Raw genomic sequence first — 111,990 nt, 5'->3', positions numbered from 1 at the left:
CCAGCATCAGCGACCTTTCGGCCTCCAGGCGAGCGGGGCCGTTGACCGACAGCGTCGCCTTCGGCCCGATCGACCAGATGCCCTTGGCGCCTTGTTCCGCGGCGCTCCAGCCCGTGGTGAGGTTGGCGGGCTTCACGCCCTGGTCCATGCGGATGGCGGCGACGAGCTGACGAGCGGAGGATGAGAGCTCGCCGGGCTTGACGCGTGTCAATCCGTCGATGCCGTCCAGGTCGCGACCGCAGATGGCCCCGCGCTTGAAGCGATAGCAGTCCGTGCGGGCTGCGATCGGCTGAAGCGCTCCGCCCTCGTACTGATCATTGCTGGTCACGACGATGATCCGTCGATCACCCGGCGCGGCGTCCTGGGTGTAGCCGGCCGGCGTGATGTCGCACGCGGCGTCGCGGCTGCGCGCGGTGGCGTAGGTGTTGGTCGTGCCGCCGCCGCGCAGGATCATCAGGTTCATCTGGCTGATCACGTGCTGGTCCTGGCCGTTGGGGCTGCAGAAGTAGGTCGGCGCGAAGATCCAGGGGCGCCCCTTGACCGCCGCGGCGTTGTCGAGGCTCGCCGGATAGAGCTTGCCGGCGGGGGTGTCGAAGGTCTGGCGCACGGCAAGGCGCATCTGGACCGTGTCATAGGCCTGGAGCAGCAGGGCGCTGAGCAGCACCACCGCGGAGACGCGGCGCGGCAGTCGGGCCGCCCAGGCGACGCCCAGTGCGATGAGCAGGTAGCCGACAACCCAGAAGAAGCGGCCGTGCGCGCGGAAGCCGCCGATGATCTCGGCCATTTTTCCGCTCGGCTTGGGGGCGGCATAGACCTGCAGCGTGCCGAAGTAGCCGTTCCAGCCGATCGCCCAGACCGTCAGGGCGGTCATGGCGAGCGCCAACGGCCCCCAGCGGACCAGGGCCTGCCGGGTCGGCAGGTCGGCGCGGATGAAGGCGATGATCAGCGGCGCGACCAGCAGCAGCGCGCCCGCGCCGAGGTATTGGAAGCCTTCGAAGATCTGACCGCCGTTGGCGTCCAGCGATTTGGCGAACCACGACCCGGTCCAGTCCTGGCCCCACAGGTTCGAGGCCTGCGGCCAGAACGGCGCGACCATGTTCATGGAGTAGAAGCCGAGAGAGTCCGCCCCGCCGGTGGGGCCGGCGCCTTCGCGGTAACCCAGGATGAGGGCCGAGATCACGATGCCCGCGGACACCGTGGCGCCGCTGATCAGCACGCGGGGCAGGCTGCGCGGGCCGTTCTGCAGCAGCACGGACAGCAGACCCGCGCCCAGGCAGGCGGCCACGGGCACAAGATGATAGGCGTGAATGCCGGCGGCCAGCACGCCCAGAACCGTGAAGCCGACGGTGTGTCGACGCTCAAGTCCATTGCGGGCCATGCTCACCGACAAGGCCAGCGAGAACAACAGAATCCAATGCCCGCACAGGGCGATGTGCCCGAACTGGCGGATGATCCAGGCGGGGAACATCAGCGCGATCAGGCAGGCGACCAGCACCGGCCACGGCCTGGTGACGCCCAGCGCCCGCATCAGCGCGCCCATGGCGATCGCCTGGAGCGGATAGGAGATCAGCAGGAAAAGGCCGAGCGGATTGAACCACGCTCCCAGTCCCGAAGCCTTCAACAGCACCGACAGCCAGGGGATGCTGTCGGTGAAGACGATGGGCGTCGGTTCCGGCGTCAGGCTGGACACCATGGTGATCGGGAAGCCCCACGGCGCACGGATGAAGGCTTCATAGCCGCCCGTCATGGCGACCATGTCGCTCTTGGGCATGGACCAGAAGGTTGCGCTGGCCAGCGGCAGGTCGAAGCCGAACATGTAGCCGAACAGGAACACGCCGATGACGGCGGCCAGGGCGACCGCGCCCCGGAAACCCGCGTCCTCGCCGGCGAGGTTGATGTCGAGCTTGAGCGCCGCCCGGCTTTTCTTGGTCATGGATGACTTCCCCTGGAGGAGGCCCCCTTAGCAGCGTTTGACGGGATGGTCAGTAACTACTGGATGCGGGGCGCCGCTTTCAGTTGTCATGCGTTACGCGCTAAGGAGTCCGCATGAAGTCCCTGCCCAACATCCTCACCGGCCTTCGCCTGGTCCTCTGCCTGTTCATGTTCGCGGCCCTGACCGCGGCGGCGGGAGGCGTGCCTGGCCTTTCCGATCAGCTGACGCCGGAGATGCAGTTCGCCCTGCTGCGGTGGTCGCTGTACGCCTTCGTCATCGCGGGGGTGACGGACTTCTTCGACGGCTGGCTGGCGCGCAAGCTGAACGCCGAAAGCGTCTGGGGCGCGATCCTGGACCCCATCGCCGACAAGGTGCTGGTCTGCGGCGCGGCCCTGGGCCTGCTGGGCCTGGGCGGTCAGCCGATGATCGTGCTGCCCATCGGCCTGATCCTGTTCCGGGAATTCACGGTCAGCGCCCTGCGCGAAATCTCAGCCGGCAAGGGCGTGAAGCTGCCGGTGACCCTGCTGGCCAAGTGGAAGACCACCCTGCAGATCTCGGCGCTCGCCGCCGAAATGCTGGTCATGGCCTGGCCCGGCTTCAACCTCTCGTCCGAGCCGGAAATCCTCAATCCCGTGACCCTGACCGCGCACAGCCTGCTGTGGCTGGCGACGATCGTCACCATCATCACCGGCGTCCAGTACTGGAACGCCGCGCACAAGGCGCTGATCGCGAAGTAGGTGCGTGCTTCGACTGGTCGCTGACGCTCCCGCTCAGGATGACGAAGGTTTTGCATTGAATTCGTCATCCTGAGCTGTCCGCGCTAGCGGACAAGTCGAAGGACGCAGGGTTACTCCGCCGCCAGCAGGATCTGGACCGTCTCGGGCTCGTCCACGATCTCCGGATCGGTCGGGCCGAACAGCAGCCATTCGCTGTCCAGATCGACTTCGCGATCCGTCTTCATCAGCCGGGCAAGGGCCGCTGCACCCACTGCTCGAAGGACCATCGCCGTCTCCTTCTCAAGTCGATATTGAGAATGACTTGCAAGTCCGGAGTCGGCAAGCGGCTTCTTCTGTGCAGCTTTGCGCTGGATCAAGACATCGGATTGGCCGGCGGCGGCGGATCGCCGGGCAGGGGGATGAACTCGTCGTGGTCCAGATCGGGCAGCTTCATGCGCCCGGCGCGCCAGTCGGCCTTGGCCTGCTCGATGCGGTCCTTGGACGAGGAGACGAAGTTCCACTCGATGAAGCGCGGGCCGATCGGCTCCCCGCCCAGCAGCATGACGGTGGAAGGCTCCAGCGCCAGGAAGGTGATTGTCTCGCCCGGTGCGAACACGGCCATTTGGCCGGCGTGGATGGTCTGGCCGGCGATCTCCACCTGGCCCTTGGCCACGTAGGCCGCGCGCTCGGAATATTCCGCGGGCAGGCCGGCCTTGGTCCCGGCGGCCATCTCCCAGTGGACGTAGAAGGTGGGGGAATAGACCGGCACCTTCGCTTTGGCGCCGAACGCCTCGCCCGCCACCAGCCGCGCCGTCAGGCCGCCGGACTCGTAGAACGGCAGCTCGTCTGGGCCGTTGTGGTGCGAGAAGGCTGGGTCGATCTCCTCCTTGTCGGTCGGCAGCGCCAGCCAGGTCTGGATGCCGTCCATCTTGCCGCCGTCGCGCCGCAGGGTCTCGAAGCGCTCCGAATGGGTGATGCCCGAGCCGGCGGTCATCCAGTTCACTTCGCCCGGGCGAATGTCGATCTCAGACCCGACGCTGTCGCGGTGGGTCATCTCCCCCTCGAACAGGTAGGACAGGGTCGACAGGCCGATGTGCGGGTGCGGCCGCACGTCCACCTCGCGGCCGAAGCCGGGCTCGAAGCTGGCCGGGCCCATGTGGTCGAAGAAGATGAACGGGCCGACCATGCGGCGCGGCGCATAGGGCAGGACGCGTCCGACCTCGAAGCCCCCGAGATCCTTCCGGCGCTGGTCGATGACGAGTTCGATCATGGTGCGGCCCTTCCAAGCTAGGCCGCCATGATATTGGGTTTTTGCGACGTGTCTTGGACGGGGTGCGTCCTTCGAGACGCGAACCGTGGTTCGCTCCTCAGGATGACGAATTCAGCAGCAACCCACGCGCTAGGCGCTTCAACCCCATCCGTCTTCCTCGCCCTTGTGGCGAGGACCCAGAAACGGCTGAAGCTCAGGTTTCGTGAGGTGGAGCCGCTGCGGACTTGCGGCCAATACGGAGTCTCTGGGCCCTAGGCACAAGGCCTAGGGTGGCGGAGCTATGTGCCGCCGAAGGCGGTGAAAGCTCAGAGCTCCGAGAGCTTCATCTCCGGCGAATAGTCCACGCCGTCCACGTCCTTGGTGATCGCCTGGCCGCAGATGACCCGCCCCTGCACAGAGTCGAAGGTCAGGGTCGGACCGCCATGCAGGGTCCAGCCCTCGCTCAGCGCCTTGGTGACCCGGTGGCAGAACGCCGAGTCATCGGGGCCGGTGATGTAGCGGTAGGCCTTCATCGCCTCAGCTGTGCGGGCTGACGTAGGGGCTGACCAGGCCCAGCGGCACGGCGGTGCTGTTCTTCACCGGGCGGATGACGATGCGGCTCTCGATGTTCGAGACCAGGCCCAGGGACAGGATCTTCTCGCGCATGAACTCGTCGAAGGCGTGCATGTCGCGGGTGACGATGCGCAGCTCGTAGTCGGCGGCGCCGGTGACGGTGGCGCATTGCACCACTTCCGGCCACTTCTGGACGGCGGCGTCGAAGGAATCGAGGTTGTCCTTGCTCGGCAGGGACAGCTTGATCGTGCAGTAGACCTCGAAGTTCAGGCCCAGGCGCTCACGGTCCAGGATCGTGACCCGGCGCTGGACGATGCCGGCGTCTTCCAGGCGCTTGATGCGGCGCCAGCAAGGGCTGGACGACAGGCCCACCCGTTCGGCGATCTCTGCAACCGACAGCGCGGCGTCGTGTTGGATCAGGTCTAGAATTTTGGCGTCAACGGCATCGAGCGCTTCGGACAAAATTTACTCCCCCAATTCGGCCCGTTCGGGCGTTCTTCTTGCCTGTAAAGCCCACGTGGCGGGCATGGCTTTGGCAAGCATTTCCCCCACGGTTGTATGATCGTGCAGATACAAAAAGAAAACTGGGAAGGAAAGATATTTCAATGCGGCACGCTGAAGTGACGCTCGACGACAAATATCTGCTCCAGGATGGCCGTGCGTTCGTAACTGGCGTGCAGGCGCTCATCCGTGTGATGCTCGATCAGCGTCGCCTCGACGAGAAAGCCGGCCTGAACACCGCCGGCTTCGTGTCCGGCTATCGGGGCTCGCCGCTGGGCGGCCTCGACCAGCAGGCCGGCCGCGCGAAGAAATTCCTCGACGCCGCCAAGGTCACCTTCAAGGAAGGCGTCAACGAAGACCTGGCCGCCACCGCCGTGTGGGGCAGCCAGCAGGCCAACCTGTTCCCCAGCGCCCTGTACGACGGCGTCTTCGGCATGTGGTACGGCAAGGCGCCCGGCGTCGACCGCACCGGCGACGTGTTCAAGCACGCCAACTTCGCAGGGGTCTTCCCCAAGGGCGGCGTCCTGGCCGTGGCCGGCGACGACCATAACTGCAAGTCCTCGACCCTGCCGTCGCAGTCGGACTTCGCCTTCATGGATTTCGAGATTCCGGTGCTGTCGCCGGCCGACGTTCAGGAGGTGCTCGACTACGGCCTGCTCGGCATCGCCATGTCGCGCTTCTCCGGCCTTTGGGTCGGCATGATCGCCTTGGCCGACACCATGGACAGCGGCGTGACCATCGACGTGTCACTGGACCGCCACCGCATCGTCACGCCCGAAAACTTCTCCATGCCGCCCGGCGGCCTGGGCATCCGCACCAAGGATCAGCCCATGGAGAAGGAGCGGCGCATGCGGCTCCACAAGATTCCGGCGGCCCTGGCCTTCGCCCGCGCCAACAGGATCGACCGGGTCGTGGTCAACGCCGCCCGCCCGCGCTTCGGCATCGTCTGCACCGGCCAGGCCTACAAGGACGTGCTCGAAGCCTTCTCGGCCATGAACATCACCCTGGAGGAGGCCGCCGCCCTAGGCGTGGCCGTCTACAAGGTGGGCATGCCCTGGCCGCTGGAGCAGACGGGCCTCCGCGCCTTCGCCGGCGGGCTCGAGACCATGATGATCATCGAGCACAAGCGCGCGATGATCGAGCCGCAGGCCCGCGCCGCGCTGTACGACATGCCCGACCACGCCCGGCCGAAGATCATCGGCAAGACCGACGAACGCGGCCTGCCCCTGCTGTCGGAGCTGGGCTCGCTGTCGGTGGCGGAAATCGCCCTGGCCATCGCCGACCGCCTGCCGGACGGCCCGCACATGGAGCGCGCCCGCGCCTATCTGGACCGCGTGTCGGCCGCTGGCGTGGCCGCCGTGTCCCTGGCCTCGGACCAGCAGCGCAAGCCGTTCTTCTGCTCGGGCTGCCCGCACAACAGCTCCACCAAGCTGCCCGAGGGCTCCCGCGCCCTGGCCGGGATCGGCTGCCACTACATGGCGGCCTTCAACGACCCCAACACCGACCTCAACACTCACATGGGCGGCGAGGGGCTGACCTGGGTCGGCGCGGCGCCGTTCACCAGCGAGCCGCACATCTTCCAGAACCTGGGCGACGGCACCTACAACCACTCCGGCTCGCTCGCCATCCGCGGCGCGGTCGCGAGCGGGGTGAACATCACCTATAAGCTGCTGTTCAACGACGCCGTGGCCATGACCGGCGGCCAGCGGGCCGAAAGCGGCTTCACCCCCGCCCAGATCACCCGCCAGCTGGCGTCTGAAGGCGTGACCAAGACCGTCATCGTCGTCGACGACCTGTCCCGCTACGAGGGCGTCACCGACCTGGCCCCCGGCGTGGTCGTCCGTCCGCGTTCGGAGCTGATGGCCGTGCAGCGCGAGCTGCGCGAGACCTCGGGCACCACGGTCCTGCTCTATGACCAGACCTGCGCCACCGAAAAGCGCCGCCGCCGCAAGCGCGGCTCCATGGCCAAGGCCGAGCAGAAGGTGTTCATCAACCCGCTGGTCTGCGAAGGCTGCGGCGACTGCTCCAAGAAGTCGAACTGCGTCTCGGTCGAGCCCCTGGCCACCGAGTTGGGCCGCAAGCGCAAGATCAACCAGTCCAGTTGCAACGCCGACTATTCGTGCCTGGAGGGCTTCTGCCCCTCCTTCGTCACCCTGACGGGGGCCGAGAGCGCCAAGGCCAAGGGCATGCCGGCCCTGACTGCCGACTCCACGCCGCTGCCGGAGTTCCTGCCGCTGGTCGGGACGCGCAAGATCCTGTTCACGGGCATCGGCGGCACCGGCGTGACCACGGTCGCCTCGATCCTGGCCATGGCCGCCCACGTGGACGGTCGCGCCGCCAGCGTGGTCGACATGACCGGCCTGGCGCAGAAGGGCGGCTCGGTCTTCTCGCACGTGAAGATCGGCGAGACGGAAGAGACGGTGGTGGGCGGCCGCGTGCCGGCGGCCAGCGCCGATGTCCTGATCGCCTGCGACGTGCTGGTGGCCGCTAGCCCGGAGGCCCTGTCCCTCTACGCCAAGGACCGCACCCACGCGCTTGGCAACAGCGACTTCGCCCCCACGGCGGACTTCGTCACCAGCCGTGACGTGGTGTTCGACGCCAACGCCATGAGCCGCAAGATCAAGGCGGCGTCCAAGGACTTCGACGCCTGCCCGGCCCAGCACCTGGCCGAGGCGGAGTTCGGCGACGCCATCTACGCCAACATGATCATGCTGGGCTTCGCCTGGCAGAAGGGCCTGATCCCGATCTCCAGCCGCGCCGTCTATCGCGCCATCAAGCTGAACGGGGTGGACGCCGAGGCGAACCTCCAGGCCTTCGAGGTCGGCCGCAAGGCCGCCCACGATCCCGGCTTCCGCAAGCGCCGCGAGCCGGAGGCCCTGCTGCCGGAATCCATGCCGCTGCCGGACCTCATCGCCAAGCGCGCCGAGGACCTGAAGGGCTATCAGGACGCCGCCTACGCCGCTCGCTATCTGAAGGCGGTGGAGAAGATCGCCGCCGCCGAGGCGCCGTTCGGCTCGGAGGCCGTCACCCGCGCCGTAGCCATCAACCTCTACAAGCTGATGGCCTACAAGGACGAGTACGAGGTCGCGCGCCTCTATACCGACGGCCGCTTCGCCGCGACCCTGGGCCAGACCTTCAAGGGCGGGAAGAAGAAGCTGTGGCTGGCCCCGCCGCTGCTGGCCCGCAAGGGCGACGACGGCAAGCCGAAGAAGATGGTGTTCGGCGGCTGGATGCTGTCTTCCGCCTTCCCGATGATGGCGAAAATGAAGGGCCTGCGCGGCACCGCCCTGGACGTGTTCGGCTACACCGCCGAGCGCCGTATGGAGCGCAAGCTGCGTGACGACTACCTGGCCGGCGTCGACCGCCTGGCCGCCGGCCTGAACAACAGCAACATCACCCTGGCCAGCCGCATCGCCAACTTCCCGCAATCCATCCGCGGCTTCGGCCACATCAAGGATGCGTCGGTGGAGAAGGCGCTCGAGGAAGTCGGCCCGCTGTGGTCGCGCTGGGAGGTCGAGGGGAGGGGGTAGTTCCCTTCAGATCCTCCCCCCCTCTGGGGGAGGGGGACCACGAAGTGGTGGAGGGGGCCTGCTGACTCAGCAAGGCCCCCTCCGTCCTTTCAGGACACCTCCCCCGGAGGGGGGAGGATTTCAGTCACCCTACTTCGGCGAAACCCGCAGCACCTGCCCGCGATCATCCGTCAGCAGGTACAGCGCGCCGTCCGGCCCCTGGACGACGTCGCGGATGCGGCTGTCCTCGTCGGTCAGCAGGCGCTCCTCGCCCACCACCTTCTCGCCGTCCATGACCAGGCGCACCAAGGCGCTGGAGGCCAGGCCGCCGATGAACACGTTGCCCTTCCAGGCCGGGAACAGTTCGCCCGTGTAGAAGGTCATGCCGCCCGGCGCGATGACCGGATCCCAGTAATAGATCGGCTGTTCCATGCCGGCTTTCTGGGTCTCGCTCTTGCCGATGGCGGGGCCGCCGTACTCGATGCCGTAGGTGATGGTCGGCCAGCCGTAGTCCTTGCCCTTGCGGGGGATGTTCAGCTCGTCGCCGCCGCGCGGGCCGTGCTCGACGGTCCACAGTTCGCCGGTCTTGGGGTTGATCGCCGCGCCCTGGATGTTGCGCAGGCCGATGGCCCAGATCTCCGGCTTGGCGCCCGTCGTCTTCACGAACGGGTTGTCGGCCGGGATCGAGCCGTCGGCGTTGATCCGAACCACCTTGCCCAAAGTGCCGTCCAGGCGCTGGGCCTGCATGCGGCCTTCCATGATCGAGCGCTCGCCCAGGGCGATGAACAGCTTGCCGTCCGGCGAGAAGGCCAGGCGGCTGCCGAAGTGCAGGTCGGACTGTACGGTCGGGGTCTGGCGGAAGATCACCTGGACGTTCTCGACCTTGCTCCCGTCTTCGCTCAGGCGGCCCCGGGCGGCGGCGGTGCCGTTGCCGCCGTCACGCGGCTCGGCATAGGTCCAGTAGATCAGGCGGTTGCTGGAGAAGTTCGGGTCGATGGCCACGTGCAGCAGGCCGCCCTGGCGCACGGCGTGAACCGGCGGCAGGCCGGTGATCGGCGCGCTCTTGCGGCCGTCGCGGCTGACGATGATCAGCCGGCCCGGCTTCTCGGTCACCAGCATTCGGCCGTCGGGCATGAAGGCCAGGCCCCAGGGGTTGGTCAGGCCGTCGGCGATCACCTCGACCTTCAGGGTCACGTCGGACTTCACCTCCGGCGCGCGGGTCTGGCCCTCGAACGCCGGCTTGTAGGTGGTGTTGGCCGGGCCGGTCTGGACCGGCGGTCCCTTGGGCGCGGCGGCGTTCGCCGTCTTGGTGTCCCCGGCGCCGCCGCAGGCGGTCATCAGGGTCGTGGCGGCCAGAAGAGCGATCAGGCGCATTGGGGCGGTTCCTCCTAGTCGTCGAGCAAGGTTTTCAAGGCGTCCCCGGGCTGCAGCCCCTCCAGATGGATCAGGGACCACAGGCCAAAGAACAGCAGAGGCCAGCGTTTGGATGCGTGGGCTTCATCGGCGAACACCGCGCGCACGGCCTCGACGTCGCAGACCCGGGCGATGGCGGGCAGGGCGGCCAGCCGCGGGCCGAGCCCGGCGGCGCGCGGCGCGATCCAGGCGGCCACGGGCACGGTGAAGCCCTTCTTCTTGCCCCACGGGTCAGCGGCCGGGCAGGCGCGCTCCAGCCACTTGCGCAAGATCCATTTGCCGTAGCGGCCGCGCACCTTCATGCGGTCGGGCAGGGCGTCGGCGAAGGCGGCGACCTCCGGGTCCAGGAACGGCGTGCGCCCCTCCAGCCCCACGGCCATCAAACAGCGGTCCAGCTTCAGCAGCAGATCGTGGGGCAGCCACGTGGCGATGTCGGCAGCTTGGGACCGCTTAAGGAGGCTTCCCTCGATTCCCGCCGTGGCCGCCCGCCAGCGCATCAGAGCGCCCGCGCCGCCGTCGGCCAGCATGGGAACGTCCACCTGCGGCTCGGCGGCCCGTCCGCCCAGCCAGCGCGGACGCAGCGCGCGGCGATAGCGGCCGTAGCCGGCGAACAGCTCGTCCCCGCCTTCGCCGCTCAGCACCACGGTCAGGGTCCCCTTGGCGGCTTCCGTCAGCTTCAGGGTCGGCAGGACGGCGTAGTCGCTGGTGGGATCGTCCAGCGCCCAGGCCGCCTGCGGCGCCAGGCGCCAGAAGTCGTCCTCGGTGAAGGTGGTCTCGCGCCAATCCAGGTTCAGCGCCCGCGCCACCTTCTCCGCCTGCGCCCGCTCGTCCCGCGCCTCGGCCACGTCGAACCCGCAGGTGAAGGCGGTCACCGGCCGCGCGTTGAGCCGGCTCATCAGGGTGGCGATGGCCGTGGAGTCGATCCCGCCCGACAGGAACAGGCCGTAGGGCACGTCGGAGCGCTGGTGGACGGAGACGCTGTTCTCGAGCACGGCGTCGAGGGTTTGGATCAGCAAATCCTCCCCCTTTGGGGGAGGTGACCCAGGGGGACGGAGGGGGCTTGCTGAGTCAGCAGAACCCCCTCCACCGCTTCGCGGTCCCCCTCCCCCAAGGGGGGAGGATAGAGCCCGCCCATCCTTAACCTCCACCACCGCCCCCGGCGCCAGCCGCTTCACCCCCGCGAAAATCGTCTCCTCGCCCAGGGTGTAGTTCAGCGCCAGCAGCTCCTGCGCCCGCTCCGGGACCATCGGCCCGCGCGCCAGGGCCCGGGGCTCGGAGGCGAAGCGGACCCCGTCAGAGCCGGCGGTGTAGTACAGCGGCTTGATCCCGAACCGGTCGCGCACCAGCCAGGTGCGTCCGTCGCCGCCGATCAGACAGAAGGCGTACATGCCCCGCAGCCGCGCAAACGCCTTCGGCCCCTCCAGGGCGTAAAGGTGCAGCAACGGCTCGAAGTCGGACCCGGTCGACAGCTTGTCTTTCAGCCCGAACTGCTCGGTCAATTCTACGTAGTTGTAGATCTCGCCATTGCCGATCACCGTGCCGCCCGCCGCGTGCAGGGGCTGCCAGCCGCCTTCCAGGTCGATGATGGACAGGCGGGCGTGGCCGATGGACCAGCCGCGACCGTCCTCGGTGCGCACGCCGTCGGGGCCGCGATGGGCCAGGGTGGCGATTAGGGGCGCGGCTGAAGCTTCATTCCCCAGCACGCCGGCGATTCCGCACATCAGCGGGCTCCCAGCTCGGCGAACAGGGTCCGCCACTGGTCGACCACGGCGGCCTCGCTGAACTCATTCTTCACCCGATGCTTGCCGGCCGCCACCATGCCGGCGCGCAGGACTGGATCGCCCAGCACCCGCTTCGCCGCCTCGGCCAGGGCGTCGGGTTCGTCCATGGGGACGATCAGGCCGTCCTCCTCATGTCGGATCAGGTCGGCCGGTCCCCGCGCGTCCGCCGCCACGATGGGCAGGCCTTGAGCCCAGCTCTGGATCACCACATTCCCCAGCGGCTCATAGCGCGACGGGAACAGGCAAAGGTCCGCCGTGCGGTACAGGGCCGCCGCGTCGTTGCGCCAACCCAGGAAGCGCACTCGGTCTGAGACACCCAGCCCGTCGGCCAGGGCCTTGAGCTGCGCCTCCAGCGGCCCGTTGCCCGCGATCCACAGATAGGCTCCCGGAATCTGCGCCAGGGCCTTCAGGCTGACGTCGTGGGCCTTGGAGGTGTGCAGCCGCCCCATGCCCAGCAGCAGGGGCGCGCCCTCCGGCGTGTCGAACAGCGCCCGGTCCAGGGGCCTCGCCGATTCGGCGGCCGCGTAGTTCGGGATGCAGCGGATCCTGTCGGCGGGCCAGCCCTGGCCGATGGCCCAGCGCACGATGTCCGGGGTGTTGCCCACCAGGGCGTCGAAGCCCTTGTAGTATTTCAGCTTGTAATAGCCGCCCATGCGGCCGACCCGCGCCCACGGCCCCTTGGGCGTGTGGCGGGCCGCGCGGTTCATCCACGCCACCACAACCTGCGCGTCCTGCTGCCGGGCGAAGGCGGCGGCGCGGGGCTTGGTGAGCAGGTCCAGCGGCCCGCCGAAATCCAGGGTCTTCACCCAGACGCCCATCTCCTCCAGCGCCGCCTGGCGGTGGGTATGAGGGCGAATCAGGGCCGCCTCGCTAAGGCCCGCGCGGCGCAGAGCCCCGACAAGACTCACGAAGTACGTCTCCGCGCCGCCGTCGGCGGCCGAACCCAGAAGATGCAGGGCGCTCATCGGCGCGGACCCTAGCCTTTGGGGCTCTGTTTCCCAAGCCGCTTGAAGTTCGAAAAAACCGAACCTATAACGCCGCCTCCTCGCACTGGGCGCAGGCCGCTACGGCTGGGTAGCTCAGATGGTTAGAGCGGTGGATTCATAACCCACAGGTCGGCGGTTCGATCCCGCCCCCAGCTACCAGTGCGAGGCCTTCAACTTGCTGAATTGTCTGGATTTCTCGTGGCGCTGGGCCACGGGGATCGAGCTCTTGCAAAGCTTTGGGTCCGTGGCCCCTGGGATAAGCGCCCCCCAGTCGGGCCGGACGGGGCCCTGGAGCTCCCGTCCGACCTCTCGGCCCGCTGCTCGTTCGCCGCAGTCCGAGGCCGCTCAATAAGCATGGCTGTTGCCAGGGGAGTATGCGGCGCGGCGTCGCGGAGAACGGCGGTCCGTCACAAAAGCCGCCCGTGTCACATAAGCGTCACCGTTTCGTCATTCCGGGAACGAAACAGACGCGGTATCATTACACAGTCCAGAAAGTCTGGGAGGCGAAAGACATGCGCGCACTGTTCGAGCCTGTGATCCTGGTGGTGGCCGTGGCCAACGCCTTCCTCGGCGCCCTCGGCTGGCTGGGCGCCGCTCAAACCATCGGCGAAGTCTGGGCCGAGCGCGAAGGCGCTTAAGCGCCTCCGACTTTTTAAGTCTGACCGAAGAAACCGCCCCGGCCTTTCGGCCGGGGTTTTCGGCGTTCAGCGCTGCGGTGCCACGCTGATCTCGCCGCCCTGCTGGGCGAAGGGCGCGGCGGCGAACAGGCGGCGCTCCGCTCCGCGCGGATCAGATTCCAGGTGCGACACGGCGTCGAACACCATGGTCTCGCGCTTCTCCATCCCATAGGGCCGCCATTCGGGATGGCCCTTGGCGTTGGGGTTGCCCGTGCGGGCGAAGGCGATGAAGGCGTCGCTCATGTGGGCGGAGGCGGCGCGCGTCTCCGCCGTGTCGGCGTAGCGGGAGCCCTCGCCGGCGAAGGTGCCGAACACCAGCGGGATGTCATAGCCGTGGCTGGCGCCCCACTTGCCGCCGTCTGCCTGGGCGCCGAAGTCGAGCTGATAGCCCCAGGTCGGGGCCTTGGCGCCCTTGGCGCGCTCCTCCAGCTCGATCACCGCCCCGCGCCAGGACCGGCCCGCCGTGGTGGCGGCGAAGAACACGTCCGACGGCGAATAGGCGGGATAGAGGCGGCGATATTCCGCCAGCACCGCCTCCGGCGCGATGTCCAGGCGCAGGTTGCGGGCCAGCAGCGGCGGCACCTGCTCCCAGGTCAGGTCGAAGGTCTTGGGATCGCCGCCGCCGATCAGGCCGCGCGTCTCGCCCTTGGTGTTGCCGATGATCATCGGGATGTCCGATGAAAGCGGCGCCGCGTCCGGATAGAACGGGTGGCGGGGCAGGGTGCGGTCCACCACCGGACCCATATAGAGGCCGCCGGCCCCGATCACCGGATCGGTGGCGGTCAGGGCGGCCACGATCTGCGCCGTCGGGATGGTCCGCAGCTGGTCCAACTGGTCCGGCTTCAGTTTCAGGGCGTCCAGCAGGGCGTGGCTGCGGGTGGTGGCGTTCAGCGGGCCCTGGGCGGTCACCTGCTGGCCGCTCATGGTCGCCGCCTTGTGGAACAGGCCGCGCGCCGCCGGGGTGGCCATCAGGGTGGCGATCTTGGCTCCGCCGCCGGACTGGCCGAAGACCATGACGTTGCCCGGGTCGCCGCCTAACTCGGCGATGTTGTCGCGCACCCACTGCAGAGCCAGGATCAGATCAAGCTGCCCGGCGCTGCCGCTGTCGGCGAAGGCCGCGCCGCCGATCCGCTCCAGATAGAGATAGCCGAAGGCGTTCAGGCGGTGGTTCAGGCTGACCACCACCACGTCGCCGCGCTTGGCCAGCAAAGCCCCGTCATTGGTCGGATGCGCGCCCGAGCCGTTGGAATAGGCGCCGCCGTGTATCCACACCATCACCGGCCGCTTGGCCCCGTCGCGCAGGCCGGGGGTCCAGACGTTCAGGAACAGGCAGTCCTCGCTCTGGCTCGGCTGGTCTGAGCGTTGCGGCGCGGCGTGGCCGTAGGCGGTCGCATCGGCGATTTCCTTCCATGGCGTCGGCGCGGTGGGGGCCATGAAGCGGCGCGGGCCGGTGTCGGCGCCGTAACGGACGCCCTTGAACACCGCCACGCCCTGGTCCGTCGCGCCGCGCACTTGGCCGGCGGTGGTGCGGGCTACAGGCGATCCGCCCTTGGCGGCGGCGAAGGCGGGCAGGGGCGCCAGCGCTGCGGCGGCCAAGCCGGCGGACAGCAGAGTGCGGCGATCAAGGTGGTCCATGGTTCTCTCCCCTCGGCCGGATCGTCGTGTCCCGCCTGTCGAATTTTATACGATGATACCGGTTACCTCGCCGATGTGAAGGCTGCGCCTCGGCCCGCGCCGATCTAGGCTGCGCCCTCTCGATGGTGGAGGCGATATGGCGGGCACGGAACGGCGCGACGCGGTGATCATCGGCGGCGGCCATAACGGGCTGGTCTGCGCCTTTTATCTCGCCAAGGCCGGGCTGAAGGTCACGGTGTGCGAGGCGCGCGGCGTGGTCGGCGGCGCGGCGGTGACGGAGGAATTCCACCCCGGCTTCCGCAATTCCGTCGCCAGCTACACGGTCAGCCTGCTCAACCCGGCGGTGATCGCCGAGATGGATTTGCACGGTCACGGCCTGCGCATCGTCGAACGGCCGATCGCCAACTTCCTGCCCCTGGACGGTGACTATCTGAAGTCCGGCGGGGGGCTGGCGCGGACCCAGGCGGAGTTCGCCCGGTTCTCTCAGAAAGACGCCGAGCGGCTGCCCGCCTACTTCGACATGCTGGACGAGATCGGCGACGTCCTGCGCAAGCTGGCGGTCCAGACGCCGCCAAACCTGGGCGACGGCCTGCCAGGCCTGCTGCGCGCCCTGCGCCAGGGCTCGACCTTGCTGGGCCTGTCCCGCGAGCGGCAGGGGCAGCTGATCGACTTCTTCACTGAAAGCGCCCGCGACGTGCTGGACCGCTGGTTCGAGAGCGACCCGGTCAAGGCGGTGTTCGGCTTTGACGCGGTGGTCGGCGCCTTCGCCAGTCCGGACACGCCCGGCTCGGCCTATGTGCTGCTGCACCACACCTTCGGCGAAGTGAACGGCAAGAAGGGCGCCTGGGGCCACGCCATCGGCGGCATGGGCGCCATCACCCAGGCCATGGCGCGGGCGTGCGAGAAGCTCGGCGTGGAGATCCTCACCGGCGCCCCCGTGGCCCGCGTGCTGACCGAAGGCGGCCGCGCGGCGGAGGTGGCGCTGGCGGACGGCCGGAGCATTGCGGCGCGCATCGTCGCCTCGAACCTCAACCCCTCCCTGCTGTTCGGCAAGCTGGTGGATCAGGCTGATCTGAAGCCGGACTTCCGTGATCGTGTCGCCGCCTATCGCAACGGCTCAGGCACGTTCCGCATGAACATGGCGCTGAGCGAGTTGCCCAGCTTCTCCGTCCTGCCGGGCAGTCAGATGGCGGAGCATCATCAGAGCGGGATCATCATCGCCCCCAGCCTCGACTACATGGACCGCGCCTATGTGGACGCCAAGGCGACGGGAATGTCGAAGCAGCCCATCGTCGAGATGCTGATCCCCTCGACCCTCGACGACAGCCTGGCGCCGCAGGGCGCGCACGTGGCCAGCCTGTTCTGCCAGCAGTTCGCGCCGGTCCTGTCGGATGGCCATAGCTGGGACGAGGCGCGCGACCAGGCCGCCGAACTGATCCTGGATACGGTCGAGGCGCACGCCCCCGGCTTCAAGGCCTCAGTGGTTGGGCGCACGACCCTGTCGCCCCTGGACCTGGAGCGCAAGTTCGGCCTGACCGGCGGCGACATCTTCCACGGCTGCATGAGCCTCGACCAGCTCTGGGCGGCCCGCCCGTTTGTCGGCAGCGCCAGCCACCGCGCGCCCATCAAGGGGCTCTACATGTGCGGCTCGGGCACGCACCCCGGCGGCGGGGTGTCCGGCAATCCCGGCCGCAACGCCGCGCGGGAGATCCTGCGGGATCGCAGCGTTGGGGCGGCGCTGGAGTTGATGGTCAGGGGGCTCTAAGCCACTGCCCTGTCATTCGCCACGCCCTCGGCGGCGGCCAACGCGGTGTTCATGGCCTCCAGCAGGCGTTCGGGAGCGATAGGCTTTTCGACCAGGTTCTGCATGCCGGCCGACAGGTAGGACTGGATGTCCGCTGGGGCCGCCTTGGCGGTCAGGGCGATGATCGGGGTCACGCCCGCCTTGCCCGGCAGCTCGCGGATGGTGCGGGTGGCCTCGACGCCGTCCATGCGCGGCATCTTGATGTCCATCAGGATGATGTCGAACCGGCCGGAACGGGCGGCCTCGACCGCCTCCACCCCGTCCTCCACCTGCTCGGAGGTGCAGTCGAAGGTCTCGCACAGGGCCTCGACCACCATGCGGTTGGTGGCGTTGTCGTCGACGATCAGCACGTGGGCCACGCGGTGCGCGCCGGCGATGGGCTCGGCCTCCGCCGGTTCGGCGATCAGGGCCACGGGCAGGGTCAGTTCGAAGGTGATGGTCACGCCCGGGCCGACATTGGCTTCGGCGGACGCCTTGCCGCCCATGGCCTGGGCCAGGCGGCGGGCCAGGGCCATGCCCAGGCCGACGGAAAGGTTCATATCGGCGTTGTCGACCCCGGCGCGGAACACGCCGGCGGCCTGGTCGGGGGACCAGTCGCCGTTGTCGCGGACGCGGCCCTCGATGACCATGCCCTCGGCGGTTTCGCGGGCCTTGAGGCTGGCCTCAACCGCGCCGCGACCGGCGTCGCCCAGGGCGCGGCCGATCAGGGCGTCGAAGATCTGGCCGATGCGGCGGGGGTCGGCCATGACGGCGGCGTCGGGCTCGCCGTCGTAGCTGACCAGCAGGGTGGCGCCCACGGCGGCGGCTTCCACCGCCCAGCGGGTCTCCAGGTCGTCCATCAGCAGGCGCAGGGCCTGGGGACGCGGCTCGATGGACAGGGCGCCCACGCGCGCGGCGTTCAGGTCATTGGCGCGCGCCAGCAGCTCGCGCACGTCGCTCAGGGTCTCGTCGATGGCCCGCAGGCAGGCTTGGCCGTCCGGACCCAGGGGCTCCTGCCCCAGGCGGTCCACGAAGCTGGCCAGTCCCTCCAGGCGGCGGGACACGTCGGCGCCCAGCCGCTCGACGAGGTCGAGCGAGACCGCGGGGGCCGCTGAGGAGGCGGTCTTCTTGGTCATGCGAAAAGGGGTCCAGCCGACGATTGCACGTCGAGCGACTATTGGGACCGACGCTTGCGGCCTCGTTAAGCAACAGAGTCACCAACCCGTTAGGCATAAAGAAAAACGGCGGGGATCGCTCCCCGCCGTCCGAAGGTCGAAATGGCTTCCGCCGGGCCTTAGAAGCGCTTGGTCACGGCCACGCCGTAGGTGCGCGGCTCGCTCAGGAAGATGTTGCGGAACAGGCCGGACGAGTCGTCGGTCAGGTAGGCGTCGGTGATCGCCTCCTCGTCGGTCAGGTTCTTCACATAGGCCTCCACGTCCAGCCCCATGTCGTTGTTCGACAGGCGCAGGGAGAGGTTCACGTTCTCCCAGGCCGGCAGGTGGTCGGCCACGGTGTTGTAGATCCGCGCATAGGAGTCGTCCTGGCGGTAGTAGTCGCCGCGGATGACCGCCTCCCACGCATTGCCGAACTCCCAGGTGTACTGGGCGCCGATGGAGAAGGTGGTCTTCGCCGCGTTCGGCAGCTCCTTGCCGTCCAGGCTGACCGCCACGCCGTCCGTGGTGTCGAGGAAGACGCCCAGGGGCGCCAGCGGGTTGGTCGCCGCCGTGGAGCCGGTGCGATAGCCGCCGCCGCAGGCGTTGATCAGATAGGCCGGGTTCACCGGCGGCACGCCGGCGGCCGGGAAGCCGTTGTTGATCAGGCTCATCACCGCCGCGACCTGGGCGGTCGGGGCGACGCAGTTGGCGCCGATCAGGGCCCCGTTGATCAGGGTCAGGGCCGGGTTGCCCTGCGTCCGGTTCAGCGTGTCCACCGACGAGCCGCCGGTGATCTCGGTGTCGAGATAACCGAAGGTGCCGTTGAAGCGCAGGTTGCGGATCGGCTCCCAGATCGCCTCCAGCTCGACGCCCTTGATCTTGGCGTCGATGTTCTCGTTGACCGAGGTGCGGGCCGCGATCTTGGAGATCTGGTACCCCTCATAGTCATAGTAGAACCCGGTGGCGTTCAGCAGCAGGCTACCGCCCAGCAGGGTGTTCTTCAGGCCGATTTCGTAGGCGTTCACGAACTCCGGGTCGAAGGTCTGCTGGATGCCCGCGATGCCGGCGGCCGAGGCCGGGTTGAAGCCCCCCGCCTTGTAGCCCTTGGAATAGAAGGCATAGACCAGGGTGTCGTCGGTGAACGCCAGGTCCGGCTTCCAGTCGAAGCCCAGGCGGCCCGTGGTCTCCTTGAAGGTCACGCGCTGGATGGTCGGACGACCGCCGCGCCCCGGCGACAGCAGCACGTTGGGCAGGCTGTCCACGCGCTTCTCATCGTTGGTGTAGCGCAGGCCGCCGGTGATCTTCAGGTTATCGAGAACCTGCCAGTACACCTCGCCGAACGCCGCCGTGGCGTTCAGGAAGTACGGACCTGCCGAGCGGTAGTAGTTGTGGCCGTCCCCGGCCGGCGGCGAGTTGGGATCGATATAGACCCCCGGCGCCGGGAAGCCGGCCGCCGCCGCCGCGGTCAGGCCGTTGGACATCACATAGTAGTTGGTGTCCTGGTCCAGCTTCAGGTGGATCGCGCCGATGTTGAAGTTCACCGGCCCGTCGAAGTTCGACTGCAGGCGCAGCTCCTGGCTGAACTGCTCGGTGTCCGACGACGAGATGTCGAAAGTGGCCAACTGGTTCAGGCGGCCCAGCTGCGGGTCGGTGAAGAACCCGCCCGGCGTCAGCGGCGACGGGTTGAAGTTCGTCACCGGCGTGATGCGGTTGTAGTCCTGGAAGGTGAAGTAGCTGTCCTTGTTGAACGAGGTCAGCGACGTCAGGGTCAGGTTGTCGGTGATGTCCAGTTCCAGGTTGAACATCCACACGTCGGCCTTGGCGCGGTACTGCGGATCCTGGAAGGACTCGATCTTGCGCAGGTCCGGGTTCTGCATCTTCCCGGCATACGGATCGCCGGACAGGATGCCGGTGACGATCGACGGAATGCCCGCCAGGGTCGCCCCGCCGTTCACCGTGCCCAGGGACGTCGGATCGTTCACGTGCGCCGACTTGCAGCCCTGGCTCAGCAGGATGCGGGCGAACGGGTTGCTCACCGGCACCGGGCCGACCGACGTCGGGCCCAGGTCTTTGACGCAGAGCTGCTTGCCCACGCGGGCGCGCTTGTCGTCCTCGTCGAAGTGCTCGTACGACAGCCAGGCGCGGATGCCCTCGGTCGGGGTGAACGACAGGGTGGCGCGCGCCGCCCACAGGTCCCGGTCGTCCACGTCGTTGCCGGTGGTCAGGTTCTCGCCGAACCCGTCCCGTTTGATCATCGAGCCGGCCACCCGCAGGGCCACCTTGTCCTCGACGATGGGCAGGTTGATCATCCCGCGCAGGCGCCGGGTGTTGTAGTTGCCCAGCTCGCCCCGGATGTTGGCCTCGAAGATGTCCGTCGGCTTGGCGGTGATCACATTGACCACGCCGCCCGTGGCGTTGCGGCCGTACAGCGTGCCCTGCGGGCCGCGCAGCACCTCCACCCGCTCCACGTCATAGAACTCGGCCTCGAACAGGCGGTTAGCGGTCAGGGGCGCGTTGTTCTGGTGGACGCCCACGCCCTGGTCGGACGCGCCCGACACCACCTTCGACCCGACCCCCCGGATCTGGAAGTTGGCGCTGGTGAAGTTTGTCTTGGAGAAGGTGACGTTCGGGATCGCGGTCTGAAGGTTCGGCCCCCCGTCGATCTTCTGCGCCTCGAGGCTCTGTTGGCTGAAGGCCGAAACGGCGATCGGCACGTCCTGCAACGCCTCCTCGCGCTTCTGGGCCGTGACGACCAGCTCTTCGATGACATTGCCGGCTTGGGCGAAGGCGGGTCCTGCGACGGCCGTGACGGCGGCGGCGGACACACCCATGGCGAGCAGTCTCCGCAGGCGCGAAGATTGAGACATTTGTTTTCCCTCCCAACGCCGCGGTCTTTTGGTCCTGCGTGCGTCGTCGTTCCTCAGCGCCGAGAGTTTTTGTCAGTCGTGTCGGAATCCCGGCATTCCCCACACGCCATAAGGGAATTGCATACGCGACACATAGTGCTGTCAACTGGCGCAGCTGTAAGAGAACGCCGATAACTTACGCCTTTTCACTGTGACGTAGCGTCAAGGAAGGGTAGTTTTGGCTATGTTGTCAAAAATGGGCTGGGCCGGCGCGCGGACTGCTCGTGACTTGGTTTGAGCTTAGTTGCGGCCACTATGCGCCAAAAGCGGCCCTAAGCCGCGCAGGCGTGATGCACGTCCGGAACCAGAACCCGCACCGAAGGCGTCATGGCGAGCAGCTCGACGATGCGGGCGGCCACGCTGCGCAGGCTGCGTGGGGTGAAGTCGTGATAGCCGCCGGCCACGAGGAAATGCGCGCGCACGAAGCGCAGGAAGCCGCGGCGACGTTCGGCGTCCGGTGCGACGGTCAGGGCCCGTCGCACGGCGGCTTCAAGATCGTCCCGGCTCCGCAGGACTTCGACGATGCCGGGCGCGGTGTAGAAGTTGTGGCCCAGGGCCACGACGGGCTTGTCGAGGATCAAGGCCTCGAAGCCCACCGTCGAATTGATGGTGACCACGGCCGAAGCCTTGCTCAGCAGCGTGTTCATCGGCGCGGCGCTAACAAAGCAGACGCGGGGATAGCGCTTCGGCAGGTGGCGGTAGGCCCGCTGCACCAGCGGCAGTTCATAGGGGTGGAACTTCGCGACCAGGCGCAGGCCCGGATCGATGCGGCCCAGGGCGCTGTCCAGATCACGGACCAGCGCCTCGAAGTCGTCGCCATATACCGGCGAGTGCAGCACCATCTGGGAGTCGCTGCGCACCTGGAAGGGCAGCACGACATAGCGCTCGGACAGCTTGTGCGCCGGGGTGGTCGGCACGGTCAGCCGGTTGATGAACGGCAAGGCGCGCCGTTCGCCCCAGAAGCTGACGCGGCTCACCAGGCGGGCGTACAGGTTTCGCCGCAGGTCGGGCGGCGGCAGCGGATCGACGTCGCGCATGCGCTCGCCGGATCTGAAGCGGGCGATGTCGGCGTCCAGCGCCGCGTCCAGCCCGGCGTCATAGGGCAGGTGCGCGGCGCCCGCGTGGGCCAGACGGCTTATGGAGGACGCGCCGTTGACGCCTTCCAGGTCGAGCTGGGTGGTGCCGGGAAGATAGCCATGCTCGGCGTGGATCACGGGAATCCGGCGCTGCCGCGCCAGGTAGACGGCCAGGGCGCTGCGCAGGTTGGAGCCGTTCCAGACGAAGATCGCGCTGACCTTCTCCTCGTCCATGAACGCCGCCAGTTCGGCGAGCACGCCGCGCGCCTTGCGCAGCGCCTTCTCGGGCCGAAGGGCCAGCTCCTTTTCGCCGATCGCGCGGCGCAGTTCGACGTCACTGATGTCGGGGCAGGCGGCCTTCACGGCGCTCTTCGCGACCCCGGGGCGCGGATGCATCGCCACGCCGGCGTCGCGCATGTAGCTGCGCACGACGCGCCGCCGCGACCAGTAGAGGCTCTCGACATCGGGAGCCAGCCAGTTGCGCAGCTCCAGCAGGAACGGCGCCTTTCGCAGGCCGGGATCGATGAACGCCAAGCGCAGGCGGATCGCCAACTGTTCCATGCCGGCGGTTTTCGCATCGCCTCAACGCGGTATCGTGAAGCGGCGATGGCGGAATGGTGAACATGGGGCGGGACTGATGGCGGCCTTCTCTCAAGTCTCCCAATTCACCGCCCTCACAGTTTCTCAATTCTCTTCGCCCGCACCCCGGGCATAACCACCGCCTGATCCCCCCGCGACGCCCCGCGCCGTTCCGCTTCGCGCCCCTTTGATGTAGAGCACGCCGCATGTCCATCGCTCCCGCTGCTCCCCCCGTCCAAGGCGCCCTGGTCCTGTTCTCCGGCGGCCAGGATTCCAGCGTCTGCCTGGCCTGGGCGTTGCAGCACTATGACCGGGTCGAGACCGTGGGTTTCGACTACGGCCAGCGCCATTCGGTGGAGATGCAGGCCCGCCAGGAGGTGCGCGACCGCGTCGCCCAGGCGTTCCCCGCCTGGGCCGCCAAGCTGGGCGACGACCATGTGCTGGACATCCGCGGCTTCGGCGCGGTGGCGCAAAGCGCCCTGACCGCCGAGCGCGAGATCGAGATCAACGAGCGCGGCCTGCCTTCGACCTTCGTGCCGGGGCGCAATCTGGTGTTCCTGACCTACGCCGCCGCCCTGGCCGACCGGCGCGGCCTGCGCGCCCTGGTGGGCGGCATGTGCGAGACGGATTTCAGCGGCTATCCCGACTGCCGCCGCGACACGCTGGACGCTTTGCAGGCGGCGCTGAACCTGGGCATGGACCGCGACTTCTCGGTCGAGACGCCGCTGATGCGCCTGACCAAGGCGGAGACCTGGGGCCTGGCCAAGACCCTGGGCGGCGAGGCGCTGGTGCGCATCATCGTGGAGGACAGCCACACCTGCTATCGCGGGGAGCGCGGCGTGCTGCACGACTGGGGCCACGGCTGCGCGGCGTGCCCGGCCTGCGACCTGCGGGCCATGGGCTGGAACGCCTGGGTGGCGGAAGGGCGGCCGGCGCTCGGATGACCTACAGCGTCAAGGAGATCTTCCTGACCCTGCAAGGGGAGGGCGGCCAGGCCGGCAAGGCCGCCGTGTTCTGCCGCTTTTCCGGCTGCAACCTGTGGACCGGGCGGGAGCAGGACCGGGCGAAAGCCGTCTGCACCTTCTGCGACACCGATTTCGTGGGCACGGACGGGGAGGGGGGCGGCAAGTTCGCCACGCCCGACGCCCTGGCCGACGCGGTTGCGGCCGCCTGGACCGGCGGGGCGGACGACCGGCTGGTGGTGATCACCGGCGGCGAGCCCATGCTGCAGCTCGATGCGCCCCTGATCGACGCCCTTCATTCGCGCGGCTTCATGATCGCGGTGGAGACCAACGGCACCCTGCCGGCGCCCGAGGGGATCGACTGGATCTGCGTCAGCCCCAAGGCCGACGCGCCCGTCGTGCAGACCCGGGGCCAGGAGCTGAAGCTGGTCTATCCGCAAGCCCTGGCCGATCCGGCGCGCTTCGAGCACATGGATTTCGAGCGTTTCTACCTCCAGCCCATGGACGGGCCGGACCAGCTTGAGAACACGCAAAAGGCCGTCGCCTATTGCCTTTCCCACCCCAAGTGGCGTTTAAGCGTCCAGACGCACAAATATCTGGGCCTGCCCTGAGGAGCGCGTTCGGCCGTTATGCCGGATGCGTGCAGCCCTCCCAGGCCCCGCACACAAGTTTCGAGCCCATGACCCAGCCTGTCTTCGAGATCACGAAGGCCGCGACCTTCGACGCCGCCCACTACATCGAGCAAGGGCCCGCGGATCACCGCTACCGCCGCCTGCACGGCCATTCGTTCAAGGTGGAGGCCAGCGTGAAGGGCGCCGCCCAGGACGCCGGCTGGGTCGAGGACCTCGACGTTCTGGACAAGGCCCTGAAGGCAGTGGCCGAGGAGCTGGACCACGGCCTGCTCAACGATCATCCCGGCCTGGAGGTGCCCACCCTGGAGAACCTCTGCATGCACTTCGCCGGCAAGCTGAAGCCCCGCTTTCCGGGCCTGTCCCGCGTGGCGGTGTCCCGCCCGACCATCGGCGAGCGGTGCGAGATGTCGCTGTAGCTAGCGGTCCTCGTCGTCCCGGCCGTCCCCGGGCACGATCATCTTCCCCGTGCCGACCACGGCCTTGCCGGTCATCTTGGCGGCGCCGCCGACCACGGCTCCCGTGGCGCCGACCACCGCGCCCCCGGCGGCCACGGCCAGACAGCCTTGCAGCACAAACGCGCTGGCGATCACGGCCGACAGGGCGGCCAGGCGGGAAAGGGACATAGGCAGGCTCCGACTTGAGCTCTCACCCTACACCTCGGTTATCAATGGAAGATTGCGGCCTTTTCTCCGGGGCCACATCACACCCGCTCATCCCCGCGAAGGCGGGGAGCCAAGCTGAACGTCCGAATGGGTCCCCGCCTTCGCGGGGATGAGCGGGGAGCTAGTACAGCTCTTCATCCGAAAGCTGGTCCGTCTCGCGGCGCTTCGGCCCGGTGTAGTTCGGGTCGTCCCGACGCCGGCGGTCGGGGCCGAAATAGTCGTTCGAGCGGATGAACGGCCGCGCGTGCTCGATGACCAGGCCGATGCGGTGGATCACGCTGCGGGCGGTGACGGGCTTGGCCAGGAACTCGTTGACCCCGGCGTCGCGGGCTTCCTTCACCGCGCGCGGCGTGGAGTGGCCGGTGACCATGATGATCGGCACCAGCTGGTTGGGGCTGTCGGGGCTGTTGCGCAGCAGGTTGACGAAGTCGATGCCGTTGATCGGCGCCATGGTCAGGTCGGTGATCACGATGTCGATGGCGTTGCGGCGCATGACCTCGAAGGCTTCGCCGCCATCGAGCGCCTCATAGACCTGACGCACGCCGATGGCCCGGAGAATCTCCGTCAGCAACAGCAGCATGTTCTGGTTGTCATCAACCAGCAGAACTTTCAGGAAATCGAACCGCACGACCGGATTGCTGCCCCTGTGTCCCCCCGCCCAAGGCAGTATATGCCTTTAGCGCGCAGGCTCCATAATGGCCTAAATCCTTGGCGGTCAACGCGAAAAACAGTGTTAGGCTTAACAGCGGCGGCTATTCAGCTACTCATCGCCTGCTTTTGGAGCGAATTGGCCGGCACGAATTCCAGGGTTTGATGTGGGTCATGTCGGCCAGGCGACCAAGGCGCCGGTCAGCCCCGCCGGAAGAGCCAGGCCCACACCACCACCGCGACCGGCGCCGCCAGGGCGATCCACGAGGTCAAGTCGCCCAGGCCGTCCGCCACCAGCGCGGCCACCAGCCCCACGATGCTGACTAGGGCGATGACCAGCGGCGCGGCGTAGGCGTTGATGAGCGAAGGGCGCTTGCTCACGCGGACAGCCCGCCGCTCTTCAACTCCGCCAGCCGCGCCTCCACCGGGGTGCGCCGGCGGCCGAGCCACAGATAGAGCCCGCTGCCCAAGACGATGATCGTGAACACGTCGAGGATCGCCCACAGGATCTTCAGCGGCAAGCCGCCATAGTCGCCGAAATGCAGCGGCTGCGACAGAAGCAGCCCCTGGGCGTACCAGGGCATGGGCCGGATGGCGGTCAGTTCGCCGGTCCGGGCGTCCACCAGGCCGGGGGTCAGCAGCTTCTTCCGCAGCGGCGTGTCGCCTTGCAGGAAGACCGCATAGTGGTGCTTGGACGAGAACGACCCGCCGGGGAACGCGATGAACTGCACCCGCATTCCCGGGGCGGCGGCCTTCACCGTCTCCACCGCCTGATGGACCGAGGCCATCTTGCCCGGCTGCGGCGGCGACTGGTTCTTGTAGGGGGCAGTCATCTCGGCCAGCTGGCCGATCTGCCAAAGCTGGATGATCGGGGTCGACAGGGTGTTGATCACCCCGGTCAGGCCCACGACGCTGACCCAGGCCAGGGTCACGATCCCCAGCAGGTTGTGATAGTCCAGCCACTTCAGGCGCGTGGACCGGCTGGTCCGCACGGTCCCAAAGGCCAGCTTCTTCATGAACGGGCCATAGACCGCTACGCCCGACACCACCGAGATGAAGAAGACGAAGCCCATGGCGCCGAGGAACAGCATCCCCGGCAGGCCGGCGAACATGTCCACGTGAAGACGCAGGAACAACGCCATCACGCCTTCCTCGTTAATGAAGCCCAGGTGCTCGCCCGTGCGGCGGTCCAGGGTCTGGAGCTTCATCTCGGCTTCCGGGGAGTCCGGCCGGGGCGCGGTGGTGACGTTGGTCGCCGGGCGGTCCTCGTCGAAGCTCATGAACACCGGCACCTCGCCCGGCCGCTTCTCCAGCGCCAGGGTCAACAGCTCGTCCAGGGTCTTCATCCGCGAGGCATCAGGGATCGGCTCGGCCCTCACCCCCTCGCCCAGGGCGACGTCGATCTCGTGATGGAAGATCAGCGGCAGGCCGGTGAGGCACAGCATCAGCAGGAACACCGTGCAGACCAGGCTGCTCCACTTGTGGACCAGATACCAGGCGCGGATCGTCGGGGCTTTCATTGAGCGGGGCGTCGGCGATCTGGAAATGCGAATGGGTCGCAAGTCCTAGCGGGGCGGGGGCTGCGTGGCAAACCATTCCCGCTCATCGCCGCGAAGGCAGGGACCCAAGCTGATTTTCAGAATGGACCCCGGCCTCGCCGGGGTGAGCGGAGTGCAGGTAGAAGCAGCCCTTAAACCCGTCCGGCGCCGCCCGGAACAAACACCCCGCCGCCTGTCTGGGCCCGGTGGCGCAGGAAGGCGTCGGCCAGGACGCACGCGGTCATGGCCTCGACCACCGGCACGCCGCGGATGCCCACACACGGATCGTGGCGGCCCTTGGTGCGCAGGTCGACCTCCTCGCCCTCTTCGTTCACCGCCTGGCGCGGGGTGAGAATGGAAGAGGTGGGCTTGAAGGCCACGCGGGCCACCACCGGCTGGCCGGTGGAGATGCCGCCCAGCACGCCGCCGGCGTTGTTGGCCAGAAATTCGACCTGGCCGTCCTTCATCCGCATCTCGTCGGCGTTCTCCTCGCCGGTGAAGGCGGCGGAGGCGAAGCCCGCCCCGATCTCCACGCCCTTGGCGGCGTTGATCGACATCAGGGCGGCGGCCAGTTCGCTGTCCAGCTTGCCATAGATCGGCGCGCCCCAGCCGGCGGGCACGCCCACAGCCTCGACCTCGACGACCGCGCCGGTGGACGAGCCGGCCTTGCGGATCGTCTCGAGATGCTCCTCCCACACCGGCACGATGGCGGCGTCGGGGGACCAGAACGGGTTGTTGTCCACCTCGGCCCAGTCGAAGCGCGAACGGTCGATGGCGTGCGGGCCGATCTGCACCAGGCAGGCGCGGATGGTCACGCCTTTCAGGATCTTGCGGGCCACGGCTCCGGCCGCCACCCGGGCGGCGGTCTCACGGGCGGACGAACGTCCCCCGCCGCGGTAATCGCGCACGCCGTACTTGGCGAAATAGGCGTAGTCGGCGTGGCCCGGCCGGAAGGCCTGGGCGATCTCGGAATAGTCCTTGGACCGCTGGTCGGTGTTCTCGATCAGCAGGCTGATCGGCGTGCCGGTGGTCACCTGGCCGTTGGTTCGATCGTCCTCGAACACCCCCGACAGGATTTTCACCTCGTCCAGCTCGCGCCGCTGGGTGACGAACTTGCCCTGGCCGGGCTTGCGCTTGTCGAGCCAGACCTGGATGTCCGACGCCGTCAGGCCGACGCCCGGAGGACACCCGTCCACCACGCACCCCAACGCCGGTCCATGGCTTTCGCCCCAGGTGGTGACGCGGAACAGGTGGCCGAAGGTGTTGTGCGACATGGCGTGGCTTGTAGCGCATCTGTCGCCAAATTCGACATCCACATTTTCTCTCTCGACTGCAACGGAGGAGGCTGTGCGTCCTTCGAAACGCGGCCGTGCGGCCGCTCCTCAGGATGACGGATTCAAAGCCAACCCGACTTCGTCATGCTGAGGAGCGCGATAGCGCGTCTCGAAGCACGCAGGGTCTAAGCCGCCCAGGCCGCCGTGAAGCGCTTCAACAGCGTGCGCGCCGCGCTCTCGCCGCGTTCGGCGGCGCGCTCAACGCGCAGGAACAGGTCGCCCTGCGGATGGTCGCCGCGAGGGGGCAGGCCCTGGCCCTGGACGCGGATCAGGCCGCGCTCGGCCGCCTTGGGGGTGATCCAGACGCTGCGGCGGCCCACGGGGGTGTCGATGACCGCGCGGCCCCCGTCGGCCAGAAGCTGGGGGTCGATGGCGGCGGTGAGCCACAGGTCGTCGCCGCGCACCAGGGCCTCGGCGTCGCCGCTGATGCTGACCGCCAGGACCACGCCATCGACGCGGATGCGGTCGTCCTCGCGCAGGCCGGGGGGCAGGGTGACGCGCAGGCGGCGGCCCTCGTGCTCGATCTCCACCTGTCCGCCCTCGACGGCGATCAGCGGGGTGATGGTCACACCGGTGGCGGGCGGCGCGGCGGTCTCCTGCAGGGCGGGCGGGAAGCTGATGGGCGACGACAGGTCGGTCTGCAGCACACGGTGCGCGGCCAGCATGTCGCGGAACAGGGCGGGGCTGCCGCCCGGACGGTCGGGGTGGGCCCGCTTGGCCGCTTCCCGGAACGCCTTGCGAAGCGTGTGGGCGTCAGCGCCGCGCTCCACGCCGAGAAGGGCGCGGGCGGTGGCGACGGTCATGACAGCGCGAGTAGTCACCGAGGGAGCCTCGGCTGTTTTGGTCAATTTCCTGTTAAGGCTGATCCGGAAGCCAAGGCGCGCTATAGGGCGGACATGACCGACGAGCCCCTGATCCCGCACAGCCCCACCGAGGACGAATACGTCCGTCAGGTGACCAGCGCGGAGCCTCTGCCCCTGCTGCCGGAGGCCGACCCCTTCGCCCTGTTCGCCGAGTGGCTGAAGGCGGCGGACAAGTCCGAGCCCAACGACCCGAACGCCATGGCCCTGGCCACCGTGGACGAGGACGGCCTGCCGGACCTGCGCATGGTGCTGCTGAAGGACGTCGATCCCTCGGGCTTCGCCTTCTACACCAACCTGGACAGCGCCAAGGGGCGCGAGCTGGCGGCCAATCCCAAGGCCGCCCTGCTGTTCCACTGGAAGTCCCTGCGCCGCCAGGTGCGCGTGCGCGGCGCCGCGGAGCGCGTGACCGACGCCGAGGCCGACGCCTATTTCGCCACCCGCGCCCGCCCCAGCCAGCTGGGCGCCTGGGCCTCGGACCAGTCGCGGACCCTGCCGGACCGTTTCGCCCTGGAGAAGAAGGTGGCCGAGGTCGGCCTGCGCTTCGGCCTGGGCAAGGTCGCCCGCCCGCCGCATTGGTCGGGTTTCCGCATCAAGCCCGTGGCTATCGAGTTCTGGCGCGACCGCCCGTTCCGCCTGCATGAGCGGCTGGTGTTCGAGCGGACCTCGCCCGACGCCGCCTGGACCACACGACGCCTGTTCCCATGACCACGCCCTCCGAACTGGCTCACGAGGCCGACATCGCCCAGTGGTTCGGCGAAAAGGCCGAGCGGGTCATCGAGACCTCTTGCGCCCGCGTCTTCCTGCTGGGCGACAGCGCCTGGAAGGTGAAGCGTCCGGTCGATTTCGGCTTCCTCAATTACTCCACGCTGGAGCTGCGCCGCTGGGCGCTGGAGCGGGAGCTGACCTTCAACCGCGCCGCCGCCTCCGACATCTATCGTCAGGTGACGCCCATCGTCCGCCTGGCTGACGGCTCCCTGGGCCTGGGCGGGGAGGGGGAGGTGGTCGAGCACGCCCTGGAGATGCGCCGCTTCGACGAACATGCCGTCCTCGCCGCCCAGCCCTGGGCCGTGGACGACGCGGTGGAGGAAAGCCTCGGCCGCACCATCGCCGCCTTCCACCAGAATTCAGCCCTTCGCCCGAACGGCGGCGGTGTGGCGGCTCTGGGCTACACCATCCGCTCCAACGCCAACCTGCTGACCGGCCTTGGCCCGCGCCTAGGCGAAGGCGCTGTGGCCCGCCTGGTGGCGGAGACAGACCGCGCCTTCGCCGCCCAGGGCGACCTGCTGAACGCCCGCGCCGGCCAGGGCTTCGCCCGCCACTGTCACGGCGACCTGCATCTGGGGAACATCCTGCTGGAGGACGGGCGGCCGATCCTGTTCGACTGCATCGAGTTCAACGACGTGCTGTCGGACATCGACGTCCAGTACGATCTGGCCTTCCTGCTGATGGACCTGGATTTCCGCCGTCGGCGCGACGCGGCCAACCGGGTGATGAACGCCTATTTGGATGAAGCCGCCCGCACCTTCGGCGATGGTCTGTTCAGCGGTCTGTCGGCCTTGCCGCTGATGCTGTCGGTGCGCGCCGCGGTGCGCTGCCACGTTCAGGCGTACAGCGGCGACGACGAGGCGGCCCGCGCCTATCTCGCCACGGCCCTGGCGCATCTGGAGCCGAAGCGCACGGGCCTGGTGGCTGTGGGCGGCCTGTCGGGTTCGGGCAAGTCCACCTTCGCCCGCGCCGCTGCACCCGGCCTGGGCGTCGCGCCGGGGGCGGTGGTCCTGCGGTCGGACGAGCTGCGCAAGCGCCTGTGGGGCGCGGCCCCGCTGGAGAAGCTGCCCGCCGGGGCCTACACGCCGGAGTTCGGCCTGAAGGTCTATGCCCGCCTGTTCGAGGAAGCCGCCATGGTCCTGGCGACGGGCCGCTCGGTGGTGCTCGACGCCGTGTTCCTGAAGCCGGAGGAGCGCCAGCAGGCCGCCGATCTGGCGGAACGCGCCGGCGTCCCGTTCCAGGGCGTCTGGCTGCAGGCCCCCGCCGAACTGCTGCGCCAGCGCGTGGACGACCGCACCGGCGACGCCTCCGACGCCGACGTGAAGGTGCTGGAGGCCCAGCTCACCCGTGACCCCGGCGCGCTGGATGGGTGGCGGAAGATCCAGTCCGACGCGGCGTTCGAAGGTGAGGCGAAGGCCCTGGCGGAGATGCTGCGATGAACTCCCTCTCCCTTGATGGGAGAGGGGCAGGGGTGAGGGTGACCACGGTCGTTCAGCCGCACCGTCGTCCGCCGCCGCATCACCCTCATCCCCGCCCCCTTCTGCCTCAAGGGAGAAGGGGGCGGGACGCGGCCGCTCTGTGACGTAACATTGCTCCGCCGCCACCCCGATTGCGCACCGCAGCATCCCCGGTTACCGTTCGACTAAACAACGATAATACGAGGAAATGCCGATGCTTGGTCTGATGCAGCATGGGGCTTTGACGGTCGACAAGATCATCGAGCACGCCGGCCGCTGGCATGGCGACCGCGAGGTCGTCACCCGTTCGGTGGAAGGTCCCATCGTCCGCACGACCTATGCCGACATCCTGGTCCGGGCCAAGCGCCTGTCCAGCGCGCTGGTCACCCTGGGGATCAAGCCGGGCGAGCGGGTCGCGACCCTGGCCTGGAACACCGCCCGCCATATCGAGGCCTGGTATTCCATCATGGGGATCGGCGCGGTGTGCCACACCCTGAATCCGCGCCTGTTCCCCGACCAGATCGCCTGGATCGCCAACCACGCCGAAGACCGCATCATCTTCGTCGACCTGACCTTCATCCCGATCCTGCAGGCCATCCTGCCCAAGCTGCCGCTGGTCGAGCATGTGATCGTCATGACCGACCGCGTCCACATGCCGGCGCTCGACTTCAAGTCGGTGCTCTGCTTCGAGGAACTGGCCGAAGCCGGTTCGACCGACGTGAAGTGGGGCGGCTTCGAGGAGGAGACCGCCTGCGGCCTCTGCTACACCTCGGGCACCACGGGCGACCCCAAGGGGGTGCTCTACTCGCACCGCTCCAACTACCTGCACACCCTGCTGACCTTGCAGACCGACGTCATGGGCCTGTCGGCGCGCGACACCATCCTGCCGGTGGTGCCCATGTTCCACGCCAACGCCTGGGGCACGGCCTTCTCGGCGCCGGGCGTCGGTTCGAAGATCGTCATGCCGGGCCCGAAGATGGACGGGGCCTCGATCTACGAACTGCTGGAGACGGAGCAGGTCACCTTCTCCGCCGCCGTGCCCACGGTCTGGCAGATGCTGCTGCAGCACATGCAGGGCGCCAATCTGAAGCCCAGCACCCTGAAGCGCGTGGTCATTGGCGGCTCGGCCTGTCCGGAAAGCATCATCCGCGCCTTCCACGACGACTATGGGGTTGAGGTGATCCACGCCTGGGGCATGACCGAGACCTCACCGCTCGGCACGCTCGGCTCCATGAACGCCAAGGTCTCGAAGCTCAGCTTCGACCAGCAGATGCCGTATCGCCTGAAGCAGGGCCGCGTGCCGCTGGGCGTCGACCTGAAGGTGGTGGACGACGAGGGAAATCGCCTGCCACACGACGGCAAGACCTTCGGCCGCCTGCTGATCAACGGCCCGATCATCGTGAAAGGCTACTTCAAGGGGCAGGGCGAGGTGCTGGACGAGGAGGGCTTCTTCGACACCGGCGACGTGGCCACCATCTGCCCCGAAGGCTTCATGCAGATCACCGACCGCGCCAAGGACGTCATCAAGTCCGGTGGGGAGTGGATCAGCTCCATCGACATCGAGAACATCGCCGTCGGCCATCCGACCGCCGCCCTGGCCGCCGTCATCGGCGTCGCTCACCCCAAGTGGGACGAGCGTCCGCTGCTGCTGGTCAAGCTGAAGGAAGGGGAGGCGGCCACCAAGGAGGACTACCTGTCTTTCCTGAACGGCAAGATCGCCAAATGGTGGATGCCCGACGACGTGGTCTTCGTGGACGACATCCCCCTCGGCGCTACGGGCAAGATCGACAAGAAGCGCATCCGCGAAGGTTTCAAGGACTACGTTCTTCCAACGGCGGTCGCCTAACTGTATATCGTGAGCATTGTTCGATGATCGGCGTAATTAATCGTCCCTAAATAATTGGGGCGAGATTGCGGCGATATTGTCGGCATCTTTGCCACATCTGTTCGCATTGCGACGTTTTTCGGCACTTTCCTGCTTCAATAGGCGGCGTTCGCCTCTATTCCCGGCGCCGCTGGGCTGCGAGGTGACGCTAGGTCGCTCAATCGGGTCCGGCGCTCGGTAGACCCTGGCCGCCTCCCTCCCCCCATCCTCCGGGCGGCCCGCGTAGAGAAAGAAGTAGAAGAGTGCAGAATGTGCGTGGGCGCCTGCTGGCGTCATCGATGATCTGCGGCTTGGTGGCCGCGGGTACGTTTGTTGCTCCGGCTGTCGCGTTCGCTCAGGACGCCGGTGAAGATGTGGCGGTCGAAGAGATCATCGTCACCGGTTCGCGCATCCGCCGCGACACCTTCAGCGCCCCGGTCCCGCTGGCTGTCGTCAGCAGCGAAACCATCCGCGCCGGCGGCAACACGATCCTGGGCGACGCCCTGATGGATCTGCCGCAGCTGAACCCGGCCACCAACGGCCAGAACAGCTCGTCGACCCTGTTCCTCGCCGGTCAGTCGCGCGCCGACATCCGCGGCCTGGGCCCGAGCCGCACCCTGGTGCTGGTGGATGGCCGCCGCCACGTCTTCGGCGACGCCACGTCCCCGGCCGTCGACCTGAACATGATCCCCTCGATGATGATCGAGCGCGTCGAAGCCGTCGCGGGCGGCGCCTCGGCCGTCTACGGTTCGGAAGCCATCGCCGGCGTCCTGAACATCATCATGAAGAAGCAGCAGGACGGTCTCGAACTGGACGCCCAGGTCGGCGTCTCGGACGAGAACGACGGTGAAGAGTACCGCCTGTCGGGCATCTGGGGCGGCAAGTTCCTGGACGACCGCCTGAACGTCGTCATCGGCGGCGAGTATGCTCGCCAAGAGCCGGTCATGCAGCGCGACCGCGGGTGGGCCTATCCGGGCATCCGCCGCAACAACACCCTGTCGCCCGCGGCCCAACCGATCATCAAGAACAGCCGCAGCAACACCACGCCGTTCGGCACCTTCCAGCTGCGCGGCGGCACGAACCCGTACGCCGTGACCCTGGACGTCCGCGATCCGAGCCAGGTGACCCGCCTGTCGGCCGCCTGCGCCCCGGCCAACGTCCTGGCCACCTGCCAGGACGAGTCGCTGTTCTACACGGGCACGCTGAACGCCCTGCAGGGCAACGTCGAGCGCGGCTCGCTGCGCGGCTACGCCGACTATCGCGTCAGCGACAACGTCAAGGCGTTCGCCGAGCTGAGCTACGCCCGCACCGAAGGCTACGGCATCTTCCAGCCGGCCTTCAGCCAGACCACGGGCGGCGGCACCATGCCGGTGTTCCTGTACGGCGATAACGCCTACCTGGCGGCCAACAACGCCACCGCCGCTCAGCTGCGCGGCTTCTGGGCCGACGCCGGCCTGGGCTTCAATCAGGACTCGCGCGCCGCTGTCGGCCGCTTCTGGACCGAATTCGGCGGCCGCGACGTCTCGTCGATCCGTGAATCCTACCGCGCAGTCATCGGCATGGAAGGCGGCTTCAACGCGCTGAACCGCGACTTCGCCTGGGACTGGTACGCCCAGTACGGCCAAACGGACGGCACGACGATGTCCTACGGCACGCCGTACATCCGTCGCGTGGCCCAGGCCGTGGACGCGGTCGCGCTGAACGGCCAGATCGTCTGCCGCGACGCCGCCGCACGCGCGGCCGGCTGCCAGCCGTGGAACGTGATCAACGGTCCGTCGGACGCCGCCGTCGCTTGGGCCGGTGGGAAGTCGGGCACCGAAAGCACGGTCAAGCAGACCGTCGTCGCGGCCAACATGACCACCGACCTGTTCCAGCTTCCGGCGGGCGCCGTCGGCCTGGCCTTCGGTGGTGAGTATCGCAAGGAAGAAAGCCTGTTCATCCAGGACGCCGCCGGCGCCTCGGGCGAGCTGTTCCTGAACTCGATCGGCCGTCGCGGCGGCGAGTACGACGTGGCGGAAGTCTACGGCGAAATCGCCGTGCCGCTGCTGCGCGACCTGCCGTTCGCCGACGACCTGCGCGTCGAGGCCGCTGGCCGCTACTCGGACTACTCCTCGATCGGCGGGGTCTATCAGTGGCGTCTGGCTGGCGAGTGGGCTCCGGTCCGCGACGTGCGCTTCCGCGCCAACCACGGCGTCGCCGTCCGCGCGCCGAACATCGTCGAGCTATACTCCCCGCAGAGCCGCAACTTCACGACCGCGGCCGTCGATCCTTGCGACAAGGACGCCTTCGCCGGCGTTTCCGCCGCTCAGCAGGCCGCCCGCCGCGTGAACTGCGCCGCGGTGATCCCGAACTACAACCCGACGACCTTCACCTCGTCGTTCGGTCCGGGCCGCGCCTCGCTGCCGCTGCTGCAAGGCGGCAACACCAACCTGCGTGAGGAAGAAGCCGAAACCGAACAGCTCGGCGTCGTCATCCAGCCCCGCTGGGTGCCCGGCCTGCAGCTGTCGTTCGACCACTTCCGCTACGACCTGGACGGCTACATCAGCACTGTTCCGGTCAACACGGCCCTGACGCTGTGCTACGACTCGGCCCAGTCGGTCGCCACCAATCCGGCCTGCGCCAACGTCGTTCGCGACGCCAGCGGCGCCGCCAGCGGCACCATCGGCGGCGTGACCGAAGTGCTGCTGACCAACCAGAACATCGCCAAGGTGCGCGTGCAGGGCTACGACGCCTCGATCGCCTACACCTTCGATCTGGCCGACGCCCTGGCCGGCGGCGCCTATGACATGGGTCGCCTGCAGCTGCGCCTCGACGTCACGCGCACCTACGAGTGGCGCTTCCAGGGCTCGGCCCAGGACACGTTCCGCAACTTCGCGGGCTACGTGACCTACGCCGCTCCGGAGTGGAAGGGCGCGCTGAACGCCGTCTATTCGTTCAAGGACCTGACCCTCGGCTGGCAGACGACCTATGTCGGCAAGATGTCACCGACCGAAGCGTTCAACGACAGCCAGCTGACCCCGTACTATGTGCCGGAATACTTCCGCCACGACGTGCGCGCGTCCTACAACGTGAACGACAAGATCACCGTTCGCGGCGGCGTCCAGAACCTGTCGAACGAGATCCCGCCGTACCTGCCGGAGGTTTACCTCGGCACCAGCACGGGCTCGTCGCAGTACGACAACCGCGGCCGCTTCTTCTTCGTCGGCGCAACCATGCGCTACTAAGGAGAGGCGGGCTCCGGTCTGCTGAAGGGAAGGGCCGCCGGTTCACCGGCGGCCCTTTTTCTATGCGGTGCGTTCTTCGACTTGCGCTTCGCGCAGCTCAGGATGACGCGTTCAGAGCCAACCGAAGCTCGTCATGCTGAGCGGGAGCGCAGCGACCTGTCGAAGCACGCAAAGCGCTCAAGCCAGCCTCAACACCGTCTCCACCCCCGGCGGGCCGTCGCTGATGACCCGGCCCTCGCCGACCAACTGCACCACATGGCCCAGCAGGGAATGCGCCGCCGCCGGGTGCAGGCGCGGGTCCACCGCCACGTACAGCACCGGCACCATGGCGCGGATGGTGGTCGGCCCCTCGGCCAGGGCGGCCAGGACCTGGGCCTCCCGCGCCCGGCGGTGGGCGATATAGGCGTCGATGAACGGCTGCGGGTCAGTGACCGGCGGGCCATGGGTCGGCCACAGGGTGGCGAAGCCGCTGGCCTTCACCCGGTCCAGGCTTTCGAAATAGGCGGCCATGTCGCCGTCGGGCGGGCTGATCACCGTCGTCGACCAGCCCATGATGTGGTCGCCGCTGAACAGGGCGTTCTCTTCCTTAAGGGCGTAGCTCACGTGGTTCGAGGTGTGGCCCGGCGTCGGCACGGCCTCCAGCGTCCAGCCCGGGCCTTCGAACACCTCCCCGTCTTCCACCTCGAAGTCGGGGCGGAACGCGTCGTCGTGCTCGTCGTCGAAACCGGCGGGGATTTGCCCCCGCGGCTGGCGCGACCGCCCCCACACCTTCGCCCCCGTGGCCGCCGACAGGGCGGCGGCGAGGGGAGAGTGGTCGGCGTGGTCGTGTGTGATCAGGATGTGCATCACCCGCTCATTCCCCAGCGCGGCGAGCAGGGCCTCCAGATGCGCCGGCAGGTCCGGCCCCGGATCGATCACCGCCACCTCGCCCTCGCCGACGATGTAGGTCCCGGTCCCCAGATAGGTGAAAGGGCCGGGATTGTCGGCGATCACCCGCCGGATGCGGGGCGACACCCGATCACAGCGGCCGTACTGGAAGTCGAGCTCGCGGACGAAGGGGATCACGGCTTAGCGGGGCAGAACGCCCGAGAGGTCGTATCCGGCCGCCTCGCCCAGGGCGACCAGGTCGTCACGGCTGCTGGCGCCCGACGCCGCCTGGCCCAGGGACCAGCTGACGATCGAGCGGGTGCCCGAACGGCAGAACAGCAGCACCTTGCCATGCGCCTCGTCCACGGCTTCGCGCACCGCGTCCACCTGCTCCGGCGTCGGCATGCCGCGCACCGGGATATAGATGTAGGCGAGACCTGCTTCCTCAGCAGCGGCGGCGATCTCGGCGCCGTCGGGCTGAGTCGGCTCCTCGCCGTCGGGGCGGTTGTTGACGATGAGGGCGAAGCCCTCGTCCGCGGCGGCGGCCACGTCGGCGGGGGTGATCTGTGGGCTGACCGAGATCTTGTCGGTCACTGTGCGGAAACGGCTCATGGCGGTCCTCAGCTGTCGCGTTTGGCGCGCATCAGGGCGCCGTTGGCCTTGAGGAAGAAGTTCCCCAACTTGCCCTTCTTGATCTCGACGGTGACGCCGTTCTTAAAGCTGCGCGCGGGGTCGGGAGCGTCGGTCTGACGCCACACGGCGCCGTCCTCGAGCTGGAAGTTCCATTCGCCCCGGGCGCCCTGCCAGACCTTGGTGGCGACGGCGGTGATCGCTTCGATGTCGCCAGCCTCGTCGGTCTTCTGGCCCTTCTCTTCCTTGGCCTCGGCCTTGCCGCCCTTGTCCTTGAAGACCTGGGGCAGAGCGACGTTGAAACCGAAGGTGGAGCGTTGGGCCTTCTTGATCTCCTGGCGGTCGACAACCACCACGTCGCCGGCGGTCTGCGCAGCGGCTAGTTGGTCGGCGGCCTTGTCGAAGCAGGCAAGGCGCTCGGCGGCGTCACCGATCTTGCGGCAATTTATGAGTGCATCGAACACCGGCAGTCGCGCCTCGGGAGACGGATTGCCTGTTTGTGAGGCAGCGGGTGAGGCAATCACGGAAACCGCCGCCGCGAGCACTGAAAACCCAAGGCTTTTCATGGAGACTCCTTGTTTGCCAAGGAATACCCCGGCGCACTCTTCTCCCGCAACGCTGTCGTTTCGAGACTAAATCACCCCCGAAGTGGTAGGGAAACGACGGTCGGTGAAACATTTCTGCAACAAGTCGTAAATTGCGGCGGAAATCGTTCAAACAGCAATTCCCAACATCGGCTCGCTTTGATGTAGTCGCGGTCAGGGGGTGAGTTGCGGGATTCCAAAAATCCGAACCCGCGCATTCTCCTCTGTTTTTTGGGGGCACGCCGCTCTGTGCGGCTGCTGGAGGATAAAAATTTGATCAACAAGTCCACGCGTGAGCGCCTGCTCGCGTCTTCGATGATTTGTGGCGCGGCCTTCATGGCCATGTCCGCAACCACCGCCTACGCGCAAGATGACGTCGCGGTCGAAGAGATCGTCGTCACCGGCTCGCGTATCGCCCGTCCGGACCTGGTTTCGACCAGCCCCGTCGCCACCGTCGGCGAGCAGGACCTCAAGCAGTCGGGTGTGGTGAACACCGAAAACCTGCTGAACACCCTGCCGCAAGCCGTTCCGGGCGTGACCTCGACCGTGAACAACGGTTCGGGCGGCGCCGCCACCGTGAACCTGCGCGGCCTCGGCTCCAACCGCACCCTGGTCCTGGTCGACGGCAAGCGTCAGACCCCGACCACCCAGGCCGGCACCGTCGACCTGAACCTGATCCCGACCGCTCTGATCCAGAGCGTGGAAGTCGTGACCGGCGGCGCCTCGGCCGTTTACGGTTCGGACGCCATCGCCGGCGTCGTCAACTTCGTCCTCAAGAAGGACTTCGAAGGCTTCCAGTTCAACGCCGGTTATCAGAACACCGACGATCTGGACGCCCCGATCTACTCGATTGACGCCACCATCGGCGCCAACTTCGACGACGGCCGCGGCAACGTGGTCCTGTCGCTGGGCTACAACGACCGTGAGCCGCTGACCCAAGGCAAGCGCGGCGGTCTGATGGCGCAAGCCTACGGTGAACCGTCGGCCGCCCAACGCGCCGCCGGCATCACCGGCCTGGTTCCGTCGGGCTCGGGCTCGCAGGAAGACGGCACCGTCGGCGGCTTCGCCACCGGCGCGCTGGTCACCATCCCGGGCGTGGCGAACAACGTCGCCAACACCGGCCTGTTCACCGCTGACGGCAGCGTGCGTCTCTACAACGCCGCGTCTGACACCTACAACTTTGCGCCGATCAACTACCTGCAGACCCCGCAGGAGCGTTACTCGGTCACGGCCCTGGGCCGTTACGAACTGGCCCCGGGCATCGAAGCCTTCGCCAAGGGTAACTTCGTCTATTCGGCCGTTACGACGCAGCTGGCCGAAACGCCGGTCGGCAACCGGATCTTCCGCTTCTCGCTGGACAACAATCCGTTCCTCAGCGCGGCCGGCAAGCGGGCGCTGAACAGCCTGGCTTCGACGGCCTCGTACACGATCCCGAACTCGAGCGCCTGGGCTGCCGGCACCTACGCCGACGTCGACGCCAACGGCAACGGCATCTACGACACCGTCACCGGCGTGTTCAACCGCCGCCTGACTGAAGTCGGCCCGCGCATCAACGAGTTCAACTTCTACGGCTTCCAGACCCAACTTGGCCTGCGCGGCGACCTGAACTTCATCAACGGCTCCTGGGAAACGTACATCCAGTACGGCAACACCCACGGCAGCCAGTCGCTGCTCGGCGACACCAGCCTGCAGCGCATCCAGCAGGGCCTCCTGCTGAACGCCGCCGGCACGGGCTGCTTGGATCCGTCCAACGGCTGCGTTCCCGTGAACCTGTTCGGCCGTGGCAAGATCTCCGCCGCCGCCGCCAACTTCATCAAGACCCGCATCGAGTCCTCGCAGGACTACGAGCAACTGGTGGCGTCGGCTTTCTTCTCGGGCAACACCGACAACTTCTTCACCCTGCCGGCTGGCGGCCTGGGCTTCGCTATCGGTTCTGAATACCGCTACGAAGGCTTCGCCTTCCGTCCGTCGCAGGATCTGGCTGTCGGCAACCTGACCGGCTTCAACGCTTCTCCGCCGGTTTCGGGCGACTTCGACGTCTACGAACTGTACGGCGAACTGCTGGTGCCGCTGCTGAAGGACCTGCCCTTCGCTCAGTCGGTGAACCTGGAACTGGCCGGCCGTCTGTCGGACTACTCGTCGCAAGACAAGATCACCAAGACCTACAAGGTCGCTGGTGACTGGGAAGTCTTCGACGACCTGCGTCTGCGCGCCTCGTACAACCGCGCCGTCCGCGCTCCTTCGGTTGGTGAACTGTTCGCCCCGCAGGGCAACGGCTTCCCGACCTCGACCGACCCGTGCTCGGCTCCGGGCTTCGCCAACCTCTCGGCGGGCGCCGCGGCTCAACGCCGTCAGGCCTGCTTGAACGCCGGCGTGCCGGCTGCTGCGATCGGCGTCATCAACGCTAACCAGCAGACCCAAACGCTGACGGGCGGTAACCCGAACCTGGCTCCGGAAGTGGCCGACACCCTGACGATCGGTGCGGTTTACCAGCCGTCGTTCATCCCGCGTCTGGCCATCACGGTCGACTGGTTCGACATCCAGATCGACGACCAGATCGCCTCCTTCGGCGGCTCCACGCAGAACGTGTTCAACATCTGCTACGGCGCCTCGGTGAACGGCAACCCGTCGTCCCCGTACTGCTCGGCGATCCGTCGCCTGGCCAACGGCTCGATCGACTTCGTCTCGCTGACCAACCAGAACGTCGCCTCGAACAAGGTGCAAGGTCTGGACATCGGCGTGTCGTACCGCTTCGACCTGGCTGACCTCGGTCTGCCGGACGCTGGCGGCATCTCGATCAAGTCGCTGTACACCAACACCTGGAAGTCCACCTTCCAGGCCGACGAGATCTCGGCGCCTCTGAAGTGCGCGGACCGCTTCGGTCCGTCGTGCGGCAACCCGACCCCGCGTCACAAGGTCCGCACCGCGATCAACTGGTCGTATGAAAACTACGGCCTGAACCTGGTCTGGAGCTATCTGGATGACGTCTACGACGACAACGCCGCCGTGCGCGTCGTCGAAAAGGTCGGCATCAAGAACTACTTCGACCTGTCGGCCGACTGGCGCGCTACGGACACCGTCTCCTTCACGGGCGGCGTGCGTAACCTGACCCAAGAGAAGTATCCGATCATGGGCGCCAACGCGTCCCCGTCGAACAACGGCTACCCGGCCACGTACGACGTCCTGGGCCGGATGTTCTTCATCAACGCTTCGCTCAAGTACTAAGAGCTTAGTGACAGGAAAGGGCGGCGGGTCTTCGGGCCCGCCGCCCAATCTTTTTGTGCTGCTATTTCTACTTTGACTTGCGCCCCGGAACTCAGTTCGCTGACCTAGGGTTGCGTTGTCACAATATGTGTCATTAATGCGACAGGCGCCAAGTTGCCTGTAGCTTGAGCATTCAACCTCCATTGACCCCGTTTCTGGGCGGCAGATAGTCGCGCCATCGAAGCGTTCGCGCCTCGATTCAACAGTAAGGGGAGCGGTCCCGCGTCATCGCGACGGCCGCCGGAGGATCGAAATCTTGCAAAACCAAACCACGCGCACGCGCCTTCTGGCGTCGTCGATGATCTGTGGCGCGGCCTTCATGGCCATGTCCGGCTCGGCGCTCGCCCAAGACGCGACGGTCGAAGAGATCGTCATCACCGGCTCGCGCATCGCGCGCCAGGACTACGTGGCCAACAGCCCTGTCTCCACCGTCACCTCGGAGGCCATCCAGGCCGCCGGCTCGACGACCACCGAAGACGTCCTGAACCGCCTGCCGCAGGTCGTTCCGGGCCTGACCGCCGCGTCCAACAACCCGTCGGACGGCACCGCCACCGTCGACCTGCGCGGCATTGGCCCGACCCGCACCCTGGTGCTGGTCAACGGCCGCCGCATGAACCCGTCGACCCGCGCCAACACCGTCGACCTGAACAACATCCCGACCGCCCTGATCGACCGCGTTGAAGTGGTCACCGGCGGCGCCTCGGCGGTGTACGGTTCGGACGCCCTGGCCGGCGTCGTGAACTTCGTCCTGAAGAACAACTTCGAAGGCGTCGAGCTGTCGAGCCAGTACGGCGTCAGCGAGTTCGGCGACGGCAAGACCTCGAACAGCTACGTGCTGTTCGGCACGAACACCCCGGACGGCAAGGGCAACGTCACCGCCTACGCCTCCTACTATGACCGTGACCGCATCCTGCCGAACAGCGACCGCGCCTGGTCGCTGTCGTCGAACGCCGGCGGTTCGGGCACGGGTGAGCGCGGCGGTTTGAACGCCGTCGGCACCAACCCGTTCGGCGGCTCCACCTCGAGCCCGCAGAACATCCGTTACGCCTTCAACGCCAACGGCACGCCGCGTCCGTTCAACAACGACTTCGGCCTCGGCCCGAGCAGCGACCGCTACGACTTCTCGCCGGTCAACAACCTGCTGTCGCCGGGTGAGCGCTTCAACGCCGCCGTCCTGGGCCGCTACGACATCACCGACAACCTCGAGTTCGTCGGCGAGTTCTTCTACTCGGACAGCCGCAACGCCGCCCAGCTGGCTCCGACGCCGGCGACCGGGATCCAGATCCCGTACAACAACGCCTTCGTCACCCCGGCCCTGGCCCAGCTGCTGGCCTCGCGTCCGAACCCGACCGCGCCGATGTTCTTTGATCGCCGCATGACGGAAGTCGGTCCGCGCGTCGAAACCCGCGACTCCGATCTGTACCAGATCAACCTCGGCCTGAAGGCGGACCTGGGCAACGAATGGCGCGCGGAAGCCTTCTACAGCTTCGGCCGCACCGAGTTCCGCGTCGGCGTCCAGAACGACGTCTCGCGCTCCAAGGTGCAGGCGGCCATCGCGGCCGGCGGCACGGCCACCAGCTGCGCCCCGTCGTCGCTGGCGATCTTCGCCAACTGCGCCCCGCTCAACATGTTCGGCCAAGGCACCATCAGCCCGGCCGCGGCGAACTTCATCCGCATCAACTTCAGCGACCTGACCGTCTTCGAACGCAACACCGCGTCGGGCTTCGTGTCGGGCCCGCTGTTCAAGCTGCCGGCCGGCGACCTGTCGGTGGCCTTCGGCGCCGAATGGCGTGAAGACAAGCTGGACTTCACCCCGGATGCGGCCAAGAACGCCGGCGACATCTTCGGCTTCAACGCCGAACGAGCAGTGGGCGGCTCTTCGAGCGTCGGCGAACTCTACGCCGAAGCCATGGTTCCGCTGGTCTCCGGCGTGACCGGCGCCGAATACCTGGGCCTGGAGCTGGGCGCCCGCTATTCCGACTACTCGTCGGTGGGCAACGTCTACAGCTACAAGGTCGGCCTGGAGTACAAGCCGATCGACCAACTGCGCGTCCGCGGCATGTTCCAACGCGCCAGCCGCGCGCCGTCGGTGTTCGAACTGTTCCAGTCGGGCGACCAGGGCTTCCCGGCCGTGCTCGATCCCTGCACCACGGTCAACCCGGGCACGGGCGCCGCGCGCACCCTGTCGGCCTCGGTCCGCGCCTTCTGCACCGCGCAGCTGGGCTTCGATCCGGTGGCCACCAGCTTCGTCGCTCAGAACACCCAGACGGAATCGTTCTTCTTCGGCAACCCGAACCTGAACGAGGAAAAGTCTGAAACCCTGACCGCCGGCCTGGTGTGGCAGCCGACCTTCGTCCCGGGCCTGACCGCGACGATCGACTACTACGACATCAAGGTCGAGGACTACATCGGCACCCTGGAAGGCGGCGTGTCGGGCATCGTCAACGGCTGCTTCGCCAGCGGTTCGCTGACCTCCGACGCCTGCTTCAACCAAGGCATCGGCCTGCCGCTGATCTTCCGTGACGCCGGCGGCGCCCTGAAGGCCCGCGCGCCGCTCGGCAACGTGTCGGCTCTGCGCACCAAGGGTGTCGACTTCGCGGTCAACTACGGCTGGAACGTGCCGTGGGCTGGCGGCATGTGGGGCGAGAAGCTGAACTTCGACCTCAATGTCACCTACCTGGACAGCTACAAGCTGGACGGCGTGCAGTACAAGGGCACGATCGGCGCCTACAACATCTCGGCCTCGCTGCCGGAATGGAAGGCCTCGCTCCGCCTGGGCTACGACGTCGGCCCGGTCCGCGTGTCGTACACCGGCACGTTCATCGACTCGATGGACAACCAGGGCAACATCCCGGACTTCGAGGACGGCGGCTACGTCGGCACCGACAGCTTCTTCTACCACGACGTCTCGGCTCGCTGGGCCGTGACCGAGAAGGTCGAACTGTTCGGCGGCGTGCGTAACCTGTCCGACGAAACCCCGCCGGTGTTCGACAACGCCCCGGACGGCAACACCGACCCGAACACCTACGACATCATCGGGCGGAACTACTTCGTCGGCGCCAAGCTGCGCTTCTAAGACGAACGGAACGTGCTGGCCGAAAGGTCGGCTCGGGGGCGGCGGATCTTTGGGTCCGCCGCCCTTTCCTTTTGGGCGGCGGGCGGGCTAATGGCCGCAAAGGAGACCTATCATGCGCATCGCCATCGCCTCGGACCACGCCGCCATCGAGCTCAAGGCCGAGCTGACCGCCTGGCTGCGGGAGCTGGGACATGAGGTGGCCGACCTGGGCCCGGACAGCGGCGAACGCGTCGACTATCCCGACTATGGCTACAAGCTGGCCCAACGCGTGGCGGGCGGCCAGGCCGATCGCGGCGTGGCGCTGTGCGGCTCGGGCGTCGGCATCTCCATCGCCGTGAACCGCAATCCGGCCTGCCGCTGCGCCCTGGTCAGCGAACCGCTCTCCGCCGCCCTCTGCCGGGAGCACAACGACGCCAACGTCATCGCCCTCGGCGCGCGCCTGACCGGGGTCGACATGGCCAAGGCCTGCGTCACGGCCTTCCTTCAGACGGAGTTCGCGGGCGGCCGCCATGGCCCGCGCGTCGACAAGCTCGGCGCCCCCTCCGTCTAGAGTTTGGTGATCTTGCGTCGCTCCCCCGCCGTCGTCTATCCCGCCCCGCCGCCCGGCGACCCTGGGGGGCGGCGACGACGTGGTTATCATCGGCGACAGTGGGAACCCCATAGGCGCCTTTGACGCCGCCGGCGCGCTCAAGACCCTGACGAAGATCTCCGACCTCGATCCGTAAGGGGATACGATCTCCATGGCCAACCAAGCCAATCACGCCCTGACGGCAGGCTTCTTCATCGGTGTGGCGGAGACCGATGAGGCGCGGTTCGAGGCCGCCGATGGCTCCGGCGTATTCATCTATGGCAATGACACGGTCGCGCTTCCGGCGGATGACTGATACGTCAAGCTGATTGGCGTCTCGCTTAGCGACCTGCGTATCGACGACGACGGCGTGACCGGCCACTAAATTGGAAAGAGCCGGTCCTTCGCAGGACCGGCTCCTTTGTTTCGGTTAACTGAGGTCGTCCTCAGTCCACCATCCGCGGCGCCAGGACGTTGGCGCCTTGGGACCGCAGGCGGGCATCCATCATCTCGTCCATGATCGCCTTGGCGTTGGGATCGCCCAGCAGCCAGCCGGCGGCGGCCACGGCGCGGGCGCTTTCGGCGCTGACGCCGAAGGCGCGCTCCAGGGCCTCGAAGGGGCTCTTGGGCCCGCCCACGCGCTTCAGGCGCACGTCGCCCTTCATCTTGGCCAGGGTCTTGGCCTGCTCGACCGCGTCGTAGAAGCCGCCGATCTGGTCCACCAGGCCCAGGTCCTTGGCTTGGGCGCCGGTCCACACGCGGCCCTTGGCGATCTCGCGCACCCTGTCGGCCGGCAGCTTGCGGCCGCGCGACACGCGCTCGATGAAGCCCTCATAGGTGTTGTCCATCCAGCGCTCGAACGCGGCGCGCTGGGCGGGGGTCCATTCCTCGCCCGCCGAATAGGTCCCGGCATAGTCGCCGCCGATCTGCAGCTGGCGCGCGTCGACGCCGAAGCGGCCCAGGGCGTCGCCCACGGCGAACTTGCCGCCATAGATGCCGATAGAGCCGGTCAGGGTGCTGGGCTGGCTGAGGATCGACGAGGCTTCCGAGCTGATCCAGTAGCCGCCTGACGCCGCATAGGCGCCCATGGACACCACCACCGGTTTGCCCGCCGCCTTCGCCGCGCGCACCGCCGCCAGGATCTGCTCCGACGCCGTGTCAGAGCCGCCGGGGGACGAGACGCGGAACACGATGGCCTTCACGTCGTCGTCCTTGATCGCGTCGTAGAACGACTTGGACACGTCGTCCGAATAGATCACTTGGTCGGTGGAGAAGGGGCTGCCTCGCTCGCCGGTGCCGGTCATGATCGGGCCCTCGGCGCCGATCACCGCGATGGCCGGTCCGCCCAGGGTCGGGGCGTTGCGGCGGACGCGGGCGGCGTAGTCCTCGAACGACACCACCACCGCGCCCTTGCCGGCGGCCTTCAGAGCGGCGGTCTCCGCCTCCTTCACCTGGCCCACCTTGTCGATCAGGCCCAGGGCCAGGGCGTCGTCGGCCATGTAGGGGCCGGCCTCGATCACGCGGCGCAGGTCGGCGGCGTCCTTCTTGCGATCGGCGGCCACGGCGGCCAGGGCGCTCTCATAGATCGAGCCCATCCACGACAGCTGCGATTCCCGGTGCGCCGGGGTGTAGTCGTCATGCAGGTAGGGGTTGATGGCCGTCTTGTACTCGGCCCGCTGGGCGAACTGCGGCTTCACCCCGTACTTGTCGAACAGGCGCTTGAGAAAGATCTCCTCGCTGAACACGCCCGTGGCCTGGAACGCCGCGCCCGGCTGCATCCACAGCTCGTCCGCCGAGGCGCCGACCATGTAGGTCGAGGCCACCTGGCCCGAGGGATAGAGCCCTTGGCTGTGGATGATCACCTTCTTGCCGGCGGCGCGCAGCCGCTTGAACGCGCCGCGCAGCTCGTCGGCGGAGGCGGGGGTCATGCCGCCCTCGGGCAGGCGCACGAAGAGGGCCTCTACCTTGTCGTCCTTCTCCGCCCGGCGCAGCGTGTCGATGGTGGAGATGACCGACGGCCGCCCGCCCAGCACCGCCAGAGCGGCCATGCTGTCCTGGTCGCTCATGCCCTGGCGCAGGTCCATGCTGATCACCGCATGGGCCGGGGTGGCCGGCGGCGCGGCGGCGCCCGCCGCGAGCGCGATGAGCAGGAATGGAATCCCAATCAGGAACAGGGCCAGGCCCACGAAGACGCCGGCGACGGTCAGGAGAAACTGTTTCATCAAAAGCCCTGTCTGCTGCGCCGCAAACTAAAGGAATTCCCCAAACAGGAAATGGCCCGCGCGATTAAGAAATAGCCATGGTCGCTTTCTCGTCCCCGAGAAATGGGGGAGGGGGACCACGAAGTGGTAGAGGGGGCGCAGGCTGAGCAACCCCAACTCCGCTCACCCCGGCGAAGGCCGGGGCCCAGGTGAAACCCCGCTGACGTTATGGATGAATCTGGATCCCGGCCTTCGCCGGGATGAGCGGAGATGAACGGCGCACGCCCACGCAGCCTCCCCGAAGGGGAAACATCTTGAATTTTCAGGGGAAGAAAATGGTCGGAGTGGCAGGATTCGAACCTGCGACCCCCGCGTCCCGAACGCGGTGCTCTACCAGACTGAGCCACACTCCGACTTGAGGAGGGGGCTTATAGGGGAGGGCGGATCGGGGCGCAAGCGACAGAAACGGCTCTTTGAGAAAATCAGCAAATCCTCGTCATAGCCCCGTTGCATCCTCAAATCGGCTGCGCTATTCCCACGCCCTCGCCGACGCCCCCCAGGGTGTTCGCCGTTCCTGCTGGGGAATGGTGTAATGGTAACACTGCGGTTTTTGGTACCGTCATTCTAGGTTCGAGTCCTAGTTCCCCAGCCACTTCCTCTCCTCATCGCTAGACGACGCCGAGGCGGTCCGCGTTCTCCACATAGATGTTCGTGGCGAAGTAGGGTTTGCGCGCGGGGCCTAGGTCCTTGGTTCGCGGATTGGCTATCCAAACCCGCTTCGCCGCGCCCACGACCTGGATCGAGCGGCCTTCGAACGCGTCGGCCAGGGAGTCCAGCCTGAGCCCCGTGCGCAGGGCCAGCGTCTCCGCCGCCTCGGGCCAGATGACCACCGCCAGGTTGTCGGGGTCCTGCCACTTCTCGCGGGAGTTCAGGAACAGGTTCTGGCCAAAGCGGCCCGTGGACTGGACGGTGAAAGCGAACTTGCCCGTGACGGGCTCCGGATAGGCCGCCCTGGCCAGAGTCACCGCCTGATCCGCGCCGATGAGTTCTTCCGCCTGGGCCGGTCCGGCCAGTCGCCCCCCGCCCAGAATCAGAAGGCCGCCAGCGGCCAGGAAACGCCGTCGCTCCATCTTCGGTCTCCTCGATGCGTCGGGGAGAGCGTACACGCGAAGATTGTAACTTCAACGGCTCCATCGCCGGCGGCGCCCCCCTGCCAACGCATTGCACAGCTTTGATCGAAAACCGGTCAGGCGAAAAAGGTTGGTCCGGAACGGCGTCCCGGTCCTTGAACCCGCCTGCGAACAACCTACTTCTGATCACGACGCCGCGAGGCGTCATGCCCTTCCTGGGCGTTTCCTCCCTAATGACTTCAGCCCGGCCTCGGCCGGGCTTTTCTTTTGGGAGCGAGGTCTGGGGAGAGGGCCTACTGGTGGACGGCCAGGGTCTGGCGCACCGCATTGACGCAGCCCCAGGCGCCCAGGGCGATCATCGCCAGGCCAAGACCGATGAAGCTGATCTTGTCGGCGCGATTGAGCACCACCACGCCGCCGGCCACAAAGGCCAGGCCCAGCAGGCTGCTGAAGAACAGTCCGACGTGCACGAAGATCGAGAAGGCGCGGTTCATCCTCCATGCTTAACAAGCGGGGCCAGGGGCGGGGATGCGACCGCCCGTCCCTGCGTCGGGATGCCTCAGAGGCTCAAAAGCAAACGGGGCGGCCATGCTGGCCGCCCACATCCGCGGAGTTCTAGCCCACCAGTTCGGCGTCCAGGGTGATCTCGGCGTTCAGGACCTTGGACACCGGGCAGTTGACCTTGGCGGCGCCGGCCAGCTCGGCGAACTTGGCCGCGTCGGCGCCGGGGACCTTGCCCTTTAGGGTCAGGTGGATGGCGGTGATGGCGTAGCCGCCGCTCTGCTCCTCCAGGGTCACCTCGGCGGTGGTCTCCAGGCTGTCGGCGGTCAGGCCCGCCTGACCCAGGATCAGCGACAGGGCCATGGTGAAGCAGGCCGCGTGCGCCGCGCCCAGCAGCTCTTCCGGGTTCGATCCCGCCTGCCCCTCGAACCGGCTGGAGAAGCCGTAGGGATAGGCGCTCAGGGCGCCGCTCTCGGTGTTGATCGAACCCTTGCCGTCCTTGATGCCGCCGCTCCAGGCGACCGAACCGCGACGCTTGATCTTCAGGGCCATGATGTTTCTCCCGTTGGCTGAATGCCGCGCGCATCCTAGGACGCCAACGCGACAGCTCTTGAACGGAAGCAACCCGGCGTGCGGATTTCCCCCACCCGCTAGCGGAAAGTTTGACACGGATCGCTGGGCGGCAATCCGCGGCTAGCGGCGTGATGACGCAGCATTTACGGCCACCTTCAGGCTAGACCAAAAACAAGCGCCACCTTAGCGTGTGGTTTACGACTGGGGGGACTATGAAAATCAAAGCTGTTGCTGCGGGCGCGTTCGCGAGCCTGCTCACCTTCGCGCCCGCAGGCGCGCAAGTGAAAGTGCCGGAGGGCACTGAATTCTCCATTCGTCTTGAGGAAGCCGTTTCAAGTTCGTCGGCAAGCGAAGGGGACCGTTTCACCATCAGCTTGGACGACGACGTCAAGCTGCAGGACGGAACAGTGCTTCGCGCCGGCTATCGTGGCGTCGGAGAAGTCGTGGAGGCTCGCGACAACGGCATGCTCGGCAAGAGGGGCAAGCTCAATGTCCGGCTGGTGCATCTGAAGATCGGCGAGGAGAGAATCCGGCTGCGCGCCAACAAGGGGGCCGAGGGTGACGACCGCGTCGGCGCTCAGGTCGTGACCGTGCTTCTGTTCTGGCCGGCCGCCCCCTTCATCAAGGGGAAGGACGTCAGCATAAAGAAGGGCACGATCATGACCGCCTATGCGGATCAGGACGTGATCCTGCCTGAGCTGGTCCCTCCGCCGCCGCAGGTGGACTAGCTCTAAAATCCCTTCAGGCTCAGGCCGTCCGCGTCCGGCGGGGTGCTCGACCCGCCGTTCAGGCTCTTCTGCATCAGCACGATGTCGACCCAGCGCTCCTGCTTGTAGCCCACGTCGCGGAAGGTCCCCACGGGCTCGAACCCCATGGCCGTGTGCAGGCCGATGGAGCCCTTGTTGCCGGTGTCGCCGATGACCGCCATCACCTGCCGCAGGCCCATGGCCGCGCAGGCGTCCAGCACCGCGCTCAGCACCGCGCGCCCGACGCCCTTGCCCTTCGCCTTGGGCGAGACATAGACGCTGTCCTCCACGGTGTAGCGATAGGCGGCGCGCAGCCGGAACGGGCCCGCATAGGCGTAGCCCAGGATCTCGCCGTCCCCCTCCGCCACCAGATAGGGCAGGCCCCGCGACTGGACCCCGGCCATGCGGGTCGCGATCTCATCCGCGTCCGGCGGAACCTCCTCAAAGGTCCCGAACCCGTTCAGGCAGGCGTCGGCATAGATCTCGGCGATGGCGGCGGCGTCAGCGGCGGTGGCGGGGCGGATGTTCATGGCGTGGTGCATACCTCAATCCTCCCCCACAGGGGGAGGGGGACCGCGAAGCGGTGGAGGGGGCTTTGATCAGGTCAGGACTCAGCATTTCCCTCTCCGGCCCTCTGGGCCACCTCCCCATAGGGGGAGGATTTCGCGCCTCTCAGTCCGGCATCGTCTCGAACACCGCGACGTCCGGGGGCAGGGGCGCCCAGTCGGGACGGTCGCGGTTGAAGATGGCGATCTGCGGCTTGAACAGGCTGGGGTCGTCCAGCGAGCCGGCATAGATGGTGTGGCTGTCGCTCTCCCCGACCACGCCGCCGAACACCAGCCCGCCGCAGTTGGGGCATGAGTTGCGCACGGCCTCGCCGCCGTTGAAGGCGGGGGATCGGAACTGCCGGGTCATGCCGCTGAAGCGCACCGCGCTCGCCAGGAAGCCCATGAAGGGGATGAACGGCCCGCCCGACGCCTTGCGGCAGTCGGCGCAGTAACAATGGCCCGTATAGTCCGGCGGCCCCTCCGCTTCGTAGCGGACGCCGCCGCAGAGGCAGCCGCCGGTGATCCTCATCACGCCTTCTCCCAACCCTTCTCCACCGCCCACACGGCGAAGGCGTAGTCGAGAGCGATTTCTTTCAGGAAGTCGAACCGGCCGCTCGCCCCGCCATGTCCCGCGTCCATGTTGATCTTCAGCAGGATGGGGTTCGTGGCGGTGGTGTGGTCGCGCAGCTTGGCGACCCACTTCTCCGGCTCCCAATAGGTCACCCGCGGGTCCGACAGGCCGCCGGTGGCCAGCACGGCCGGATAGGGCTTGGCCGCGATCTGGTCGTAGGGGCTGTAGCTGAGCATGTAGTCGTAGGCTTCTGGGTCCTCGATCGGATTGCCCCATTCGGGCCATTCCGGCGGGGTCAGGGGCAGGGACGTGTCGCTCATGGTGTTGATCACGTCCACGAACGGCACCGCGCCGATGATGCCGCTCCACAGGTCCGGGCGCATGTTGGTCACCGCGCCCATCAGCAGCCCGCCGGCCGAGCCGCCATAGGCCACCGTCCGGCCCTTGGCCCCATAGCCGGCGGCGTGCAGGTGCTCGGCGCAGGCGATGAAGTCGGTGAAGGTGTTCTTCTTCTTGAAGCGCTTGCCGTCCAGGAACCAGCCCCAGCCCTTTTCCGAGCCGCCGCGGATGTGGGCCGTGGCCCAGATCCAGCCCCGGTCCACCAGGCTGAAGTTCCGGATCGAGAAGCTAGGGTCCATGGGGATGCCGTAGCTGCCATAGCCGTACAGCAGCAGCGGGGCGGAGCCGTCCAGCTTGGTCCCCTTTTTCATAAGCACGGTGATCGGCACCTCGGCGCCGTCCGACGCCTTCGCATAGAGCCGCTTTGTCACGTAGTCCGCCGGGTTGTGGCCGGAGGGGATCTCCTGGGTCTTGCGCAGCACCTTGGTGCGCTTGGCCATGTCGTAGTCGAACCACTGACGCGGGGTGGTCGGCGACTGATAGACGTAGCGCATCACCGGGGTGTCGAACTCGTACCCGCCCTCCAGCGACAGGACATAGGCCTCCTCGTCCATGACGATGGGATGCTCGGCGCCGCCCTTTTCGGTGACGACGATGCGGGTGTTGGCGTTGACCCGCTCCAGCCGCACGAAGTGGTTCTGATAGGCGGTGGTCCCGACGATCAGCGTGCCCGGACGGTGGGCGACCCACTCCTTCCAGTTCTTGGCCGACGGATCGGCGACCGGCGCTCGGACCAGTTTGAAGTCAACCGCGTCGCCGACATTGGTGCGGATGATGAAGTCGCCGTCCCAGTGCTCGATGTCGTAGCGGACGCCGGCCTTGCGCGGCTCCACCACCTTGGGCTTGGCGGTCGGGTCGCTGGCCGGGATGATCAGGGCTTCGGAGCTGTCGTTGTTGCCGGCGCTGATGACCAGGAACTGGTCCGAGGCCACGCGGCCGATGCCGATGAAATAGCCCTCGTCGGCCTCTTCATAGATCAGCACGTCGTCCTTGGCGCCGCCGCGGGCCGGGCGGCGATAGATCTTGTCCGGCCGGCCGTTGTCGTCGCGGTGGGTCCAGAACAGCCACTGAGAGTCCGGCGAGAAGGTGAAGTCCCCGGTGGAGCTCTCCACCGGCTCGGCCAGCAGCTGCCCGGTGGCCAGGTCCTTCACGAAGACCTTGAAGACTTCCGATCCCTGCGCGTCCTCGGCATAGGCGAACAGCTTGTGGTCGGGGCTGTGGTCCGCCGCGCCGACCTCCGAATAGGCCTTGCCCTTGGCCAGGGCGTCGGAGTCCAGCAGGACCTCCTCGGCCCCGCCGCCGCGCGGCTTGCGGGCGTAGATCGGGTGCTGCGCACCGACATTGTAGCGGGTGTAGTATTCGAACGCGCCGTCGGGGGCGGGGACGCTGGCGTCGTCTTCTTTGACGCGGCCCTTCATCTCCTCGAACATCGCCTTCTGCAGCGGTTCGGTCTTGGCCAGCATGGCCTTGGTGTAGGCGTTTTCTTCCGTCAGGTGCGCCTTGACGTCAGCCTTGATCAGGCTGGGGTCGCGCAGGACCTTCTGCCAGTTGTCGTCCTTCATCCAGGCGTAGTCGTCGGTCCGGACGCGGCCCAACTGCTCGATGCGCTTGGGCTCCTTCTTGGCGACGGGAGGCCTAATCGTGGAAGAAGGGGGAAGAGTAGGCGACGCGGACATGGATTCACCGGGAATGAGAGCGGAAGAGGCGACCAGGGCGGCCGTGGAGGCCAGAAGTTCGCGTCGGTTTTGCATGCAAGATCCTGAAACCTAGGGGTGCGGCAGGACGCCAGCTTGTGACGCGGATTCGAGGTTGGTCAAATGGGGCCAGTTGAGTCGCGTATTCAAGGGGCGTCCATGGCCTGGGATCTCTCACTCGATCTCATTCAGGCGACGGTGCAGGTCGAACAGGCCCTGCCCGACGGCGGGCGCACTGTCGGCACCGGTTTTCTCATCGACGCTCCCACCCCGGACGGCCGCCCGCGCACGGTTCTGGTCACCGCCGGCCACGTGCTGGAGCGCATGCCCAAGGCCAGCGCCCGCATCGGCTATCGCGTCCAGAGCGGCGACGGCGTCTGGCGCTACGATCCCCAGACCATGACCATCCGCGATGCGGGCAACCAGCCGGAGTGGGTCAAGCATCCGACCCGCGACGTGGCGGCGATCGAGGTGGTCGCCCCGCCGGAATTCGCCAAGGCGGCGATCCCCCTGGCCTGGCTGGCGGCGGACGAGACCTTCGGCAAGGTGGCGCTCGGCCCCGGCGACGAAATGATGGCTCTGGGCTTCCCGCGCGGCCTGGCCGCCAACGGCGCTGGCTTCCCGATCCTGCGTTCGGGCCGGGTGGCGTCCTACCCGCTGGGCTCGGCCGACAATTCGCCGACCTTCCTGCTCGATTTCGCGGTGTTCCCCGGCAATTCCGGCGGCCCGGTGTTCATGGCCCAGGCCGCTCGCCGTCGCCCCGGGGCGGGCGAGGCTCAGGAGGTTCAGTTCGTGGCCGGCATGCTCACCCAGCAGGTGGAGCTGAACAAGGAGCGGCTGGAGATCGGCGTGGTCACCCACGCCAAGTTCATCCGCGAGGCGGTGAACATGCTGGACGGCGTCATCCCCATCAGCAGCACCCGCGTGGCCGAAACCCTGCCCCCCACCCAGACCGCCGCCAACGCGGTCGAGGCCGGGACGATAGACTAGGGTCTTTGCGTGCTTCGAGACGCGGCTGTGCCGCTCCTCAGCATGACGAGCTTTGTTGTCTACTGAATTCGTCATCCTGAGGAGGCCGAAGGCCGTCTCGAAGGAAGCACATCACCCCACGCTGTGCCGCACGGGCGAGACGCTCCAGCATACCGTGCGCTGGTCGATCAGGTCATGGACCGGCGAGTCCGCCAGTTCGTCCATCAGTCCGTCCGCCGCCGCGCGGCCGTCCGACACCGCCGCCCAGACCAGGACGTCGGCCACGGAGCCGTCCGCCTGCTCCATGATCCGGCGGGAGCGGAAGCCGGGCTGGCGGCGCAGCCAGGCGTCCACCTCCACATTGGCGACGATGAACTCCTCCACCGAACAGCCGCGCAGGCGGAAGGTGGTGATCTCGACGGCCTCCATGACGACATGCTGGGGCGCGGGGTTCAGGGAATAGTCAATGATCCGGGCCATGCGGGCTCTCCTCGAGAGGGTGTGCGATCCTGCATCCGCGACGGGGAGAGCGGATGCGGCCGGGATGGGGTGCGCCGCGTCGCCGCGACTTGCTCCGCCATCCTGACACCCCAAGTCTGTCACGCGCCCCCGCCGTCGCGACAGGAACGATCCCGCAGGAGTCATGCACGATCCTGCAAAAACCACGGGTCGCCACTTTCGCCGGACAGCCCGCCCGCTAGGGTGAAGTCATGACCCTACCCGCGGATCCCTATGCGGAGCTCGTCTCCCTGATCACCCGGTTCACGCCGGAGGACGGACATATTCAGACCGCCATCAACGGCCTGTTCGTCGCCCGCAAGACCTCGCCCAGCGTGCCCCTGCACACTGCCCAGTGGCCGTGCCTCGCCATGGTGGTCCAGGGCGCCAAGGTGGTCCGCATCGGCGAGGAGACCCTGCGTTATGGCGTCGGCGACTATCTGCTGGTGGCCCTGGACATGCCGGTGGCCTCCTGCGTGGTGGAGGCGACGCCGGACAAGCCGCAGATCGGCTTCGGCATGGCCATCGACCCGGTGCGCCTGGGCGACCTGATGCGCCGCATCGGCGTGCCGCGCCCGGCCACGGCGGCGGACGCCGTGCGCGGCCTGGCGGTGAACACGGCGGGGCCGGACCTGCTGGACGCCGTGCTGCGCCTGATGCGCCTGCTGGAGCGTCCGCACGACATCCCCGCCCTGGCGCCCCTGATCCAGGACGAGATCCTCTACCGCCTGCTGACCGGCCCGGACGCCGCGCGCCTGCTGCACATCACGGCGGGCGAGGGCGGCGGCGGCCGGGTGGCCCGCGCCGTCAACTGGCTGCGCGACCACTACGACCAGCCCCTGCGGATCGAGGCCCTGGCCGACGCGGTGGGCATGAGCGAGTCCTCCCTGCACCACCAGTTCAAGGCGGTCACCGCCATGACCCCGCTGCAGTACCAGAAGCAGCTTCGCCTGCACGAAGCCCGCCGCCTGATGCTGGTCGAGGACGCCGACGTCTCCACCGCCGGCTTCCGCGTCGGCTACCAGAGCCCCTCCCAGTTCAGCCGCGAATACCGCCGGCTGTACGGCCTGCCCCCCGCGCGGGACGTAGAGGAGGCGCGGCGGCCGCTGGCGGCGGAGTGATCAGCCCAATCCCGTCACCCCAGGCCTGTGCCTAGGGCCCAGAGACTCCCCGTCGATCCAGAAAGCGCGGCGGCGACCACCTCTCCTGAATGATGGACTCAGCCGTTTCTGGGTCCTCGCCACAAGGGCGAGGAAGACGGGTTGAGGGGTGCTCGGGCGCGTTCGTGAAACCACCCCCTTGACCCTGCACCTACTACAGCCTGCATGAGGCGGACATCGCCGGACGAGTCGTTCGGTTATGTTATCTTATTGCAAGGCCTCAACATTTTGCGCTCACGCTTGCCTTCCCGCCGCCTCGTTCCCCTGGCGGTCGCCGCCGTCCTCGCGCCGCTCGCCCAGGCCTGGGCGCAGGAGCCGTCCGAGGGCGAAGAGGCCGTCGAGGAGGTCATCGTCCAGGCCACCCGCACCGGCCGCCGCGTCCAGGATGAGCCGATCCGCGTCGAGGTCCTCAGCCGCGAGGAGATCGAGGAGAAGATGCTGATGCGGCCCGGCGCGATCTCCATGGTCGTGGCCGAGACCGGCGGCCTGCGGGTGCAGACCACCTCGTCCTCCCTCGGCGCCTCCAACATCCGGGTGCAGGGGATGCGCGGCCGCTACACCCAGCTTTTGGCCGACGGCCTGCCCCTGTACGGCGGCCAGTCCATCGGCCTGCTGCAGATCCCGCCCACGGACCTCGGCCAGGTTGAGGTGATCAAGGGCGCGGCCTCGGCGCTCTACGGCTCCTCGGCCCTGGGCGGGGTCATCAACCTCGTCTCGCGCAAGCCGAGGGAGGCGGCGGTGGGCGAGGTGCTGCTGAACCTGACCAGCCGCAACGGGCAGGACCTCACCGCCTATGGCGACACGCCCCTGGGCGAGAAATGGAGCGCATCCCTCACCGGCGGCCTGCACCGCCAGAGCCGCCAGGACCTGGACGACGACGGCTGGACCGACATGGCCCGGTATGAGCGCTGGACCCTGCGGCCGCGCCTGTTCTGGAACGCCGACAACGGCGCCGCCGCCTTCCTCACCCTCGGCGCCATGGGCGAGGAGCGGGAGGGCGGCTCCATGCCCGGCCGCACGGCGCCGGACGGACAACCGTTCCCGGAGGCGCAGAAAAGCCGCCGCCTCGACGCCGGCCTCAACGCCCGCACGCCCCTGGGCGACCAGATGGAGGGGCATCTGCGCGCCTCCGCCATGACCCAGGATCACAAGCACCGCTTCGGCGAGGTGGTAGAGGACGACCGCCACCGCACCTTCTTCGCCGAGGCCTCGGTCTCCGGCGGGCCGGAGGGGACCTCCTGGCTGGCGGGCCTGGCGATCCAGTCCGACGACTACCGCTCCGACGCCTTCCCGGCCTTCGACTACACCTACACCGTGCCCGGCCTGTTCGCGCAGGTAGAGCATGACCTGAGTGACGTGCTGACCGTGGCCGGCAGCGCCCGCTTCGACCGGCATGACGAATACGGCTCGCGCCTCAGCCCCCGCCTGTCGGTCATGTACCGGCCGGGGCCGTGGACGGTGCGCGCCTCTCTCGGCAAGGGCTTCTACGCCCCGACACCCTTCGTGGAGGAGGTGGACGCCGCCGGCCTGTCGCGGCTGGAGCCCCTGTCCGGCCTGAAGGCCGAAACCGCCGAGACGGCCTCCCTCGACACCGGCTACGCCAAGGGGCCGTTCGAGGCGAACCTGACCGTGTTCATGTCGCACATCCACGACGGCGTGCGGCTGGAGCAGACGGGGCCGGAGCAGGTGCGTCTGGTCAACGCCCCGGGCCTGACCCGCACCGGCGGGGTGGAGGCGCTGATGCGCTATCGCTGGCGCGAGTTCACCGTCACCGGCAGCTACGTCTATGTGGACTCCTCCGAGCCAGATCCCCAGCGCGCCGGCCGCCGGGTCATTCCCCTGACGCCCAGCCACACCGCCGGCATGGTCGCCATGTGGGAGAAGCACGGCCGCGGCCGCGTGGGGCTGGAGGCCTACTACACCGGCCGCCAGTCGCTGGAGGACAACCCTTACCGTTCGGAGGGGAAGCCCTATCTGGAGGTGGGCGCCCTGGGCGAGCTGACCCTTGGCGACGTCAGCCTGTTCCTGAACCTGGAGAACATCCTGAACATCCGGCAGACCAAGCATGACTCCCTGCTGCTGCGGGCCCGCGCGCCCGATGGCCGCTGGACGGTCGACGCCTGGCAGCCGCTGGACGGTTTCGTGGTCAATGGCGGCGTGCGCCTGCGCTTCGGCGGCGGCGGACACTGAGCGGGGAGGGGCGATATGCTGACCATCGGCGAACTGGCGAAAGCCGCCAACACCAAGGTCGAGACCATCCGCTATTACGAGCGGATCGGCCTGCTGCCCGCACCGCCGCGCACGGCCGGCAACTACCGCGCCTATGGTAGGGCGGAGACGGACCGTCTGTCCTTCATCCGCCGGGCGCGCGACCTGGGGTTTCCGCTCGATCAGGTGCGGGCGCTGCTGGACCTGTCCGACCGTCGCGACCAGTCCTGCGAGGCCGTCGACGCCTTGGCCCGCTCGCACCTGGACGTGGTCGAGAGCAAGATCGCCGACCTCCAGGCCCTGGGCCGCGAACTTTCCAGCATGATCGACCAGTGCGGCCACGGCGCCATCGCCGACTGCCGCATCATCGAGGCGCTGGCGCCGCTCTCTCCGCCGTCACCCTAGGCCTTGTGCCCAGGGCCCAGAGACTCCGTGCAAACCAGTAGAGCGCGGCGGGGACCACCTTCACCAAGACGACGAGCTCAGCCGTTTCTGGGGCCTCGCCACAAGGGCGAGGAAGACGGGATGAAGAGCTTCACGGGGGAGGAAAGCAGCGTTACTCATCCCCCATGACGCCCGACCGCCGCGAAGTCGTGACTGGAAGCCTGGCCCTTGGCCTGGCGGGCGTAACCGTGTCCACCGCTGCGGGAGCCGCGCCCATGTACGGATTGATCGGCAAGATGAAGGCGACGCCGGGCCAGCGCGACGCGCTGATCGGCATCCTGCTGGAGGGCGTATCCGGCATGCCCGGCTGCCTGTCCTATGTGGTCTCCAAGGCGCCGGACGACGCCGACGCCATCTGGATCACCGAAGTGTGGGACAGCGCCGACAGCCACAAGGCCTCGCTGAAGCTGCCCTCGGTCCAGGCCGCCATCGCTAAGGGCCGCCCCCTGATCGCCGCCTTCGAAAGCCACGTGGAGACCACGCCGGTCGGCGGGCATGGGTTGAAGTAGTTTTCGGAGATTTCCGGCTCTGCCTTTCATCCGCTCATCCCGGCGAAGGCCGGCACCCAGATTCATCCAGAGCTTCAGCAGGGTTTCACCTGGGCCCGGCCGGAGCCTGTCCTCGGGCGCGCTTCGCGCGCCCCGGGCCGGGGTGAGCGGCGTTTAACTGAACAGCAGCTTCACGCTGTCCCGATACAGCAGGATGTGGCGCGTCGCCTGGCTTGGGTCGCGCAGGCCCTTGGCCAGGAGGATGGCGCCCTCGACGATGACCGTCATCTGGTCGGCCAGGGTCTCAAGATCCACGGGCATGCGCGGCGGATGGACCGCGGCGATCTCCTCCAGCCAGGTCTGGTAGCGCCGCCGCCAGCTCATCACGATCTCCAGCCCGCGAGCGCGGACGCCGGCGTCGAAGGCGCTGTCCTGGATGACGATGGCGGCCACGATGCAGCCCAGGCGCGCCTTGAGCATCTCCTCCATCACCTCGGCGGTGAACTTGAGGAAGATCAGATAGGCGTGCAGCGGGTCCTCGTGCAGGCTGCGGGCCCGGCTCTCCAGGCTGTCGAGCAGGGCTTCGTCTTCTTCGATGAAGCGGTCGATCAGTTGCCGGGCCAGGTCGTTCTTGTCCCGGAAATGGTAGAAGAACCCGCTCTTGGTGATGCCCCCGGCCTCCACCAACTCCTCGATCGAGGTGGCGGCGAAGCCCTTGTCGACGATGCGGTCGTAGGCCAAGTCCATGATGCGCGCCCGCGTCGCCGCGCCCTTGGACAGGGGTGCGGGCTGCACCGTCAGTACAGTTTTCGGGTCGGCGACATCGAGCATGGTTCGCTGAATAGCATATTTGGCATGTGAAATACCAGCGTTTTCAGAGGCTTCGCCGGTCAGCGCCGACTGCACCATCCGTCGGCTGGAGAAGCGGGCGGACGGCTTATAGATATCTGCGCCTTCCGGATCGGCGGGCATGCCGGTCCCTCATCAGACCGAGCATGCAATGACCCTCAAGGATCACCGCGGCCTGGCCGTCACCGGCGCCAGCCCCGCCGCCCTGGAGCGTTTCGAGAACGCCCTGGCCCTTTTCAACCGTTTCGGCGTCGACCCGGTCGCCGAGCTGGACGCCGCCCTGGCGGACAGCCCCGGCTTCGTCATGGCGCACGCCCTGCGCGCCTATCTGCACCTGGTCGGCACGGACCCCATCGGGCCGCTGGCCGTGCGCCATAACCTGGAGGCCGCCCGCGCCGCGGGCAATGCGCGGGAGGCGGCGCACATCCTGGCCATGGAGGCCATGATCGACGGCCGCTGGCGCAACGCCGCCCGCATCCTGGAGGACGTGGCGATCACCTGGCCCCTGGACCTGGTGGCCGTCCGCGCCGGCCACTTCGTCGACTATCTGCTGGGCGACAGCCGCATGCTGCGCGACCGCATCGGCCGCGCCCTGCCGGCCTGGAGCCCCGCGACGCCGGGTTGGCACGCCATGCTGGCCATGCACGCCTTCGGGCTGGAGGAGACCGGCGACTACGCCCGCGCCGAACGCCAGGGCCGCAAGGCGCTGGAGATCGAGGTCCGCGACGGCTGGGCCTGGCACGCCGTGGCCCACGTGCTGGAGATGCAGGGCCGCAGCGAGGAGGGCGTGCGCCTCATGAACGAGGGCGCCGGCCACTGGTCCCGCGACAACATGCTGGCCGTCCACAACTGGTGGCATCTGGCCCTCTACCACCTGGACCTGGGCGACACCGCCGAGGCCCTGCGTCTGTTCGACGGGCCGATCTATGGGGTGAAGTCACCCATCGCCTTCGACATGGTGGACGCCTCGGCCCTGCTGTGGCGGTTGAAGCTGCTGGACGTGGATGTGGGTGGCCGCTGGACCGAGGTGGCGGAGGCCTGGGCGCCGTGCCAGCCCGACAACGCCTACGCCTTCAACGACATGCACGCCATGATGGCCTTCGCCTCGGCGGGGCGTAAGGACGACGTGCGGCTGGTGCGGTCGGTGCAGTCCTCGGCCCGCGACAGCCTGGGCGACAACCGCGACTTCCTGCTCCAGGGGGGCCAGGCCGCGACCGAGGCCATGGCCGCTTTCGTGGACGGCGACTACCGCCGGGTCATCACCCTGCTGCGGCCAGTCCGCCATCAGGCCTACCGCTTCGGCGGCAGCCACGCCCAGCGGGACATCATCGACCTGACCCTGCTGGAGGCCGCCATCCGCGCCGGCGACCGCGATCTGTCCGTGGCCCTGGCGTCAGAACGGGCGGACGCCAAGCCCCACGGCGGCGCGCTGCTGCTGGCGGAACGGGTGAGGCGCGCGGCTTGAACAAACAAGAACCCTCTCCCTTGATGGGAGAGGGCAGGGTGAGGGTGATGCTGAAGTTCAGCGGATCGTCGTCCGACGCCGCATCACCCTCATCCCAACCCTTCTCCCATCAAGGGAGAAGGGCCTATTGGCCGTAAATGATTGAGATCGTCTCGGCCACGCAGGCCGGGCGGTCTTCGCCCTCGATCTCGATGGTGCATTCGTTCTTCATCTGCAGGCCGCCGGCCTTGGGCTCCACGGCGATCAGCTTCTGGCGCATCCGCACCTTCTTGCCGACGCGCACCATGTTGGTGAACCGCACCTTGTCGGTGCCGTAGTTGATGCCGCGGGTGACGCCGGTCACATGCAGCAGCTTGGCCCCCAGGAACGGGATCAGCGACAGGGTCAGGTAGCCGTGGGCGATGGGGCCGCCGATCTCGCGGGTGGCGCGCTCCACGTCCACGTGGATCCATTGGTGGTCGCCAGTGGCCTCGGCGAACTGGTTGACCCGCTCCTGGCTGATCTCGACCCAGTCGGAGACGCCAATCTCCTGGCCAACCAGGCTGGTCACCTCGTTGTAGCTGACGGTCTTCATGGACGGCTCTCCCTATTCAAACGATTGTTTCGTTCCGTTGTAACGGTCATTCTCCCCGCAAAACAAGGGAGACCGCCATGGGCGCGCCGAAGTTCGAGACCCTGCTGTACGACGTCCGCGACGGCGTCGCGACCATCACCCTGCACCGGCCGGAGAAGCTGAACGCCTTCACCGCCCGCATGATGAAGGAGCTGATGGAGGCCTTCGACAACACCGACGCCGACGACGCGGTGCGCGCGGTGATCGTCACCGGCTCTGGCCGGGCCTTCTGCGCCGGGGCGGACCTGTCGGGCGGCGGGGCCACCTTCGACCGCACCTCGCCTCAAGCCTTGGAGCGGGAGGAGGGCAAGGTCGGCGAAATCTATCGCGACGGCGGCGGCCGCGTGTCCCTGCGCATCTATGACAGCCTCAAGCCGGTGATCGCCGCCGTGAACGGCGCGGCCGTGGGCGTCGGCGCCACCATGCAGCTGCCCATGGACATCCGCTTGGCCAGCACCGACGCCAAGTTCGGCTTCGTCTTCGCCCGGCGCGGCATCACGCCCGAGGCCTGCTCCTCCTGGTTCCTGCCGCGCTTGGTCGGGCCGCAGACGGCGCTGGAGTGGTGCTTCACCGGCCGCGTCTTCGGCGCGCAGGAGGCCCTGGATCGGGGGCTGGTCCGCTCGCTCCACGCGCCGGAAGACCTGCTGCCCGCCGCCACCGCCCTGGCGCGGGAGATCGCCGACAACACCGCTCCTGTGTCCGTCGCCCTGTCGCGGCAATTGATCTGGCGCATGGCCGGGGCGACGCACCCCATGTACGCCCACATGGCCGACAGCCGGGCCATCCAGTCGCGCGGCTCCTCCGGCGACGCCAAGGAAGGCGTGACCTCGTTCCTCGAGAAACGCCCGCCCGCCTATCCCGACAAGGTCTCGCAAGACCTGCCGGATGTTTGGGAGCATTGGGACGATCCGCAGTTCCGCTGATCTTCGTTCACCATAGGGTGCGGCATTCTGTCTGTAATGAGCGGGCGGCGATGCTTTCTGGTCTGCGGATCGAAGGCTCGCCGCCTTGCGTTATTTAGGCCTCAGCGCCGGCCGATGGAGCTGTAGCGACCGCTATCGAGCGCTGATCTAGTCTTTCAAAGCGCGGGTAGATCAAAAACTGAACCTGGTTACCACATCTGCGTGTATCTTTGTTTTCGATGCAAAGATCACAGCTGTCGCTTGTCTGAATGAGCGACGTTCTATAAGTACGAATCTCCGGACTTCGGAATCAACAATTGATGCGGCGTCTCGCGGCCTCAGCAGAACAAGACGAACATGGACGATAAAGCAGAAATCATCGAGATGACGGCGGATATCGTGTCCGCTTATGTGGGCAATAATTCCGTGTCGGCCGCCGACCTGCCCTCGCTCATCCAGAGCATCCACCGCACCCTGGCTGACATCTCCACCGGCGCCGAGCCGGTCGAGGTCGCGCCCAAGGAGCCGGCCGTGCCGCTCAAGCGCTCGATCACGCCGGACTACCTCGTGTGCCTGGAAGACGGTCGCAAGTTCAAGTCGCTGAAGCGCCACCTGCGCACCAAGTACAACATGAGCCCCGAGGAATATCGGGCCAAGTGGAACCTGCCCAAGGACTATCCGATGGTCGCACCGAACTACGCCAAGGCGCGTTCGGACCTGGCCAAGCAGATGGGCCTGGGCCAGGGCGGCCGCAAACCGGCCCGCAAGGGCCGCTAAGCCCTTCCAGCCAAGCTCTACGAAGCGCCCGTCGTCCTGCCGGACGGCGGGCGTTTTGCGTTTCTGGACCTGGGTGAGCGGGCAAGCGTGGCTGTCGCCTTGCGCCGCCGAGGCCTAAACGCGTCGGGACGAGCCGGAACTGTCGTTTCGGAGCAACGCTGTTGTGCCGTTCTGGCACTTTTTTGGTCTCGTTAACCCTTTTCCGCTTGCTCGCGATTCGTTGGTTGAGCGATAGTTAATCGTCGTGATTCCAACGGCTTGTTCGGGACTCTGGAGATGGTCGCGCAATTGGGCGCTCCGGCCGCGGCGGCTCGGGCCCACCAGGAAATGTTCGCCTACTGGGCGTCCCTTCGACGGGGCTCCAGGCTGCCCAGCCGCGCGGACATCGATCCGTCAAGCATGAAGCGGCTGCTGCCCACGGTCAGCCTGATCGACGTCGTCAATGACGGGCGCGGCGGGACCGGACGCGACTACGCCCTGCGCCTGGCCGGCACCGGCCTCTACACGGTCTATGGCCGCGAGATCACCGGCCGCACCCTGGGCGAGATCTACAGCACCCCCGCCGCCGACTACTGGCGCCACGAACTCGACCGCGTGGTCGACGAGGCCAAGCCCGGCGTCGGCGTCCACAATCTCGGCTGGCGCGGCGCCGCCCACCTGTCGATCCTGTGGCTTCGCCTGCCGCTGTCCTCGGACGGACGGAAGGTCGACATGATCCTCGGCTACGACGCCGTGGTCGGAATGCAGCCGGAAATGCTGACTCAATCAGGCATCCGCGCCGCCGACGCGGCCTGACGTCAAACCCGGACGTATCCGGTATTTATTCCTATTGTGGATAACAATAGGAAACTTATCCTCACTCTGAGGCCGCGACCTAAGGTTGTCGGCGTGGCTCGACGCAAAGGGGCGTCCGGGCCAAGGAGAGTAAGGAATGACCGCCCAAACCTATGACGAGCTGCTGGAGGCCGGCCGCGATCCGCGCAAGGACCGCCTGGCCGCCGGCTTTGTGACCAGCCTCGTCGCCATGTCCACCGGCATCTCGCCGCGCGAGATCGCCGCCCGCACCCGGGCCCGCGCCGACGCCGCCCGCGCCCGTCAGATGGCCATGTACCTCACCCATGTGGCCTTCGCCTGGCCCATGGCCCGCGTGGCGGCCGCCTTCGGGCGGGACCGCACCACGGCCAGCCACGCCTGCCACCGGATTGAGGACCTGCGCGACGACGCCGCCTTCGACGCCCGCCTGACCGAGATGGAGGCCTGCCTGCGCCAGGCCCCGGCCGACGGCTGGGCCCCGGCATGAACCGCGCCGCCGCCCTGCTGGCCCGCCCCGGCGCCTGGCTGGAGGCGGCCGGCGAGGCCTATCTGGTGCGCGTCGGGCAGGACCGTCGTCGGCGGCCCCTGCTGCGCCTGGACGAGGCCGCCTTCGCCGCCCTGGCGCGCGAACCAGGCCTGAAGCCCCGCGGGCAGGGCGGTTATGTCCTGGCCCGTCCGCCCGAACCCGACGCTCCGCCCGCCGCCCGGCCTGGCGTGATGGAGGGCGAGCGCATGGTGGCGGAGGCGGACGGCCGCCTCGTCGCCCGCCGCGCCAATCTCGGGGAGTCCCCCATCGCCTGGCTGGCCCGCCGCCGCGATCCGCAGGGCCGCCCCTGGCTGACCCCGCTGCAGGCGGCCGCCGGCGAGCGCCTGCGCGACGACTTCATGCGCGCCGGAACCCTGGGCCGCCTGACCATGGCCTGGGACGCCGGCCCCCGCAGCCGGGGCGGGCGCGGTCCGGGCCTTGAGCCAGCCGAGCGAGCCCGCGCCGCCAAGGACCGCATCGCCCGGGCGCTGGACGCCGTGGGGCCGGGACTGCGGGAGATCCTGGAGCGCGTCTGCGGCGCCGGCTCCGCCCTCGACGCCACTGAACGCGCGCTGGGCCTGCCGAGGCGCTCGGGGAAGACGGTGCTGGCCTTGGCCCTGGACCGTCTGGCGGGCCACTACGGGCTTTAAAGCTCCTCCCCTGCGAAGCGGGGGAGGGGGACCACGAAGTGGTGGAGGGGGCGTGACTGGGCTCGGAGCGCGCGGACGCCCTCTCCACCGCTTCGCGGTCCCCCTTGTCTGTTGGGTTGGCGCTAGAGTGCGGACGTCTTCCGGGACGTCCGCCTGACGCGCTAACGCCAGGCGGACTGTCGGTGGAGGGGCCGTATCCACCTGAGCCCTGAGAGCTGTGGGGGAGCTGGGCCGCCGCCGACGTTTCATGACCCGAATGGTTGCAGGGACGAGAGGGTCCGGAGCCACAAGGAGGGGTCGATGGAACAGGGTAAGTCTAGCACGCGTGTAGCCGGCGTCGATGTGGGCAAGAGGCGCCTGGATGCAGCGGTTCACGGCTCGGAAGACAGGCTGGAGGTCGCCAACATTGAGGAAGGACGAGAGGCCCTGATCGGCTGGCTGAAGGCGCGGAGCGTCAGCCGTGTGGGCCTTGAGGCGACAGGCGGCTATGAGCGGGCGGTGCGAACGGATCTGGAGGCCGCGGGCTTCGAGGTTGTCGTTCACCAGCCGCTGGAAGTTCGGCTGTTCGCCCGCCTCAAGCGGCTGAAGGCCAAGAGCGATCGCATCGACGCGGCGCTGATCGCGGCGGCGACAGCGCAGGTGGATGCGGTGAAGGCCGCCCAGGACCCGCGTCTGACGAGGTTGGCCGAGCGACTGACGGCCTACGAGCAGGTGAGTGATCAACTGGCGAGGCTGAAGGCCTTCATGGAGCACGTGACCCTGAAGGATGTGGCGCGCGATCTGACGATCCAGATGCGCGCGCTCGCGCGGCTCAAGGCCAAGCTGGCCCGCAGCGTCCTGGAGGAGATCAAGGCGCACGCCGATCTGGCCGAACGTCTGAAGCTGCTGATGTCCCTGCCTGGCGTCGGGCCGATCGTCGCCGCCGGCCTCGTTGTACGCATGCCGGAACTGGGCGCCATGACCCGAGGCCAGGCCGCCAGCCTGCTCGGCGTCGCTCCCTTCGACCGGGACTCGGGCCAGTTCAGAGGCCAGCGTTTCATTACAGGCGGACGCAATCGACCGCGCCGGCTGATCTACATAGCCGCCCTAAGCGCCAAGCGATGCGACCCGGGGCTCAAAGCCTTCGCAGAACGGCTGCCCGACAAGGGCAAGCCGCCTAAGCTCATCGTCGTCGCCGTCATGCGAAAGCTCATCGAAGCCGCCAATCTCGTCCTCAGCCGAGGTCAGCCTTGGACGCCTGCCTGACATGGTTGCTCCCCCGCACGCTTCGCTACGGGGCAGGAGAAAAACGCCTAGGCCGCCCGCTCCGCGTCCGCCCGGATCCGCGCCACCATCGACGCCAGGCCGTTGGCGCGGCTCATGGACAGCATGTTGCTCAGCCCCAGCCGCGCCAAGCCCTCGCGGGCGTCGAAGGCCAGGATCTCGGCGGGCGTACGGCCGGAATAGAGGCGCAGCAGCACCCCAATGATGCCGCGCGGGATCACCGCCTCGCTGTCGCCCCGGAACACGATCGTGCCGTCGGCTTGCGGCTCGGTCACCAGCCAGGCAGGCGAGGCGCAGCCGCGCAGGGCGTTGGCCTCGGTCTGCTCGGCCGGCGACAGCCGGGGCAGGGCCTTGCCCAGCTCGATCACGTATTCGTATTGCGCGTCGCGATCCCCGATGAGTTCGAACTCTTCGACGATCTCGTTCAGCGTCTGGTCGATGGCGCTCATGAGGCGCGACTTAAGGGGGCGCGGCGCGGGGGGCAAGGCTGGCGCACGAGATCCTCCCCCTCAGGGGGAGGGGGACCGCGAAGGGGTGGAGGGGTTTGGCTGACTCAGAATGCCCCCTCCGTCCCTTTGGGACACCTCCCCCAAGGGGGAGGATTTAGGCCCCTAAACCGCCGGCAGCCTCACAACCGCCTTCAGGCCCTCGCCCTTGGCCGAGACGATCCGCAGCGTTCCGCCCATGGCGTCGCACAGCAGTTGCACGATGGGCAGGCCAAGACCCGCGCCTTCGGCCGCGCGGCTCAGGGTGCTTTCGCCCTGCTCGAACGGGCGCAGCAGGCGGGGAATGTCCAGCGGATCGACCCCGTCGCCGCAGTCCTCGATGGACAGTTCGATCATGTCGCCGTCGCGTTCAGCCCGCACGATCACGGGCGCACCGGACGGACAGTGGGCCATGGCGTTCTGCAGCAGGTTGCCGATGATGGTCCGCAGGCCGCGCGGGTCGGCGCGCACCTCCAGTTCGGGACCAACCCCGATCACCTCCAGCCGCGCCCCGCGGGCGGCCAGTTCCGCGCGCACGGGCTCGGCGGCCTGATCCAGGGCCGGGGCCAGGGCCTCGGGCGCCAGGGTCAGGTCGACCACGTGGCCTTCCAGCCGCGCGATCTCCAGGATCTGGTTCACCAACCGCAGCAGGCGGTGCCCGCTTTCGTGAACCAGCTTGGCGTACTCCTGGTACTGCGGCTGGCCGAGGGGTCCGTACAGCTCCGACGACAGGATCTCTGAGAAGCCGATGATGGCGTTGAGCGGCGTGCGCAGCTCGTGGCTGACCATGCGCAGGAAGGAGCGCTTCTGGTCATCCAGCGCCGCCTGGCGCCGGGCCGACATGCGCTGCAGGCGCGCGGCCGCGCTGTCCGTCGGCCGGGAGGCGACGGGCGCGGGCGTCTCGACGCCGTAGTTCTCGTTCAGCACCGCGCGGGCGCCTTTTTCAGACATGGACCGTTCTGGCCCCCATTAAGCATTGATGCGACCATGCGCCCTCGCGCTTACGAATCCGTTTCCGTCCACAGAGAAACGGACGACCGGGGTTCGACGGGATCGCTCCGGGGTTGTGCGGCGTGCAGAATCCGGCCGGAATGCTTATTATCCAGTGGGTTAACCATTAACCGAACCAGCGCCGTGAAAGATCACGCTCTCCAGAACCAGGGACCTTCCCGCCGGGCGACGGCTGTCGCCGGCTCGCGGGCGGCCGCCTGGCATGGCGCGTGGCTGGCGGTGACGGTGCTGGCCGCGGCGGGCCTGATCGCCGGCGCGCCCGGCGCGGCGGGCTGGCTGCTGTGCGCCCTGGCCGGCGGCGCGGCCCCGGCCCTGGCGGGCCTGACCCTGGCCTGGATGGACACGCCGCGTCTTCGCTCGACCCTGCTGGGGATCTGGGCCCTCGGCGCCGCCTGCGCCGTCCTGCTGACGGGCGGAGCCTCCGGCCCCTTGGCCGCTTGGTGCCTGGCCCCCGCCGCCGCCGCCGCCCTGCTGGGCGGTCCCGCCCGCCTGGCCCAGGGCGCGTCCCTGTCGCTGATGGTCGCGGCGCTGGCCATCCTCGCGCCCCTGGCCGGCTTTGCGCCGGTGGTGCCGCCGGGGGTGAACAGCCTGTGGCTCGGCGCCCTGGCGCTCGGCACCATCTCCCTCGGCTTCGCGGCCGGCCTGATCCTGCACGGCCGCGGCCTGACCGCCGAGGGCGCACGCGACTTCACCACGGCCTACCGCCTCAACGCCCTCATGCAGGCGCAGCCGAACCTGATCCTGGCGGTCGATCTCGACGGCCGCGTCCAGGCCGCCTTCGGCGACGCCCTTGAAGGCGTGGAGCCCGAAGCCCTGCTGGCCGGCGGCCTCGCCCTGTCGATGGCCATCGAGGACCGCCCCCGCATGGAGGCCGCCCTGCGCAAGGCCCTGGCCGACGGCGCCGCCGAGCTGGACTTCAGCCCCGCCGGCGCGCTCGACCGCACCATCGCCGCCTCGATCCGCGTCGGGCGGGAAGGGGGCCTCGTCGCCAGCCTGCGCGACGCCACCGCCGATCGCGCCCGCGAGGCGGTGCTCGAACAGGCCCGCGCCGACGCCGAGGCCATCGCCGCCAACAAGGCCCGCTTCCTGGCCAATATGAGCCACGAGCTGCGCACCCCGCTCAACGCCATCATGGGCTTCTCGGACATCATGCGCGCCAAGATGTTCGGCCCGCTGCCCGACCGCTACGCCGAGTACAGCGAGCTGATCCACGAGTCCGGCGCCCACCTGCTGGACCTGATCAACGATGTGCTCGACATGTCCAAGATCGAGGCCGAGCGCTTCCAGCTCTCGCGCGAGATCTTCGACGCCCGCGAGGCCGTCTCCGCCGCACTGCGCCTCATGCGCGTCCAGGCCGACGGCGCGGGGGTCAAGCTGCGCGGCGTCCTGCCGGCCCAGGTGATGGAGGTCGACGCCGACCGCCGGGCCATCAAGCAGATCGCCCTGAACCTGATCTCCAACGCCCTCAAGTTCACGCCCAAGAAGGGCTCGGTCACCGTCTCCACGGCGATCTACGAGGACATGTTCGAACTGATCGTCGCCGACAGCGGCGTGGGCATCTCGCCCGCCGACCTGGAACGCCTGGGCAAGCCCTTCGAACAGGCCGGCGACAACGAGCGCAAGGCCCAGGGCACCGGCCTCGGCCTGTCCCTCGTCCGCGCGTTCGCCGAACTGCACGGCGGCGAGATGCACATCGAAAGCGTCGTCGGCTCCGGCACCTCGGTGACCGTCCGCCTCCCCGTCGCCATCGGCCTCAAACCCTCCGCCCCCCCGACCATGGGCGGCAACGTCGTGGCGTTTTCGCCGGGGCGGTGAAGCGTAGCCTCTCCCACCACAAACTTCGTCACCCTAGGCCTCGTGCCTAGGGCCCAGAGACTCCGCATTGAATGGTGAAGCGCGGCGGCGCCGTCCCGCGAACCTGAACCTCAGCCGTTTCTGGGTCCTCGCCACAAGGGCGAGGATGACGGAGATTTAGAGCGCGCTCCTCCTCCCCACGAGTGGGGCAGGAGAAGGGGGTTATCTCACCAAAAACGCCCGCCCCGCCGCGAAGTCGCCCACCTCGATGTAGGCCGTCCGCACCACGTCCCCGCGCGGACCGGCGAAGACGAACTCCACGGCGATGGCTTCGCGCGGGTCCAGGGCCTCGATGGCGCGGGCCGCGGCTTCGGGGAAACGGAAGCTCATGCCGCGCTTGGTCCCCGGCGGCAGCAGGGCCTGCTCCGCCCCGCCGCGCGCCTCGGCCAGGAAGGCGCGGGTGGCGCTGCGCGGCGGCAGGCGCACGGCCAGGGGCGCCTTGCTGCCGCCCAGGCTCAGATAGGGCGTCCCGGTCTTGCCGATGTCGCGCATGACGATGCGGGCGGTGAAGGGGCGGGCGTCGTCGGCGAAGGCCACGACCGCCGCCAGGGTGGTGCGCGCCCCGCCCGCCGTGGTGGTCAGGCCGAAGATCATCCGGTCGGCGCCGAAGCTGGCCGGCTGGGACAGCCGCCACACCCCGCGCTCCTGCGAGACGGAGCGGTCGGCGGTCCAGGCGGCGATGTCCCCCGGATAGCGCTGCATGATCAGCCGGGCATAGCCCTCGAACCCGTCGCGCACCCGGCGGGCGGCGGTCTGCATGTCCTTCGACGCGCAGGCCGCCCGTCCCGCCGCCGCCTGGGCCCGTCCGGCCGCGCCCGCGATCTGGTCCGGCGTCGCCCCGGCGCGCAGGGCCGCGCCCCGCGCCTGGGCCTGGCCCGACGCCAAGGCCGCCCGCATCTGCGGCGTGAACAGCCGGCAGCGTCCGTCCGCCGCCAGCATCACCGTCCGCTCGTAATAGAGGTCCAGGGCCGAGGCCGCCCGCGCAGTCCCCCCGCTCGCGAACGTCCCCAAGGCGGCGCCGATCGCGGCGGCGAGGGTCAGGATGCGGCGCGGGCTCGTCATGGGGGCGGCGGATCACCTATGCTGTAGGTCCTGCTTAACCGCCCCGCCGGGATCGCGATAGCCAATGCTTCTCTCCACCGACATCTGGGTCGGCGCTCTCATCCGCCGCGCCCAGCAGCAGGGCGCCTTCGCCGCCGTCTCCCGCAAGGGCGACCCCCAGGCCGGCGCCGTGCTGGTCAAGGCGGTGAACCTGCGCGAACGCTCCGCCCGCCTGTTCAGCGAAGCCACGCGCGGCGACGGGGAGCGGGTGTGGATGCAGCCTGTGTGGTCCACCCTGGAGCCGGACCTCGACGCTTATATCGAACGCTCCGCCCGCATCGACCCCGACATCTGGGTGGTGGAGATCGAGGACGCCGAGGGGCGCCACTTTCTGGTCGAACCTGTGGAGACGCGTTAACCGCCTTCCTAAACCAGACCGAAAGCCTGCTTGGGCATGATGCGTTCATCATGCTCTTCCTTCTGAACGACGTGGTCCTTAGCCTGGACGCGGCCGATCTCGCGCCGCCGCTTTCAGTCGCCCAACTGGGCGCGCTGAACCTGCACGCCATCAGCCGCCTGGGCCAGGAGCTGTTTTCGGAAGAACCCCTGCTGCAGCGAAAGGCCGTGGAGCGGGCCCACCGCCTGGCCGCCCTGATCGTCTATAAACAGCCGGAAGTGAACGCCGCCCTGTTCGTGGCCCTGGCCCGCGGCGTGCCGCATGACGAGGTCGCCGTCCGCTACGCCAGCCTGGGCGTTGAGATGATGGCCGGCCTCTACGCTCGCCAGAAGGCCGGCGTCCTCACCAATATCGACGCCGACAAGGCCGTCTGGCAGCGCTTCGCGGCCTAGAACAACACCTCGAACAACATGTGAATCCCGATCGCCAGTCCGGCGAGCAGGGCGAAGCCCAGGCCGAGGCAGGCCGACGGATGCAGGTCCCCCTTGCGACGGGGCGCGAGATGATGGTCGTGGGGCACATAGGCCATATGTCGATCCTCCTGGACGGCGGGCCTCTGTCGGGCCTCTTCCGATGAAGGAACGATGACTCCAAATAACCCTTCTGGCTAGAGGGCTTTCAAACGCCGGTTTGACGCGGGTCATGGTCGCGCGTCCGGGCGGCCTACCCCCGAACGTACCCCAACAAGCCGCTCATCCTCTTTCGGGCGCACACTCGACCCAACCAAACCCCGTCATCCTCGCCCTTGTGGCGATGACCCATACGCGGCTGAAGCTCCGGGTTCGCATCGGCGGATACGGAGTGTCTGGGCCCTAGGCACGAGGCCTATGGTGACGGAGTGGAGGGTGAGGGGCATGGGCCGCCTTGTGGCCCAGTTTGCGGATGCCGACCCGGCCCTAGCGCCGCGCCAGCTTCGAGTTGCGGAACCCGTAGGCAAAGTAGAATGCGCAAGCGACCGCGATCCACAGGCCGAACAGGAGGTACGTGTCCCACGGCAGGTTGACGATCAGGTACAGGCAGAACCCGACGCTCGCCAACGGCAGCAGGGGGAACAGCGGCACCTTGTACTTGCGCGGCAGGTCCGGCCGCGTCCGCCGCAGGATCAGCACGGCCGCCGACACGATCCCAAACGCGATCAGCGTCCCCATGCTGGTCAGGTTGACCAGCACGTCCAGCGGCACCAGCGCCGCCAGGGTGGCGATGGTGATCGCCACCACGATGGTGTTCAGCCGCGGCGCGCCCCGCCGGTCCAGGGTCTGCATGAAGTGCGGCATCAGGCCGTCGCGGCTCATGGCGTACAGGATCCGCGTCTGGCCATAGATGGTCACCAGGGTGATCGAGAAGATCGACGCGATGGCCCCCAGGCACAGCACCAGCGACGGCCACGACGCCCCGGTGATGTTGCGCAGGATCACCGCCAACCCCGCGTCCTGTCCCTCGAACTGCGTCCAGGGCTGCGCCCCCACGGCGGCCAAGGCCACCAGGATGTAGATGCCGGTGACGATCACCAGCGACAGCACGATGCCCAGGGGCAGGTTGCGCTCGGGATCCTTGACCTCCTCCGCCGCCGTCGAGACCGTGTCGATGCCGATATAGGAGAAGAAGATCGAGCTGGCCGCCGCCCCGATCCCCGCCACGCCCAGCGGCGCGAACGGCCGCAGGTTCTCGGCCGAGAACGCCGTGAACGCCATGACGATGAAGAACACCAGCACCGCCAGCTTGGCCACCACCAGGATGGCGTTGACCAGCATGCTCTCCTTCGCCCCACGCAGCAGCAGCACCGCGCACATCAGCACCAGGAACACCGCCGGCAGATTCACCACCCCTCCCGCGCCGGGCGGCTGGGCGATGGCGTCCGGCATCCGCCAGCCGCCCACGTCGAACAAAAGCTCGTTCAGATACTGCCCCCAGCCCACCGCGATGGCCGAGGTCGACACCGCGTACTCCAGCAGCAGGCACGCCCCGACGATGAAGGCCACGAACTCGCCAAGCGTGGCGTAGGTGTAGGAATAGGCCGATCCCGACGCCGGGATGATCGAAGCCAGCTCCGCGTAGCACAGGGCCGTCAGCCCCGCCGTGATCCCCGCCACCACAAAGGCCACGGTCACCGCCGGGCCGGCTTCCGGCACGGCGGTGGTCAGGGCCACGAAGATCCCCGTCCCGATGGTCGCCCCGATGCCCAGCATGACCAGCTGCAGCAGGCCCATGGTCCGATGCAGACTGTCCGGCTCGCCCCCGATCGGCTTGCGGCGGAAAAGATCGCTGAGCTGCATGGGTGCTGATCCCGGCCCGTGATGAAGGCGCGGCTTATAGGCTGGAGGACGGGGTGGGGGAAGCGCTGCTGACTTACTCGCTCTTCAACCGCTCACCCCGGCGAAGGCCGGGGCCCAGGTCGTAGAGCGCCGAGCCTCGTCATCTGGACCCCGGCCTTCGCCGGGTGAGCGGAGTGGGGGCAGGTCAGCCAGCCCCTACCGCGCGGCCGACCAGAGGAACACGAAGTTGCGGTGCTCCGCCCAGGTTTGGCCCTGGATGGTCGCTCCGGTTAGGCAGGCGGCGGTGTGGTACGGGCCCTTGCCGTCGGTCGTGCGGAACGAGACGCAGACCCGCTCGCCCTTCTTCTTCCAGCGGCCGGCCTCGATGGTGCTGTCGTAGAAGTCGCCGGTCACGCTGCCGTCGGGCTGAAGCGCGAGGTTCATGGCCTTGATGTACGGCTCGTCGGCCTTGACCGACAAATCCACCGACCATCGTCCGTTCATCGCCAGAACATCAGCGGGCGGCGTCGAAAGCGCGCCCGACAGGGCCAAGGCGGCAAGCAGCATAGGCGTCTCCTTCGCCGCGAAGCGTGGCCGGAGCTCCCCAGGGCCGCAAGTTACAGTGTGGTAATTCCGGCGGGCCGCGCCTTGACGGCTATTTCGCCGAAAGGTTGTATCGCGCCATGATCTCCAACGATCCCTCGACCCGCCCTTGGGAGCGAAAGCCGAAGAGTGTGTGGTCTTACGGCCGCCAGCCCGTGCCTTGGCCGGTCATGGCTGTGCCCATGGGAACGTCGCTGCTGACCGCGCTGTTCGGCAAGGGGGTCGGCATCACATGGCTGCTCACCAGCGGGCTTGTGGTCGGCGGCTATTACTTCTGGAAGAATTGGCGGGCCGGGAATTTCCGCTGACGTCCGGCGTTCAGGGCGCATGGGGCGCGGCGGGTCGAGCTCTTGCAAAGCTGTGGGGTGACCGCGCCCCCTGGGAATTACGCCCCCAGTGCCTGACCTCGCGGCCAGGACCGTCACCATAGGCGGCGCGCGCAATGCCTTGGGTTATAAAGTGTTGCTGCACTTTACCCGCCCGCGCTCCGGCGGTTGGGGGCAGACGGCCCCGCGGTGGGGCGGCGGCCGTCTGATCTGCGTGGCGCTGTCGCGCCGGCAGGCGTCGCGGGTCTTACGGGCTGATCGAGCGGGGGCGAAGCACTGTCGCCTGAGAGGCGAATTCGGGGAGCATTTTTCCACCGCTCACCCCGGCGAAGGCCGGGGCCCAAGCCGAGCCAGAGCTAGTCGCATAGGTGGCGGATCGATCCGGAGAGTCAGCTTGGATCCCGGCATTCGCCGGGATGAGCGGAAATTGGGGCGTGTATGCGAGCCTCAATCCGGTACGCGGCGGCTGCGGTTGAACAGCACCCAGTAGGCCGAGCCAAACGTCACCGCCAGGCCGACCGGCAAGCCGATGAAGGCCGCGTCTTTGCCAAAGGCCAGCCCGCAGCCGAGCGGTATGGCGAGGCCGACAGTCACGATGCCGAACAGCGCCGCCCAGCCCTTGGCATTCACCGGCCACGCCTTCAGCCGGCGCCCGACATACCGGTGGTTCCACCAGATTTCCTTGGTCATGCGCCCCTCCGACGAACAACCTATCGGCGAAGGGCCGCTTCACCAAGCCGGGCCCTATCCCCCCGGAAACAGCCAAGGCGCGCTCAGCGCCAGGAGCTGCACCGCGATGGCGGCGCCCAGGCCCCAGAACCAGCCCGGCACATGCATCCGATGCGGCAGGCTCAGGGCCTGGCCAGGCGACAGGGGACTCGACGCGCCCGGCGGCGGGGGCGGGGAGAGCAGGGCCGGGGCCTTGCGCAGCCGCGCCTCCACGAACGCCCAGCAGGTCTTCAGCAGCAGGGCGTCGCCATAGGCGTTGTCGGGCCGGCCGGGGTCGAAGCGCAGCATGGCGATTTGGTCCTCTAGGTCCGGCGTTCCTTTGCGCAGGTCGCGGCGGCCCAGCAGTTCGCGCATCTCGATGATCTCGACCTCCCGCGCCTCGACGCGCAGGGGTTGCAGGGCCTCGTCGTCCAGCAGGTGGGCCACCACCACGCGCTCGTGGTCGAACAGCTGGCCGATCAGCAGCACCGCCGCCAGGGCCGAGGCGGTGGGGGTCCACAGACCCGGGTGCAACGGCTCGGCGTTCCAGGTCACCGAGACCTGCAGCTTCACCTCCCCCTGGCTGTCCAGAGCGCAGTATTCGACCACCTTCTCCTGCCAGTCTTCGCAGACCAGGCGTGAGGCGAAGAACACCGGCGCGGCCGGCAGCGCTCCGGGCCGGTGGTCGGCCAGGCGCGTGATCGTGTTCGTGCGTCCGTCGGTCATTGCGCCCCCTAATGCGCTCGCCGTTGGTGAGGCCGTATCCGAACGCCGGCCGTTGACGGACGCCTAGTTGCCGCGCAAGCGCTGCCAGAGCAATGTTCGCTCTGTCGCAACTTGTGATGACACGCTCTCGCGCGCGGTCTGCGATGGCTGTCCTTGCAAGGGTTTGTGGGGTGCGAAGAGGCACGATGAGTATGGAGCCCGCGTCGCCGACGCCGCTCAAGGTCGTCCTGGTCGAGGACGACGTCGCCTTTCAACAGGCGTTCCGCACGGCCCTGGCCGAGGCCGGCGACCTGTCCATGGTCGGCGTCGCCGCCACCGCCGCCGAGGCGCGCGCCCTGATGGACGGGCCGTCGCCCGACGTCCTGGTGGTCGATCTGGGCCTGCCCGACGCCTCGGGCATCGAGGTGATCCGCGAGGCCCACGCCCGCTGGCCCGACTGCGCCATCATGGTCGCCACCACCTTCGCCGACGAGCGTCACGTCATCGCCTCCATCGAGGCGGGGGCCAGCGGCTATCTGCTGAAGGACAGCCCCCTGCCGACCATCGCCGAGGACATCCGCGTCCTGCACGCTGGCGGCAGCCCGATCAGCCCCCGCATCGCCCGCCAGGTCCTGATGCGCTTCCGCCCCGACGAGAAGGCCGCGCCCGAAGAGCCGGCTTCCGAGGGGGCCGACATCAAGTCCGGCGTCCCCAGCCTGTCCGAGCGCGAAAAGGAGGCGCTGCAACTCATCACCCGTGGCTTCTCCTTCGAGGAGATCGCCGAGCTGATGGGCGTGTCGCGCAACACGGTCCTCACCTTCGTGCGCCGCATCTACGCCAAGCTGGAGGTCCGCTCGAAGACCGAGGCGGTGTTCGAGGCCCGCGCCTATGGCCTCCTCTAGCCCGCGCCGCTGGCGCAGATGGGCGGCCTGGGGGGCGGCGACTGTCGCCCTGGCCGTGGGCCTCTGCCTCATCCAGGCCCAGGCGGGGGGAGAGCGGATCACCGCCGCCCGCATGACGGTCGTCGAGACAGTCGGCTATCAGCGCGCCCCCGCCGTCACCCCGGCGGAGCTCCGCGCGGGCGGCCGCCCCGTGACCATGCCCCACGCGCCCAAGCCGGACTGGACCCCCACCGCCGAGGCCGATCCGGACCGCATCGCCACCCGCGTCACTTGGTACGCCATGGCTGTCCCGCCGCTGCCCGACGACGGGCGGCAGCTCTATCTGTTCGCCCCGCGCTGGAAATCCGACGGCTCCCTATCGATCTACGCCGACGGCAAGCTGATCCATCAGACCCACGCCAACCTGCAATGGAACGGCTCCAACCAGCCGGTGTGGGTGGCTCTGCCCCGCAGCGACGCCGATCATCCGCCCAGGACTCTCGACATCCGCTTGCAGCATGTCCGCGGCATCGGGGGGGCGTTTTCCTCCGTCTGGATCGGCGACTACCGCCAGCTCGCCCCGCACTACTATCTGCGCGACTTCTTCCAGGTGCGGCTGACGGCCTTCGTATCGGTCGCCTTCCTCGCCACCGGCGTCTTCGCCCTGTCCGTCTGGTTCACCCGGCGGAAGGAGCCGATCTACCTGCTGTATTTCCTGATGTCGGTGGTCTGCTTCGCGCGGATGCTGCACACCTTCGTGGGCACGCATCCGCTGTTCGTCTCCGACGCCTGGTTCGGCTGGCTGACGGTCAATTCGCTGTTCTGGATGCTGACCGTCCTGCACCTGTTCGCGGGACAGCTTCACCGGGCGCGGCAGCCGATCCTCACCGCCACCACCGTGGCCAACACCCTGTTCTGGAGCTTGGCCACCCTGCCGGGCCTGCTGGATGCGACGCTGATCGCCGCGCCTATCTACGCCAACGTCATCGTCCTGGGGCTGGTGGTCGGCTTCAACGGCGTGGTCCAGTCACACAAGGCGCGGTCGCACTTCGCCATGCTGCTGTCGGTGTGGTGCATCGTGACCCTGCTGGCCGGCATCTATGACCTGGGCCTGCAGCAGAACCTGGTGAACATCGAAAGCGTGTTCTTCACCAACTTCACGGGCGTCGGGTTCACCCTGCTGTTCTGGTACATCATGTTCAGCCGCTACACCGAGGCGCTGGAGACCGCGACCCGGGCCAAGGCCGATCTGGCCGCCCGCCTGGCCAAGCGCGAGGCCGAGCTGACCGCCAGCCACGCCCAGCTGCGCGAGATCGAGCACCGCGAACTCCTCCACCAGGAGCGCCAGCGCCTGATGCAGGACATGCACGACGGCCTGGGCTCCAGCCTCGTCACCGCCCTGCGCGCCTTCGAGAACGACCGCGCCGACGACCTGGACGCCGTGGGCATCCTGCGCGCCTGCATCGACGACCTGAAGCTGACCATCGACTCCATGGAGCCGGTGGAGACCGACCTGCTGCTCCTCCTCGCCACCCTGCGCTTCCGGCTTCAGCCGCGCTTGCAGGCGGCGGGGGTCAAGCTGACCTGGAGCGTGGGCGAGGCGCCGCCCCTGGACTGGCTGGACCAGCGTCACGCCCTGCACATCCTACGCATCGTCCAGGAGGCCTTCGCCAACATCCTGAAGCACGCCGGCGCCCGCCAGGTGGCCGTGGCCGTGCGCACCGAGGGCGACCGCGTCCTGGTCAGCATCCAGGACGACGGCAAGGGCTTCGACCCCGCCCGCGCCGCCGCCGGCCGAGGCCTCGCCAACCAACGCCGCCGCGCCGACGCCATCGGCGCCATGGTCATCTGGGAGCCCGTGACCAAAGGCAGCCGCCTGGTGCTGAGCCTGCCGGTGACGAAGGGGTAGGAGGCGTCAGAGTCTGACGACCTCGCCGTCCTCTTTCGTGAAGGTCTCCGGCTTCCGCTCCAGCAGATCGAGCACGAGCTCAGAGGGGCGGCACAACCTTGTCCCTTTCGGCGTCGCCACGAGGGGGCGGTTCACCAGGATCGGGTGGGCGACCATGGCGTCCAGGATGCGGTCCTCGGACACCTCGTCCGCCAGCAGGCCGAGGTCGTCGGCGGGGCTGCCCTTCTCCCGCATCAGCTGACGGAAGGTCAGGCCCGCCGCTCCGGCCAGCTCCCGCAGCTGGTCATGGGTCCAGCCCGCCTTGAGATACTCCACCACCTCCGGCGCATAGCCGGCGGCCTCGACCATGGCGACGGTGTTTCGCGAGGTGCCGCATGCGGGGTTGTGGAAGATCACGATGGGAAAGTCGGCGTCGCTCATGAGGTCTTCTCCACTTGAAGCAGCCAGCCGAAGACCGCCGCCCCGAGCAGCGCGCCGACAAGCTGAGCGAGGATGAAGGCGGGGGCGCTGGATGGGGCGATCCCGGCGAAGGTGTCCGACAGGCTGCGGGCCGCCGTCACCGCTGGATTGGCGAAGGACGTCGACGCCGTGAACCAGTAGGCGGCGGTGATGTAGAGACCCACCGCCAGCGCCGTGGCTTCCGGCCGAAAGCGCACCGTCCCCAGGATCACACCGACAAGTCCGAAGGTCGCGACGACCTCCGAGAAGGCCTGCGGCCCGCCATCCCGCAACCGGGTCGAGACCTGAAGGATCGGCTCTCCGAACATGGCGTGCGCCGCCCATACGCCCAACACGCCGCCCGTGACCTGAACCGGCGGGTAGGCCAGGGCCAGCCGCCAGGGCATGTCCCGGCGCAACGCGGCCACCAGCGTCATCGCCGGATTGAAATGCGCGCCGGAGATCGGGCCGAACACCCAGATCAGCACGACCAGCGCCGCCCCCGTGGCCAGGGTGTTGCCCAGCAGGGCGATGGCGGTGTTCCCGCCGGCCAGCCGCTCGCCCATGATGCCGGAGCCGACCACCGCCGCCAGCAGCAGAGCCGTGCCCAGCACCTCGGCGGCGAGCTTTCGGGACGTGCTGAAGCTCGTCATGGTCAGCAGCGGGCGCCGGGCGCGCACGCATTCACCCGCGCCAGGACCGAGCCCAGCGGGGCGCAGATCTCCGGCGCGCCGCCGCAGCAGTCCTCCATCAGGAAGCCCAGCATCCCGCTCATGGCGCCATAGTCAGCCGCATAGATGATGGAGCGCCCCTCGCGCCGCGACCCGATCAGGCCGGCATGGGACAGGACGTTGAGATTGGCCGACAGGCTGTTCGGCAGCACGCCCAGGGTCCGCGCGATCTCGCCCGCCGCGACCCCCTCAGGCCCGGCCTTCACCAGCAGCCGGAAGATGGCCAGGCGTCCCTCGTGACCGAGGGCGGACAGCATGTTGACAGCGGTGGTTGATTCCATATTTCCAATATGATCGAAATATTGAAAACCTCAACCGCCGTTTCGGAGCTACCCTTGACCCAGTTTCCCGCCCTCGACGCCCGGTTCCTCGCCCCGATCGACATGGAGAGGCTTGAGGCGGTTAAGCCGTCGGCGCATCCGCCGCGCATCCTGCTTCTCTACGGATCGCTGCGGGCCCGGTCGTTCAGCCGTCTGCTCATCGAGGAGGCCGCGCGCATTCTCGAAGCCCTGGGGTGTGAGACGCGCATATTCGATCCCCGCGACCTGCCCTTGCCCGACGCCACCGGGCCGGACCACCCGAAGGTCCAGGAGTTGCGCGCGCTGTCGGAATGGTCCGAGGGGCAGGTCTGGTGCAGCCCCGAACGGCACGGCGCCATCTCCGGGATCATGAAGGCGCAGATCGACTGGATACCGCTTGAGATCGGCAGCGTCCGGCCGACCCAGGGAAAGACCCTGGCCGTCATGCAGGTCAGCGGCGGGTCGCAGTCCTTCAACGCCGTCAACACCCTGCGCCTGCTGGGCCGCTGGATGCGGATGATCACCATCCCGAACCAGTCTTCGGTCGCCATGGCCTACAAGGAGTTCGGCGACGACGACCGGATGAAGCCGTCCAGCTACTACGAACGCGTGGTCGATGTGATGGAGGAGCTGGTGAAGTTCACCCTGCTCACCCGTGACCGGGCCGGCTACCTTGTCGATCGGTACAGCGAGCGCAAGGCCGAGGGCCGCATTCCCGAGCACGTGGCCCTTGGCGCCGAAGCCATGCGGCACGAAACGGCGGACTGAAGCGCTCGCCGACCCTACCCCTCGCCCCCCAGGTGCTGCCCGCCGACCAGGTCCACGCCATAGGTCGGCGTGCCGTCGAAGGCGTCTTCCAGGAAGCCTCGGCTGGCGTCGTAGTAGCGGCCGACGCGGGCCTCGAAACCGGCCTGCATCAGGTAGCCGATCATGGCCGCCTTGCCGCCCAAGTCGGAGCCGGCGAAGGCGTCGAAATAGCCCTCTTGCCCGACGACCCAGGCCAGGGCCGCGTCCACGTCCACACCCGCCGCGCGGGCCGCGTCCAGGCCGATGACCATGTCGTAGGCCAAGCGCACCGAGGCCTGGAAATCCAGGGCGCCGAACTTCGCCTCGAACGCCGCGCGGCCCTCGCCCTCCATGCCCAGGCTGACCGCGAAGTTGATGAAGCGGTTCACCTCGTTGAAGCGGGCGTAATAGGCGTCGGTCAGGTCGTTGGGGTTGTCCGGGCCGTCGATCAGCCAGGCCATGCCCGCCTGGGTCGGGACCGCGCCGGTGAAGAACTGATAGGCCGAAAGCACCACGCCGGAGGTGGGAGCCGCCAGGTCCGCCACCCCGTCGATCAGGCCGTCGCGATCAATGAAGCCGGCCTGGAAGCGGGCGATCAGGTCGGCCAGCTTCATGGCGGTCTCGAAGGCCGGGTTTGGGGCCACCGCGCCGTCGGGCAGCGTGATGTTGCTGATCAGCGCCTTGTCCGAACTGGGCGCGAAGCCCGCCGCCGCGAAGTTCTCCACGATCTCCGGCGCGGTGTATTCCGGTTCCGGCTCGGGTTCCGGCTCGGGTTCCGGCGGCGTCACCACGGGCGCGTCCACCTTTACGCCGTCGGTCGCGCCGACGTTGTTCAGGGTCAGGACGGCGATGTTGCCCGCCAGGTCGCTCAGGGCCCCGCCGCTCATCTGAAGCGTCCCCACGGCGATCCCGTCCGTGTCCACGTCGCCCGCCTGGACGGTGTAGCTGAACACCAGCGCGTTGGTCCCCGAGCCGCTGACGTACTGCGCCGTCCGGGTCTGGGCGCCGATGATCAGCGACAGGGCGGGAGTCCCGGTGACCGTCGTCGCCTCGTTGAAGTTCACCGTGAACTCCAGCGTCTCGTCGGCGACGTAGGTGTCGTCAGGCGGCGCCGTCACGCTGGCCACCGTCGGCGCCAGGTTGTCGATGGTCAGGGCGCGTGTATTGCCGGCGATGTCCACATAACTGCCTGCCGTTACGTGGATCTCGGCGGGGCCGTTGAAGCCTTGGGTAGGCGTGAAGGTGGCCGTGTAGGTCGCCGGGCCGGTTTGGGTGAGCGAACTCGGGATTCCGTTGGTTGCGCTGACGTCGGCCAGGCTGAAGGCTTCGACAGGCTCCGAGAAGGTGAAGGTGATCGTCGCCGTCTCGCCGTCCTTCAGGTGCGAGACGTTGCTGGTGATCGCCACGCTCGGAAGCGTGGTGTCGATCCGATAGGCCCGCTCGAAGGGCTCGCCCGCTTTGCCGACCGCGTCCTTGACCCTGACCGCGATCGTGCCCGAGCCGGCCAGGACCGCTGAGGATAGGGACCAGGCTTTGTCGCCCACGACCGAGATCGCCGGTAGCCAGGTTTGTCCGCCGTCCAGCGATACATCGACGGTCTCGCCGGCTGTCAGATCGGCCGTCAGCAAGCCCGTGATGGTCTGTAGCGGGACGTTCGTGATCAGATCGTCGTGCGGGTCGCTGGAGAAAAGGATCGACGCGCCGGTGGTCGTCGGCGCCAGGGTGTCGTAGGTCAGGGGCGGTGTGAGACCCGCCGGGCCGCCGTTGCCGGCCGCGTCGAAGTAGCTTCCGGCCGCCACCGTGATGCTGGCCGAGCCGGATTCGATGCCCGGCGTCGGCGTGAAGGTGGCGGTGCGGGTGACGCCGGTTCCGCTGAGCGGCCCGAGGATTCCGCCGCTGACGGAGATGTCGCTGAAGGTGAAGCTGTTGCCGAGATCTTCGCTGAAGGTGAAGGTGATGGTCGCCGTCTGGGAGCCGTTCATGAACGAGCGGTCGCTGTTGATGGCGACCGTCGGCGAGGGTGTCGATGGACAGGGTTGCTGGGCTCCCCGACAGGTTGCTGTTTCCGGCCGCGTCGGTGAAGGCGCCGGTGCTTATGGAGATGATGCCGGTTGCGCTGTTCACGCCAGCGTCAGGCGTGAATGTCGCCGTTCGCGTCAGGCCTGTCCCCGTGAGCGCCGACAGCGTGCCGTTCGCGTAGGTCACGTCACCCGCCGTGAAGCTGCTGCCAGGGTCTTCGCTGAAAGTGAAGGTGATCGTCGCCGTCTCGCCGATTTTCAGGGCGTTGGCGCTGCTGGCGATGGTGACCGTCGGCGCTAGGGTGTCGTAGGTCAGCGACACCGTATCCCCAACGCCGGGAAGGCTTGAGGTGTCGGTAAAGCTGCCGTCCGCCATCGATGCTGGCCGCGCCGCTGTTCACGCCCGCATCGGGGGTGAAGAGGGCGGTGAAGATGTTGGAATGGGCCGTAGGGGCAAGCCCGCTCAAGCTTCCACCGGTGACGGATATGGCCCCGATGGTGAGGCCCACCGGGGCCGGACTGAAGGTGAAGATGATCGTGGCGGTTTCGCCCGCCCTCAGGGCGTTGATGTCGCTGGTGATCGTCACCGTCGGGTTGTTCGCCATGGGGCCTCCGCAAGCGCATCGGCCCGGATGGGGAAGCGCGGCCGCCTATGGCGGAGTTTTCTAGCTCTACGCCGGGTAGTCGCCAATGCAGTATTGCTCAAAATGGGTAAGAATAACTGCGGCGAATTTTGAATTTAATGGCTTAGGCGGGTGGCTGATTGTCGATTCACTATAAGGACCACCGAATAGCTGTTCGCCGTTTTGACTCTAATTTTGATCGCCAATTCAGCGAGCGACGCACCTGATTGGTGCGCAGAAATGATTATACCATGGCTCGATGATCATGGATATTAATCGCGATTGACGTCGGGACATCGTGTGCTCGAGCGACAGGTTGGATCTCTGAAATCGTATAATTTCACAAATCCGTCCCCCTAACCGTCACGGAACCGACCCAAGACGCACTCTAGGTGTCCTGCCCATTCCAAAAATGACCCGGGGAATGGGCCAATGACCTTGAAGACCACCGCCGCTTGGGCGGCGCTCGCCGCTGCGATCGCCTCGCCTGTGTATGCACAGACCGCTCCGGCCGCTTCCGCCGCCGACGCCGTCAGCCAGCTGGACGAGCTGATCGTCACCGGCACGCGCCGGGTGGACCGCACCGCCTACGACGCCATCACGCCGGTGGACGTGGTCTCGGCCCAGGCCCTGACCAACGTCGTCTCCGACCAGGTGACGGACAAGCTGGTGGCCATCACCCCGTCCTTCAACGTCCTGCGCAACCCCACCGCCGACGGCCAGCAGTACGTGCGCCCGGCCACCTTGCGCGGCATGGCCGCCCACCACACCCTGGTGCTGGTCAACGGCAAGCGCTTCCACCGCTCGGCCTTCCTGTCCGGCAACGTCCAGGCGCCGGACCTGGCCTCGATCCCGTCCATCGCGCTGGGCCGCATCGAAGTGCTGCGCGACGGCGCCTCGGCCCAGTACGGCTCGGACGCCATCGCCGGGGTGATCAACCTGATCCTCTCCGACGAGCTCGGCTTCTACGGCACGGTCCAGGGCTCGCAGTACTATGAGGGCGACGGCCGCTCCATCGAGACCGCCGCCCGCTACGGCATCGAGATCGGCGACGGCGGCCGCCTGGTCGGCAGCCTGACCTATGTGGACAGCGAGGCCACCTCGCGCACCCGCCAGCGTCCCGACGCCATCGCTTTCCAGAACGCCAACCCGAACCTGAACGTGCCGAACCCGGTGCAGCGCTGGGGCCAGCCGGACCGTGAAGTCCTGCGCGGCTCGCTGAACCTGACCCTGCCGATCACCGACCAGATCGAGCTGTACGGCTTCGCCACCTACGCCGACAGCTGGGGCGTCAACGACTTCAACTGGCGCAACCCGGCCACGGACGGCGCCTACCGCATCACCACCGTCTTCCCGGGCTGGGACCTGCGCTCGATCTACCCGACCGGCTTCTCGCCGCAGTTCGGCCAGGACGAGACCGACTACCAGCTCAACGGCGGCCTGCGCGGCGACCTGGAGAGCCTGGGCCTGAGCTGGAACGCCAGCGCCTCCTTCGGCCGCGACGAGATCAGCTATTTCCTCGACAACTCGATCAACGCCTCCTTCGGCCCGCAATCGCCGAAGAACTTCAAGCCGGGCACGCTGATCCAGGAAGAGCAGAACCTGAACCTGGACTTCAACAAGACCCTGGCCATGGGCTGGCTTGCGGCCCCCGCCAACCTGGCCTTCGGCGCCGAGCGCCGGGTCGAGACCTATGCGATCGAGGCGGGTGATCCGTTCTCCTGGCAGATCGGCCCCGGCGCCGCGGCGGGCCTGCCGTCGGGCTCCAACGGCTTCCCGGGCTACAGCCCGACCCAGGCCGGCGAATGGGACCAGGACAGCTGGGCCGTCTATGCCGACCTCGACATGCCGATCACCGAGCAGTTCACGGCTGACGTGGCCATCCGCCACGAGGACTTCTCCACCTTCGGCTCGACCACCGACTACAAGGTGGCCGCCCGCTTCGACGTGAACGAGAACATCGCCTTCCGCGGCGCCTTCTCCACCGGCTTCCGCGCCCCGACCCCGGCCCAGGTCTTCTCCAGCCGCACCTCGCAGGGCCTGGACACCACGACCCTGCGCCTGTTCACCACCGGCCGCCTGTCGCCGCTGGATCCGGTGGCCGTGTTCTTCGGCGCCAAGCCGCTGCAGCCGGAGCAGTCGCAGAACATCTCGCTGGGCGTCACCGCCCGCAAGGGCGGCTTCACCGGCTCCATCGACTACTACAATGTCGAGGTGAAGGACCGCTTGGCCAACTCGCCGAACTTCACGGTGACCCCGGCCATCCGCGCCCAGCTCATCGCCGCCAACGTCCCCGGCGCCGACGTGCTGACCACCATCAGCTACTTCGTCAATTCGACCGATACGAAGACGCAGGGCATCGACGTGGTCGGCTCCTACCGCATGCCGGTGGGGCCGGGGGACCTGACCCTGACCGCCGCCTACAATTACAATGACACCAAGCTTGAAAAGGCCGTGGTGGCGGTGTCGGAGCTGACCAAGCAGAACCTCGAGAACGGCCTGCCGCAGCATACCGGCAACGTCACCGCCGAGTACAGCTTCGGCCGGTTCAACATCATGGGCCGCGTCCGCTACTTCGGCGAATGGACCGACGCCCAGTTCCAGGACTCCAGGAACCTGATCCAGGACTTCGGGGCCCAGGCCCTGGTCGACCTGGCGGTGACGGCGGAGCTGCGCGAAGGCGTCAAGCTCACCGTCGGCGCCGAGAACCTGTTCGACCAGTATCCGGACGAGGCGACTTTCCAGGCCTCCCGCGGCCTGATCTACTCGCGCAACGCCGTCTATGACACCGACGGCGGCCGTTACTACGCCCGTCTCGCCGTGAAGTTCTAAGCACCATGAGCACCTGCAGCCGCCGCGACCTTCCGGGCCTGTTCGCCATCTCCGGCGCCCTGGCCGGCTCGCTCATCTTCGCCGAGACCGCGTCGGCTGCGGACCTCGTGGGAAGTCCCGTGGTGGGACCTCTCAACATCACCGAAAACCCCCACGGTCCGCCCCCGCGGGCCGTGGAGGCGGCGCGCAAGGTGGTCCACACCGCCGCCAACTATCCCCACGCGGAAGAGACGCGGCTGATCGCCAAGATCGCCGCCGAGAACGGCCTCAAGCCCGAGAACGTGGTCATCACCACCGGCTCGCTGGAGATGCTGTCCCTCATCACCGCCTTCTGGACGCAGGGCGGGACCCAGCTTCTGCCGGCCCTGACCTACGACACCCACGCCAAGTACGCCGCCCGCCAGGGTCTGCCGAACCGCCGGGCGCCCATGGCCGCCGACCACCAGATCGACTTCGCCGCCATGACCGCCGGGCTCGGGCCGGACGTGAAGCTGGCCTATGTCTGCAACCCCAACAATCCGACCGGCCTGCTGGCCGATCCGGCCGCCCTGCGCGCCTGGTGCCGCCAGACGGCCAAGACCGTCCCGGTGGTGGTCGACGAGGCCTTCATCGACCTGCTGCCGAACCCGGAGGCCCACAGCGTCGCCGACCTGGTCCGCGAAGGCCATGACGTCATCGTGGCCGGCACCTTCTCCAAGGCCTATGGCCTGGCCGGCCTGCGCGTCGGTTACGCCCTGGCGCGGCCCGACCGGGCCATGAAGATCCGCAGCGTCCTGGCCACCTCGCACAACACCCCGGCCCTGGTCGCCGCCGAGGCCGCCTATAAGGACCGCCCGTACCTCGCCGCCGCCGCCGCCACCACGGCCAAGGGCCGCCAGATCATCATCGACGCCTGCACGGCGGCGGGCATCCGCACCAAGCCGTCCGTCGCCAGCTACGTCTGGGCCGACCTGGGCCCCGACGCGGCCGCCATCCTCAAGCGGCTCGAAGCCAAGGGCGTCCTCCTGCGCCAATTCGGCGACGCCTATCCCCAATGGGCCCGCATCGCGGTCCGCGAGCCGGAAGCGCTGGCCGCCTTCGTGCGGGAGCTGCCGGGCGCGGTGAAAGCCTGAACCCCTTCTCCTCCCCTGCGAAGCGGGGGAGGGGGACCGCCCGAAGGGTGGTGGAGGGGGCGACCGCATCCACTGAGCCCAGTCACGCCCCCCCCACCCCGGCGCGGGCCCCCACCCCCCAGAACCGGGGGGGGGGGACGGTGTGTTGGATGCTTAGGGTTAGACGTTAAGCCCCCACCGCGCGACCCCCCGCGCCCATGAGCACCGCCCAAGAAGCGTCCCGCCGACGCACCTTCGCCATCATCAGCCACCCTGACGCCGGCAAGACGACCCTGACCGAGAACATCCTGCTGGCCGGCGGGGCGATCCGGGCGGCGGGCGCGGTGCGCGCGCGGGGCGAGAACCGGCGGACCCGGTCGGACTGGATGAAGATCGAGCGCGAGCGCGGCATCTCCGTCTCGGCCTCGGTCATGACGTTCGACCACGACGGCAAGATGTTCAACCTGCTGGACACGCCGGGTCACGAGGACTTCTCGGAAGACACCTACCGCACCCTGACCGCCGCCGACGCGGCCATCATGGTGCTGGACGCCGCCAAGGGCATCGAGCCCCAGACCCTGAAGCTGTTCGAGGTCTGCCGCCTGCGCGACATCCCGATCATCACCTTCATCAACAAGATGGACCGGGAAGCCCAGGACCCCATCGAGCTGCTGGACGAGATCGCCTCCAAGCTCGCCCTCGACCCCGCGCCGCTCTTCTGGCCGGCGGGTTCGGGCGGCCGCTTCAAGGGCATGCTCGACATCCGCTCGGGCCAGTTCATCCCCTACGCCAAGCGCACCGGCGGCGCCCAGGACCCGGACGAGGGCCATCCCGAGCCCGTCGAGTTCAATGGCAACTCCATCAGCCAGTTCCTGGAGGACGGCGAGAAGGCCGAGCTTGAGGAGCAGGCCGAGCTGGTGGCCGGCGGCTATGCGGAGTTCAACGTCCAGTCCTTCCTCGAAGGCCACATGACGCCGGTGTTCTTCGGCTCGGCCCTGCGCCACTTCGGCGTCGCCCAGCTGCTGGCCGGCATCGGCGCCTATGCGCCGCCGCCCAAGGCCATGAAGGCCGAAAAGGCCGGCGCCGAGACGGCGGTGGAGCCGGGCGACAAGGAAGTCACCGGCTTCATCTTCAAGGTCCAGGCGAACATGGACCCCAACCACCGCGACCGCATCGCCATGCTGCGCCTGACCAGCGGCAAGTTCACCCGCGGCATGAAGCTGAAGGCCCAGAACACCGGCCGCCAGATGAGCGTCAACGCGCCGATCATGTTCTTCGCCTCCGACCGCGAACTGGCGGAGGACGCCTATGCCGGCGACGTCATCGGCATCCCCAACCACGGCGTCCTGCGCGTGGGCGACAGCCTGTCGGAAAGCGGCCTGCTGCGCTTCGCCGGCCTGCCCAACTTCGCCCCGGAAATCCTGCGCCGCGTCCGCGTAAAGGACCCGCTGAAGGCCAAGCACCTGAAGAAGGCTCTGGAAGGCCTGGCGGAGGAGGGGGTGACCCAGCTGTTCCGTCCCGAGATCGGCTCCGACTTCATCGTCGGCGCCGTGGGCCAGCTTCAGTTCGAGGTCATGGCCGACCGCCTGTCCAACGAATACCAGCTGGACGTGATCTTCGAAGCCGCCCCCTTCGCCGAGGCCCGCTGGCTCGGCGGCGACAAGGCCGACCTCGAGGACTTCGCCGGCAAGCACAAGATGGCCATGGCCCGCGACATCGACGACCAGCCGGTGTTCCTGGCCAAGTCGTCCTGGGAGATCGGCTACGTGGGCGAGCGCTTCCCGAAAGTGCGCTTCGAGCGGACGAAGGAACGGGGGTAAGGCCCCCCAGATCCTCCCCCTCTGGGTGGGGGGAACCGCGAAGCGGTGGAGGGGGTGGGACTGGGCGGCTGATTCAACACCTGTCCCATCCCGAAACAACCCGCCCATCCCGCGTTAAGACTTTTGCTCTCCAAAAGTTAACGCGGCGCCGTTCGAATTCCCGCGAAATCTGGGTCGACGACTGAAAACGTGGTTAACGGGCTCCCCGTTCTGCCTTCATTCCCGTTATTTATAGTTAACAACGATTTTGTTAAGCTTAATGACTTGTTAAAATTTCCGGACCCGGTTTTGCTCCTGCCGCGTTGACCCCTCGTCGGCTGTTCCGACGTGGGACAACTTGAGCGGAGCGGACGCGATGTTCGAATTTCGTCGGGAATGGAAGCGGGTCTTCGGCCAGGCGGTCGGCAGGACCGGGGCCGCCCAGCCGCGTGACGGCTTCACCGGCGGCGACGCCTCGCTGCTGGAGCTGCTCGACATCGACATGCTGAGCGCCGAGGCGCGCAGCGCCGACATCGCCGCCGGCCGCGTCAGCACCAAGGATAAAGGCGCCCGCCTGATCGAGGCCGCCGTGATCTGGCGCGAAGTGGCCCGCCGCACCGGCGACGTGGCCGCCCTGCGCAAGGCCGCCGCCCAGGCCGAGGCCGCCGTGAAGACCCTGGACGCCGAGCGCCGCACCAAGGACGCCGCCCGCGCCCGCTGCGAACAGGCCGCCTGCGCCATGCTGGGCGCCGAGCTGTTCGGGGACGAGGGCCTCAACGCCGCCGCCGAGGCCGTGCTGGGCAAGGCCCGTATCGCCGGCGCCGATCCGCAGTCCGCCGCCCTGATGGCCGGCCTCGACGGCCGCCGCGCCCTGGGCGCCGGCACGCCGGGGGCCGTCCTGATCGCCGCCCGCGCCTATGACGAGCCCCTGGCCGCCCTCGACATCGTCGGCCGCCGCAGTCCGTCGGCTCGTCTGGCCGCCGCCGAGCACCGCCTGACCCGCGCCGACCTGCTGATCGGCTGCGCCGGCCAGCGCGCCGAGCCGACCTTGCTGGACCGCGCCATGGAGACCCTGGACGCCGCCGGCGCCGGGCTCGATCCGGCCTATGAGCCCCTGACCCTGGCCCGCATCGCCATGGCCCGCGGCTCGGCCCAGGCCCTGCTGGGCGAGATCCTGTTCGACACCGTCCTGATGGCCGAGGGCGTCGAGACCCTGGTCCAGGCGGCCAAGGACTTCGGCCCCGAGCAAAGCCCGCTGGACTGGGCGCGTGGTCAGGTCCTGCTGGGCGGCGCCCTGCAGATCCTGGCGGAGGCCACCACGGCCGAGAATCTGTTCGAGCAGGCGGTCACCGCCTTCGACCGGGCCCTGTCCCTGCTGAAGAACTGCCACACCCTGCCGCTGCGCGCCGCCGCCGCCAACAACCGCGCCGTCTGCCTGGCGCGCTGCGCCGAGCTGACCGGCGACCTGACCGTGCTGGACGTGGCCGAGGCCGGCCTGCGCATCGAGCTGGTCGGCGGCTCGCCCCGCAAGGACCCCATCGCCTGGGCCGTGACCCAGATGAACCTGGCCCGCCTGTACGAGGCGCGGGCCGAGATCACCGGACGGGATGAAGGCCGTCTGGACGCGGCCGCCACGGCCCTGGCCACCGCCTTCGACGTCTTCGCCGAACACGGCGCCCGGTCGATGACCGACCTGGCCGCCCAAGGCCTCGAGCGGCTGCGCGCCGCCCGGGCCCAAAACCAAGTTCAATCGGGAGTGAAACATTGATCGCGTCGCTTATCTTCGCCGCCGCCGCAGTTCTGACGCCGGCCCAACCGTCCGACACCGAAGCCCGCGTCCAGAAGGTCAGCGAGCCGACCATGGCGGTGGCCCTGCTGTCCTGCGTGATCCAGCGCGACGGCGCCCTGCAAGGCTGCAAGGTGATGGCCGAGAGCCCGGCCGAGATGGGCGTCGGTGAAGCCGCCCTGATGATGTCCTCGCAGTACCGCCTCGACCCCTTCGGCCCCGACGGCCGCCTGCGCACCGGCGAGGTGGTCGAGATCCCGGTCCAGATCCGGATCAAGTAAGCCAAGAGGATATCCCTCTCCCTTGATGGGAGAGGGACAGGGGGGAGGGTGTCTACGACCGTTCCGCCGCGACCGGCCTGACCGCAACATCACCCTCATCCCAACCCTTCTCCCATCAGGGGAGAAGGGCTTTTATTTTGGCGCCATGTCGGAACGCTGCATTTTCATCCGTCCTAGGCTCAAACCCACAGGAGAACGCCCATGCGTCGGATCATCGTCGGAGCCTTCATCAGTCTGGACGGAGTCATGCAGGCTCCCGGCGGTCCGGAGGAGGATCCCTCCGGCGGCTTCACCCATGGCGGCTGGGGCACGCAGCATTGGGACGACACCCTGAACACCGCCATAGGCGAGCTGTTCGGCCGGGCCTTCGACCTGCTGCTGGGCCGGCGCACCTACGACATCTTCGCCGCCCACTGGCCCTTCGTGCAGAAGGACCCGGCCGCCGCCGACTATGACGCCGGCGCCGCCGAGATGGGCGAGAGCTTCGATCGCATCGACAAGTTCGTCCTGACCCACCGCCCCGAAAGCCTGGACTGGGTGAACAGCCACGGCCTGGCCACGGTCGAAGACATCCGCGCGCTCAAGAACAGCGAAGGCCGCGACCTGGTCGTCCAGGGCAGCACGGAGCTGAACCAGCTCCTCTTCCAGCACGGCCTGGTGGACGAGCTGTGGGTCCTGACCTTCCCCCTGCTGCTGGGCGGCGGAAAGCGTCTGTTCGACGACGGGATCGCCGCCGCCAGCCTGAAGATGGTCTCCTCCCGCGTCTCCGACAGCGGCGTGGTGGTGGCCGTCTATGAGCCGAAGGGCGAGGTCGTCACCGGCTCCTTCGCCATGGCCGAGCCGAGCGCGGCGGAGCTGGAGCGGCGGAAGAACCTGGGGTGATCTTCTCCTCCCCTGCGAAACGGCGGAGGAAAGATCAGCTCGCCCTCAACACCCCATCCGCCACCCGAACCGTCCGCGTCTCCCCCCGCCGCAGGTTCAACTCCAGCGTCTTTCCGGCCAGCACCACCTTCTGCGGCCCGTCCGCCCCGGCCTTCAACACCGCCCGGTCCAGCGCCCCGTCGCGCCACCAGACATCGACGCCCAACGCGCCCCGCGCCTTGAGGCCGACCATGGACCCCGTGGGCCAGGCGGGCGGCAGGGCGGGCAGCAGGTGGACCGCGCCGTTGCGGCTTTGCAGGACCATCTCGACCATGCCCGAGGTCCCGCCGAAGTTGCCGTCGATCTGGAACGGCGGGTGGGCGTCGAACATGTTGGGATAGGTCCGCTCCGGCCCCATCAGGGCGCGCAGGATGCGGTGCGCCCGGTCCCCGTCGCCCAGGCGAGCCCACAGGTTCAGCCGCCAGGCGATGGCCCAGCCGGTGGACAGGTCGCCCCGCGTCTCCAGCGTCGTCTTCGCGGCGGCGGCCAGGTCGGGCGTCGTGTCGATGCTGATCTGGTCCGACGGATAGAGGCCGTAAAGGTGCGAGACGTGGCGGTGCTGCTGGTCCAGGGCGTCGGCGTCCCAGTCCTCCTGCCATTCCTGAAGCTGGCCGTCCTTGCCGATCTCGTAGGGCGCCAGCCGGTCCCGCGTGGCGGCGAACTCGGCGGCCAGGGCCGGGTCGCGGTTGAGGACGCGGGCGGCGCTGATGGTGTTGTCGAACAGGTCGCGGATGATGGCCTGGTCCATGGTCGGCCCCGCCGCCAGGGACGAGCCGTGGCCGTGGTCGTTCTCGGGCGAGATCGACGGGCTGGTGACCAGCCGGCCGCTCTTGGGATCGACCACCAGGGTGTCCACGAAGAACAGGGCCGCGTCGCGCAGGACCGGATAGATCCGCGCCAGATAGGCCCGGTCGCGGCCATAATCGTACCGGTCCCACAGGTGCTTGCACAGCCAGGCCCCGCCCGTGGGCCAAACCCCGTACTTGGCGCCGTCGATGGGGCCCGTCGCCCGCCACAGGTCGGTGTTGTGGTGGGCCATCCAGCCGCGCGCGCCATACATGGCCTTGGCCGTCCGGGCGCCGGTCGTCGACAAGTCGCGGACCATGGCCACCAGCGGCGCCACGCACTCGCCCAGGTCGGTGGGCTCGGCCGGCCAGTAGTTCATCTCGGTGTTGATGTTGATGGTGAACTTGCCGCCCCAGGGCGGGTTCATGGAGTCGTTCCACAGCCCCTGCAGATTGGCCGGCTGGCCGCCGGGGCGGGAGCAGGCGATCAGCAGATAGCGCCCGTACTGGAAGTACAGGGCCGCCAGGGCCGGGTCGTCCACCGTGGGCGACAGGCGGATGCGCTCGTCCGTGGGCCGCTGGGCGGTGGCGCTGGTCCCGAAGTCCACGGCCACCCGGCGGAACAGGGCGCGATGATCGGCCTGATGCGCCGACAGCAGGGCGGACCACGGCTTGCCGCCGGCCTTGTCCAGGCGCTGTCGGTCGGCGGCCGCCGGATCGCCCGACACGTCGTCGAACCGCTTGTAGCTGGTCCCCGCCGCGATGAGCAGCAGCACTTCGTCCGCCCCCTGGACCGACAGGGTCTTGTCCCCCGCCGTGACCTTGCCGCCCCTGGCGGCCACGCGGACGCGGCAGTCCACCTTCAATGCCCCCGAAAGCCCGTGCTGGCCGGCGTTGGTTCCGTTGAGGACCAGGTCGCCTCCCTCCACCGACACCGTGGCGGGCAAGGGGCTGTCGAAGGCCAAGTCGACGGAGATCGCGCCCGGTTTGTCCGCGCTCAGGCGCACGGCCACCACCTGATCCGGGGCGCTGGCGATCACCTCGCGCTGGAAGCTGGTTCCGCCATGGGCGAACCGCACGCGGCTGACCGCGCCGTCCAGGTCCAGTTGGCGAACGTAGCCGTCGGCGATCTCCGGCAGGCCGGGGAAGGTCAGCTTCAGGTCGCCCAGGGTCTGGTACGACATCTGGCGCAGGGGCTTGGACATGAACTTGGCGTTGGCCAGGACCGTCGCCCCGGCATAGTCGCCGGCCTCGATCAGGCGGCGGATTTCGGGCAGGGCGCCGGCCGCCTCCGGGTTCACCGGGTCATACGGCCCGCCGCCCCACAGGGTGTTCTCGTTGAGCTGCAGCCGCTCGACCGCCACGCCGCCGAACACCATGGCCCCCATACGGCCCGAGCCCACGGGCAGGGCCTCGGTCCACACCTTGGCCGGCTCGCGGTACCACAGGCGCGGGGCGTCCGACGTTTGGGGGAAGGCGGGTGTGGTCAGGCCGAAGCCGGACAGCGCCGTGGCGGCCGACAGGGCTTGCAGGGCGGTGCGGCGGGTAAGGTCGGTCACGGCGTCTCCTCGGGTACAGCCTCGCCTTGCTGGCGATGTTATCGGTAACATTACAGACGCAAGCGGAGATCGGAACCCCTCGCGGCGACGGTCAACGATCTTTCGCGGTCAGCGGCCTCGCCACCAGATCAGGGCCTTCTTCTCCACCACCTGCAGCAGGGCGTGCAGCCCCGCGCCCATCAGGCCCAACAAGGCGACGGCGGCGAACATCTTGGCGGTCTGCAGCCGGTTGCCGGCCTCGAGGATGCGCCAGGCCAGGCCCTGCGACCCGCCGGAGCCGGCCACGAACTCGGCGACCACGGCCCCGATCAGGGACAGGCCGGCGGCGACCTTCAGCCCCTCCAGCAGATGCGGGACCGCCGAGGGCAGCTTCAGTCGCAGCAGGCGTTGCAGCGGGTTGGCGCCGTAGAGGGCGAACAGCCGCTTCAGGTCCGGGTCCGCCGACTTCAGCCCGGTGAGCGCGCCGGAGAAGATGGGGAAGAACGCCACCACCACGGCCAGGGCGGTCACCGCCCGCTCGGGATGGGACACGCCGGCCCAGATCACCACCAGGGGCGCGATGGCCACCACGGGGGTCACCTGCATCAGCACGGCCAGGGGCGTCACCGCCCGCTCCACCGTGCGGCTCAGCGCCGTGACCAGGGCCAGGGCGCAGGCGATGACGGCGGCGATCAGCAGGGCGCACAGGGCCATGGACAGGGTGGTCCAGGCGCTGACCGCCAGGCTGCGCCAGTCCCCGACCAGGGCCGCCAGCACCGCCGAGGGCGGCGGCAGGAAATAGGCCGGGATCTCCAGCCCGCGGCAGGCGATCTCCCATCCCGCCAGCAGCAGGGCGGCCAGGATCACGGGGGCCAGGGCGCGGACGGCGTTCATGAGCACGACTCCTCCCCCGTGCAACGGGGGAGGGGGACCGCGATAGCGGTGGAGGGGGCGTGACTGGGCTCAGCGGATGGGGTCGCCCCCTCCACCATGCTGCGCATGGTCCCCCTCCCCCGCTTCGCAGGGGAGGAGATGGTGAGGTGAGCATTCATGCCATCGCCTCCGCCAACTGACCCGAGATGCACTCCACCGCCTGACGGAAGTCGGGGCAGGCGCGCCAGCCGGCGGGATGCGGCCAGGCGCCGGGCAGGCGGGTCTCGCCGATGATCTGGCCGGCGCCGCTCAGCACCACCACGCGCTCGGCCATATAGACAGCCTCCTCGACGCTGTGGGTGACGAAGACCATGGCGGGCTTCAGCTCCGCCTGGAGGGCGAGGACGTCGTCGGCCAGGACGCGGCGGGTGACCTCGTCCAGGGCCGCGAAGGGCTCGTCCAGCAGCAGCAGGCGCGGCTTCACCGCCAGGGCGCGGGCCAGGGAGACGCGCATGGCCATGCCGCCGGACAGTTGGCACGGCCGCGCGGCGGCGGCGTCCTTCAGGCCCACGGCGGCCAGGGCCTTTTCCGCCTTGGTTCGGGCGGCGGCGCGGGGAACGCCCGACAGCTCCAACGGCAGGGCGACGTTGCTGGCGGCGTCCAGCCATGGGGCCAGGGTCGGCGCCTGGAACACCACGGCGGTCTCGCCCTTGGAGACCTGGCGGGCGACAGTCCCCCGCGTGGGCTCTTCGAGGCCGGCCAGCAGCCGCAGGGCGGTGGACTTGCCACAGCCGGACGGCCCGACCAGAGCGACGCGCTCGCCGGTGGTGACGGCCAGGTCGATGGGGCCAAGGGCGCGGCCGCGCTTGGGGTAGTCGACCTCGACGGATTGAAGGGCGGCGATCATGACCGGCACTTCTCCTCCCCCGTCGTGACGGGGGAGGGGGACCGCCCCCGGGCTCGACCGAAGGTCGACCCGAGGACAGGCTCCGCGGTGGAGGGGGCATGACTGGGCTCAGAGTGGGCGGTCGCCCCCTCCACCACCCTTCGGGCGGTCCCCCTCCCCCGTTTTACGGGGGAGGAGAGGTCCAGCTCCAGGAGGCGGAAGCCTTCGACGATCTCGTCAGGATCGCTCATCAGTTCGGCGGCGGTCACGCGAACGACGCGGACGCCCTGTTCCGAAAGCCAGTCGTCGCGCCGCCGATCATGCTCCGGCTGGTCGCCGAAGCCGTGGCCCTCTCCGTCGATCTCAACGGCGAGGCTGGCCGCCGCGCAGTAGAAGTCCAGGATGTAGGGACCCAGCGGGTGCTGGCGGCGGAAGACCGGGTTCTCGGGCGAGCGGATCTTCAGCCGCGCCCACACGGCCGCTTCCGGCGGGCTCATGGTCCGCCGCAACGACTTGGCCCGCTTCAGCGCCAGGACCTCGCCCCTCACTTCACCTCCGGCAGCAGCGCGAGCGTGTACGCCGCCTTGTAGTCGAGGTCCTTCGCATAGACCCCCTGGGACGCCGCAACGTCGAAGAAGGTCTTCCAGCGGGCGTCGGTCATGGCGCCGATGGGTTCGCCGACGATGGCGTAGGTGCGCATCTTGGCGCGGGCCTGCTCCAGGATGTCGGGGGTGATCTCGGGGTTGTCCTTGATGATCAGGGCGTCGCCGGGGGCCGGGTCGCCGAACAGGTAGGAGCGCCAGCCGGCGGCCGAGGCCTCGTTGAAGGCCTTCACGGCTTGCGGGTTCTTGGCGATCAGGCTGTCGGGGGCCAGCACCATGGCCGCGTAGCCGGGGAAGCCCTCGTCGGCCAGCAGGAACACCTGCGGATCGAAGCCGGCGACCTTCTTGATCGTGTAGGGCTCGCTGGTCAGATAGCCCTGCTGGACCACCCGCTTGTCGGCCAGGAACGGGGCGGGGTTGAAGTTGTACTTGCGCACCTGCTCGTCGGTGTAGCCGTACTTGGCGCGCAGCCAGACCCAGAAGGCGGTGGTCGAGGCGTCGGACAGCAGGATCGGCCGACCCTTGATGTCGGCCAGGCTGTTGAGACCCTGGTCCGGGTGGGCGATCAGCACCTGGGGGTCCTTCTGCATGAAGGCGGCCACGGCCTTCACCGGGGCCTTCTCCTGCGCCAGGTTCAGGACGATGAAGCTATTGGAGCCCATGCCCATCTCCACCGCGCCGGCGGCGACCAGCTGGGGCACGTTCACGCCCGGGCCGCCCTGGATGATGGTCACGTCCAGGCCGCGCTTGGCGTACTCGCCCGTGGCCAGGGCCTGGTAGAAGCCGCCCTGTTCGGCCTGGGCCTTCCAGTCGGTGGCGAAGCGGATCGTGGTGCGGCCGTCCGTCGGCGCGTCGGATTTCGGCGAGCAGGCGGAGAGGGTCATGGCGGCCAGAGCCGCGAGCACGAGACCAAGACGCTTCATCGACGAACCCCTCCGATGTTCGCGGGGGAGGTTAGGGGATGGGGCGAGGGGGTGGAAGAGGCGAGAGAAATCCTCCCCTTTGGGGGAGGGGGACCGCGAAGCGGTGGAGGGGGTTCTGCTGACGAGGAAAGCCCCCTCCGGCCCTCTGGGCCACCTCCCCCAGCGGGGGAGGATTTAGGCCGCCCGTGACTTGTCTTCCGCCCTTACCGCCGTCCACCGCCCCACCTTGGCGAACAGATCCTCGCGGCGGATCGGTTTGGCCACGTGGTCGACCATGCCGGCTTCGAGGCACTTGGCCACGTGCTGGGGCAGGGCGTCGGCGCTCATGGCGATGATCGGGACGCGGGCCGCGGGGCCGTCCAGGCCGCGGATCACGCGGGTGGCGGTCAGGCCGTCCATGCCCGGCATGTGGATGTCCATGAGGATGGCGTCGTAGGGCTTGGAGGCGGCCAGGGCCACGGCCTCCTCGCCGCCCTCGGCGGTGTCCACCACGCAGCCGGCGGCGGTCAGCAGGGCGGCGCCGACCTCGCGGTTCATGGGGTGGTCGTCCACCAGCAGCAGGCGGGCGCCGGCGGGGATGAAGGCGGCCGGCTCCTCGGCCGCCTCGGCGGCTGCGGCGGTGGTGCGGACATGGCCGTCCAGCCAGAAGGTCGAGCCCTTGCCCAGGGTGCTCTCCACCCCGATGCGGCCGCCCACCAGCTCCATCAGGCCCTTGCTGATGGCCAGGCCCAGGCCCGAGCCGCCGTAAGAGCGGCTGACCGAGCTGTCGGCCTGGGAGAAGCGGCGGAACAGGGTCTCCTGGGCGGCGGGAGCGATGCCCACGCCGGTGTCGGCCACCTCGATGCGGACATAGTCCACGCCGGGCTTCTCGTTGGTGATCTTCAGCCGCAGGGTGACGGAGCCGGCGGCGGTGAACTTGATGGCGTTGTTCAGCAGGTTCAGCAGAACCTGGCGGGCGCGGCGGTCGTCGATCATGTGCGCCACGCCGGTCGGGCCGTCATGCTCCAGCCGCAGCTCCAGACCCTTGGCCGCCGCGTCGCCGGCGACGATGGCCATGGCGTCCTCCACCAGGCGGCGCATGTCGGTGGCGCGGATGTCCAGCTCGATCTGGCCGGCCTCCATGCGCGAGAAGTCGAGCACGTCGTTGACCACGGTCAGCAGGGACTCGCCCGACTGGTCGATCAGGCGCAGCTGGCGCTGCACGTCGGCCGGCAGGTCCTGGCGGTCGCTGAGCAGGCGCGTGAAGCCCAGGATGCTGTTCAGCGGGGTGCGGACCTCGTGGCTCATATTGGCAAGGAACTCGCCCTTGGCGGTGTTGGCGGCCTGGGCCCGGGCGCGGGCGGCGCGGGCGGTGCGGTCGCGGCGCACCAGCAGGCGGCGCAGGGACGCCTGCTTGGACAGCTCCAGCGCCGCGGCGAGGGATGTGATGAAGACCGTGACGATGAACAGGTGCAGCACCTGCAGCCGGTCCACCAGGGCCCAGCGGTCGTTCAGCAGGGCCGGCGCCGCGCCCTGCAGCGTCATGGGCAGGGCCACGGCGGCGACCACGGCCGCGCCGAAGGCCGCGCCGCGCGGACCCAGGCGGAAGGTGGTCAGGATCAGGGCCGGGAAGATGAGGAAAGACAGGGGCGAGGTCGGCTGCAGGAAGGCCAGGAACACCACCCCCGCCAAGCCGCCGTAGAAGGCCAAGTGCTCGCCGAGGGCGCGCTGGAAGGCGCGGTTGTGGCGCGGGTCCAGGATCACCATGGTCGCCGGCAGGGTCATGCAGACCCCCAGCAGGTCGGCGAAGAACCAGACGCGGTAGGAGATGAAGAACTCCCGCCCGAAGAACAGCACGTTGGCCAGCCCCGCCAAGGCGCCGACGATCGCCACCGCCGGCACGCAGGCGAAAGCGAGGATGGCGATCACGTCGCGGATGTTCTTCAGCCGCAGGGACGAGGCGCAGAACCGCCGGGCGATCCACACCGCCAGCAGGGTCTCGATCAGGTCCAGGGTGGGATAGGTGATCATCGCCTTCAGCGACCGTCCGGTGAACAGGTCCACCATCACGTCGCCGATCATCGACATGACCAGCATGACCAGGCCCCAGCGCGGGCGCAGGGCCAGAAGGCCGCCGATCAGCAGGCCGTTGCCCAGCCAGATGGTGGGCACGCCGGTCACGTCGTTGATGACCTTGGTGAGGATCGCGCACACGACGAAGACCGCCGCCAGCGCGAGTGCGCCGGCCGCCTGTCCCTGTTCGTCCTTCTGCAGATCCAGCCCCAGGGCCATGGATGCGTCGCCTCTCGATCTAGAGGCCAGCATGACTCTGAAATGGGCGCCGCCCGGTTAACATGCCGACGATTGGCGAAGGTGCGGCCGCAGGTCGCGGAATGGTGGGCGGGTTGCGTAGGAAGCGGCCCAAATGAGCAAGGGGGCGGCGCTTCCGGTCGCCCGGCGGCGTCGCCCCCTTAACCCAAGTCCCGTGAAAGACCTGCACCGAGAGGGGCTGCTTCAGGAGGCGGTCGCCGCATCGCCCAAGGGCGTCTTGGTCTCCGTCTCGAAGTCCGTTCCTTCCGGAGTGGTTTCCGTTCAGGGTCGCCCCTGGCAGGTTCCGTTCTCGCTTCCGGTCCGGCTGGCGGTTTCGAAGTCTCCGGGTCGCCCCGGCGTCTCCGGCTCCGTCAGTGCCTCTCGACGGGTTGACTGTGCGCTGGGATCGGGTATCCAGCAACCGCCCGAAGAGCCGCCGCTGTGCAGGACTCGGTGCGCAAGCTGTGGAAAAGGCGGGGAAATTCCGCCAATTCATAAATCCTTCCAAAAGCTTAACGTTATCCACAGGTTTGCTTTTGGGCGCCTGCGAGGTGCCGCCGCGCCCGCGCTTTCGGGTGGTTTCAATCCCAGGCTGCGCAAGGCTTTGACCTCTCCCGCCCGGCGCCGCACCTTGGCGCGGGGGATTTGGAGGGAAGATGTCCAAGACGGCTGTCATCACCGCGGCGGCGCTGCTCGCCTTCGCCCCGCCCGCACTCGCGGCCACCCCGCCGGAGCTGAGCGACCTGATCGGGGCCCGGGGCGCCGGCGGCGAAACCCAGTTGCTGGCCCGGGGCTATGTGAACACCGGCGGTGAGAAGACCAGCAACGCCAGCTGGACCTACTGGTGGAACGGCGGGTCCAAGACCTGCGTCGGAGTGGTCACGTCGGACGGGCGCTACCAGCGGATCGACAAGCTGGACGCCGACCGCTGCGGCAAGGGCGGCGGCTCCAACACCGGGGCGGTGGTGGCGGGGGTCGCGGTGGCGGCCCTGCTGGGCGCGGCGATCGCGGCCCACCATGACAAGCACCATGATGACGAGAAGCACTACGACGGCGACCGCGACGCCCAGTACGAGCGCGGCTTTCAGGACGGGGTCCATGACGGCCAGTTCCTGAACTACGACCACGACGCCGACTATTCCTCCGGCTACGCCGCCGGCCAGCGGGAGCGGGACAATCGTCTCGGCTCCAGCCGCTACGCCTATGGCGAGGGCCGCCGCGACGGCTGGCGGGGCGACGTCATGGCCGCCTGCGCCCGCGAGGCCGACCGACGCTGGGACCTCCCGCCGGGCGCCACCCGGGCGATGAGCGCCAGCGCCCTGAACAATGGCCGGATGTACCTCGTCTCGCTGAAGGCCGGTTACAAGAGTGGGACCTGCGAAGTGACCGACCAGGGCTCGGTGGTGTTCGTCAGCAAGTGATCCGAACGCCGATACTTGGCGCTTGACTCCAGCGTTTACGTGCGTAATCGTTCGTTCGATTACGGGTGTAAACGTCATGAACATCACCAGCGCCGAAGCCTTGATCATGGACGCCCTGTGGCGCCGTGAGCCCCTGAGCGCCGAGGACATCACCGCCGAGGTCGCCGTCGCCCAGGGGTGGAGCGAGGCGACGGTGAAGACCTTTCTCAACCGCCTTCTGAAGAAGGGCGCCATCGCGGCGTCGGCCGAGGGGCGGCGGTATCTGTACCGCCCGGTCCTGCAACGATCCGAATTCGTCGACGCCGAGAGCCAGGGTTTCCTGGAGCGGATGTTCGACGGCCGCCTCGCTCCCCTGGTCAGCCACCTGTCGGAGCGCCGCAAGCTGACGGCCGAGGACGTGGCCGAACTGAAGCGCCTCATCAACGAGCTCGAGCCATGATCGACGACCTGCTGAACGGCCTGCTGTCCGCCAACCTGGCCGCCGCGGCGGCGATCGGGGTCGTGGCCCTGCTGCGGCGGCCGGTGCGCCGACGGTTCGGGGCGAAGGCGGCCTATCGCCTGTGGATTGTCCCGGTGCTGGCGGCGGCCGGCGCCCTGGTCCCCGCCGAGCCGGGGGAGGGCGCGGCGGCCGAGCTCATGCTGACCACCGCCGACGCCGCCGGGACCGTCCTGAAGACCGCCGCCGACGCCGGGGTCGATCCGGCCCTCTGGCTCGCCGCGCTGTGGGCGGCCGGCGCGGTGGCGGCGGCGGGCCTGCTGGCGTGGCGGCAGGGACGTTATGTGCGGATGCTCGGAACCCTGACGCCCTTGCCGGAGCGGCCGCACCTGCTGGTCTCGCAGTTCAGCACGGCCGGCCCGGCCCTGGTGGGCGCCCTGCGTCCGCGCCTGATCCTGCCCGCCGACTTCGAGGGGCGTTTCGATCCGGCGGAGCAGGCGGTGATCATCGCCCACGAGGAGGCCCACCTGCGGGCGGGCGATCCGCTGATCAACGCCGTGGCCGCCGCCGTGCAGTGCCTGGCCTGGTTCAATCCCGCCGTCCATCTGGGCGCCCGGCTGCTGCGCATCGACCAGGAGCTGGCCTGCGACGCCGCCGTGCTGGCCGCCCGTCCGGGCGTTCAGCGGCTCTATGCCGAGACCCTGCTGAAATCCCAACTCGCCGATCAGCCCCTGCCTTTGGGCTGCCACTGGCCGACATCGGCCCAACATCCGCTGAAAGAGAGGATCGCCATGTTGAAGTCTCCGAGTCCCGCATTCGGCCGCCGTCTGGCCGGCCTCGCCCTGGTGGGCGGCCTGTCCGCCGCGGCCGCCTGCGCCGCCTGGGCCGCCGCCCCGGCCGAGCCGCAGCTGATCACGGCGCCGGACTGGATCAGCCGCCCGTCCGGCTCCGATCTGGCGACCCTCTATCCCGCCGCCGCGAAGGCCAAGGGCGAGGCCGGCAAGGGCATGATCGAATGCCGCATCACGGCGGAAGGCACGCTGAACGCCTGCACCGTGGTGAAGGAGGAGCCGCTGGAAGCCGGCTTCGGCCCCGCCACCGTGGCCCTGGCCGACAAGTTCCGCATGGCGCCCCTGAGCAAGGACGGGGTGGCCACCGCCGGCGGCAAGATCCGCATCCCGGTTCTCTGGCGCGCGCCGGGGGCGAAGTAGGAGGCATTTCTCCTCCCCTGCGAAGCGGGGGAGGAGATTCTGTGCTCCCCACTCCGTCACCCAAGCGCGAGGCCCTACGGAGTTTGAATCCTCAAGACTGGTTCTATGATGCAACTGGTTTCTTCGAGGATGTGATGACGCTCGACCTTCGTTCCGGCTGCCCGATCAACCTGTCCATGGAGGTCCTGGGCGACCGTTGGAGCCTGGTGATCCTGCGCGACATGATGTTCGGCGGCTGGCGGCATTTTCGCGAGCTGCTCGAGAACTCCAGGGAGGGGATCGCCTCCAACATCCTGGCCGCGCGGCTGAAGCGGCTGACGGAGCTGGGCCTGCTGACCCGCGCCGATGATCCGAGCCACCGGCAGAAGGTGATCTACTCCCTGACCGAGCCGGCGATCCAGCTGCTGCCGGTGATGGCGGTGCTGGGCGCCTGGGGGCGGCGGCACCTGCCGGTGACCGAGGAGCTGTCCATCCGCGCCCAGCTTCTGGAGGAGGGCGGCCCGCCCCTGTGGGACGATTTCATGGATGAACTGCGGACGCTCCACCTGGGCGCCCCGGCCAGGGACGGGCCGTCGGTCTTCGAGCGGCTGACGGCGGCGTATGAAGAGGTGAAGGCGAGAAATGTCCCATAGGCCGGCAGTCTGCCACGGGATCGGTAGGCGGGGATAAGTTGGCCGTGGCGGTGGGGCTGGCGGTCGCCTCAAGCGATAGCCGCCGCCCGGCGCCGCTTCGGCCAGGTTCGTTGGACCAGCCAGAACAGGGTCGCGCTGAGGGCGATGAGGGCGGGGGCGCCGACCAGGACGGTGCCCTGGACGGCCTTGGGCAGGTACTCCTGCTGGCCGACAAAGAAGGCCATGACGGAGACGGTGAAGGCGACGCCCATGCGCCAGAGGTGGCGGGCCAGGCGGCCGTTGGGCGTCAGGCCGCCGGCGCGGATCATGCGCACGTCCCCCGCCGCCGCGATCAGGGCGACGGCGGTGAAGATGTAGACGATCTGGAAGCCGCCCACGGAGACCGCCAGCCACAGGGCGGCGGCGGTGATGGCGATCGGGGCGATGAGGGCGAAGCGGTGGACGCGGGCGCCCTTGCGCGAGGCCATGGAGAACAGGCCGGACGCTAGGCCGACGGCGCCGGCGGCGATGTGGACGGCCAGAAGAACGGACTGGAGACGCGGGTCCATGAGGCTTCTCCTCTTGGGACGGTCGATGGGTTGCGATCAGTTCGGTTCGCGGCGGCGGCGCAGGCGGACGGCGCCTTCGAACAGCAGGGCGGCGAGGACGAGGCCGATCCACAGATTCGGGTCGGAGAGCATCCGGGTGAGGTCGATGTCGCGGAAGCCGCGCACCGGGACCTGGCCATAACCGCCGGTGCTGGCGACGTGGGCGAGACCGCCCAACAGGCGCGTGCCGATGAACTCCGGGACGTGGCGGGTGTCGAAGACCATCCGCTCCATCACGGCCAGCATGACTGGCGGGATCACGGCCCACAGGAAGGTGGCGCGACGGGCCCAGGCGGAGACCAGCATCAGCCATGCGATCACCGGGGCGTGCCACAGGGCCAGGTAGGGCAGGCCGACGAACATCACCGCCCAGATGAAGCCGGGGAAGCCGTGGACCCACATGGGACCGGGGTTGTTGTTCGAGATCAGCATCACGAACGTGCCCCAGGCGAGCATGGCGAGATGGGTCGCCAGGACGATGGCGATCACGGCCAGGGGCTGGACGACCATGGGCACGGCGGCCTTGGCCAGGACGGCGGTGCGATCGGAGACCGGCAGGGATTTCCAGAACAGGATGCTGCGGTCGCGGCGTTCGCCCTGCAGGCAGGTCAGGCAATAGTAGGCGCCGGAGAGGGCGGCGGCGATGAAGGCCGCGCCAAGGGCCACGGCGTAGGGCAGCATCACCCGCTCCGTGGCGCCGGCGGCGGCCTGAGCGACGCGCCGGGGCAGGCCGAAAGAGCCGAGCAGATAGCCCAGCAGGATCAGGGCGGCGACGGCGGCGGGGGCGATCCAGATGGAGCGGTGCTCCCACAGCTCCCGGCGCAGGGACCAGTAGAAGGGCCGGACCTTGTTGGCGGCCGTCATGGCCGTGGGGGCGGCGGTGGCGAAGTCGGCGTCGAGGCTGCTCATGCCGCCCGTCCTTTCATGTCGAAGCGCGGGGCGATCTTGGCGACGAACAGGTCGGCGAGACCCGGCGTGCGGACCTCGCCCAGCTTGGCCAGCGCCTTGCGGTCGGCGCCGTCGAAGATCATCAACTGGCGGCCGAAGACCTGGCGTTCATGGATGGGGTTCAGGGCGCGGGCGGCGTCGGCCTTGTCCGGCCCGACCAGCAGCTCGGCGAAGCGGGTCTCCAGCCCCTCCATGCTGCTGTCGAGGACCACCTGGCCGCGGTCGATGAAGGCCACGTCGGTGAGGATGTGCTCGATCTCGTCCACCTGGTGGGTGGAGACGACGATGGTGCGGCCGCCGTCGAAGTAGTCGTTCAGCAGGCTGTCGTAGAAGGCCTTGCGGTAGAGGATGTCGAGGCCGAGGGTCGGCTCGTCCAACACCAGCAGCCTGGCGTCCACGGCCATGACCAGGGACAGGTGGAGCTGGGCGACCATGCCCTTGGACAGCTCGCGCACCTTGCTCTCGCGCTTGATGCTGGTGCGGGCCAGGAAGGCCTCGGCCTTGGCGCGGTCGAAGCGGGGGTGGACGCCGCCCATGTAGTCCAGGGCCTGGCTCACCTTCATCCAGCGGGGCAGGACGGCCACGTCGGCGATGAAGCAGACCTGCTCCATCAGGGCGCCGCGCTCCTTCCACGGGTCGAGGCCGAGGACCTTGAGCGAGCCGTCGAAGGGGATCAGGCCGAGCATGGCCATCAGGGCCGTGCTCTTGCCCGCCCCGTTGGGGCCGATCAGGCCGAGGATGCGGCCTTCGCCCACCGACAGCTGGAAGCCGTTGAGCGCGGTGGTCTTGCCGTAAGACTTGAAGACGCCGCGCGCCTCTATGCAGGACATCGGACTATTCCCCCTTGGGCCGGGCGCGGGCGCCCAGCAGGTCTTCGGCCAGGCCGAGACGACGGATGGTCGCCTCGATTTCGGGCCACTGTTCCGTGAGAAAGCGCCGGCGCTCGGCGTCGAGCAGCAGCTCCCGCGCCCCGGCGTTGACGAACATGCCCAGGCCCCGGCGCTTCTCCACCAGGCCGTCGTCGGCGAGCTGCTGGTAGGCCTTGAGCACGGTGAGCGGATTGACCCGGCTGTCCGTGGCGGCGGCGCGCACCGACGGCAGCGGGTCGCCGGGCGCCAGATGCCCGTCGAGGATCATGGCGACCACGCGGTCCCTGATCTGCCGCCAGATCGGCTGGTTGTCGCTCCACTCGGAGTCCATCGGGCTTTCGGTGTTGGTGATGAGTTGGTGTTATAGTGAGGTATAACACTGAGGTTGGCAAGGGGGTTATCTCCTCCGCTGCGAAGCGGGGAGGGGGACCATGCGCAGCATGGTGGAGGGGGCGTGACTGGGTGCGGTTTTCAGCCGCTCATCCCGGCGAAGGCCGGGACCCAGATTCATCCGGTGAGCCAGCAGGGCTTCACCTGGGCCCCGGCCTTCGCCGGGGTGAGCGGATTTGGGAGGCTCAGAGGAAGCGGTCGCCCCCTACACCGCTTCGCGGTCCCCCTCCCCCGCAAGCGGGGGAGGAGTTATTGGGACGCCAAAGCTTCCCGCTTCTCTTCCAGCTCCAGCCATTCTTCTTCGGCGGAGGACAACTGAGCCCGGGCGGCGTCGGCGGCTTTCATGGTCTTGTCGAAGAGGGCCGGGTCGCGGGTGTAGAGGTTGGGGTCGCTGAGCTTTTCATCCAGCAAAGCGATGTCGCCGGGGAGTTTGGCGACCAGGGCCTCCAGCTCCTCAAGCCGGCGCTGGTCCTTGTAGGACAGCTTGACGGACTTCTTGGGCTCGGCGCGGACGACCGGCGCGGCTTTCGCGGCGGCCGGCGTGGACGGGCCGTCGAAGAAGCCTGGGTTCTGGCGCATGAAGTCGGACCAGCCGCCGGGGGTCTCCACCGCGCGGCCGCGGCCGTCGAGGGCGATGGTCGAGGTGGCCAGGCGGTCGATGAAGTCGCGGTCGTGGCTGACCAGGATCAGGGTGCCGTCGAAATCGGCCAGCAGGTCCTCGAGCAGGTCGAGGGTGTCCATGTCCAGGTCGTTGGTCGGCTCGTCCAGGATCATCAGATTGGCCGGATTGGCCAGGGCGCGGGCCAGCAGCAGGCGGTTGCGCTCGCCGCCGGACAGGCTGGCGACGGGCTGGCGAAGCTGGTTGTCGCGGAACAGGAACTCCTTGGCGTAGGCGGCCACGTGGCGGGGCGAGCCGCGCACCAGCAGCTGGTCGCCGCCGCCGGGGGCCAGGATCTCCCACAGGGTCTCGTCGCCGGACAGGGCGGCGCGGGACTGGTCGAGATAGGCCACGTCGAGGCCGGCGCCGAGCTTCACCTCGCCGCTATCCACCGGGACCTCGCCCAGCAGCATCTTCAGCAGGGTGGTCTTGCCGGCGCCGTTGGGGCCGACGATGGCGACGCGGTCGCCGCGCAGGATGCGGGTGGAGAAGTCCTTCAGCAGGATGCGGTCGCCGAAGGCCTTGTTGATCTTCTTGGCCTCGATGACCCGCTGGCCGCCGACGCCGGAGGATTCCAGGCCCATGGACAGGGTCCCGCGCTGGTCCTTCAGGCGCTCGGTCTTCTGCTGGCGCATGTCCATGAGGCGGCGGCGGCGCCCCTCGTTGCGGGCGCGGCGGGCGGTGACGCCCCGGGCCAGCCAGTGGTTCTCGCGCTCGATGGCCTTGTCCAGGCGGCGGGCCTCGTCCTCCTCGGCGGCCTGGATCTGGTCGGACCATTCGTCGAAGGCGCCGAAGCCCTTGTCGAGGCGGCGGACCTTGCGGTGCTCCAGCCAGAAGCAGCGCTGGGTGACGCGGGTGAGGAAGGCGCGGTCGTGGCTGATGATCAGGCACGCCGCGCGGCAGGCGAGCAGCTGCTCCTCCAGCGTCTGGATCGCGAAGATGTCCAGGTGGTTGGTGGGCTCGTCCAGCAGCAGGACGTCCGGCTGCTCGGCGAAGGCGCGGGCCAGGGCGGCCTTGCGGGTCTCGCCGCCGGACAGGCCCTGAGCGGCCTTGGCGGGATCGAGGCCGAAGGCCTGAAGCGCGGCCTCGGCCTCGTAATGCGTGGCGCCGCCGGCGGTGGCGTAGTCCAGCAGGGTGGCGCCGTCGATCGGCGGCTCCTGGGCCACGACGCTTATGCGGGCGCCGGGGGTGACGGAGCGCTCGCCGGCGTCGGCCTCGACCAGGCCGGAGAGGATCTTCAGCAGGGTCGACTTGCCGGCCCCGTTGCGGCCTACCAGGCAGGCGCGGGCGCGCGGCTCCAGCGACAGGTCCACGCCGTCGAACAGCATCTTGGCGCCGTCGGCGAGACGGACGTCTTTCAGGGCGAGGACGGGGGGACGCATTGCGGGTGTCGGACTCTTCGCGGCGGGAGGAGGGGTCTCTACAGCATACGGGCGGCGGAGGGGAGGCGGAGAAGGTGTGATCTCCTCCCCTGCGAAGCGGGGGAGGGGGACCACGCGCAGCGTGGTGGAGGGGGCGTGACTGAGCTCTGTGCGGCGGTCGCCCCTCCACCGCTTCGCGGTCCCCCTCCCCCGTTGCACGGGGGAGGAGTTAGTCGGCGCTCTTCAAGAACCCCGCGATCCCCGCCAACACCTCCGGCGTGGGCTGGGTCACCGCGCCGATGTGGTCGCCCGGCGTGGACAGGAACGGCAGCCCGTTCGCCGCCGCGAAGGCTTGGCTCGGGGCGTGGTAGGGGTCGCCCTGGCCGTCCCACAGCAGGACCGGGAAGCCGCCGTTCAGGACCGCGTCAGCGGCGCCGTCCAGGTCGGCCAGGTTGTCGAAACAGGCGCGGACGCCGGGCTCGAGCTCCGGCGTCACCCAGGCGGTCAGGGCGGGGGCGACGCTGCGGGCGAAGGCCATGAACATGTCGAAGGTCAGCTTGCCGCCCGGCATCCGGGGCACGCCGCCCACCAGGTCCCACCCGCCGACGGTGAGCGAGGCGAGGCGGCCGGGGTGGTGCTTGGCCACGCCCACCGACATCCAGGCCCCCATGGAGTAGCCGATCAGGTGGGCCCGCTGCTCGCCCAGGTCGTCGATCACCGCCACGATGTCGCCGGCCCGCTGTTCCTGGACATAGAGGGCGGGGTCGTGGGGCTTGTCGCTGAGCCCGTGGCCGAGGCTGTCGATGCAGGCGACCCGGAAGCCGGCGGCGGTCAGGGCGTCGATGAAGCCCGGCTCGCGCCAATCCTCGCTGGTCATGAACAGGCCGTGCTGAAGCACCACCAGCGGGCCGTCGCCCTCGACCGTGTAGTGGATGCGCTGACCGCGATGGATGACATGGGGCATGGGGGGCTTTCGGGTGGTTTTCGCCGCCCCTCTATCCGTCATCCTCGCCCTCGTGGCGAGGACCCAGAAACGGCTGAGGTTCAGAAGGAGGCGGTGAGGCGGTCGGTGCTCCGGATCATCCTTCGACGCCGAGTCTCTGGGCCCTAGGCACGAGGCCTAGGGTGACGGTAGATAACCGTATCAAATCCCCCGCACCATCACCCCCACCGTCTCGGCGCCGGCGTCGCGGTCCTTGCTGATCTCGCGATAGGCCTCGCTTTCCAGGAAGGCGTCGGCGGCGCCCGGGTCGGGGAACTGCATGATGACCAGCTTGTCGAAGGGCCAGTCGCCGGAGAGGCGGCGGGGGGACTCGTCGGCGGCGAGGACGCGGCCGCCTGAGTTGGCGAAGACTTGCGGGAACTTGGCCTGGTAGCGGCGGTACGAAGGTTCGTCGGTGAAGCGGATCTGGGCGACGACGTAGGTGGTGGTCATTTGGGCGTTTCCTGCGCGGGATTGTTTTGTGTGCGAAATATATCGTGGGTGCGCCTGTTTTCCACCCGCTTCCCTCGCCCTTGTGGCGAGGGTCCCTGTTTCCGCCGCTCCGGCGGTGGTTGTTCTGATGCGACGCGTCGGCGGACGCAGGGGCCCCAGGCACAAGGCCTGGGGAGCGGAGCTTTCATCACCCGCGTGATCCCAGAACCCCAATCCTACCCCTGCGGCGTCATGCGCGGACAAGGGCGCTTCCGTACATCCCCGGACGGGAATAACGTCCTGTCCCAGAACGATAAAAGCGGGAGGCGAGGCTTTGCAGACGGACATGGAAGTCCACTGGCGCGAGCCGCGGAACTGGGGCGCCTGGGGGCTGTATTTCGCGGCGGACGATCCCCGGCTTTGGGTCCCCAAGCGCGAGCCGGGCATGGGGTGGACGGTGAACCTGGCCCACCCCAAGGGCGGGCCGATCCTGATCTCCATGCTGCTGGCGCCGGCGGTGCTGTCGATGGTGGTCATCGCCCTGGTCCACGGGACGGGGGCGGCGTGCGGGTGACGTCTCTCGCCTGAGGGATGGTCAGTTCGGCCAAGTCAGGAACCGAAGCGCTTCCTCGGAGCTGGGGACAACGCTAGCGTGTGCATGGGATTCGGAGGGAACCATGGCTGGCGTGCTTGGTAATCTGCGGCGACTGACCCAGTTCAAGGGACGTGAGAGCCGAGGTTCGTTCTGGCCCTATGCGGCGCTGGTTATACTGCCGTCGATGATCGTGGTGGTGTCGTTCACGGTCCCGGCGATGGCGAAGTTCTGGGCCGAGGTCGATGCGTATGCGGTGGAGCATCCCGAGGATGTCACGGTGCGCAGCGGTCCCGGCTACTACGAGATGTCGGTGGACGGCCCGACGGGTGTGGTCCCGG

At 68.3% G+C, this 111,990-nt stretch carries 104 protein-coding genes, 3 tRNA genes and 2 pseudogenes (2 of these 109 only partly in view); 49 read left to right on the top strand and 60 right to left on the bottom strand.

Annotated elements, in window-relative coordinates:
* Positions 1–1,933, bottom strand: partial view of a DUF6311 domain-containing protein gene (locus P7B02_RS17890; RefSeq protein WP_277787716.1) — the 5' portion only. The gene continues 254 nt to the left of window position 1, outside the view; only the first 1,933 of its 2,187 coding nucleotides appear in the window; the start codon lies at positions 1,931–1,933; its stop codon lies beyond the left edge, outside the window.
* A gap of 113 nt (positions 1,934–2,046) precedes the next feature.
* On the opposite strand from P7B02_RS17890, the gene pgsA reads away from it, so the two are divergent.
* The gene (gene pgsA, locus P7B02_RS17885) at positions 2,047–2,670 is read left to right on the top strand and encodes a CDP-diacylglycerol--glycerol-3-phosphate 3-phosphatidyltransferase (RefSeq protein WP_277787715.1); all 624 of its coding nucleotides are present in this window, start codon (positions 2,047–2,049) and stop codon (positions 2,668–2,670) included.
* Between the two features lie 110 nt (positions 2,671–2,780).
* Here pgsA and P7B02_RS17880 read toward each other — a convergent pair whose 3' ends face one another.
* From P7B02_RS17880 to P7B02_RS17865, 4 genes are all read right to left on the bottom strand, one after another.
* Positions 2,781–2,936 carry a hypothetical protein gene (locus tag P7B02_RS17880; RefSeq protein ID WP_277787714.1) on the bottom strand — a complete coding sequence of 52 codons (156 nt, stop codon included), beginning with the start codon at positions 2,934–2,936 and terminating at the stop codon, positions 2,781–2,783.
* Between the two features lie 86 nt (positions 2,937–3,022).
* Positions 3,023–3,919: a pirin family protein gene (locus tag P7B02_RS17875; RefSeq protein ID WP_277787713.1), complete on the bottom strand. Its 897-nt coding sequence runs from the start codon at positions 3,917–3,919 to the stop codon at positions 3,023–3,025.
* Between the two features lie 305 nt (positions 3,920–4,224).
* Complete coding sequence (locus tag P7B02_RS17870; RefSeq protein ID WP_277787712.1) at positions 4,225–4,431, bottom strand: DUF1737 domain-containing protein; 207 nt, start codon at positions 4,429–4,431, stop codon at positions 4,225–4,227.
* Positions 4,432–4,435: 4 nt separating this feature from the next.
* Positions 4,436–4,933, bottom strand: coding sequence for an Lrp/AsnC family transcriptional regulator (locus P7B02_RS17865; RefSeq protein WP_277787711.1), 498 nt, complete (start codon positions 4,931–4,933; stop codon positions 4,436–4,438).
* Positions 4,934–5,076: 143 nt separating this feature from the next.
* On the opposite strand from P7B02_RS17865, the gene P7B02_RS17860 reads away from it, so the two are divergent.
* A complete protein-coding gene (locus P7B02_RS17860; protein ID WP_277787710.1) occupies positions 5,077–8,502 on the top strand; it encodes an indolepyruvate ferredoxin oxidoreductase family protein in 3,426 nt (1,141 codons plus the stop codon).
* A 129-nt stretch (positions 8,503–8,631) separates the two neighbouring features.
* Here P7B02_RS17860 and P7B02_RS17855 read toward each other — a convergent pair whose 3' ends face one another.
* The 3 genes from P7B02_RS17855 to P7B02_RS17845 are packed head-to-tail and all read right to left on the bottom strand — an operon-like array spanning position 8,632 to position 12,640.
* Positions 8,632–9,855 carry a PQQ-dependent sugar dehydrogenase gene (locus P7B02_RS17855; protein WP_277787709.1) on the bottom strand — a complete coding sequence of 408 codons (1,224 nt, stop codon included), beginning with the start codon at positions 9,853–9,855 and terminating at the stop codon, positions 8,632–8,634.
* A gap of 14 nt (positions 9,856–9,869) precedes the next feature.
* Positions 9,870–11,615 carry an asparagine synthase (glutamine-hydrolyzing) gene (asnB, locus tag P7B02_RS17850; RefSeq protein ID WP_277787708.1) on the bottom strand — a complete coding sequence of 582 codons (1,746 nt, stop codon included), beginning with the start codon at positions 11,613–11,615 and terminating at the stop codon, positions 9,870–9,872.
* Positions 11,615–12,640, bottom strand: coding sequence for a glycosyltransferase (locus P7B02_RS17845; protein WP_277787707.1), 1,026 nt, complete (start codon positions 12,638–12,640; stop codon positions 11,615–11,617). Before P7B02_RS17845 ends, asnB begins: the two co-directional genes overlap by 1 nt.
* Positions 12,641–12,743: 103 nt before the next feature.
* Here P7B02_RS17845 and P7B02_RS17840 point away from each other — a divergent pair.
* Positions 12,744–12,820, top strand: a tRNA-Met gene (locus tag P7B02_RS17840).
* Between the two features lie 353 nt (positions 12,821–13,173).
* A complete protein-coding gene (locus P7B02_RS17835) occupies positions 13,174–13,299 on the top strand; it encodes a hypothetical protein (RefSeq protein ID WP_269714047.1) in 126 nt (41 codons plus the stop codon).
* Positions 13,300–13,365: 66 nt separating this feature from the next.
* On the opposite strand, the gene P7B02_RS17830 is transcribed toward P7B02_RS17835, so the two are convergent.
* A complete protein-coding gene (locus P7B02_RS17830) occupies positions 13,366–14,973 on the bottom strand; it encodes a carboxylesterase/lipase family protein (protein WP_277787706.1) in 1,608 nt (535 codons plus the stop codon).
* A 136-nt stretch (positions 14,974–15,109) separates the two neighbouring features.
* Here P7B02_RS17830 and P7B02_RS17825 point away from each other — a divergent pair, with 136 nt between their 5' ends.
* On the top strand, positions 15,110–16,738 hold the full coding sequence (locus P7B02_RS17825; RefSeq protein WP_277787705.1) for a phytoene desaturase family protein: 1,629 nt from the start codon (positions 15,110–15,112) through the stop codon (positions 16,736–16,738).
* Here the strand turns inward: P7B02_RS17825 and P7B02_RS17820 are convergent.
* From P7B02_RS17820 to P7B02_RS17810, 3 genes are all read right to left on the bottom strand, one after another.
* Positions 16,735–17,892 (bottom strand): response regulator, encoded by a 1,158-nt coding sequence (locus P7B02_RS17820; protein WP_277787704.1) that lies wholly within the window; start codon positions 17,890–17,892, stop codon positions 16,735–16,737. The genes P7B02_RS17825 and P7B02_RS17820 overlap by 4 nt on opposite strands.
* 158 nt (positions 17,893–18,050) lie before the next feature.
* Positions 18,051–20,777, bottom strand: coding sequence for a TonB-dependent receptor (locus tag P7B02_RS17815; protein WP_277787703.1), 2,727 nt, complete (start codon positions 20,775–20,777; stop codon positions 18,051–18,053).
* Between the two features lie 311 nt (positions 20,778–21,088).
* Positions 21,089–22,453 (bottom strand): hypothetical protein, encoded by a 1,365-nt coding sequence (locus P7B02_RS17810; protein WP_277787702.1) that lies wholly within the window; start codon positions 22,451–22,453, stop codon positions 21,089–21,091.
* A gap of 224 nt (positions 22,454–22,677) precedes the next feature.
* On the opposite strand from P7B02_RS17810, the gene queC reads away from it, so the two are divergent.
* The 3 genes from queC to P7B02_RS17795 all read left to right on the top strand — a co-directional run bounded on the left by queC (position 22,678) and on the right by P7B02_RS17795 (position 24,481).
* Positions 22,678–23,415, top strand: a complete 738-nt coding sequence (queC, locus tag P7B02_RS17805) for a 7-cyano-7-deazaguanine synthase QueC (RefSeq protein ID WP_277787701.1) — start codon at positions 22,678–22,680, stop codon at positions 23,413–23,415.
* Positions 23,412–24,044: a 7-carboxy-7-deazaguanine synthase gene (gene queE / locus P7B02_RS17800; protein ID WP_277787700.1), complete on the top strand. Its 633-nt coding sequence runs from the start codon at positions 23,412–23,414 to the stop codon at positions 24,042–24,044. The genes queC and queE overlap by 4 nt, the downstream gene beginning before the upstream one ends.
* Positions 24,045–24,112: 68 nt before the next feature.
* Positions 24,113–24,481, top strand: coding sequence for a 6-pyruvoyl trahydropterin synthase family protein (locus P7B02_RS17795; RefSeq protein WP_277787699.1), 369 nt, complete (start codon positions 24,113–24,115; stop codon positions 24,479–24,481).
* Here the strand turns inward: P7B02_RS17795 and P7B02_RS17790 are convergent, their stop codons facing one another.
* The 6 genes from P7B02_RS17790 to P7B02_RS17765 all read right to left on the bottom strand — a co-directional run bounded on the left by P7B02_RS17790 (position 24,482) and on the right by P7B02_RS17765 (position 29,050).
* Entirely contained in the window at positions 24,482–24,688 is a 207-nt protein-coding gene (locus P7B02_RS17790; RefSeq protein WP_277787698.1) for a hypothetical protein, read from the bottom strand.
* A 160-nt stretch (positions 24,689–24,848) separates the two neighbouring features.
* Entirely contained in the window at positions 24,849–25,355 is a 507-nt protein-coding gene (locus P7B02_RS17785) for a response regulator (RefSeq protein ID WP_277787697.1), read from the bottom strand.
* A gap of 221 nt (positions 25,356–25,576) precedes the next feature.
* Entirely contained in the window at positions 25,577–25,756 is a 180-nt protein-coding gene (locus tag P7B02_RS17780; protein ID WP_277787696.1) for a hypothetical protein, read from the bottom strand.
* Positions 25,753–26,895, bottom strand: coding sequence for a PepSY-associated TM helix domain-containing protein (locus P7B02_RS17775; RefSeq protein ID WP_277787695.1), 1,143 nt, complete (start codon positions 26,893–26,895; stop codon positions 25,753–25,755). The genes P7B02_RS17780 and P7B02_RS17775 overlap by 4 nt, the downstream gene beginning before the upstream one ends.
* A 170-nt stretch (positions 26,896–27,065) precedes the next feature.
* Entirely contained in the window at positions 27,066–28,187 is a 1,122-nt protein-coding gene (gene aroC / locus P7B02_RS17770) for a chorismate synthase (protein ID WP_277787694.1), read from the bottom strand.
* Between the two features lie 185 nt (positions 28,188–28,372).
* Complete coding sequence (locus P7B02_RS17765) at positions 28,373–29,050, bottom strand: DnaJ C-terminal domain-containing protein (protein ID WP_277787693.1); 678 nt, start codon at positions 29,048–29,050, stop codon at positions 28,373–28,375.
* A gap of 93 nt (positions 29,051–29,143) precedes the next feature.
* Between P7B02_RS17765 and pdxH the strand changes: the two genes are divergently transcribed.
* The 4 genes from pdxH to P7B02_RS17745 all read left to right on the top strand — a co-directional run bounded on the left by pdxH (position 29,144) and on the right by P7B02_RS17745 (position 36,420).
* Positions 29,144–29,815 (top strand): pyridoxamine 5'-phosphate oxidase, encoded by a 672-nt coding sequence (gene pdxH, locus P7B02_RS17760; protein ID WP_277787692.1) that lies wholly within the window; start codon positions 29,144–29,146, stop codon positions 29,813–29,815.
* Complete coding sequence (locus P7B02_RS17755) at positions 29,812–31,314, top strand: AAA family ATPase (protein ID WP_277787691.1); 1,503 nt, start codon at positions 29,812–29,814, stop codon at positions 31,312–31,314. The genes pdxH and P7B02_RS17755 overlap by 4 nt, the downstream gene beginning before the upstream one ends.
* 232 nt (positions 31,315–31,546) lie before the next feature.
* Positions 31,547–33,178 (top strand): long-chain-fatty-acid--CoA ligase, encoded by a 1,632-nt coding sequence (locus tag P7B02_RS17750; protein WP_277787690.1) that lies wholly within the window; start codon positions 31,547–31,549, stop codon positions 33,176–33,178.
* Positions 33,179–33,459: 281 nt separating this feature from the next.
* Complete coding sequence (locus P7B02_RS17745; RefSeq protein WP_277787689.1) at positions 33,460–36,420, top strand: TonB-dependent receptor plug domain-containing protein; 2,961 nt, start codon at positions 33,460–33,462, stop codon at positions 36,418–36,420.
* A gap of 177 nt (positions 36,421–36,597) precedes the next feature.
* Here the strand turns inward: P7B02_RS17745 and P7B02_RS17740 are convergent, their stop codons facing one another.
* The 3 genes from P7B02_RS17740 to P7B02_RS17730 are packed head-to-tail and all read right to left on the bottom strand — an operon-like array spanning position 36,598 to position 38,381.
* A complete protein-coding gene (locus P7B02_RS17740; RefSeq protein WP_277787688.1) occupies positions 36,598–37,485 on the bottom strand; it encodes an MBL fold metallo-hydrolase in 888 nt (295 codons plus the stop codon).
* 3 nt (positions 37,486–37,488) lie between these two features.
* Complete coding sequence (locus P7B02_RS17735; RefSeq protein ID WP_277787687.1) at positions 37,489–37,899, bottom strand: TIGR01244 family sulfur transferase; 411 nt, start codon at positions 37,897–37,899, stop codon at positions 37,489–37,491.
* A gap of 8 nt (positions 37,900–37,907) precedes the next feature.
* Positions 37,908–38,381: a hypothetical protein gene (locus tag P7B02_RS17730; protein ID WP_277787686.1), complete on the bottom strand. Its 474-nt coding sequence runs from the start codon at positions 38,379–38,381 to the stop codon at positions 37,908–37,910.
* Positions 38,382–38,774: 393 nt separating this feature from the next.
* Between P7B02_RS17730 and P7B02_RS17725 the strand changes: the two genes are divergently transcribed.
* The 4 genes from P7B02_RS17725 (at position 38,775) to P7B02_RS17710 (ending at position 45,725) form a co-directional block, all read left to right on the top strand.
* On the top strand, positions 38,775–41,726 hold the full coding sequence (locus P7B02_RS17725; protein ID WP_277787685.1) for a TonB-dependent receptor plug domain-containing protein: 2,952 nt from the start codon (positions 38,775–38,777) through the stop codon (positions 41,724–41,726).
* A 295-nt stretch (positions 41,727–42,021) separates the two neighbouring features.
* Entirely contained in the window at positions 42,022–44,841 is a 2,820-nt protein-coding gene (locus P7B02_RS17720; protein ID WP_277787684.1) for a TonB-dependent receptor plug domain-containing protein, read from the top strand.
* Positions 44,842–44,953: 112 nt separating this feature from the next.
* Complete coding sequence (gene rpiB, locus P7B02_RS17715) at positions 44,954–45,391, top strand: ribose 5-phosphate isomerase B (protein ID WP_277787683.1); 438 nt, start codon at positions 44,954–44,956, stop codon at positions 45,389–45,391.
* A gap of 190 nt (positions 45,392–45,581) precedes the next feature.
* Positions 45,582–45,725: a hypothetical protein gene (locus P7B02_RS17710; protein ID WP_277787682.1), complete on the top strand. Its 144-nt coding sequence runs from the start codon at positions 45,582–45,584 to the stop codon at positions 45,723–45,725.
* Between the two features lie 130 nt (positions 45,726–45,855).
* On the opposite strand, the gene sppA is transcribed toward P7B02_RS17710, so the two are convergent.
* Both sppA and P7B02_RS17700 read right to left on the bottom strand, forming a co-directional pair.
* Positions 45,856–47,631 carry a signal peptide peptidase SppA gene (sppA, locus tag P7B02_RS17705; RefSeq protein WP_277787681.1) on the bottom strand — a complete coding sequence of 592 codons (1,776 nt, stop codon included), beginning with the start codon at positions 47,629–47,631 and terminating at the stop codon, positions 45,856–45,858.
* 315 nt (positions 47,632–47,946) lie between these two features.
* Positions 47,947–48,023: transfer RNA gene (locus P7B02_RS17700), tRNA-Pro, on the bottom strand.
* A gap of 165 nt (positions 48,024–48,188) precedes the next feature.
* On the opposite strand from P7B02_RS17700, the gene P7B02_RS17695 reads away from it, so the two are divergent.
* A tRNA-Gln gene (locus P7B02_RS17695) sits at positions 48,189–48,262 on the top strand.
* Between the two features lie 16 nt (positions 48,263–48,278).
* Here P7B02_RS17695 and P7B02_RS17690 read toward each other — a convergent pair.
* The 3 genes from P7B02_RS17690 to P7B02_RS17680 all read right to left on the bottom strand — a co-directional run bounded on the left by P7B02_RS17690 (position 48,279) and on the right by P7B02_RS17680 (position 49,793).
* Positions 48,279–48,740: a hypothetical protein gene (locus tag P7B02_RS17690; RefSeq protein ID WP_277787680.1), complete on the bottom strand. Its 462-nt coding sequence runs from the start codon at positions 48,738–48,740 to the stop codon at positions 48,279–48,281.
* 293 nt (positions 48,741–49,033) lie between these two features.
* Complete coding sequence (locus tag P7B02_RS17685; RefSeq protein ID WP_277787679.1) at positions 49,034–49,234, bottom strand: hypothetical protein; 201 nt, start codon at positions 49,232–49,234, stop codon at positions 49,034–49,036.
* A gap of 121 nt (positions 49,235–49,355) precedes the next feature.
* Positions 49,356–49,793: an OsmC family protein gene (locus P7B02_RS17680; RefSeq protein ID WP_431355830.1), complete on the bottom strand. Its 438-nt coding sequence runs from the start codon at positions 49,791–49,793 to the stop codon at positions 49,356–49,358.
* Positions 49,794–50,026: 233 nt separating this feature from the next.
* Here P7B02_RS17680 and P7B02_RS17675 point away from each other — a divergent pair, with 233 nt between their 5' ends.
* Entirely contained in the window at positions 50,027–50,542 is a 516-nt protein-coding gene (locus P7B02_RS17675; RefSeq protein ID WP_277787678.1) for a hypothetical protein, read from the top strand.
* Positions 50,543–50,544: 2 nt separating this feature from the next.
* Here P7B02_RS17675 and P7B02_RS17670 read toward each other — a convergent pair whose 3' ends face one another.
* The 3 genes from P7B02_RS17670 to P7B02_RS17660 all read right to left on the bottom strand — a co-directional run bounded on the left by P7B02_RS17670 (position 50,545) and on the right by P7B02_RS17660 (position 53,829).
* Positions 50,545–51,102: a GNAT family N-acetyltransferase gene (locus P7B02_RS17670; RefSeq protein WP_277787677.1), complete on the bottom strand. Its 558-nt coding sequence runs from the start codon at positions 51,100–51,102 to the stop codon at positions 50,545–50,547.
* Between the two features lie 130 nt (positions 51,103–51,232).
* Positions 51,233–51,637, bottom strand: coding sequence for a GFA family protein (locus P7B02_RS17665; RefSeq protein ID WP_277787676.1), 405 nt, complete (start codon positions 51,635–51,637; stop codon positions 51,233–51,235).
* The gene (locus tag P7B02_RS17660) at positions 51,637–53,829 is read right to left on the bottom strand and encodes a S9 family peptidase (RefSeq protein ID WP_277787675.1); all 2,193 of its coding nucleotides are present in this window, start codon (positions 53,827–53,829) and stop codon (positions 51,637–51,639) included. Before P7B02_RS17660 ends, P7B02_RS17665 begins: the two co-directional genes overlap by 1 nt.
* A 102-nt stretch (positions 53,830–53,931) precedes the next feature.
* On the opposite strand from P7B02_RS17660, the gene P7B02_RS17655 reads away from it, so the two are divergent.
* Positions 53,932–54,762, top strand: coding sequence for a trypsin-like serine peptidase (locus P7B02_RS17655; protein WP_277787674.1), 831 nt, complete (start codon positions 53,932–53,934; stop codon positions 54,760–54,762).
* 111 nt (positions 54,763–54,873) lie between these two features.
* Here P7B02_RS17655 and P7B02_RS17650 read toward each other — a convergent pair whose 3' ends face one another.
* Positions 54,874–55,221, bottom strand: coding sequence for a hypothetical protein (locus P7B02_RS17650; RefSeq protein WP_277787673.1), 348 nt, complete (start codon positions 55,219–55,221; stop codon positions 54,874–54,876).
* Positions 55,222–55,451: 230 nt separating this feature from the next.
* On the opposite strand from P7B02_RS17650, the gene P7B02_RS17645 reads away from it, so the two are divergent.
* The 4 genes from P7B02_RS17645 to P7B02_RS17630 all read left to right on the top strand — a co-directional run bounded on the left by P7B02_RS17645 (position 55,452) and on the right by P7B02_RS17630 (position 59,560).
* Positions 55,452–56,360 (top strand): AraC family transcriptional regulator, encoded by a 909-nt coding sequence (locus P7B02_RS17645; protein WP_277787672.1) that lies wholly within the window; start codon positions 55,452–55,454, stop codon positions 56,358–56,360.
* A 279-nt stretch (positions 56,361–56,639) separates the two neighbouring features.
* Positions 56,640–58,589: a TonB-dependent receptor plug domain-containing protein gene (locus P7B02_RS17640; protein ID WP_277787671.1), complete on the top strand. Its 1,950-nt coding sequence runs from the start codon at positions 56,640–56,642 to the stop codon at positions 58,587–58,589.
* A gap of 15 nt (positions 58,590–58,604) precedes the next feature.
* Positions 58,605–59,012, top strand: coding sequence for a MerR family transcriptional regulator (locus P7B02_RS17635; RefSeq protein WP_277787670.1), 408 nt, complete (start codon positions 58,605–58,607; stop codon positions 59,010–59,012).
* 164 nt (positions 59,013–59,176) lie between these two features.
* Positions 59,177–59,560 carry a putative quinol monooxygenase gene (locus tag P7B02_RS17630; RefSeq protein ID WP_277787669.1) on the top strand — a complete coding sequence of 128 codons (384 nt, stop codon included), beginning with the start codon at positions 59,177–59,179 and terminating at the stop codon, positions 59,558–59,560.
* 153 nt (positions 59,561–59,713) lie between these two features.
* Here P7B02_RS17630 and P7B02_RS17625 read toward each other — a convergent pair whose 3' ends face one another.
* The gene (locus P7B02_RS17625; RefSeq protein WP_277787668.1) at positions 59,714–60,370 is read right to left on the bottom strand and encodes a TetR/AcrR family transcriptional regulator; all 657 of its coding nucleotides are present in this window, start codon (positions 60,368–60,370) and stop codon (positions 59,714–59,716) included.
* 169 nt (positions 60,371–60,539) lie between these two features.
* Between P7B02_RS17625 and P7B02_RS17620 the strand changes: the two genes are divergently transcribed.
* On the top strand, positions 60,540–61,853 hold the full coding sequence (locus P7B02_RS17620; protein ID WP_277787667.1) for a tetratricopeptide repeat protein: 1,314 nt from the start codon (positions 60,540–60,542) through the stop codon (positions 61,851–61,853).
* Between the two features lie 124 nt (positions 61,854–61,977).
* Here the strand turns inward: P7B02_RS17620 and P7B02_RS17615 are convergent, their stop codons facing one another.
* Positions 61,978–62,427 carry a MaoC family dehydratase gene (locus P7B02_RS17615; RefSeq protein ID WP_277787666.1) on the bottom strand — a complete coding sequence of 150 codons (450 nt, stop codon included), beginning with the start codon at positions 62,425–62,427 and terminating at the stop codon, positions 61,978–61,980.
* A gap of 77 nt (positions 62,428–62,504) precedes the next feature.
* Between P7B02_RS17615 and P7B02_RS17610 the strand changes: the two genes are divergently transcribed.
* The 6 genes from P7B02_RS17610 to P7B02_RS17585 all read left to right on the top strand — a co-directional run bounded on the left by P7B02_RS17610 (position 62,505) and on the right by P7B02_RS17585 (position 67,379).
* Positions 62,505–63,389: a crotonase/enoyl-CoA hydratase family protein gene (locus P7B02_RS17610; RefSeq protein ID WP_277787665.1), complete on the top strand. Its 885-nt coding sequence runs from the start codon at positions 62,505–62,507 to the stop codon at positions 63,387–63,389.
* Between the two features lie 336 nt (positions 63,390–63,725).
* Positions 63,726–64,145, top strand: a complete 420-nt coding sequence (locus P7B02_RS17605; protein WP_277787664.1) for a MucR family transcriptional regulator — start codon at positions 63,726–63,728, stop codon at positions 64,143–64,145.
* 276 nt (positions 64,146–64,421) lie between these two features.
* Positions 64,422–64,940, top strand: a complete 519-nt coding sequence (locus P7B02_RS17600; RefSeq protein WP_277787663.1) for a PAS domain-containing protein — start codon at positions 64,422–64,424, stop codon at positions 64,938–64,940.
* 136 nt (positions 64,941–65,076) lie between these two features.
* The gene (locus tag P7B02_RS17595) at positions 65,077–65,445 is read left to right on the top strand and encodes a helix-turn-helix domain-containing protein (RefSeq protein WP_277787662.1); all 369 of its coding nucleotides are present in this window, start codon (positions 65,077–65,079) and stop codon (positions 65,443–65,445) included.
* Positions 65,442–66,134: a DUF6456 domain-containing protein gene (locus P7B02_RS17590; RefSeq protein ID WP_277787661.1), complete on the top strand. Its 693-nt coding sequence runs from the start codon at positions 65,442–65,444 to the stop codon at positions 66,132–66,134. Before P7B02_RS17595 ends, P7B02_RS17590 begins: the two co-directional genes overlap by 4 nt.
* 300 nt (positions 66,135–66,434) lie before the next feature.
* A complete protein-coding gene (locus P7B02_RS17585) occupies positions 66,435–67,379 on the top strand; it encodes an IS110 family transposase (protein ID WP_277787660.1) in 945 nt (314 codons plus the stop codon).
* A gap of 47 nt (positions 67,380–67,426) precedes the next feature.
* Here P7B02_RS17585 and P7B02_RS17580 read toward each other — a convergent pair whose 3' ends face one another.
* Together P7B02_RS17580 and P7B02_RS17575 are read right to left on the bottom strand one after the other, a co-directional pair.
* Positions 67,427–67,846 (bottom strand): SufE family protein, encoded by a 420-nt coding sequence (locus tag P7B02_RS17580; RefSeq protein WP_277787659.1) that lies wholly within the window; start codon positions 67,844–67,846, stop codon positions 67,427–67,429.
* A 162-nt stretch (positions 67,847–68,008) separates the two neighbouring features.
* Positions 68,009–68,833 (bottom strand): sensor histidine kinase, encoded by an 825-nt coding sequence (locus P7B02_RS17575; RefSeq protein WP_277787658.1) that lies wholly within the window; start codon positions 68,831–68,833, stop codon positions 68,009–68,011.
* Positions 68,834–69,016: 183 nt separating this feature from the next.
* On the opposite strand from P7B02_RS17575, the gene P7B02_RS17570 reads away from it, so the two are divergent.
* The gene (locus P7B02_RS17570) at positions 69,017–70,708 is read left to right on the top strand and encodes a sensor histidine kinase (RefSeq protein ID WP_277787657.1); all 1,692 of its coding nucleotides are present in this window, start codon (positions 69,017–69,019) and stop codon (positions 70,706–70,708) included.
* A gap of 201 nt (positions 70,709–70,909) precedes the next feature.
* Here the strand turns inward: P7B02_RS17570 and P7B02_RS17565 are convergent, their stop codons facing one another.
* Positions 70,910–71,809, bottom strand: coding sequence for a hypothetical protein (locus tag P7B02_RS17565; RefSeq protein WP_277787656.1), 900 nt, complete (start codon positions 71,807–71,809; stop codon positions 70,910–70,912).
* A gap of 64 nt (positions 71,810–71,873) precedes the next feature.
* On the opposite strand from P7B02_RS17565, the gene P7B02_RS17560 reads away from it, so the two are divergent.
* Positions 71,874–72,206 (top strand): DUF1491 family protein, encoded by a 333-nt coding sequence (locus tag P7B02_RS17560; protein ID WP_277787655.1) that lies wholly within the window; start codon positions 71,874–71,876, stop codon positions 72,204–72,206.
* A gap of 50 nt (positions 72,207–72,256) precedes the next feature.
* Positions 72,257–72,637 (top strand): hypothetical protein, encoded by a 381-nt coding sequence (locus P7B02_RS17555; protein WP_277787654.1) that lies wholly within the window; start codon positions 72,257–72,259, stop codon positions 72,635–72,637.
* Here the strand turns inward: P7B02_RS17555 and P7B02_RS17550 are convergent.
* The 3 genes from P7B02_RS17550 to P7B02_RS17540 form a co-directional block, all read right to left on the bottom strand.
* Positions 72,634–72,774 carry a hypothetical protein gene (locus P7B02_RS17550; RefSeq protein ID WP_277787653.1) on the bottom strand — a complete coding sequence of 47 codons (141 nt, stop codon included), beginning with the start codon at positions 72,772–72,774 and terminating at the stop codon, positions 72,634–72,636. The two genes, P7B02_RS17555 and P7B02_RS17550, sit on opposite strands and share 4 nt — an antisense overlap.
* 367 nt (positions 72,775–73,141) lie before the next feature.
* The gene (locus P7B02_RS17545) at positions 73,142–74,518 is read right to left on the bottom strand and encodes an APC family permease (protein WP_277787652.1); all 1,377 of its coding nucleotides are present in this window, start codon (positions 74,516–74,518) and stop codon (positions 73,142–73,144) included.
* A 195-nt stretch (positions 74,519–74,713) separates the two neighbouring features.
* Positions 74,714–75,064: a hypothetical protein gene (locus P7B02_RS17540; protein WP_277787651.1), complete on the bottom strand. Its 351-nt coding sequence runs from the start codon at positions 75,062–75,064 to the stop codon at positions 74,714–74,716.
* A gap of 116 nt (positions 75,065–75,180) precedes the next feature.
* Here P7B02_RS17540 and P7B02_RS17535 point away from each other — a divergent pair, with 116 nt between their 5' ends.
* Positions 75,181–75,408, top strand: coding sequence for a hypothetical protein (locus P7B02_RS17535; RefSeq protein WP_277787650.1), 228 nt, complete (start codon positions 75,181–75,183; stop codon positions 75,406–75,408).
* Positions 75,409–75,873: 465 nt separating this feature from the next.
* Here the strand turns inward: P7B02_RS17535 and P7B02_RS17530 are convergent, their stop codons facing one another.
* Positions 75,874–76,116 carry a hypothetical protein gene (locus P7B02_RS17530; RefSeq protein ID WP_277787649.1) on the bottom strand — a complete coding sequence of 81 codons (243 nt, stop codon included), beginning with the start codon at positions 76,114–76,116 and terminating at the stop codon, positions 75,874–75,876.
* Positions 76,117–76,170: 54 nt separating this feature from the next.
* Positions 76,171–76,860 carry a hypothetical protein gene (locus P7B02_RS17525; RefSeq protein WP_277787648.1) on the bottom strand — a complete coding sequence of 230 codons (690 nt, stop codon included), beginning with the start codon at positions 76,858–76,860 and terminating at the stop codon, positions 76,171–76,173.
* A gap of 185 nt (positions 76,861–77,045) precedes the next feature.
* Here P7B02_RS17525 and P7B02_RS17520 point away from each other — a divergent pair, with 185 nt between their 5' ends.
* On the top strand, positions 77,046–77,741 hold the full coding sequence (locus P7B02_RS17520) for a response regulator (RefSeq protein WP_277787647.1): 696 nt from the start codon (positions 77,046–77,048) through the stop codon (positions 77,739–77,741).
* Positions 77,728–79,629: a sensor histidine kinase gene (locus P7B02_RS17515; RefSeq protein WP_277787646.1), complete on the top strand. Its 1,902-nt coding sequence runs from the start codon at positions 77,728–77,730 to the stop codon at positions 79,627–79,629. The genes P7B02_RS17520 and P7B02_RS17515 overlap by 14 nt, the downstream gene beginning before the upstream one ends.
* Positions 79,630–79,635: 6 nt before the next feature.
* Here the strand turns inward: P7B02_RS17515 and arsC are convergent, their stop codons facing one another.
* The 3 genes from arsC to P7B02_RS17500 are packed head-to-tail and all read right to left on the bottom strand — an operon-like array spanning position 79,636 to position 81,079.
* Positions 79,636–80,049, bottom strand: a complete 414-nt coding sequence (gene arsC / locus P7B02_RS17510) for an arsenate reductase (glutaredoxin) (protein ID WP_277787645.1) — start codon at positions 80,047–80,049, stop codon at positions 79,636–79,638.
* The gene (locus tag P7B02_RS17505) at positions 80,046–80,720 is read right to left on the bottom strand and encodes an MIP/aquaporin family protein (RefSeq protein ID WP_277787767.1); all 675 of its coding nucleotides are present in this window, start codon (positions 80,718–80,720) and stop codon (positions 80,046–80,048) included. Before P7B02_RS17505 ends, arsC begins: the two co-directional genes overlap by 4 nt.
* A gap of 2 nt (positions 80,721–80,722) precedes the next feature.
* Complete coding sequence (locus P7B02_RS17500; protein ID WP_277787644.1) at positions 80,723–81,079, bottom strand: ArsR/SmtB family transcription factor; 357 nt, start codon at positions 81,077–81,079, stop codon at positions 80,723–80,725.
* 54 nt (positions 81,080–81,133) lie between these two features.
* On the opposite strand from P7B02_RS17500, the gene arsH reads away from it, so the two are divergent.
* On the top strand, positions 81,134–81,865 hold the full coding sequence (gene arsH / locus P7B02_RS17495) for an arsenical resistance protein ArsH (RefSeq protein WP_277787643.1): 732 nt from the start codon (positions 81,134–81,136) through the stop codon (positions 81,863–81,865).
* A gap of 14 nt (positions 81,866–81,879) precedes the next feature.
* On the opposite strand, the gene P7B02_RS19645 is transcribed toward arsH, so the two are convergent.
* The 4 genes and pseudogenes from P7B02_RS19645 to P7B02_RS17480 all read right to left on the bottom strand — a co-directional run bounded on the left by P7B02_RS19645 (position 81,880) and on the right by P7B02_RS17480 (position 84,506).
* A complete protein-coding gene (locus P7B02_RS19645; protein WP_347276666.1) occupies positions 81,880–83,427 on the bottom strand; it encodes an Ig-like domain-containing protein in 1,548 nt (515 codons plus the stop codon).
* A 222-nt stretch (positions 83,428–83,649) separates the two neighbouring features.
* A pseudogene (locus P7B02_RS19640) lies at positions 83,650–83,892 on the bottom strand (Ig-like domain-containing protein); the annotation flags it as partial.
* Between the two features lie 97 nt (positions 83,893–83,989).
* Positions 83,990–84,157 (bottom strand): annotated as a pseudogene (locus P7B02_RS19735) (Ig-like domain-containing protein); the annotation flags it as partial.
* Complete coding sequence (locus tag P7B02_RS17480) at positions 84,090–84,506, bottom strand: Ig-like domain-containing protein (protein WP_277787642.1); 417 nt, start codon at positions 84,504–84,506, stop codon at positions 84,090–84,092. The gene P7B02_RS17480 and the pseudogene P7B02_RS19735, both read right to left, overlap by 68 nt.
* A gap of 450 nt (positions 84,507–84,956) precedes the next feature.
* Here P7B02_RS17480 and P7B02_RS17475 point away from each other — a divergent pair, with 450 nt between their 5' ends.
* From P7B02_RS17475 to P7B02_RS17450, 6 genes are all read left to right on the top strand, one after another.
* Positions 84,957–87,356 carry a TonB-dependent receptor plug domain-containing protein gene (locus P7B02_RS17475; protein ID WP_277787641.1) on the top strand — a complete coding sequence of 800 codons (2,400 nt, stop codon included), beginning with the start codon at positions 84,957–84,959 and terminating at the stop codon, positions 87,354–87,356.
* A 5-nt stretch (positions 87,357–87,361) separates the two neighbouring features.
* The gene (locus P7B02_RS17470; RefSeq protein ID WP_277787640.1) at positions 87,362–88,468 is read left to right on the top strand and encodes a pyridoxal phosphate-dependent aminotransferase; all 1,107 of its coding nucleotides are present in this window, start codon (positions 87,362–87,364) and stop codon (positions 88,466–88,468) included.
* A gap of 197 nt (positions 88,469–88,665) precedes the next feature.
* Positions 88,666–90,267 carry a peptide chain release factor 3 gene (locus tag P7B02_RS17465; RefSeq protein ID WP_277787639.1) on the top strand — a complete coding sequence of 534 codons (1,602 nt, stop codon included), beginning with the start codon at positions 88,666–88,668 and terminating at the stop codon, positions 90,265–90,267.
* A 355-nt stretch (positions 90,268–90,622) separates the two neighbouring features.
* Positions 90,623–92,014 (top strand): hypothetical protein, encoded by a 1,392-nt coding sequence (locus P7B02_RS17460; RefSeq protein WP_277787638.1) that lies wholly within the window; start codon positions 90,623–90,625, stop codon positions 92,012–92,014.
* Positions 92,011–92,313 (top strand): hypothetical protein, encoded by a 303-nt coding sequence (locus P7B02_RS17455; protein ID WP_277787637.1) that lies wholly within the window; start codon positions 92,011–92,013, stop codon positions 92,311–92,313. The genes P7B02_RS17460 and P7B02_RS17455 overlap by 4 nt, the downstream gene beginning before the upstream one ends.
* 201 nt (positions 92,314–92,514) lie before the next feature.
* Entirely contained in the window at positions 92,515–93,195 is a 681-nt protein-coding gene (locus tag P7B02_RS17450; protein WP_277787636.1) for a dihydrofolate reductase family protein, read from the top strand.
* Between the two features lie 34 nt (positions 93,196–93,229).
* Here P7B02_RS17450 and P7B02_RS17445 read toward each other — a convergent pair whose 3' ends face one another.
* The 6 genes from P7B02_RS17445 to P7B02_RS17420 all read right to left on the bottom strand — a co-directional run bounded on the left by P7B02_RS17445 (position 93,230) and on the right by P7B02_RS17420 (position 101,112).
* The gene (locus P7B02_RS17445; protein ID WP_277787635.1) at positions 93,230–95,578 is read right to left on the bottom strand and encodes a glycoside hydrolase family 95 protein; all 2,349 of its coding nucleotides are present in this window, start codon (positions 95,576–95,578) and stop codon (positions 93,230–93,232) included.
* Positions 95,579–95,686: 108 nt separating this feature from the next.
* Complete coding sequence (locus P7B02_RS17440; RefSeq protein ID WP_277787634.1) at positions 95,687–96,451, bottom strand: ABC transporter permease; 765 nt, start codon at positions 96,449–96,451, stop codon at positions 95,687–95,689.
* 154 nt (positions 96,452–96,605) lie between these two features.
* On the bottom strand, positions 96,606–97,337 hold the full coding sequence (locus tag P7B02_RS17435; protein ID WP_431355829.1) for an ABC transporter ATP-binding protein: 732 nt from the start codon (positions 97,335–97,337) through the stop codon (positions 96,606–96,608).
* On the bottom strand, positions 97,334–97,864 hold the full coding sequence (locus P7B02_RS17430; RefSeq protein WP_277787632.1) for an endonuclease domain-containing protein: 531 nt from the start codon (positions 97,862–97,864) through the stop codon (positions 97,334–97,336). The genes P7B02_RS17435 and P7B02_RS17430 overlap by 4 nt, the downstream gene beginning before the upstream one ends.
* The gene (locus P7B02_RS17425) at positions 97,861–98,841 is read right to left on the bottom strand and encodes an ABC transporter substrate-binding protein (protein WP_277787631.1); all 981 of its coding nucleotides are present in this window, start codon (positions 98,839–98,841) and stop codon (positions 97,861–97,863) included. Before P7B02_RS17425 ends, P7B02_RS17430 begins: the two co-directional genes overlap by 4 nt.
* A 174-nt stretch (positions 98,842–99,015) precedes the next feature.
* Positions 99,016–101,112 (bottom strand): response regulator, encoded by a 2,097-nt coding sequence (locus tag P7B02_RS17420; protein WP_277787630.1) that lies wholly within the window; start codon positions 101,110–101,112, stop codon positions 99,016–99,018.
* A gap of 674 nt (positions 101,113–101,786) precedes the next feature.
* Between P7B02_RS17420 and P7B02_RS17415 the strand changes: the two genes are divergently transcribed.
* The 4 genes from P7B02_RS17415 (at position 101,787) to P7B02_RS17400 (ending at position 104,830) form a co-directional block, all read left to right on the top strand.
* Complete coding sequence (locus P7B02_RS17415) at positions 101,787–102,551, top strand: hypothetical protein (protein ID WP_277787629.1); 765 nt, start codon at positions 101,787–101,789, stop codon at positions 102,549–102,551.
* 76 nt (positions 102,552–102,627) lie between these two features.
* The gene (locus tag P7B02_RS17410) at positions 102,628–102,990 is read left to right on the top strand and encodes a BlaI/MecI/CopY family transcriptional regulator (protein WP_277787628.1); all 363 of its coding nucleotides are present in this window, start codon (positions 102,628–102,630) and stop codon (positions 102,988–102,990) included.
* On the top strand, positions 102,987–104,198 hold the full coding sequence (locus P7B02_RS17405) for a TonB family protein (RefSeq protein WP_277787627.1): 1,212 nt from the start codon (positions 102,987–102,989) through the stop codon (positions 104,196–104,198). Before P7B02_RS17410 ends, P7B02_RS17405 begins: the two co-directional genes overlap by 4 nt.
* Positions 104,199–104,332: 134 nt before the next feature.
* Positions 104,333–104,830 carry a winged helix-turn-helix transcriptional regulator gene (locus P7B02_RS17400; RefSeq protein ID WP_277787626.1) on the top strand — a complete coding sequence of 166 codons (498 nt, stop codon included), beginning with the start codon at positions 104,333–104,335 and terminating at the stop codon, positions 104,828–104,830.
* Positions 104,831–104,898: 68 nt separating this feature from the next.
* On the opposite strand, the gene P7B02_RS17395 is transcribed toward P7B02_RS17400, so the two are convergent.
* The 7 genes from P7B02_RS17395 to P7B02_RS17365 all read right to left on the bottom strand — a co-directional run bounded on the left by P7B02_RS17395 (position 104,899) and on the right by P7B02_RS17365 (position 111,078).
* On the bottom strand, positions 104,899–105,378 hold the full coding sequence (locus P7B02_RS17395; RefSeq protein WP_277787625.1) for a hypothetical protein: 480 nt from the start codon (positions 105,376–105,378) through the stop codon (positions 104,899–104,901).
* A gap of 36 nt (positions 105,379–105,414) precedes the next feature.
* Positions 105,415–106,326, bottom strand: a complete 912-nt coding sequence (locus P7B02_RS17390; protein WP_277787624.1) for a hypothetical protein — start codon at positions 106,324–106,326, stop codon at positions 105,415–105,417.
* On the bottom strand, positions 106,323–107,195 hold the full coding sequence (locus P7B02_RS17385) for an ABC transporter ATP-binding protein (protein WP_277787623.1): 873 nt from the start codon (positions 107,193–107,195) through the stop codon (positions 106,323–106,325). Before P7B02_RS17385 ends, P7B02_RS17390 begins: the two co-directional genes overlap by 4 nt.
* Positions 107,196–107,199: 4 nt before the next feature.
* Entirely contained in the window at positions 107,200–107,565 is a 366-nt protein-coding gene (locus tag P7B02_RS17380; RefSeq protein WP_277787622.1) for a GntR family transcriptional regulator, read from the bottom strand.
* A gap of 308 nt (positions 107,566–107,873) precedes the next feature.
* Complete coding sequence (locus P7B02_RS17375; protein ID WP_277787621.1) at positions 107,874–109,664, bottom strand: ABC-F family ATP-binding cassette domain-containing protein; 1,791 nt, start codon at positions 109,662–109,664, stop codon at positions 107,874–107,876.
* A 208-nt stretch (positions 109,665–109,872) separates the two neighbouring features.
* Positions 109,873–110,607, bottom strand: a complete 735-nt coding sequence (locus P7B02_RS17370) for an alpha/beta fold hydrolase (protein WP_277787620.1) — start codon at positions 110,605–110,607, stop codon at positions 109,873–109,875.
* 180 nt (positions 110,608–110,787) lie between these two features.
* Entirely contained in the window at positions 110,788–111,078 is a 291-nt protein-coding gene (locus P7B02_RS17365; RefSeq protein WP_277787619.1) for a DUF1330 domain-containing protein, read from the bottom strand.
* 313 nt (positions 111,079–111,391) lie between these two features.
* Here P7B02_RS17365 and P7B02_RS17360 point away from each other — a divergent pair, with 313 nt between their 5' ends.
* The gene (locus P7B02_RS17360) at positions 111,392–111,631 is read left to right on the top strand and encodes a DUF5808 domain-containing protein (protein WP_277787618.1); all 240 of its coding nucleotides are present in this window, start codon (positions 111,392–111,394) and stop codon (positions 111,629–111,631) included.
* A 112-nt stretch (positions 111,632–111,743) separates the two neighbouring features.
* A protein-coding gene (locus tag P7B02_RS17355) for a DUF805 domain-containing protein (RefSeq protein ID WP_277787617.1) crosses the window boundary here: on the top strand, positions 111,744–111,990 show its 5' portion. Its footprint extends 317 nt past the window's final position; 247 of the gene's 564 nt are visible here — the first part of the coding sequence; its start codon is at positions 111,744–111,746; its stop codon lies beyond the right edge, outside the window.

The organism is Caulobacter segnis (assembly GCF_029543125.1).
Classification (GTDB): domain Bacteria; phylum Pseudomonadota; class Alphaproteobacteria; order Caulobacterales; family Caulobacteraceae; genus Caulobacter; species Caulobacter segnis_D.
Note: the sequence above shows the minus strand (reverse complement) of the source record. Positions and strands in the feature narration are given on the sequence as shown.

Bases quoted from the DNA above. Each gene is read 5' to 3' on its own strand.
- P7B02_RS17845 (WP_277787707.1), bottom strand. From the start codon at position 12,640: ATGAGCGCCCTGCATCTTCTGGGTTCGGCCGCCGACGGCGGCGCGGAG.
- P7B02_RS17655 (WP_277787674.1), top strand. From the start codon at position 53,932: ATGGCCTGGGATCTCTCACTCGATCTCATTCAGGCGACGGTGCAGGTC.
- P7B02_RS17790 (WP_277787698.1), bottom strand. From the start codon at position 24,688: ATGTCCCTTTCCCGCCTGGCCGCCCTGTCGGCCGTGATCGCCAGCGCG.
- P7B02_RS17620 (WP_277787667.1), top strand. From the start codon at position 60,540: ATGACCCTCAAGGATCACCGCGGCCTGGCCGTCACCGGCGCCAGCCCC.
- P7B02_RS17405 (WP_277787627.1), top strand. From the start codon at position 102,987: ATGATCGACGACCTGCTGAACGGCCTGCTGTCCGCCAACCTGGCCGCC.
- P7B02_RS17755 (WP_277787691.1), top strand. From the start codon at position 29,812: ATGACCACGCCCTCCGAACTGGCTCACGAGGCCGACATCGCCCAGTGG.
- P7B02_RS17600 (WP_277787663.1), top strand. From the start codon at position 64,422: ATGGTCGCGCAATTGGGCGCTCCGGCCGCGGCGGCTCGGGCCCACCAG.
- P7B02_RS17630 (WP_277787669.1), top strand. From the start codon at position 59,177: ATGACGCCCGACCGCCGCGAAGTCGTGACTGGAAGCCTGGCCCTTGGC.
- P7B02_RS17400 (WP_277787626.1), top strand. From the start codon at position 104,333: ATGACGCTCGACCTTCGTTCCGGCTGCCCGATCAACCTGTCCATGGAG.
- P7B02_RS17735 (WP_277787687.1), bottom strand. From the start codon at position 37,899: ATGAGCCGTTTCCGCACAGTGACCGACAAGATCTCGGTCAGCCCACAG.
- aroC (WP_277787694.1), bottom strand. From the start codon at position 28,187: ATGTCGCACAACACCTTCGGCCACCTGTTCCGCGTCACCACCTGGGGC.
- P7B02_RS17615 (WP_277787666.1), bottom strand. From the start codon at position 62,427: ATGAAGACCGTCAGCTACAACGAGGTGACCAGCCTGGTTGGCCAGGAG.
- P7B02_RS17585 (WP_277787660.1), top strand. From the start codon at position 66,435: ATGGAACAGGGTAAGTCTAGCACGCGTGTAGCCGGCGTCGATGTGGGC.
- P7B02_RS17820 (WP_277787704.1), bottom strand. From the start codon at position 17,892: ATGACCAAGAAGACCGCCTCCTCAGCGGCCCCCGCGGTCTCGCTCGAC.
- P7B02_RS17810 (WP_277787702.1), bottom strand. From the start codon at position 22,453: ATGGAACAGTTGGCGATCCGCCTGCGCTTGGCGTTCATCGATCCCGGC.
- P7B02_RS17460 (WP_277787638.1), top strand. From the start codon at position 90,623: ATGTTCGAATTTCGTCGGGAATGGAAGCGGGTCTTCGGCCAGGCGGTC.
- P7B02_RS17390 (WP_277787624.1), bottom strand. From the start codon at position 106,326: ATGAGCAGCCTCGACGCCGACTTCGCCACCGCCGCCCCCACGGCCATG.
- P7B02_RS17515 (WP_277787646.1), top strand. From the start codon at position 77,728: ATGGCCTCCTCTAGCCCGCGCCGCTGGCGCAGATGGGCGGCCTGGGGG.
- P7B02_RS17875 (WP_277787713.1), bottom strand. From the start codon at position 3,919: ATGATCGAACTCGTCATCGACCAGCGCCGGAAGGATCTCGGGGGCTTC.
- P7B02_RS17375 (WP_277787621.1), bottom strand. From the start codon at position 109,664: ATGCGTCCCCCCGTCCTCGCCCTGAAAGACGTCCGTCTCGCCGACGGC.
- pdxH (WP_277787692.1), top strand. From the start codon at position 29,144: ATGACCGACGAGCCCCTGATCCCGCACAGCCCCACCGAGGACGAATAC.
- P7B02_RS17525 (WP_277787648.1), bottom strand. From the start codon at position 76,860: ATGACCGACGGACGCACGAACACGATCACGCGCCTGGCCGACCACCGG.
- P7B02_RS17710 (WP_277787682.1), top strand. From the start codon at position 45,582: ATGGCCAACCAAGCCAATCACGCCCTGACGGCAGGCTTCTTCATCGGT.
- P7B02_RS17465 (WP_277787639.1), top strand. From the start codon at position 88,666: ATGAGCACCGCCCAAGAAGCGTCCCGCCGACGCACCTTCGCCATCATC.
- P7B02_RS17860 (WP_277787710.1), top strand. From the start codon at position 5,077: ATGCGGCACGCTGAAGTGACGCTCGACGACAAATATCTGCTCCAGGAT.
- P7B02_RS17440 (WP_277787634.1), bottom strand. From the start codon at position 96,451: ATGAACGCCGTCCGCGCCCTGGCCCCCGTGATCCTGGCCGCCCTGCTG.
- P7B02_RS17575 (WP_277787658.1), bottom strand. From the start codon at position 68,833: ATGTCTGAAAAAGGCGCCCGCGCGGTGCTGAACGAGAACTACGGCGTC.
- P7B02_RS17395 (WP_277787625.1), bottom strand. From the start codon at position 105,378: ATGGACCCGCGTCTCCAGTCCGTTCTTCTGGCCGTCCACATCGCCGCC.
- P7B02_RS17475 (WP_277787641.1), top strand. From the start codon at position 84,957: ATGACCTTGAAGACCACCGCCGCTTGGGCGGCGCTCGCCGCTGCGATC.
- P7B02_RS17545 (WP_277787652.1), bottom strand. From the start codon at position 74,518: ATGCAGCTCAGCGATCTTTTCCGCCGCAAGCCGATCGGGGGCGAGCCG.
- P7B02_RS17665 (WP_277787676.1), bottom strand. From the start codon at position 51,637: ATGAGGATCACCGGCGGCTGCCTCTGCGGCGGCGTCCGCTACGAAGCG.
- arsC (WP_277787645.1), bottom strand. From the start codon at position 80,049: ATGAGCGACGCCGACTTTCCCATCGTGATCTTCCACAACCCCGCATGC.
- P7B02_RS17450 (WP_277787636.1), top strand. From the start codon at position 92,515: ATGCGTCGGATCATCGTCGGAGCCTTCATCAGTCTGGACGGAGTCATG.
- P7B02_RS17675 (WP_277787678.1), top strand. From the start codon at position 50,027: ATGAAAATCAAAGCTGTTGCTGCGGGCGCGTTCGCGAGCCTGCTCACC.
- P7B02_RS17870 (WP_277787712.1), bottom strand. From the start codon at position 4,431: ATGAAGGCCTACCGCTACATCACCGGCCCCGATGACTCGGCGTTCTGC.
- P7B02_RS17435 (WP_431355829.1), bottom strand. From the start codon at position 97,337: ATGATCGCCGCCCTTCAATCCGTCGAGGTCGACTACCCCAAGCGCGGC.
- P7B02_RS17530 (WP_277787649.1), bottom strand. From the start codon at position 76,116: ATGACCAAGGAAATCTGGTGGAACCACCGGTATGTCGGGCGCCGGCTG.
- P7B02_RS17795 (WP_277787699.1), top strand. From the start codon at position 24,113: ATGACCCAGCCTGTCTTCGAGATCACGAAGGCCGCGACCTTCGACGCC.
- pgsA (WP_277787715.1), top strand. From the start codon at position 2,047: ATGAAGTCCCTGCCCAACATCCTCACCGGCCTTCGCCTGGTCCTCTGC.
- P7B02_RS17410 (WP_277787628.1), top strand. From the start codon at position 102,628: ATGAACATCACCAGCGCCGAAGCCTTGATCATGGACGCCCTGTGGCGC.
- P7B02_RS17540 (WP_277787651.1), bottom strand. From the start codon at position 75,064: ATGCTGCTTGCCGCCTTGGCCCTGTCGGGCGCGCTTTCGACGCCGCCC.
- P7B02_RS17365 (WP_277787619.1), bottom strand. From the start codon at position 111,078: ATGACCACCACCTACGTCGTCGCCCAGATCCGCTTCACCGACGAACCT.
- P7B02_RS17565 (WP_277787656.1), bottom strand. From the start codon at position 71,809: ATGACGAGCCCGCGCCGCATCCTGACCCTCGCCGCCGCGATCGGCGCC.
- P7B02_RS17855 (WP_277787709.1), bottom strand. From the start codon at position 9,855: ATGCGCCTGATCGCTCTTCTGGCCGCCACGACCCTGATGACCGCCTGC.
- P7B02_RS17635 (WP_277787670.1), top strand. From the start codon at position 58,605: ATGCTGACCATCGGCGAACTGGCGAAAGCCGCCAACACCAAGGTCGAG.
- P7B02_RS17595 (WP_277787662.1), top strand. From the start codon at position 65,077: ATGACCGCCCAAACCTATGACGAGCTGCTGGAGGCCGGCCGCGATCCG.
- P7B02_RS17690 (WP_277787680.1), bottom strand. From the start codon at position 48,740: ATGGAGCGACGGCGTTTCCTGGCCGCTGGCGGCCTTCTGATTCTGGGC.
- P7B02_RS17425 (WP_277787631.1), bottom strand. From the start codon at position 98,841: ATGAAGCGTCTTGGTCTCGTGCTCGCGGCTCTGGCCGCCATGACCCTC.
- sppA (WP_277787681.1), bottom strand. From the start codon at position 47,631: ATGAAACAGTTTCTCCTGACCGTCGCCGGCGTCTTCGTGGGCCTGGCC.
- P7B02_RS17550 (WP_277787653.1), bottom strand. From the start codon at position 72,774: ATGGCCTATGTGCCCCACGACCATCATCTCGCGCCCCGTCGCAAGGGG.
- P7B02_RS17370 (WP_277787620.1), bottom strand. From the start codon at position 110,607: ATGCCCCATGTCATCCATCGCGGTCAGCGCATCCACTACACGGTCGAG.
- P7B02_RS17535 (WP_277787650.1), top strand. From the start codon at position 75,181: ATGATCTCCAACGATCCCTCGACCCGCCCTTGGGAGCGAAAGCCGAAG.
- P7B02_RS17520 (WP_277787647.1), top strand. From the start codon at position 77,046: ATGAGTATGGAGCCCGCGTCGCCGACGCCGCTCAAGGTCGTCCTGGTC.
- P7B02_RS17880 (WP_277787714.1), bottom strand. From the start codon at position 2,936: ATGGTCCTTCGAGCAGTGGGTGCAGCGGCCCTTGCCCGGCTGATGAAG.
- queC (WP_277787701.1), top strand. From the start codon at position 22,678: ATGTCCATCGCTCCCGCTGCTCCCCCCGTCCAAGGCGCCCTGGTCCTG.
- P7B02_RS17650 (WP_277787673.1), bottom strand. From the start codon at position 55,221: ATGGCCCGGATCATTGACTATTCCCTGAACCCCGCGCCCCAGCATGTC.
- P7B02_RS17380 (WP_277787622.1), bottom strand. From the start codon at position 107,565: ATGGACTCCGAGTGGAGCGACAACCAGCCGATCTGGCGGCAGATCAGG.
- P7B02_RS17480 (WP_277787642.1), bottom strand. From the start codon at position 84,506: ATGGCGAACAACCCGACGGTGACGATCACCAGCGACATCAACGCCCTG.
- P7B02_RS17560 (WP_277787655.1), top strand. From the start codon at position 71,874: ATGCTTCTCTCCACCGACATCTGGGTCGGCGCTCTCATCCGCCGCGCC.
- P7B02_RS17470 (WP_277787640.1), top strand. From the start codon at position 87,362: ATGAGCACCTGCAGCCGCCGCGACCTTCCGGGCCTGTTCGCCATCTCC.
- P7B02_RS17765 (WP_277787693.1), bottom strand. From the start codon at position 29,050: ATGACCGTCGCCACCGCCCGCGCCCTTCTCGGCGTGGAGCGCGGCGCT.
- P7B02_RS17505 (WP_277787767.1), bottom strand. From the start codon at position 80,720: ATGACGAGCTTCAGCACGTCCCGAAAGCTCGCCGCCGAGGTGCTGGGC.
- P7B02_RS17680 (WP_431355830.1), bottom strand. From the start codon at position 49,793: ATGGCCCTGAAGATCAAGCGTCGCGGTTCGGTCGCCTGGAGCGGCGGC.
- P7B02_RS17625 (WP_277787668.1), bottom strand. From the start codon at position 60,370: ATGCTCGATGTCGCCGACCCGAAAACTGTACTGACGGTGCAGCCCGCA.
- P7B02_RS17825 (WP_277787705.1), top strand. From the start codon at position 15,110: ATGGCGGGCACGGAACGGCGCGACGCGGTGATCATCGGCGGCGGCCAT.
- P7B02_RS17645 (WP_277787672.1), top strand. From the start codon at position 55,452: ATGACCCTACCCGCGGATCCCTATGCGGAGCTCGTCTCCCTGATCACC.
- queE (WP_277787700.1), top strand. From the start codon at position 23,412: ATGACCTACAGCGTCAAGGAGATCTTCCTGACCCTGCAAGGGGAGGGC.
- P7B02_RS17610 (WP_277787665.1), top strand. From the start codon at position 62,505: ATGGGCGCGCCGAAGTTCGAGACCCTGCTGTACGACGTCCGCGACGGC.
- P7B02_RS17670 (WP_277787677.1), bottom strand. From the start codon at position 51,102: ATGCACCACGCCATGAACATCCGCCCCGCCACCGCCGCTGACGCCGCC.
- P7B02_RS17685 (WP_277787679.1), bottom strand. From the start codon at position 49,234: ATGAACCGCGCCTTCTCGATCTTCGTGCACGTCGGACTGTTCTTCAGC.
- P7B02_RS17815 (WP_277787703.1), bottom strand. From the start codon at position 20,777: ATGTCTCAATCTTCGCGCCTGCGGAGACTGCTCGCCATGGGTGTGTCC.
- P7B02_RS17385 (WP_277787623.1), bottom strand. From the start codon at position 107,195: ATGTCCTGCATAGAGGCGCGCGGCGTCTTCAAGTCTTACGGCAAGACC.
- P7B02_RS17835 (WP_269714047.1), top strand. From the start codon at position 13,174: ATGCGCGCACTGTTCGAGCCTGTGATCCTGGTGGTGGCCGTGGCCAAC.
- P7B02_RS17590 (WP_277787661.1), top strand. From the start codon at position 65,442: ATGAACCGCGCCGCCGCCCTGCTGGCCCGCCCCGGCGCCTGGCTGGAG.
- P7B02_RS17830 (WP_277787706.1), bottom strand. From the start codon at position 14,973: ATGGACCACCTTGATCGCCGCACTCTGCTGTCCGCCGGCTTGGCCGCC.
- P7B02_RS17775 (WP_277787695.1), bottom strand. From the start codon at position 26,895: ATGAAAGCCCCGACGATCCGCGCCTGGTATCTGGTCCACAAGTGGAGC.
- P7B02_RS17500 (WP_277787644.1), bottom strand. From the start codon at position 81,079: ATGGAATCAACCACCGCTGTCAACATGCTGTCCGCCCTCGGTCACGAG.
- asnB (WP_277787708.1), bottom strand. From the start codon at position 11,615: ATGTGCGGAATCGCCGGCGTGCTGGGGAATGAAGCTTCAGCCGCGCCC.
- P7B02_RS17660 (WP_277787675.1), bottom strand. From the start codon at position 53,829: ATGCAAAACCGACGCGAACTTCTGGCCTCCACGGCCGCCCTGGTCGCC.
- rpiB (WP_277787683.1), top strand. From the start codon at position 44,954: ATGCGCATCGCCATCGCCTCGGACCACGCCGCCATCGAGCTCAAGGCC.
- P7B02_RS17580 (WP_277787659.1), bottom strand. From the start codon at position 67,846: ATGAGCGCCATCGACCAGACGCTGAACGAGATCGTCGAAGAGTTCGAA.
- P7B02_RS17420 (WP_277787630.1), bottom strand. From the start codon at position 101,112: ATGGCCCTGGGGCTGGATCTGCAGAAGGACGAACAGGGACAGGCGGCC.
- P7B02_RS17415 (WP_277787629.1), top strand. From the start codon at position 101,787: ATGTCCAAGACGGCTGTCATCACCGCGGCGGCGCTGCTCGCCTTCGCC.
- P7B02_RS17555 (WP_277787654.1), top strand. From the start codon at position 72,257: ATGCTCTTCCTTCTGAACGACGTGGTCCTTAGCCTGGACGCGGCCGAT.
- P7B02_RS17605 (WP_277787664.1), top strand. From the start codon at position 63,726: ATGGACGATAAAGCAGAAATCATCGAGATGACGGCGGATATCGTGTCC.
- P7B02_RS17750 (WP_277787690.1), top strand. From the start codon at position 31,547: ATGCTTGGTCTGATGCAGCATGGGGCTTTGACGGTCGACAAGATCATC.